Annotated in this window: 104 protein-coding genes, 3 pseudogenes and 1 riboswitch (1 of these 108 cut by a window edge); of the genes and pseudogenes, 79 read left to right on the forward strand and 28 right to left on the reverse strand. The window is 45.2% G+C overall.

The window, feature by feature from the left end; all coding sequences use genetic code 11:
• Positions 1-18: 18 nt before the first annotated feature.
• The 7 genes from NO352_RS08610 (at position 19) to NO352_RS08640 (ending at position 10,591) form a co-directional block, all read left to right on the forward strand.
• The gene (locus NO352_RS08610) at positions 19-939 is read left to right on the forward strand and encodes a VanW family protein (RefSeq protein WP_289355360.1); all 921 of its coding nucleotides are present in this window, start codon (positions 19-21) and stop codon (positions 937-939) included.
• Positions 940-1,656: 717 nt separating this feature from the next.
• On the forward strand, positions 1,657-2,484 hold the full coding sequence (locus tag NO352_RS08615; protein ID WP_289355361.1) for a hypothetical protein: 828 nt from the start codon (positions 1,657-1,659) through the stop codon (positions 2,482-2,484).
• 36 nt (positions 2,485-2,520) lie between these two features.
• Complete coding sequence (locus NO352_RS08620; protein ID WP_289355362.1) at positions 2,521-3,957, forward strand: SWIM zinc finger family protein; 1,437 nt, start codon at positions 2,521-2,523, stop codon at positions 3,955-3,957.
• 12 nt (positions 3,958-3,969) lie between these two features.
• Complete coding sequence (locus tag NO352_RS08625; RefSeq protein ID WP_289355363.1) at positions 3,970-5,829, forward strand: HEAT repeat domain-containing protein; 1,860 nt, start codon at positions 3,970-3,972, stop codon at positions 5,827-5,829.
• A 100-nt stretch (positions 5,830-5,929) separates the two neighbouring features.
• Positions 5,930-7,033: an AAA family ATPase gene (locus NO352_RS08630; protein WP_005549404.1), complete on the forward strand. Its 1,104-nt coding sequence runs from the start codon at positions 5,930-5,932 to the stop codon at positions 7,031-7,033.
• Positions 7,033-9,384, forward strand: coding sequence for a DUF5682 family protein (locus tag NO352_RS08635; protein ID WP_289355425.1), 2,352 nt, complete (start codon positions 7,033-7,035; stop codon positions 9,382-9,384). Before NO352_RS08630 ends, NO352_RS08635 begins: the two co-directional genes overlap by 1 nt.
• 1 nt (position 9,385) lies before the next feature.
• The gene (locus NO352_RS08640; RefSeq protein ID WP_289355364.1) at positions 9,386-10,591 is read left to right on the forward strand and encodes a VWA domain-containing protein; all 1,206 of its coding nucleotides are present in this window, start codon (positions 9,386-9,388) and stop codon (positions 10,589-10,591) included.
• Between the two features lie 752 nt (positions 10,592-11,343).
• Here the strand turns inward: NO352_RS08640 and NO352_RS08645 are convergent.
• A complete protein-coding gene (locus NO352_RS08645; RefSeq protein ID WP_005549398.1) occupies positions 11,344-11,850 on the reverse strand; it encodes a DoxX family membrane protein in 507 nt (168 codons plus the stop codon).
• 722 nt (positions 11,851-12,572) lie between these two features.
• Between NO352_RS08645 and NO352_RS08650 the strand changes: the two genes are divergently transcribed.
• On the forward strand, positions 12,573-12,839 hold the full coding sequence (locus NO352_RS08650) for a CD3324 family protein (RefSeq protein WP_163976323.1): 267 nt from the start codon (positions 12,573-12,575) through the stop codon (positions 12,837-12,839).
• Between the two features lie 116 nt (positions 12,840-12,955).
• On the opposite strand, the gene NO352_RS08655 is transcribed toward NO352_RS08650, so the two are convergent.
• A complete protein-coding gene (locus NO352_RS08655; RefSeq protein ID WP_289355365.1) occupies positions 12,956-13,870 on the reverse strand; it encodes a DNA-3-methyladenine glycosylase family protein in 915 nt (304 codons plus the stop codon).
• A 149-nt stretch (positions 13,871-14,019) separates the two neighbouring features.
• Between NO352_RS08655 and NO352_RS08660 the strand changes: the two genes are divergently transcribed.
• The 5 genes from NO352_RS08660 (at position 14,020) to NO352_RS08680 (ending at position 18,007) form a co-directional block, all read left to right on the forward strand.
• A complete protein-coding gene (locus tag NO352_RS08660) occupies positions 14,020-14,664 on the forward strand; it encodes a bifunctional transcriptional activator/DNA repair enzyme AdaA (protein ID WP_289355366.1) in 645 nt (214 codons plus the stop codon).
• A complete protein-coding gene (locus NO352_RS08665; RefSeq protein ID WP_005549390.1) occupies positions 14,661-15,200 on the forward strand; it encodes a methylated-DNA--[protein]-cysteine S-methyltransferase in 540 nt (179 codons plus the stop codon). Before NO352_RS08660 ends, NO352_RS08665 begins: the two co-directional genes overlap by 4 nt.
• 49 nt (positions 15,201-15,249) lie before the next feature.
• Entirely contained in the window at positions 15,250-16,065 is an 816-nt protein-coding gene (locus tag NO352_RS08670; protein ID WP_005549389.1) for an SPL family radical SAM protein, read from the forward strand.
• 134 nt (positions 16,066-16,199) lie between these two features.
• Positions 16,200-17,399, forward strand: a complete 1,200-nt coding sequence (locus NO352_RS08675) for a serine hydrolase domain-containing protein (RefSeq protein ID WP_289355367.1) — start codon at positions 16,200-16,202, stop codon at positions 17,397-17,399.
• A gap of 62 nt (positions 17,400-17,461) precedes the next feature.
• Positions 17,462-18,007, forward strand: a complete 546-nt coding sequence (locus tag NO352_RS08680; protein ID WP_262866779.1) for a TetR/AcrR family transcriptional regulator — start codon at positions 17,462-17,464, stop codon at positions 18,005-18,007.
• Positions 18,008-18,085: 78 nt separating this feature from the next.
• Here the strand turns inward: NO352_RS08680 and NO352_RS08685 are convergent, their stop codons facing one another.
• Genes NO352_RS08685 through NO352_RS08705 form a run of 5 tightly spaced genes read right to left on the reverse strand, consistent with a single transcriptional unit; the run spans position 18,086 to position 21,638 of the window.
• Positions 18,086-19,147, reverse strand: coding sequence for a polysaccharide pyruvyl transferase family protein (locus NO352_RS08685; RefSeq protein ID WP_289355368.1), 1,062 nt, complete (start codon positions 19,145-19,147; stop codon positions 18,086-18,088).
• Positions 19,147-20,304: a glycosyltransferase family 4 protein gene (locus NO352_RS08690; protein WP_262866778.1), complete on the reverse strand. Its 1,158-nt coding sequence runs from the start codon at positions 20,302-20,304 to the stop codon at positions 19,147-19,149. Before NO352_RS08690 ends, NO352_RS08685 begins: the two co-directional genes overlap by 1 nt.
• Positions 20,294-21,019 carry a glycosyltransferase family 2 protein gene (locus NO352_RS08695; RefSeq protein WP_005549376.1) on the reverse strand — a complete coding sequence of 242 codons (726 nt, stop codon included), beginning with the start codon at positions 21,017-21,019 and terminating at the stop codon, positions 20,294-20,296. The genes NO352_RS08690 and NO352_RS08695 overlap by 11 nt, the downstream gene beginning before the upstream one ends.
• A gap of 39 nt (positions 21,020-21,058) precedes the next feature.
• Positions 21,059-21,250 (reverse strand): hypothetical protein, encoded by a 192-nt coding sequence (locus NO352_RS08700; RefSeq protein ID WP_005549374.1) that lies wholly within the window; start codon positions 21,248-21,250, stop codon positions 21,059-21,061.
• A 22-nt stretch (positions 21,251-21,272) separates the two neighbouring features.
• Positions 21,273-21,638: a DUF2642 domain-containing protein gene (locus NO352_RS08705; RefSeq protein ID WP_262866777.1), complete on the reverse strand. Its 366-nt coding sequence runs from the start codon at positions 21,636-21,638 to the stop codon at positions 21,273-21,275.
• A gap of 311 nt (positions 21,639-21,949) precedes the next feature.
• Between NO352_RS08705 and NO352_RS08710 the strand changes: the two genes are divergently transcribed.
• From NO352_RS08710 to NO352_RS08720, 3 genes are read left to right on the forward strand one after another with little or no spacing between them, the layout of a single operon-like run.
• Positions 21,950-22,597, forward strand: a complete 648-nt coding sequence (locus tag NO352_RS08710; protein WP_040736425.1) for a DsbA family oxidoreductase — start codon at positions 21,950-21,952, stop codon at positions 22,595-22,597.
• 48 nt (positions 22,598-22,645) lie between these two features.
• Complete coding sequence (locus NO352_RS08715) at positions 22,646-23,239, forward strand: nitroreductase family protein (RefSeq protein WP_289355369.1); 594 nt, start codon at positions 22,646-22,648, stop codon at positions 23,237-23,239.
• A 37-nt stretch (positions 23,240-23,276) separates the two neighbouring features.
• Complete coding sequence (locus NO352_RS08720) at positions 23,277-23,666, forward strand: nuclear transport factor 2 family protein (protein WP_005549364.1); 390 nt, start codon at positions 23,277-23,279, stop codon at positions 23,664-23,666.
• A gap of 85 nt (positions 23,667-23,751) precedes the next feature.
• Here NO352_RS08720 and NO352_RS08725 read toward each other — a convergent pair whose 3' ends face one another.
• Positions 23,752-23,982: a hypothetical protein gene (locus NO352_RS08725; RefSeq protein WP_289355370.1), complete on the reverse strand. Its 231-nt coding sequence runs from the start codon at positions 23,980-23,982 to the stop codon at positions 23,752-23,754.
• 240 nt (positions 23,983-24,222) lie between these two features.
• Here NO352_RS08725 and NO352_RS08730 point away from each other — a divergent pair, with 240 nt between their 5' ends.
• From NO352_RS08730 to NO352_RS08790, 14 genes are all read left to right on the forward strand, one after another.
• Complete coding sequence (locus NO352_RS08730) at positions 24,223-24,813, forward strand: TetR/AcrR family transcriptional regulator (protein ID WP_268600303.1); 591 nt, start codon at positions 24,223-24,225, stop codon at positions 24,811-24,813.
• A gap of 65 nt (positions 24,814-24,878) precedes the next feature.
• The gene (locus NO352_RS08735; protein WP_289355371.1) at positions 24,879-25,367 is read left to right on the forward strand and encodes an HXXEE domain-containing protein; all 489 of its coding nucleotides are present in this window, start codon (positions 24,879-24,881) and stop codon (positions 25,365-25,367) included.
• Positions 25,368-25,542: 175 nt separating this feature from the next.
• Entirely contained in the window at positions 25,543-26,121 is a 579-nt protein-coding gene (locus NO352_RS08740; protein ID WP_005549357.1) for an RNA polymerase sigma factor, read from the forward strand.
• On the forward strand, positions 26,096-27,271 hold the full coding sequence (locus NO352_RS08745) for a DUF4179 domain-containing protein (RefSeq protein WP_289355372.1): 1,176 nt from the start codon (positions 26,096-26,098) through the stop codon (positions 27,269-27,271). The genes NO352_RS08740 and NO352_RS08745 overlap by 26 nt, the downstream gene beginning before the upstream one ends.
• Before the next feature lie 33 nt (positions 27,272-27,304).
• On the forward strand, positions 27,305-28,675 hold the full coding sequence (locus NO352_RS08750) for an ABC transporter substrate-binding protein (RefSeq protein WP_289355373.1): 1,371 nt from the start codon (positions 27,305-27,307) through the stop codon (positions 28,673-28,675).
• A gap of 72 nt (positions 28,676-28,747) precedes the next feature.
• Positions 28,748-30,055 carry an extracellular solute-binding protein gene (locus NO352_RS08755; protein WP_289355374.1) on the forward strand — a complete coding sequence of 436 codons (1,308 nt, stop codon included), beginning with the start codon at positions 28,748-28,750 and terminating at the stop codon, positions 30,053-30,055.
• A 166-nt stretch (positions 30,056-30,221) separates the two neighbouring features.
• Positions 30,222-31,493 carry an ABC transporter substrate-binding protein gene (locus NO352_RS08760; protein WP_289355375.1) on the forward strand — a complete coding sequence of 424 codons (1,272 nt, stop codon included), beginning with the start codon at positions 30,222-30,224 and terminating at the stop codon, positions 31,491-31,493.
• Positions 31,494-31,568: 75 nt separating this feature from the next.
• Positions 31,569-32,963 carry an ABC transporter substrate-binding protein gene (locus NO352_RS08765; RefSeq protein WP_289355376.1) on the forward strand — a complete coding sequence of 465 codons (1,395 nt, stop codon included), beginning with the start codon at positions 31,569-31,571 and terminating at the stop codon, positions 32,961-32,963.
• Positions 32,964-33,236: 273 nt separating this feature from the next.
• Positions 33,237-34,589, forward strand: coding sequence for an ABC transporter substrate-binding protein (locus NO352_RS08770; protein ID WP_289355377.1), 1,353 nt, complete (start codon positions 33,237-33,239; stop codon positions 34,587-34,589).
• A gap of 100 nt (positions 34,590-34,689) precedes the next feature.
• Complete coding sequence (locus NO352_RS08775) at positions 34,690-35,877, forward strand: ABC transporter substrate-binding protein (RefSeq protein WP_353961235.1); 1,188 nt, start codon at positions 34,690-34,692, stop codon at positions 35,875-35,877.
• A 238-nt stretch (positions 35,878-36,115) separates the two neighbouring features.
• Positions 36,116-37,459 carry an ABC transporter substrate-binding protein gene (locus NO352_RS08780; RefSeq protein WP_289355378.1) on the forward strand — a complete coding sequence of 448 codons (1,344 nt, stop codon included), beginning with the start codon at positions 36,116-36,118 and terminating at the stop codon, positions 37,457-37,459.
• Between the two features lie 169 nt (positions 37,460-37,628).
• Positions 37,629-39,053 carry an ABC transporter substrate-binding protein gene (locus tag NO352_RS08785; RefSeq protein WP_262866774.1) on the forward strand — a complete coding sequence of 475 codons (1,425 nt, stop codon included), beginning with the start codon at positions 37,629-37,631 and terminating at the stop codon, positions 39,051-39,053.
• 1,098 nt (positions 39,054-40,151) lie between these two features.
• Complete coding sequence (locus tag NO352_RS25090) at positions 40,152-40,331, forward strand: IS3 family transposase (protein WP_353961236.1); 180 nt, start codon at positions 40,152-40,154, stop codon at positions 40,329-40,331.
• A 111-nt stretch (positions 40,332-40,442) separates the two neighbouring features.
• Positions 40,443-41,624, forward strand: a complete 1,182-nt coding sequence (locus NO352_RS08790; RefSeq protein ID WP_289355379.1) for a beta propeller lectin — start codon at positions 40,443-40,445, stop codon at positions 41,622-41,624.
• Positions 41,625-41,769: 145 nt separating this feature from the next.
• On the opposite strand, the pseudogene NO352_RS25100 reads toward NO352_RS08790, so the two are convergent.
• Positions 41,770-42,459: pseudogene (locus NO352_RS25100) on the reverse strand (IS3 family transposase); the annotation flags it as partial.
• A gap of 568 nt (positions 42,460-43,027) precedes the next feature.
• Here NO352_RS25100 and NO352_RS08795 point away from each other — a divergent pair.
• Positions 43,028-44,206: an acyltransferase gene (locus NO352_RS08795; protein ID WP_289355380.1), complete on the forward strand. Its 1,179-nt coding sequence runs from the start codon at positions 43,028-43,030 to the stop codon at positions 44,204-44,206.
• Between the two features lie 56 nt (positions 44,207-44,262).
• Here NO352_RS08795 and NO352_RS08800 read toward each other — a convergent pair whose 3' ends face one another.
• A complete protein-coding gene (locus tag NO352_RS08800; RefSeq protein ID WP_268600310.1) occupies positions 44,263-45,420 on the reverse strand; it encodes an MFS transporter in 1,158 nt (385 codons plus the stop codon).
• 120 nt (positions 45,421-45,540) lie between these two features.
• Between NO352_RS08800 and NO352_RS08805 the strand changes: the two genes are divergently transcribed.
• Complete coding sequence (locus tag NO352_RS08805; RefSeq protein WP_289355381.1) at positions 45,541-46,398, forward strand: LysR family transcriptional regulator; 858 nt, start codon at positions 45,541-45,543, stop codon at positions 46,396-46,398.
• Between the two features lie 114 nt (positions 46,399-46,512).
• Here NO352_RS08805 and NO352_RS08810 read toward each other — a convergent pair whose 3' ends face one another.
• Positions 46,513-47,400 (reverse strand): fructose bisphosphate aldolase, encoded by an 888-nt coding sequence (locus tag NO352_RS08810; RefSeq protein WP_268600311.1) that lies wholly within the window; start codon positions 47,398-47,400, stop codon positions 46,513-46,515.
• A gap of 263 nt (positions 47,401-47,663) precedes the next feature.
• The gene (locus NO352_RS08815) at positions 47,664-48,173 is read right to left on the reverse strand and encodes a C40 family peptidase (RefSeq protein WP_197268325.1); all 510 of its coding nucleotides are present in this window, start codon (positions 48,171-48,173) and stop codon (positions 47,664-47,666) included.
• Between the two features lie 260 nt (positions 48,174-48,433).
• Between NO352_RS08815 and NO352_RS08820 the strand changes: the two genes are divergently transcribed.
• The 13 genes from NO352_RS08820 (at position 48,434) to NO352_RS08880 (ending at position 64,163) form a co-directional block, all read left to right on the forward strand.
• Complete coding sequence (locus NO352_RS08820; RefSeq protein ID WP_289355382.1) at positions 48,434-49,423, forward strand: helical backbone metal receptor; 990 nt, start codon at positions 48,434-48,436, stop codon at positions 49,421-49,423.
• Positions 49,424-49,437: 14 nt separating this feature from the next.
• On the forward strand, positions 49,438-50,433 hold the full coding sequence (locus tag NO352_RS08825) for a FecCD family ABC transporter permease (RefSeq protein ID WP_005549330.1): 996 nt from the start codon (positions 49,438-49,440) through the stop codon (positions 50,431-50,433).
• 3 nt (positions 50,434-50,436) lie between these two features.
• The gene (locus NO352_RS08830; RefSeq protein WP_289355383.1) at positions 50,437-51,249 is read left to right on the forward strand and encodes an ABC transporter ATP-binding protein; all 813 of its coding nucleotides are present in this window, start codon (positions 50,437-50,439) and stop codon (positions 51,247-51,249) included.
• On the forward strand, positions 51,227-51,751 hold the full coding sequence (locus tag NO352_RS08835) for a HugZ family pyridoxamine 5'-phosphate oxidase (RefSeq protein WP_313903339.1): 525 nt from the start codon (positions 51,227-51,229) through the stop codon (positions 51,749-51,751). The genes NO352_RS08830 and NO352_RS08835 overlap by 23 nt, the downstream gene beginning before the upstream one ends.
• Before the next feature lie 15 nt (positions 51,752-51,766).
• On the forward strand, positions 51,767-52,264 hold the full coding sequence (locus NO352_RS08840) for a DinB family protein (RefSeq protein ID WP_005549326.1): 498 nt from the start codon (positions 51,767-51,769) through the stop codon (positions 52,262-52,264).
• An 80-nt stretch (positions 52,265-52,344) separates the two neighbouring features.
• Complete coding sequence (locus NO352_RS08845) at positions 52,345-53,199, forward strand: GNAT family N-acetyltransferase (protein ID WP_005549323.1); 855 nt, start codon at positions 52,345-52,347, stop codon at positions 53,197-53,199.
• A 122-nt stretch (positions 53,200-53,321) separates the two neighbouring features.
• Positions 53,322-56,756 carry a BMQ_0737 family morphogenetic spore coat protein gene (locus tag NO352_RS08850; protein ID WP_289355384.1) on the forward strand — a complete coding sequence of 1,145 codons (3,435 nt, stop codon included), beginning with the start codon at positions 53,322-53,324 and terminating at the stop codon, positions 56,754-56,756.
• 188 nt (positions 56,757-56,944) lie between these two features.
• The gene (locus NO352_RS08855) at positions 56,945-57,922 is read left to right on the forward strand and encodes an aldo/keto reductase (RefSeq protein WP_289355385.1); all 978 of its coding nucleotides are present in this window, start codon (positions 56,945-56,947) and stop codon (positions 57,920-57,922) included.
• 395 nt (positions 57,923-58,317) lie between these two features.
• The gene (locus NO352_RS08860; RefSeq protein WP_289355386.1) at positions 58,318-59,574 is read left to right on the forward strand and encodes a pyridoxal phosphate-dependent decarboxylase family protein; all 1,257 of its coding nucleotides are present in this window, start codon (positions 58,318-58,320) and stop codon (positions 59,572-59,574) included.
• A 168-nt stretch (positions 59,575-59,742) separates the two neighbouring features.
• Positions 59,743-59,847: riboswitch (glycine riboswitch) on the forward strand.
• Between the two features lie 141 nt (positions 59,848-59,988).
• Positions 59,989-61,329: an alanine/glycine:cation symporter family protein gene (locus tag NO352_RS08865; protein WP_289355387.1), complete on the forward strand. Its 1,341-nt coding sequence runs from the start codon at positions 59,989-59,991 to the stop codon at positions 61,327-61,329.
• A 156-nt stretch (positions 61,330-61,485) separates the two neighbouring features.
• A complete protein-coding gene (locus NO352_RS08870; RefSeq protein ID WP_005549312.1) occupies positions 61,486-62,031 on the forward strand; it encodes a sigma-70 family RNA polymerase sigma factor in 546 nt (181 codons plus the stop codon).
• Complete coding sequence (locus tag NO352_RS08875) at positions 62,028-63,143, forward strand: DUF4179 domain-containing protein (protein WP_289355388.1); 1,116 nt, start codon at positions 62,028-62,030, stop codon at positions 63,141-63,143. Before NO352_RS08870 ends, NO352_RS08875 begins: the two co-directional genes overlap by 4 nt.
• A gap of 93 nt (positions 63,144-63,236) precedes the next feature.
• The gene (locus NO352_RS08880) at positions 63,237-64,163 is read left to right on the forward strand and encodes an alpha/beta hydrolase (RefSeq protein WP_262866771.1); all 927 of its coding nucleotides are present in this window, start codon (positions 63,237-63,239) and stop codon (positions 64,161-64,163) included.
• A gap of 150 nt (positions 64,164-64,313) precedes the next feature.
• Here the strand turns inward: NO352_RS08880 and NO352_RS08885 are convergent, their stop codons facing one another.
• A complete protein-coding gene (locus NO352_RS08885; RefSeq protein ID WP_289355389.1) occupies positions 64,314-64,844 on the reverse strand; it encodes a ClbS/DfsB family four-helix bundle protein in 531 nt (176 codons plus the stop codon).
• 282 nt (positions 64,845-65,126) lie between these two features.
• Between NO352_RS08885 and NO352_RS08890 the strand changes: the two genes are divergently transcribed.
• The 6 genes from NO352_RS08890 to NO352_RS08910 all read left to right on the forward strand — a co-directional run bounded on the left by NO352_RS08890 (position 65,127) and on the right by NO352_RS08910 (position 69,923).
• Positions 65,127-65,705, forward strand: a complete 579-nt coding sequence (locus NO352_RS08890) for a hypothetical protein (RefSeq protein WP_005549303.1) — start codon at positions 65,127-65,129, stop codon at positions 65,703-65,705.
• Positions 65,706-65,731: 26 nt separating this feature from the next.
• Positions 65,732-66,166: a hypothetical protein gene (locus NO352_RS08895; RefSeq protein WP_289355390.1), complete on the forward strand. Its 435-nt coding sequence runs from the start codon at positions 65,732-65,734 to the stop codon at positions 66,164-66,166.
• A gap of 151 nt (positions 66,167-66,317) precedes the next feature.
• The gene (locus NO352_RS25110) at positions 66,318-66,608 is read left to right on the forward strand and encodes a MerR family transcriptional regulator (RefSeq protein WP_353961243.1); all 291 of its coding nucleotides are present in this window, start codon (positions 66,318-66,320) and stop codon (positions 66,606-66,608) included.
• A complete protein-coding gene (locus tag NO352_RS08900; protein ID WP_289355391.1) occupies positions 66,572-67,081 on the forward strand; it encodes a hypothetical protein in 510 nt (169 codons plus the stop codon). The genes NO352_RS25110 and NO352_RS08900 overlap by 37 nt, the downstream gene beginning before the upstream one ends.
• A gap of 70 nt (positions 67,082-67,151) precedes the next feature.
• The gene (locus NO352_RS08905) at positions 67,152-67,754 is read left to right on the forward strand and encodes a hypothetical protein (RefSeq protein WP_289355392.1); all 603 of its coding nucleotides are present in this window, start codon (positions 67,152-67,154) and stop codon (positions 67,752-67,754) included.
• 90 nt (positions 67,755-67,844) lie between these two features.
• On the forward strand, positions 67,845-69,923 hold the full coding sequence (locus NO352_RS08910; RefSeq protein WP_289355393.1) for a serine hydrolase domain-containing protein: 2,079 nt from the start codon (positions 67,845-67,847) through the stop codon (positions 69,921-69,923).
• 92 nt (positions 69,924-70,015) lie between these two features.
• Here the strand turns inward: NO352_RS08910 and NO352_RS08915 are convergent, their stop codons facing one another.
• The 5 genes from NO352_RS08915 to NO352_RS08935 all read right to left on the reverse strand — a co-directional run bounded on the left by NO352_RS08915 (position 70,016) and on the right by NO352_RS08935 (position 74,079).
• The gene (locus tag NO352_RS08915) at positions 70,016-70,711 is read right to left on the reverse strand and encodes a hypothetical protein (protein ID WP_262866768.1); all 696 of its coding nucleotides are present in this window, start codon (positions 70,709-70,711) and stop codon (positions 70,016-70,018) included.
• A complete protein-coding gene (locus NO352_RS08920; protein ID WP_289355394.1) occupies positions 70,708-71,604 on the reverse strand; it encodes an ABC transporter ATP-binding protein in 897 nt (298 codons plus the stop codon). Before NO352_RS08920 ends, NO352_RS08915 begins: the two co-directional genes overlap by 4 nt.
• A complete protein-coding gene (locus NO352_RS08925) occupies positions 71,601-71,972 on the reverse strand; it encodes a GntR family transcriptional regulator (RefSeq protein ID WP_005549286.1) in 372 nt (123 codons plus the stop codon). Before NO352_RS08925 ends, NO352_RS08920 begins: the two co-directional genes overlap by 4 nt.
• A gap of 221 nt (positions 71,973-72,193) precedes the next feature.
• A complete protein-coding gene (locus NO352_RS08930) occupies positions 72,194-72,622 on the reverse strand; it encodes a DUF3995 domain-containing protein (protein WP_430108003.1) in 429 nt (142 codons plus the stop codon).
• A 200-nt stretch (positions 72,623-72,822) separates the two neighbouring features.
• Positions 72,823-74,079: an MFS transporter gene (locus NO352_RS08935; protein ID WP_289355395.1), complete on the reverse strand. Its 1,257-nt coding sequence runs from the start codon at positions 74,077-74,079 to the stop codon at positions 72,823-72,825.
• Positions 74,080-74,315: 236 nt separating this feature from the next.
• On the opposite strand from NO352_RS08935, the gene NO352_RS08940 reads away from it, so the two are divergent.
• Entirely contained in the window at positions 74,316-74,912 is a 597-nt protein-coding gene (locus NO352_RS08940; protein WP_171415680.1) for a TetR/AcrR family transcriptional regulator, read from the forward strand.
• Positions 74,913-75,054: 142 nt separating this feature from the next.
• Here NO352_RS08940 and NO352_RS08945 read toward each other — a convergent pair whose 3' ends face one another.
• Positions 75,055-75,339 (reverse strand): PDZ domain-containing protein, encoded by a 285-nt coding sequence (locus NO352_RS08945; protein WP_005549282.1) that lies wholly within the window; start codon positions 75,337-75,339, stop codon positions 75,055-75,057.
• Positions 75,340-75,510: 171 nt separating this feature from the next.
• A complete protein-coding gene (locus NO352_RS08950; RefSeq protein ID WP_289355396.1) occupies positions 75,511-75,831 on the reverse strand; it encodes an ArsR/SmtB family transcription factor in 321 nt (106 codons plus the stop codon).
• A gap of 227 nt (positions 75,832-76,058) precedes the next feature.
• Here NO352_RS08950 and NO352_RS08955 point away from each other — a divergent pair, with 227 nt between their 5' ends.
• On the forward strand, positions 76,059-77,108 hold the full coding sequence (locus tag NO352_RS08955; RefSeq protein ID WP_005549277.1) for a phosphotransferase enzyme family protein: 1,050 nt from the start codon (positions 76,059-76,061) through the stop codon (positions 77,106-77,108).
• Positions 77,109-77,139: 31 nt separating this feature from the next.
• On the opposite strand, the gene NO352_RS08960 is transcribed toward NO352_RS08955, so the two are convergent.
• Positions 77,140-78,096: a helix-turn-helix transcriptional regulator gene (locus NO352_RS08960; protein WP_005549275.1), complete on the reverse strand. Its 957-nt coding sequence runs from the start codon at positions 78,094-78,096 to the stop codon at positions 77,140-77,142.
• Between the two features lie 121 nt (positions 78,097-78,217).
• Between NO352_RS08960 and NO352_RS08965 the strand changes: the two genes are divergently transcribed.
• The 7 genes and pseudogenes from NO352_RS08965 to bshB2 all read left to right on the forward strand — a co-directional run bounded on the left by NO352_RS08965 (position 78,218) and on the right by bshB2 (position 84,002).
• On the forward strand, positions 78,218-79,087 hold the full coding sequence (locus NO352_RS08965; RefSeq protein ID WP_163976403.1) for an SDR family oxidoreductase: 870 nt from the start codon (positions 78,218-78,220) through the stop codon (positions 79,085-79,087).
• Positions 79,088-79,417: 330 nt separating this feature from the next.
• Entirely contained in the window at positions 79,418-80,077 is a 660-nt protein-coding gene (locus NO352_RS08970) for a DUF2625 family protein (protein WP_289355397.1), read from the forward strand.
• Entirely contained in the window at positions 80,074-81,078 is a 1,005-nt protein-coding gene (locus NO352_RS08975; protein ID WP_289355398.1) for a Gfo/Idh/MocA family protein, read from the forward strand. Before NO352_RS08970 ends, NO352_RS08975 begins: the two co-directional genes overlap by 4 nt.
• A gap of 5 nt (positions 81,079-81,083) precedes the next feature.
• Positions 81,084-81,191, forward strand: a pseudogene (locus NO352_RS08980) (O-methyltransferase); the annotation flags it as partial.
• 710 nt (positions 81,192-81,901) lie between these two features.
• The gene (locus tag NO352_RS08985) at positions 81,902-82,561 is read left to right on the forward strand and encodes a histidine phosphatase family protein (protein WP_289355399.1); all 660 of its coding nucleotides are present in this window, start codon (positions 81,902-81,904) and stop codon (positions 82,559-82,561) included.
• A gap of 368 nt (positions 82,562-82,929) precedes the next feature.
• Positions 82,930-83,274 carry a YojF family protein gene (locus tag NO352_RS08990; RefSeq protein WP_005549264.1) on the forward strand — a complete coding sequence of 115 codons (345 nt, stop codon included), beginning with the start codon at positions 82,930-82,932 and terminating at the stop codon, positions 83,272-83,274.
• 71 nt (positions 83,275-83,345) lie between these two features.
• Positions 83,346-84,002, forward strand: a complete 657-nt coding sequence (bshB2, locus tag NO352_RS08995) for a bacillithiol biosynthesis deacetylase BshB2 (RefSeq protein WP_005549263.1) — start codon at positions 83,346-83,348, stop codon at positions 84,000-84,002.
• A 447-nt stretch (positions 84,003-84,449) separates the two neighbouring features.
• Here bshB2 and NO352_RS09000 read toward each other — a convergent pair whose 3' ends face one another.
• Positions 84,450-89,099: a hypothetical protein gene (locus NO352_RS09000; protein WP_289355401.1), complete on the reverse strand. Its 4,650-nt coding sequence runs from the start codon at positions 89,097-89,099 to the stop codon at positions 84,450-84,452.
• Positions 89,100-89,281: 182 nt separating this feature from the next.
• Between NO352_RS09000 and NO352_RS09005 the strand changes: the two genes are divergently transcribed.
• The 10 genes from NO352_RS09005 (at position 89,282) to NO352_RS09045 (ending at position 99,145) form a co-directional block, all read left to right on the forward strand.
• Positions 89,282-90,535, forward strand: coding sequence for a hypothetical protein (locus tag NO352_RS09005; RefSeq protein ID WP_289355402.1), 1,254 nt, complete (start codon positions 89,282-89,284; stop codon positions 90,533-90,535).
• Between the two features lie 275 nt (positions 90,536-90,810).
• Positions 90,811-91,104 (forward strand): hypothetical protein, encoded by a 294-nt coding sequence (locus NO352_RS25115; protein WP_353961238.1) that lies wholly within the window; start codon positions 90,811-90,813, stop codon positions 91,102-91,104.
• A gap of 72 nt (positions 91,105-91,176) precedes the next feature.
• Positions 91,177-91,644 carry an ABC transporter substrate-binding protein gene (locus NO352_RS25120; RefSeq protein ID WP_353961239.1) on the forward strand — a complete coding sequence of 156 codons (468 nt, stop codon included), beginning with the start codon at positions 91,177-91,179 and terminating at the stop codon, positions 91,642-91,644.
• Between the two features lie 321 nt (positions 91,645-91,965).
• Complete coding sequence (locus tag NO352_RS09015) at positions 91,966-92,664, forward strand: response regulator transcription factor (protein ID WP_005549254.1); 699 nt, start codon at positions 91,966-91,968, stop codon at positions 92,662-92,664.
• On the forward strand, positions 92,657-93,790 hold the full coding sequence (locus NO352_RS09020) for a HAMP domain-containing sensor histidine kinase (protein WP_268619756.1): 1,134 nt from the start codon (positions 92,657-92,659) through the stop codon (positions 93,788-93,790). Before NO352_RS09015 ends, NO352_RS09020 begins: the two co-directional genes overlap by 8 nt.
• A 164-nt stretch (positions 93,791-93,954) precedes the next feature.
• On the forward strand, positions 93,955-94,821 hold the full coding sequence (locus NO352_RS09025) for a carbohydrate ABC transporter permease (protein ID WP_268593598.1): 867 nt from the start codon (positions 93,955-93,957) through the stop codon (positions 94,819-94,821).
• Between the two features lie 64 nt (positions 94,822-94,885).
• Positions 94,886-95,719 carry a carbohydrate ABC transporter permease gene (locus NO352_RS09030; protein ID WP_163976616.1) on the forward strand — a complete coding sequence of 278 codons (834 nt, stop codon included), beginning with the start codon at positions 94,886-94,888 and terminating at the stop codon, positions 95,717-95,719.
• Positions 95,720-95,743: 24 nt separating this feature from the next.
• Positions 95,744-96,931 carry an efflux RND transporter periplasmic adaptor subunit gene (locus NO352_RS09035; protein ID WP_289355403.1) on the forward strand — a complete coding sequence of 396 codons (1,188 nt, stop codon included), beginning with the start codon at positions 95,744-95,746 and terminating at the stop codon, positions 96,929-96,931.
• A gap of 46 nt (positions 96,932-96,977) precedes the next feature.
• Complete coding sequence (locus NO352_RS09040) at positions 96,978-98,309, forward strand: ABC transporter substrate-binding protein (RefSeq protein WP_289355404.1); 1,332 nt, start codon at positions 96,978-96,980, stop codon at positions 98,307-98,309.
• 305 nt (positions 98,310-98,614) lie between these two features.
• Positions 98,615-99,145 (forward strand): NAD(P)H-dependent oxidoreductase, encoded by a 531-nt coding sequence (locus NO352_RS09045; RefSeq protein ID WP_005549246.1) that lies wholly within the window; start codon positions 98,615-98,617, stop codon positions 99,143-99,145.
• Between the two features lie 166 nt (positions 99,146-99,311).
• Here NO352_RS09045 and NO352_RS09050 read toward each other — a convergent pair whose 3' ends face one another.
• Complete coding sequence (locus tag NO352_RS09050) at positions 99,312-99,791, reverse strand: hypothetical protein (RefSeq protein WP_289355405.1); 480 nt, start codon at positions 99,789-99,791, stop codon at positions 99,312-99,314.
• Positions 99,792-100,027: 236 nt separating this feature from the next.
• On the opposite strand from NO352_RS09050, the gene NO352_RS09055 reads away from it, so the two are divergent.
• Genes NO352_RS09055 through NO352_RS09065 form a run of 3 tightly spaced genes read left to right on the forward strand, consistent with a single transcriptional unit; the run spans position 100,028 to position 103,299 of the window.
• The gene (locus NO352_RS09055) at positions 100,028-100,993 is read left to right on the forward strand and encodes a sugar phosphate nucleotidyltransferase (RefSeq protein WP_289355406.1); all 966 of its coding nucleotides are present in this window, start codon (positions 100,028-100,030) and stop codon (positions 100,991-100,993) included.
• Entirely contained in the window at positions 100,990-102,294 is a 1,305-nt protein-coding gene (locus NO352_RS09060) for a UDP-glucose dehydrogenase family protein (RefSeq protein WP_353961240.1), read from the forward strand. The genes NO352_RS09055 and NO352_RS09060 overlap by 4 nt, the downstream gene beginning before the upstream one ends.
• A gap of 54 nt (positions 102,295-102,348) precedes the next feature.
• Positions 102,349-103,299: an NAD-dependent epimerase/dehydratase family protein gene (locus NO352_RS09065; RefSeq protein WP_289355407.1), complete on the forward strand. Its 951-nt coding sequence runs from the start codon at positions 102,349-102,351 to the stop codon at positions 103,297-103,299.
• 52 nt (positions 103,300-103,351) lie between these two features.
• Here NO352_RS09065 and NO352_RS09070 read toward each other — a convergent pair whose 3' ends face one another.
• From NO352_RS09070 to NO352_RS09085, 4 genes are all read right to left on the reverse strand, one after another.
• Positions 103,352-104,488 carry a glycosyltransferase family 4 protein gene (locus tag NO352_RS09070; protein ID WP_268600324.1) on the reverse strand — a complete coding sequence of 379 codons (1,137 nt, stop codon included), beginning with the start codon at positions 104,486-104,488 and terminating at the stop codon, positions 103,352-103,354.
• Positions 104,489-104,508: 20 nt separating this feature from the next.
• Positions 104,509-106,125: a CotS family spore coat protein gene (locus NO352_RS09075; protein ID WP_289355408.1), complete on the reverse strand. Its 1,617-nt coding sequence runs from the start codon at positions 106,123-106,125 to the stop codon at positions 104,509-104,511.
• 609 nt (positions 106,126-106,734) lie between these two features.
• Complete coding sequence (locus tag NO352_RS09080) at positions 106,735-107,094, reverse strand: winged helix-turn-helix transcriptional regulator (protein ID WP_005549235.1); 360 nt, start codon at positions 107,092-107,094, stop codon at positions 106,735-106,737.
• Between the two features lie 50 nt (positions 107,095-107,144).
• On the reverse strand, positions 107,145-107,783 hold the full coding sequence (locus NO352_RS09085) for a hypothetical protein (RefSeq protein WP_289355409.1): 639 nt from the start codon (positions 107,781-107,783) through the stop codon (positions 107,145-107,147).
• A gap of 214 nt (positions 107,784-107,997) precedes the next feature.
• Here NO352_RS09085 and NO352_RS09090 point away from each other — a divergent pair, with 214 nt between their 5' ends.
• The 3 genes from NO352_RS09090 to NO352_RS09100 all read left to right on the forward strand — a co-directional run bounded on the left by NO352_RS09090 (position 107,998) and on the right by NO352_RS09100 (position 110,794).
• Positions 107,998-108,948 carry an acetylxylan esterase gene (locus NO352_RS09090; RefSeq protein WP_289355410.1) on the forward strand — a complete coding sequence of 317 codons (951 nt, stop codon included), beginning with the start codon at positions 107,998-108,000 and terminating at the stop codon, positions 108,946-108,948.
• Positions 108,949-109,107: 159 nt separating this feature from the next.
• A complete protein-coding gene (locus NO352_RS09095) occupies positions 109,108-110,295 on the forward strand; it encodes an oxalate decarboxylase family bicupin (RefSeq protein ID WP_005549231.1) in 1,188 nt (395 codons plus the stop codon).
• A 334-nt stretch (positions 110,296-110,629) separates the two neighbouring features.
• On the forward strand, positions 110,630-110,794 hold the full coding sequence (locus tag NO352_RS09100; protein ID WP_289355411.1) for an Imm63 family immunity protein: 165 nt from the start codon (positions 110,630-110,632) through the stop codon (positions 110,792-110,794).
• Between the two features lie 142 nt (positions 110,795-110,936).
• On the opposite strand, the gene NO352_RS09105 is transcribed toward NO352_RS09100, so the two are convergent.
• Positions 110,937-112,544, reverse strand: a complete 1,608-nt coding sequence (locus NO352_RS09105; RefSeq protein ID WP_430109401.1) for a multicopper oxidase family protein — start codon at positions 112,542-112,544, stop codon at positions 110,937-110,939.
• Between the two features lie 503 nt (positions 112,545-113,047).
• Between NO352_RS09105 and NO352_RS09110 the strand changes: the two genes are divergently transcribed.
• The 3 genes and pseudogenes from NO352_RS09110 to fecE all read left to right on the forward strand — a co-directional run.
• The gene (locus NO352_RS09110) at positions 113,048-114,103 is read left to right on the forward strand and encodes a FecCD family ABC transporter permease (protein WP_005549228.1); all 1,056 of its coding nucleotides are present in this window, start codon (positions 113,048-113,050) and stop codon (positions 114,101-114,103) included.
• 24 nt (positions 114,104-114,127) lie between these two features.
• Positions 114,128-115,141, forward strand: a complete 1,014-nt coding sequence (locus NO352_RS09115; protein WP_289355429.1) for a FecCD family ABC transporter permease — start codon at positions 114,128-114,130, stop codon at positions 115,139-115,141.
• Positions 115,142-115,268: 127 nt separating this feature from the next.
• A pseudogene (gene fecE, locus NO352_RS09120) lies at positions 115,269-115,343 on the forward strand (Fe(3+) dicitrate ABC transporter ATP-binding protein FecE); its annotated part runs 108 nt beyond the window's last position; the annotation flags it as partial.

The following is a 115,343-nucleotide window of genomic DNA, read 5'->3' on the forward strand; positions in this document are numbered from 1 at the left end:
GATAAAAAGGAGAACTTCATGTACTTGCGTCATCTATGGCTTGCTCTATGGCTGCTGCATCCACCTGTCGCTGCAGATCAACTCCTTGTTGAACATCAGGGTCGGCAATTAGCAGCTGTACATCGTTCCGATTATTCACTGCCAGGCGTGACCGTCGTGGATAATCACAAATTGAATAAGCTCATGGATTCGCTGGATCACCAAGTGGCTGTTGCACCGCTCAATGCGTCATTGAATGAACATGGGGGCATTGTATCGGGACGAAACGGTGTAAAGCTGGACAGAAATATGTTCACAGAGCAGTTGTATCGTTACATGTACAGGAAAGGCACTGTGAAAATTGAGGTGCCTATGCAGCTAGCCTATCCGAAAGTGGACAGCGAACTTTTGTCTCATATCCGCGAGAAACAAATCGGTCAATATACGACCTATTACAATACGAATAACAAAAATCGATCCATTAACATAAAGCTTGCTGCAGAAGCGATCAACAATCACGTCATATTTCCAGGGGAGACCTTTTCCTTTAATGAGATCGTAGGTCAACGTACAGTAGAAAGAGGGTATGTAAACGCCCCTATCATCGTGAAGGGAGAAATGTCAGAAGGGGTCGGCGGGGGGATCTGCCAAATCTCATCCACCCTGTTCAATGCAGTTGATCGAGCAGGACTGCAAATCGTGAAGCGTTATTCCCACAGCAGAAATGTCACCTATGTACCGCCTGGTCGTGATGCGACGGTCAGTTGGAATGGGCCTGACTTCACCTTTCATAATCATTACAATCAGCCTATATTGATTCGAGCCTTTGCCTACGGGGGGACAGTTCACATTGGTGTATTTTCATCAGAAGAAATTCGCTACAAGCAGCGGGATATTCCAGGCGCCTCGAAGGAACTGCCTGAAGAAGTGACCGATATCAATGTAGACAAGGATGGGTAGGAGTAAAGTAGAAAAATAAGAGCATTACTATAGTTCATGTGTAGTAATGCTCTTTTCAAGTTGTTAACAAATTAGGGAGTACAATCTTGATTTTTCAAAAGCGGATTCATAATCATCTTCAATAGTTGCATGGACGAATACGGTATGATCCAAGATGAACAGCTTCATTCAAATCCTCTCCAAGATCGTTGGAGGGGTTTTTTATGTTTTACTTGATGAACGAATTCGCAGGGTAACACGTACTATAGCTGTTCAGATCCGATAGGGGAGGGGAACGAAATGGGGAGAGGTATAGCGGCTGTCCTTGCACTGTTTGCTAACATGTTGTTTTGATTTGAAATATTGATTTCCGCGAGAACAGCTAGAGAAGTTTACTCTGAATTATCCATACGGACTTGCGAAAGGCGAAATGGAAATCTTGGAGCTGAAAACGAGAGGGGGGAGTCTACTCAGGACTTTATGTTGTTGATATATGTATTCGATGTTAATATATGAGGGTATTTGGGTTTGTGGTACTATATTCCTATAAATATGAAGGCTGAGCACGATAGGAATGGGACCAAGTGACCTGTTTTATGTCTATGAACATTCGATATGATAATAGTAAGGATTCGTCGAAGCTTTGCTTTCGGCGTTTTTTTTCAGAGTGGAACGAAACATATGTTCGATAATTTGAGGCTTATTGATGCAGCAGCTTTGAACGGCAGGGAGGGTAAGATGGACAAGAAGGCAAAGCAAATCGTAATGAAAACATTCTGGAGCAGCGCGGGATGGAAGGACACTCGCAGCATTTCCTTTGCCGGTGATGAGTTTGAGTATGCAAAAAGCAAAGGGCTAATGTTCGATCCAGTGACGAAAAGTCATGACAAATGTGTGATGCGGTTAGTCGAGCTGCATCAAGTGGTTACCAAGGAGATGGCTGTTCGAGCTTTTCTGCACAGCTTGTCTACACGGAAAGTGTACATGCGAAGCGCGCTCTCCAGTTGGGCACTCACGCATGCTATGAGTGTCCATATGTTTACGAGCAATATCGGCAGGTGTACAAGCAGCACGTATGCCATGTATGGGGATTGCTATGAATGTGATAAGAATGGGGTTGCCACTCTTGAAGCCTATACGAATGAAGATATAAATGTGCTGAACTTCGAGCGGATAAAATGGGGAGGTGTTCGACTTAACCATATGCTTTATTGCATATTGGATATGGAGCAGCTCCTTGCCGAAGGGACAGTTGACGTTATGGAAGAGGATGTGTCCATTCTTGAACATATACTTACAGCGATAAGAAGCTGTCAGCCGAACGATGCCGCACGCCAGTTGGAAGCGAAGCTTAGCAGTGTACTGCCATCCAATAAGCAGGAACGCGATGTGTTAATGGAAATTTTGGCTTACGCCGGTGTGCTGCGAGCCGGTTCGGAGAACAGACCGGGCAGGGGCGGGAGAAACGACTTCTTCGCTGTCGTAAACTGGCGCGGCGAGGATGGATATTGCGAGCAAGCGGTTGAGGATTACTTTGGAAAGTGGTTACATGGATCGCATACATAAAGGATAGATGATATTGGACAGATAGGAGGAATCACCATGATCGAAATTACAGAGTCATATGTAGATTCGTTGGCTCCGAACGCCTCGGCTATCAAAAACGCGCAGGGGCTGGTCAAAAAACGTAGTTTCGTGCAGTTGAACAGTTCGGAAGATGGATCCCTTTTGTTCGGGGAATGTTCGGGCAGCGGGAAATCCAATTATCAATGCTCGGCAGACTTCATTCAGCCTGAAAAGCCGATACTTCGCTGCTCCTGCCCGAGCAGACAGCTTCCATGCAAGCATGCGCTGGGATTGCTGTATGCATATGTGGGGGGAGGAGCGTTCGCTGCTGCACCTGTGCCTGAGGATATCATCTCTAAAAGGGAAAAAGCGGAGAAACGGGAAGAGAAGAAGCAGCAGTCTGCGGAGGGCGCCGAATTGAAGCCGAAGAAGGTGAACAAGTCTGCATTGAAGAAGAAGCTTCAAGCGCAGCTTGATGGGCTTGAATCCCTGGAAAAGCTAGTGTTGTCAATTGTTCGAGGCGGAATAGGCACGGTAGATAAGAAAGCAATTAAGATGATTCAGGATCATGCCAAGCAACTGGGCAGTCAATATTTGCCCGGAGCGCAGCATGAATTGCGCAGATTAGCCTTATATTTATCCAATGATGGGGATATGGAAGATATTTATACTCATGCGATTGAGCAGTTAACCATCCTGCACGCCTTCATTAAAAAAGGTCGAAGTCATTTGACCGCCAGACTTGCCGATCCAGAACTAGCGCTGGATCATGAGTCGACTGTAGAAGAGTGGCTTGGCCATGCGTGGCAGCTTAGCGAATTGAAAGCATGCGGCATGATGAGCGAGGATGTGGAGCTCATTCAGCTCTCTTTCCTTAGCTATGATGACCCGGCCAGACAAGAATACGTTGATCAGGGCTATTGGATAGAAAAAGCGTCGGGAGAGATTCATCGTACGATTCAATACCGCCCCTATAAAGCAGCGAAGCAGATGAGGGCCGACGACAGCTTCTTCGATGTTGCGCAGGTGAAGTCGCTTTATCGCTATCCAGGGGACATGAATCGCAGAGTACGCTGGGATGAAATGATCACGAGAGCGGTTGAGCCTAAGGATGTGGATCTCATATCTGGTCATGCACATCGTGTTTATACAGACGTATTGAAGAGCGTGAAGAATCAATTGAAAAATCCGCTGGGAGAGAAAAATCCGGTTGTGCTTCTGCACGTATCAGATATGAAACAGACGGATCAGGATGAATTTGTATTACAGGATGAGCGTGGTCAGCAGATCGTGCTGAGGGATATATGTGGTTTCCATCATTCTACGGTGTCCTTGCTGCCGCTACTGCCAACTGGATGGACACAAGATGCAGCGATGTTGGTTATGTTCGAACATCGGCTGGAAAGCGGACGACTGATTGCACAGCCGTTAACGATAATGAAGGATGCGGAAATGATCCGTCTCTTGTATTAAGGAGGATGGTTGATGAGTACAGCATTGTTGCAAGAGCTTCATCAAGAAGTGAAACGCCTATACATAGCAGGCAGCGAGTTGGCAGTCGGTGACTTCCGCTTGAAGCGGCTTCTGCCGCAGTTCCAGCAGCTTGGGGATCGGGCGCCTGTATTCAAGCGGCTCGGTGAGGGGATTGCCGCATTAATCGAACCGCCTGCGGGGAAGGAACCATCCTCAGCCGAGATGCTGCAGGATATTGGCATGCTCCTTCATTCCGTCTTATACACACAGGGCAGCACAACTCCAACTGGTGAACTTACGGCCATAGATAGCCATCCGAGCAGTTTATCAACGAGATTGTCCTACCGCAAGTTGGCGGCAGTCCAAGAGGCGTTGACGACGACTGGTGGCGGACGCTTTGAAGTAATCGTTCAGGCCTTCGAAGATGGCATGTTTGCCGATATGCGCTTGCTGCACTACGCAATTGAGGCGCTTGGCGATCCATATACGGAAATTGCAGATATGGCCATGGAGAAAATTCTTCCATCCTATGGAGCGCAGATTGTTCCGCATCTGATGAAGACGTTCCGAGCTGATGGCGGCAAGCTGGAAGCAAGGAAGCTGCGCGTTATCGGCAAAGCCGGTGGAGACGAGGCTGCCGCATTCGTTTATCAAGCTGCACAAACTGGTTCGGATGAGGTTCGATCGACGGCAATTCGGCTTTTAGCGGGGTATGTTCAGTATGAAGAATCCGTACTTGAATGGACGAAGGAGAAGAAGAAGGCAATTCGGGAGGCGGCCTATCACGCACTGGCTGCAAATGGAACGGAACGAGCGGCGGAACGCTTGCATGAAGCTTTTTCAGGCAAAGATATCGAGATAGTTTCAGAAGCGGCGGCCGGATGTGATCATCCGCTGCTGAATGCCCGATTAGTACAGGATTTGGATCATAACCTGGATTTGGCGTTGGAGCAAGCGGACGATAAGAAAAAGCTAGAAAAGATTTGGGAGAGTATGAAGTTTGCAGTGCGATCATTGGAATTTAAGAAGTGCAATGAGCTTTTCGACGTATATGCCAAAGTCGTAAGCCGATTTCAAGATTTCGTGTCATTTCAATGGATGGAGCTGCTCCACGCAGCGGCTCGATATATGGAAGCACATCATTCGGCGGAAGCCCATGCTTACTTGAAGGAAATGGAGCAACATGATGTCCGATTCATGTCCTATACTGTCCGTTCCTCATTCAATCAGCTCACGAAAGAGGACATGTATGAGGACTACGTGGCATCGATGCGCAATAAGTGGAAGCTGCAGACGAACAGAGACGTGCAAAAAAGAAAGAAAGCACTGTTTAGTGCCATAGAAGAGATTGTGCTATCCAGAGAATATAAGGAATATCCATCATTGTGGAATCATTCAACGGAGCTTACCTCCATTTATATGACTGTTATGCAGCCGCTGCCAATCATTTGCGATACGTGGGATGAGCGTTGGCTGGATTGCTTCATTGAACAGAACGAACTTGCGCTCGTATGTGCTTTTGCACGACCGGGACATGAGGCATGCATCGAGTTTTTGCGAAGCAAGATGGAGAAAAACCCTGAATTCCGCAATCCGTTCGCAGGCTTGATATTATGTGGATTGAAACGAGCCGGCGTTGATCAAGAAGTTCTATGGGAGGCGCTTGTGGCCGCCATCGAAGATAAGCGCAATACGAGTTGCTATGTCTTTGATGGATATGTGCTTGAACAGCTCTATGAGCTGCCATCATCGTATCATGATCGTTTATCCGCTGTGCTGCCTAAGTTCAGGTATACGGCTGGCGAACAGCTTCGTTACATCGTCGAACAAATGGAAGCAAAACAAGCTGCGGTTGCGGCAGAATCGGTATAGTTATTCCTTACGAAACTGCAAGAAGCGCTGGAGCAGCCTTACGTCTCAAAACGATAGAATGTCAGGAACGAGCCTAGATTACGTCATGGGAGATGATGAAATGGCAGTGAGCCAACAACAAATGCAGGATATAATGCGATTGCCTGCAGAGCGCTTGTATGAAGAGGAAATTGCGGCACTGCGAAAGGCTGACAAAGGAAAGGTACCGACTGGATGGCAAATGTCGCCGCAAGCGGTACTCACGTTCATTACAGGGGGCAAGGCAGGCAAAACGTCGATTACACCTAAATACATCGGCAATAAACGTTTGGTGGAAATGGCGATTGCAACACTTGTGACCGACCGGGCGCTACTTCTGATCGGAGAGCCCGGCACGGCCAAATCATGGCTATCCGAGAATTTGACGGCAGCCATTTACGGTCATTCCGGACTTGTTGTACAGGGAACAGCGGGAACGAGCGAGGAGCATGTGCGCTACTCATGGAATTACGCCATGCTGCTTGCAAACGGTCCGACGCCGGAGGCTCTTGTGCAAAGCCCGATTATGCGGGCAATGGAAGCGGGCGGGATCGCTCGGTTCGAAGAAATCTCCCGCTGTGCTTCAGAAGTGCAGGATGCATTGATCTCGATCTTATCGGAAAAGACGATTTCTGTGCCTGAACTCGGCAAGGAAGTAAATGCGCGCAAGGGTTTTTCTATCATTGCGACGGCTAATACAAGAGATCGCGGGGTCAACGAGATGTCAGCGGCTTTGAAGCGCCGCTTCAATATTATCGTTCTGCCTACGCCATCGGATATGAACACCGAGGTAGAGATTGTGAAGAAGCGTGTTCAGGAAATCGCCTCGTCATACGATTTGCAGTCAGCTGCGCCTTCCGACGAAGCCTTGCATAAGGTCGTTACGATATTCCGTGAGCTGCGGAGCGGCATGACGATCGACAGGAAGGAGAAGGTAAAGTCTCCAGCGGGCGTTATTTCAACGGCGGAAGCGATCTCTCTGCTCACGAACAGTATGGCTCTAGCAGCCAGCTTCGGTAGCGGAGAACTAAGCGACGAAGACTTAGCGGCAGGGCTCCAAGGGGCCATTGTAAAGGATGATGTCAAAGACAAAATCGTCTGGAAGGAATACCTCGACAATGTTATGAAGAAGCGCGGGGCGGAATGGCGCGGACTGTACACGGCTTGCAAGGAGCTGAACGAGTGATGAGCCTGACAGCGGCTTCTGCCGTGAACATTTTCGGAGTACGGCATTTATCGCCGGGTGGCGCGAAACATATGCTGGATGAGCTTGACCGTATTCAGCCGACGGTGGTGCTTATCGAGGGACCCTCAGACGCGACAGCATCCATCTGTCATCTCACGAACGAGGTAACAAAACCGCCTATTGCCATACTTGCGTTTACCGATGATCTGCCTGTACGAACGGTCATGTGGCCGTTTGCTTCCTATTCGCCAGAGCTTCAGGCAATGAAATGGGCTGATCAACATGGCGCGGCTGCAGCATTTATAGACCTTCCATCCTCCGTCACGCTTGCCTTGCACGATAAGCCGCATCATACAGAATCGTGCTCTGAAGGAAGCGAAGTCAGCGAAGGCAGCGAGCCCGAGTCATTGGAACAAGAGATGGGAAAAGGCAGCGAGCGTTCCATTTACAATCGAATTGCTCAACTAGCAGGCGAGCCTGATTATGATACCTATTGGGAACGGAACTATGAGCACAACATGAATCCAGGTGCCTATCGCGAAGCCATACTGGCCTTTTCCGAACAGATGCGGCTGCTAACCGAGGAGACGGAGCGACTTCACGATCGTACTGAATACGCTTATAACGCAATCAGAGAAGCATATATGCGTCGAAAGATCGTTGAGGCGCTTAACGCCGGGCATGCGCCTGACAAAATTGTTGTCATATGCGGCGCGTATCATGCTTCCGCACTCGCTGATCTTACGGTGGCGATGACGGATGAAGAATTCGAGCTGCTGCCAAAGCGCAGCTCGAAGCTTACGCTGATGCCCTATTCCTATTTCCGCTTGTCCTCGCGTTCTGGCTACGGTGCGGGCAACAATGCGCCGGGTTACTATCAAATGATGTGGGAACACATGCTAGACGGCACATTGGATGATTTGAGCATGCATTACTTATCCGCTGTCGCCCGCTCACTTCGAGAGTCAGGGACTCACCGCTCTACGGCCGAGGTAATCGAGGCTGTACGAATGGCTGAATCGCTCGCGGCCCTCCATGGCGGAAGCGCGCCAACCTTGCTGGATTTGCGAGATGCGGCGCTTACGCTGCTTGGCCGCGGCGACCTGTCTGTTATCGCCGAAGCATTGGTCCGGATCGATGTCGGCACTGCGATCGGTATGCTTGCAGATGGGGTTAGTCAGACGCCGATTCAAGATGATCTGAATCGATGGATGCGGAAGCTGAGGCTGGAAAAGTACAAGACGACAGTGGCGACTGATTTGGCGCTAGATCTGCGGGAGAATCGCCGGGTTTCTTCTGAGGACGCAGCATTTCTCGATTTGAATCGCTCCTTCCTATTTCACCGTTTGACACTGCTGGGCATATCGCTGGCTAAGCAGAAGCCAAGCGGGCAGGAGCAAGCGGCGTGGGCGGAGCATTGGGTGCTGCAATGGACACCTGAGGTAGAGATTGAAGTGGTTGAATCGACACTTCTTGGCGAGACCGTTCAAGTAGCTGCCGCTTATGTCCTGCAACAAAGGCTAGATAGCTGCACAACGATAGACGAAGCATCTAAGTTGATACGCGTGGCTTGCGAATGCGGAATGCTGACGCAGATGGAAGCAGCGCGGCAAGCGCTTCAGCGGCTTGCGGTGGACAGCCGTGACGTCGTACAAATTGCAGCGGCAGCCAGAGATCTGTCTACGATTATTCGGTATGGGGACATTAGACGAATGGACATGACTCCGTTAATACCGCTCTTGGAGCAGTTGTTCGTCCGTGCTTGTCTTTTCTTGCTGGATGCGAGCGGCTGCAATGATGAGGCTGCAAATGCGATGATCTCGGCGATGAACGAGCTGAACCGTATTGCCATAGATCATAGCGAACAGGTAGATGAATCGTTATGGCTGCAAGAATTGCTTCGCTTGGCTGAGCGGGATGATCGGAATCCACGTTTGTCCGGCTTCGCATGCGCCATATTGATGGAGCGCAACGTGATATCTCCGCAGCAATGCGCGGAAGAGGTGTCTCGTCGTTTATCCCCGGGTATACCGGCCGATCTAGGCGCAGGATGGTTCGAAGGATTGTCCATGCGCAATCGATATGCGCTGCTGTCCCGTATGACACTATGGGAGCAGTTGAATGAATATATTCTATCTCTCGACGATAACGAATTCGTGAGAGCGCTTGTCTTCCTTCGACGGGCATTCAGCACATTCGCTCCGCGGGAGAAGACAATGATCGCCGAGCTGCTGGGTGAGCTGTGGGGCGTGCAAGCTGAGCAGGCGGAGGAATTGTTGATGGGTGAGCTGAAGGAGGAAGAAGCGAGCATGATTGACGAATTGAACGATTTTGATTTTGGGGACATTTGATATGAACAAATTCGCTGAATCACAAACACTGACGCGTTGGCGTCTTATACTTGGCCAGCCAGTCGAAGGGCAGCTTTCTAGCTATTCCATGAACGGCAGTACTCCCCTGACCGAAGAGGAGCTTATCATGGATCAAGCGTTGGCGGCTATTTATGATGAGACGAGTGATGCATCGGGCGGAAACGGATCAACAGCGGGGGGCAAGGGGGCTGGACTCGGGAAATCAGCACCGCGCTTATCGAAATGGCTTGGAGATGTTCGATCCTTTTTCCCTGATGATGTTGTGTCGATCATCCAGCATGATGCGATGGAGCGAAAAGGTTGGAAGCAGCTTCTGTTCGAGCCAGAGGTTTTGGCACAGGTGAAGCCCGACATACAGCTAGTAGGCACACTGCTGTCCTTGAAGGGGAAAATCCCAGAGAAGACGAAGGATACCGCAAGGATGCTTGTGCAGGCAGTTGTGGATGAACTCGTAAAGCTGCTTGAAAATGACTTGCGTCGAGCGGTTACCGGGGCGCTGAACCGTAGACAGCACACTCCGCTCCCATCCGTAAGCGGCATCGATTGGAAGAGAACGATTGCTCGCAATTTGAAGCACTATAACATCGAACGAAAGCAAATCATCCCGGAACGATTCTATTTCTTCGACCGCGCGCAGCGCAGCAAAGAATGGACGGTTATCGTTGATATTGATCAAAGCGGATCGATGGCGGATTCTGTAATATGGGCTTCCGTTATTGGTTCCATTTTCGCTTCCATTCCGGCGTTAGATACGCGGGTCGTCGTGTTCGATACAGAAGTTGTGGACCTGACAGAGCAATGCGCCAATGACCCGGTAGATATGCTGTTCGGGATTCAGTTGGGCGGAGGAACGGATATTAACAAATCAGTTGCGTATTGCGAACAATATATTACGGAACCAAAGAAGACATTGTTCATTATCGTCTCCGACCTGTATGAAGGCGGCAATCGGGGGGCTCTCATCCGCCGCATGCGAGAGCTTAGAGAGGCAGGGGTAAGGACGATGTGCCTGCTCGCGCTCTCCGACCAAGGTCAGCCCTTCTATGATGAGAATCTTGCGCGAGTGTTGGCGCGGGATGGCACCCCTTGCTTCGCCTGTACGCCAAGTCTGCTACCGGAGCTGGTGGAAGGTGCGTTGAAGGGGCATGACTTGGCTGAGCTGGCCAAGCGGGTGGGGACAAAGTGATACATCGCACATATATATTTGCTAAAAGTGAAAAGGACGGCATTTGCCGTCCTTTTTTGATGCCTATGGTGAAGGTGAAATGGTATTATCTTGACATCTAAAAATTTGACGAAAATGATGATCCATATGATCCATGTAGTCTTGAATTAGCTACTCGAGGGTATCAACCTATCGGCCAGGAAGCTTGCAGCGAGGGTTAAGATAGATTCATAAAGGTGCCACCACTTGCATTCCATACGGGGGAGTCGAATATTTCAAGAAGAGCTTGGATTTGATGGGGGAAATCATTAAAAACAGCTTTCAGTCTGAAAATTGAATTTATATTAAAATATACTCTTCCTTATGTAACCTAACAAACTGCCTGCTGCCCACTATCATCAGAAAAAGTCAACACCCCATATGAGCCGCAAGGATTCACTTCATTGCAGTGTCCTTACGGCTCAATGACATTGGTGAATGCATGGTAGTGCACGATGGGATAGGCAGCAACGACGAGAGTTGATATCAAGTAATTCCAACGGTTTACTTGGGTTAATCGTATGATGAATAATTGATCTAGCCACAGATAGATCAATTTATTAAGCGATTAAAATCATACATACTACATTCCGTGCGATTGTCAATGCACATATATGCTACCTGAAATAAATGCGCTATAAGTTTGCATTTGTAAAAAAGCACGAATTTGAGAAGTGTTATGCAGATCTCCGTTTGAGCAAAGCATGTTGATGAGCAGAGCGTAAATCACGAGGTTATACTGAGGGTGAAGTGGAGCTTTGAGGTGATTGGCGTCTAGACAGCTTTAATCTGTGGAGCAAGTAATAATCTACACCGAAGCGGCCTGCATTTGTATAAGCGACAAGTATGAACATCGTAAGAATAATCATGATAGGATTGCTGCTGATGGATCCGCTCAAAAGAAACGCTAAATTCATGACGATAGCGAAGAAAGCAGCGGTACGAGTAAGAGCGCCCAGAATGAGTCCGGTGCCGACGAGCAGTTCACCCCATTGAACCATAAAGCTGAACACTTGCGAATGCGGGATGGCGACATGTTGGAGGAAGGAAGCCCACCAATCTTGTACGATCGGCCGATCGCCGCTTGCTTTTTCCACGGCACCCTTTAAAAATCCACTTGCGTCAAAGCCACCTCCAAACAGCTTTTTCAGGCCTGCGGATACCCATACATAGCCTACATAGAGCCGTACAGCAAGGAGCAATGCAGCTGCCCACACGTTTTTCCTTAAAAAATCAATCATTAATCAATCCTCCTTTGGTTTTAGAGCATTCCCATATATAGGATGCATAAACACTTTATAGTGATCGGATCTATTTTGCAAGACCCTTTCGAGCTATTTATTGCATAAAAGATTGGATTTTTTGCATGATTATAACGAATATCATATCTTTATGAACAAATAAAAGAGCTCATGCCGAAAAAATGACATGCCGATGATCCGAAGGCGAGTGCGATTGATGTGTTCACATCTGTGCCCTTATATTTTCCAACACAGACTCGGGCATCATCTTCGAATCCTAAAATTTTAATCTGATAGGATTAGTATGAATAATAGAGCAGAAGAGGAGAAATGTCAATATATTACTATGTAAACTTCAGAATGTAAGAATCTATTTCATTTGGACCCTCCTAGTTTAGGGACATTGCATTAAAAACGGCAGAACAGTATGCCATTTAGGCTCAAATCATTGATTGATCAGGTATATACTGGTACAATTGGTTAATGTACAATTTAATCCAATTCTAATTACATACTGAAATGAGGGATTTTTTTGTTATACATGAGAATCGACTTAGATCAACTCCATGCAAAGTCTATATTATGGACATGAACGGTTGCTAGCCTGGAGTGTAATACCCGAACCGTTCACTTTCATTTTGACTTTCATGGTGAAAATACGTTTATAATGTAGGCTTTGCTTCCTTAGAAAAGTTCAAGATTTTTTAAGGAGCGGAGTAATCATGAAATATGTGAAGGCGAATGAATGTTTACCCGAGCATTTATTGCAGGAAATTCAGAAATATGTATGCGGAGAGTTTATATACATTCCTGCACCAGTGGGTTCTCGTAAAAGATGGGGCGAAAACTCTGGAATTCGAAGAGAGCTTCAACTGAGGAATGAGAAGATTCGGAAATGTTTCCGTGAAGGTGCATCGATTGATCAGCTATCGGAACTATATTGCTTATCCATAGATAGCATCAAGAAAATCGTATACAAAAAAGAATGATACTAGACCCGAGACCCGCTTTGCTTCATATGCAAAGCGGGTCTTTTTGCGCAAAATAGGTGCGGATACTGTAAGTGGTTCCGTTCCAGTCATTGCAGGTTACTGTAGCTGCTGAGTCAATAGAGGTATCTCCAGAGATAAAAAGTTGCGTAAGCCTCCCAGCCGCTCCAATTGACAGACATTGCTCGCAGTTCACTCTTAGTTGGCTTTCTGTCTGATGCGAGAACATGGCGAACGGCATTATGAAGCCCGACATCATCAATTGGGAATGCTGATGGCATTCGCAAACAGCGCATTAAGACATAATTGGCCGTCCATGGCCCGATTCCCCTGATTTGGGTTAACATCTCCTCTGCCTGCTTACAGCCGCCAGCACCAAGCAGCATTTCCTTAGTCAACTGCTTATTCGCAATTAATTGTGCAGTTTGGATAAGATACTCGCATTTCCGTTCTGTCATGCGCAATTGCTGCAAATCTTGAATCGACAAGGCTGCAATATCTTCCGCGGTTGGATAGATCCAGTAGGAACGGTCTTCACAAATAAGTTGCTTTCCAAATTGTTCTACAAGCCTTCTCTTTAACGTATACGCGTAAGTAAGATTAATTTGCTGTCCTATAATTCCCCAACTGAGAGCTTCAAAAAGATCGGGAATACCCATTATCCGCAAGCCGGAGAATGCATGAACGGCATCATGCAGCAGTGGATCTCGATGCGCAAGCTCATAAAATGGCGACAGATCAGTATCTAAGTCGAACCAATCACGGATGTAATGTTGAACAGCTTTATGCTCAGATGAATCAAGAGGAACCTCATTTCCGATATAGGCCATACGCAATGACTGATCCTGATTGGCGCTGATTTCGATTATGGGAGTTCGATTTCCGAGTGGGATGGCTTTGTATACCTTCTGATTGTGAATCTCATATAAGCATTCATTGGATGCACGAGATAGATAATTCAAGTTCTCGGTGAAGCTGAACTCGCGGGGCACATCTAGCTTGATTAGGTCGTAGGCATACTCATTCGTCATTCTTTTCCTCCCAACTCAATTGAAAATATCTTCTAATCTAGTTGTATCATAACTGGTTCGCTCTATGATTTCGATATGTTGCGTTTCTATTCCTGTTCACGTACATGGAGAGCTCTTACCGGTTATACTGGAAGTGGAGGTGAGTATTAGTGGGCAAAGTAGGAGATCAACAAGATATACGCACGGACTTGTCAGGTGATGAGAAAAAGCGGGATTCTGCTGATGGAATCATGTCAGAGGAACAATGGAATGCCATCCTTTATAATGATCCCACCTATGATCATCGATTTATTTATGCAGTGAAAACAACAGGAATCTTCTGCAGGCCTTCATGCAAGTCCAGGCCTCCGATTAGGGAAAATGTATGCACATTTTCAAATGCCGCACAAGCGCTCCTGGCCGGATTCCGTCCCTGTAAGCGATGTAAGCCAACGGGAGATCGAATGCCCGATCAGGAATGGGTTGCGCAAATCATACAATGTATCCAAAACCATTATGCAGATACGTTGACGCTTCACTCGCTAGCAGAATTATGTCATGGAAGCCCGTATCATTTGCAGCGCACATTTAAGCGAATTATGGGGGTTTCTCCAATGGAATATATCCAGCATGAACGTATAAATCGTGCTTCGGAGCTGCTGAGAAATTCGACGTTCACGATTAACGACATCGCACATACCGTCGGATTTCCAAGTACGCCCTACTTTATTACCTTGTTCAAAAAGATAACTGGCCATACGCCGGCAGTCTTCCGCAAAAGACATCAAATGCTTGATGCAGGAGCGGGAAAATGAAGGAGAGAACTAAAATGGTAAAGAAGCAGCAATATATATATTGGTCCATGTTGAATCGAGGGAATTGGCAGCTATACGTGGCAGCATCGAAACAGGGAGTGTGTTATATTGGAGGACAACACGAATCCTTTGACCATTTGAGCGAGTGGGTGGCTATTCGATACCCACAAGCAATGCTCGTACGGTCTGACGAACGCTTGCACCCGCATATTGAAGAATTGGCGGAATATTTGCAAGGAGATCGCAAGGGATTCACGATGCCGTTGGATATTCAAGGGACGCCATTTCAACGTGCAGTATGGAGAATCTTATGCGAGATTCCGTATGGGGAGACGAGAACCTATTCCGAGATCGCTGCTTATTTGCAGAAGCCTATGGCAGCTCGTGCGGTAGGTACTGCGATTGGCGCAAATCCCATTCTAATTACGGTACCCTGCCATCGTGTCATCGGCAAGAATGGGCACATGACTGGATACAGAGGCGGGCTTGATATGAAAAAACGATTGCTGAAGGTAGAGCACTTATCTTCTGATTAAACATATAGAATTGCAGATGAATTTCTTTACTCAGGAAGGAGTGAAGCGAATGGAATTTCAGTACACATCTCCAAAGTCCATGCTTAATAAGGGCACTGGTTTTTTGGCTGATTACACCCATACCTTGAATCCATATACAGGCTGCTCCTTCGCTTGTTCCTATTGTTATGTACGGCAGATGCCCGTAGCTAAGTTCCGCAAGACGGAATGGGGCAGCTGGGTTGATATTAAGCAGCAAGCAGCAGAGGTGCTGCGCAAGGAGCTGCGGCGAGCGAAAGCAAAAGGAAGGGTCACGATATTTATGTCATCCAGCACAGACCCGTATCAGCCAGTGGAATACAAGGAACGGGTGACACGCTCGCTGCTAGAGGCCATAGTAGAGGAACAGCCTGATTTTTTGCTTGTGCAAACACGCAGCCCTCTCGTTCAGCGAGATATAGATTTGCTGCAGCAAATGCAAAATTCCGTACGAGTCAGTATGACGATTGAGACGGACAGGGAAGACATACGAAAGTACTTTACACCCGGCGCACCTCCAATAGCTGCAAGGTTGAAAGCGCTGGAGCGATTGCAAACAGCCGGAATACCAACACAGGCGACAATTGCGCCAGTTTTGCCGAGCAGTACTGCTTTTCCGCAGAAGTTGATCAATATAACAGAGCGAATCTGTATTGACGATTACTTCATGGGGGATGGAAGCGGAGGAGCAAGAACTCGACAGTTAGGTATAAGCAAGCTGTATGGGGAGCTTGGTTTGCAGGAGTGGTATCAGCCCGATGCATTCCGAATTGTGCTAGAGCGATTTCGCAGCGTATTTCCGTCGAATTGCATTTATGTGAGTCAGAAGGGGTTTGCGCCATTCTAGAAAGGCATCGTAGAGACAGTTATCGTCATCGATAGCTGTCTATTTTTTGCCTCTATACAAATGGATGGAAATACGGTAATGTCTATATGACTAATAATGTTTATTTAGTCATATAGACAAGGGAGTGGATGACGATGCAAAATGTTCATGTTCAGGGCTGGGTGGCAGCAGGGTTCGAAGAAGTGGAGAAGGAGTTTGTGCGGAACTTTACGACGCGTAACGAAACTGGAGCGGCATGCGCCGTCTATGTTCGAGGAATGAAGGTTGTAGATTTATGGGGAGGAGTAGCCGACCCTTACCGCAGGACACCATGGGAAGAGCATACGATGGTTCCGGTATTTTCAAGTACAAAAGGCTTTGCTGCGCTGGCTGGGGCACTGGCTGTATCGCGTGGGCTGCTGGATTATGATGAGAAGGTTTGCACTTATTGGCCTGAATTTGCAGTTCATGGAAAGGAGGATATTTCGGTTCGGCAGCTGTTGTCCCACCAAGCTGGACTGTGCACGTTGGATACATTACAATTGGAGAAGTTTGATGATTTAGACACTGCTCAGGTTGCTCCTAAGCTTGCCCAATTGAAACCTGAGTGGACACCAGGTACGATGCACGGTTATCACGCTTGGACGTTAGGCTGGTATATTGGAGAGCTTATTCGGAGAGTAGATTCAAGAGGAAGAAGCTTGGGCCGATTTTTTCAAGAGGAAATTGCGAACCCGCTTGGAGCGGAATTCTTTATCGGGCTGCCAAAGGATGTGCCGGATACAAGGCTGGCTCAAGTAAGAGGCATTAACAGCCCTGTTCAACTATTGAAGCATTTACGTGGGATTCCATTCTCAATGCTGCTGGCTTTCATGAATCCACGCTCGTTGACAGCGCGCAGTATGGTAGATCCGAAGCGCTTAGTTGCGAATGATCATTTCAATCGCCGCGAAATGCTGGCCATTGAGTTCCCATCCGGCAACGGAATCGGAGAAGTGCGGGCAATGGCCTGTATATATGGGGAATTTGCTGCTGGGGGCAAGCAATTGAAGCTGTCCGAAGCAGCAAAACAAGCGTTAGAGGCACCGCCGAAGCTGCCGTCAACTGGCGCATACGACCATGTCAATCGGACGAAGCTGGCGTATTCTGTCGGCTTATGGAAACCGATTGAAGGGCATAAGTTCGGCAGCAGCCATCGAGCTTATGGACACCCAGGCGCTGGCGGATCATTCTGTTATGCAGATCCGGATTATGAGCTGGGCTATGCTTATGGATTAAATGTAATTGGTGGATATATGGATAATAATCCGCGTGAAAATGCGGTGCGCCAAGCGGTATATCGCTGTTTGAAGTAAAGGAGAGATTAATTATTCCAAAGTTCAGTGAAACCGAGAAAGAAGCCGTTCGTGCTTGTCTGATGACTACGGGCAAGAATCTGTTCATTCAATATGGATTGAAAAAAACGAGCGTAGATGAAATTGTAAAAGCATGCGGCATTGCAAAGGGATCTTTTTATGCTTTTTTCCAATCGAAGGAAGAACTATATTATGCCATTATGCAGGAGGAAGAGGCTTTCAAGGAGCAAAAGATTCAAGAAATGCTGGCCAGTGATCAATCTCCTAAGGAATTGCTAAAGGGTTTATTCGAGTTGTCCTTTGAGCTGCTGGAGACGAATCCTTTCCTGAAGCGGATTCAGCAACGAGAAGAATATGAACTGTTAATCCGCAAACTGCCGAAGGAAACGCTCGAATCCCATATTCAAGCTGATAATGATGCCGGCGCTGCCCTAATTAAGCAATGGCAACAGAAGCATGTAATCATAGATGAAGATCCAGAGGTGATTATCGGGTTGCTTCGGTCAGTCATGATGCTCTCGATGCACAGAGATGAAATTGGCTCTAAGTTCGTGCAGGTGAAGGATTTACTTTTGGAATGCGTTACAGAAGGACTGCTTCGTAAATAACGGCATAAGGTAAATCAGAGTGCAAGAAGGCCCCAAGATGATATCTCAGGGCTATCTTGCAAGTGCTGCGTCCAACTTTTATAGCAATTTATCTCTGAAAGGCGTTACCAGTTGTAATTCTGCGCGTTCTCGGAGATCCTGCATATTTCTTATAAGGTCCGTGCGATTGTTCTGAATGTAGCTTGCTGTTTCTAGCAATGCTGTCTCCATGTGAGCGGCATGGGTTGGGATGATGATCGTTGGTAGATTCATAGAGTGTACGAAGTCGTATGACTTGAATCGATAGCCTAAGCAGATGAATGGAATGCCAGCCGCTGCTGACAATACGTTGGCGTGCAGTTTGAAGTTTACCGTAAAGTCGAATTTTTGTGCTAATTTTAAATAGGCATCAAGCGAATGGAGCTCAGGATCGAATACAACATGTTCCGGAAATCCGATCTTTTGCTGCAATCGTTTTGTGGCTTCGCGATCTGGGCCCCATACAACATAAATATAGATTTTGTACCCCTCTCGAATCCAGCGCTGCGCTGCATGGGCAAGCTCATCTTCTAATGCTGCCTCATTCCGGCCATAAATGCGGTTGTAAGACGTTCCCCAATTGAGTCCGATCCAGCGTTCATCTGTTCGTTCTGCTTGATGGACGGAAGACGGGAGTGGAGCCAACATAGCAGGATCTCCGCTTATGGAGACCCGATCCATTGGTGCGCCGCTGTGTGACAAATATTCATGCGTCCATGGACCTCGTATGCCGCAATATGCCGCACTTCGGATAACTTCCTGCAGCATTGCACGATATACGGCACTATCAGCTGCAGGCTCAGGGCTGAAGGATCGGTCGTCATTGATCATTAATCGACTGAGGCGATCATGCCCGCTGCCCCAGATGATTGTCGTCTTGTTCTTCTTGGCCGCATTGTACATGATATCAACATATCCCGGAATAAGGAGAGATCCTCCCCCGAGCACAACGGTGTCATACGGGTCAATATCGTTCAAATCAACCCCAGGCAATGAAGGAATGATTTCATACTTATCCTGTTCGAGATAACGGCTGGACATATGCCGGAACATGTCCCACATCCACTCATCCCCAAAATTATTGTAACCAATCCATCCAAGATATAATATTTTTCTTTTCATTAACGACTAGCCTCCTGTCGGCAAGCTTGCAGGATGACTTTCTGATAAAGCTCTGCCAGCTGAATCACGATTTTGTGAATATCGAAATGTTCTAATGTCCATTGACGACCCTGAAAACCGATTTTGCGCAAAGTCGCTTTATGAGTAAAAGCCTGGCGCAGTGCATTGGCGATCACTTCCTCGGAAGGCTTGCACTTAGACGCATGGTCTCCGAAATACTGATCCCACGCTTGTGCATACGCTGCTGGAGTAACAAGACCGAAATATCCGTGGTTGCCGACAGCAAGCACCGGCTTACCGCAAGCCATCGCTTCCAAGGCTACTCTTCCTGTACCAACGACAATATCAGCCAGACTTAAATAATCGCGTACGTTTTTTTTGCTTCCTACCATATGAATGAACCTCTTGCCAATTTCATGTTCGATGCTGTTGGCCAACTCGTAAATTTCCTGATATTGATGTCCATCTCCGACGATGACAACATGCAGCTGTGAGCTGCCTTCCAAGTGCAGTCTTCTAGCAGCCCAAATAAGCATTGTACACACATAGGCCTTATCCCATGACAATCTGCTTGTGTATACGATGGTATCCGCACTGTCTGGTAAGCCGAGCTGGCTCCGAAGAGAGGAGGAGTCTACTTCAAAGAAGTCGTCTGGATTTACTCCGTTTGGAATGAGCTCGGATCGTATATTCATGCGCTCTAAAAATTGCTGCACAGGCTTGCTTACACTAATAATGGCGTCGCTATATTGATTCATACGCAATAATTGTTCTTCGGGATAATACATGCCATGAGCGGTGAATACAACGGGAATTCCCAGTTCCTTCGCAGCCATTGCAGCATATAGACCAGATGGTGTCTGATGGACGTGAACGACGCTAATTTTCCGCGATTTCATTACTTGTTGTAAAGTGGAGATGATTTTCTGGAGCCTGTAATCCTGCAAATGAAGAAGGACTCCTGGAGATACATCCACTGCATGAATTGGACAGCCTGCTCGGGCAAAAGCTCCATACATACTACCGCTTGCTCCCGCGTATATGGAATGTATTCCGAGTTTCCTCAGCGCTTTGACAATGCTCAGCACATGCGTTTCCGTACCGCCAACTGCTAAGCTGTCCATCACCATCAGCACGCGGATATGATTAGATTTCATTCTTAGGATCCTGCTTTTTTGAAAAATATTTTCGGGAACGTTGGTTTGGATGACTGCGGTAGTAATAGAGAACGTCGGGGAGATTTTCAATATTTAAATGGTTCGGATCCAGACAACGCGCAATAAATTCATAATCTTCTGCACCTTTTATACGTCTTGAATGCCCGCCCTTACGATCAAATAGAGCGCCACGCATCATGACCGTACCATGGCACACACAGTGTCCGCCGTTATTATAGGTTGTGCGGATATGCTGTCCATAGCGAAGCCATTTGGGCTTGGTCTCTATCTTATTCGGATCGTTTTCGAATACGTAATAGTTTGTTCCAAGCATTTCAATATTTTGATGTTCTTCAAGATAATTAATCTGCTTCTCCAGCCGTTCTGCATGGGAAATGTCGTCAGAGTCTTGGATTGCAATATATTCGCCTTTTGCCATAAATAAGCCTACCGTCATTGCTCCAGCATATCCAATATTTCGCGGCAGCGTCATTGTAAGAAAGGAATTATGATTGGGCAAATATGCGCGGTTGTTGAGAAGCCAGTCATGAATCTGTTGAATGGAATCATCAGTGGATCCATCATCAACCAGGATGATTTCCCAATTCGTATACGTCTGCTGAAGAATGCCGTTCAGACAATCCTGCAGGTAATTTGCACGGTTGTAATTCGGGATTACCACACTGACGAGCCCTTTTATTCGAGAATATGTCATGTTTATACCACTCCACCTTCATAATGTAGCCAAATAAAATTATATAATGCGAATATAAGATATGGATTTCAATTGAAATATGGCGTACTGGCCATTCTCATAGCCAGACACGCTTGACGTGCGCAATGTTAATTTGTTTTCATCCACCGATACAAGCGTACCGGTTGTTGTTTCCAACGCAGTCGCAACTTGCAGGTTAGAACCGATTAAAGGTCTAAGCTTGTCCATCATATTCATCACCTCCTTGCTCAGATTAACCGGCTTGCAGAGAAATCGCATTGGCCAATTGCACGATAACGACCATGTCATCCGTCTCCAAGATTTCTACATAATCGCTTCCAACTTCTGTGATTGTGCCTTCTACGATACCAGCCGGCGTATTAATAGATACGGATCGATTCACATATCTTTCAACCATTTCATGCAGGGCAGAGGCGGGTGTGGGCAATGGCATATTCAGCTTCTCTATTTCTTTTTTTACTTCTGCTTTGAGTCTTGTAATGATAGGATTATCCTCATTTGCATTGCTAAGCAGGGAATCGTGCAATGCTTGCTTGACGATGTTGCTTATTCCTCCTAGCAAAGCCTGCAGCTCTTTTTCATTTGCTCTAAACCACATAAGGTCTCACCTAATTTCTATTTAATCGATATCTTTTGATCATAGTTTATACGCGTTGCAGAGCATTTGATTGAGCTAAGTTGCATCCTTTGTGAAAATGGTTTGTTTTTATGACAGTAAATGTCATTTATTTTCAAAAACTTTACGTTTCTTTCAAAGTAATATTGGCTTACATTTAGATATTTCCTAGAAAGAGTTGACTTTCCTCTTAGTTGTAACTATAATGGTTACATCAAGTGGGATATTTTTTTGTGCTAGATGTAACGGTTTATGTTACAGCGAGTTTATATACAGAAGGCGAGGAAACGATAATGACAGTAAAGATTAAAGCCTATTCTGATTTTATATGTCCATTTTGTTTTCTGGGCAAAGGACCATTGGATGAGATTGTAAAGGAAAAAGATGTTGAAGTAGAATGGATGCCGTTCGAATTGCGTCCGGAGCCATATCCGAAGATCGATCCATGGAACGAACCGGATAAGTTGGGATCATGGGATGCATTCATTAAGCCAACAGCGGAGAAATTGGGAATAGATATGCGTTTGCCGCATGTATCTCCACATCCGTATACGAATTTGGCTTTTGAAGGATATCAATTTGCGAAAGAGCAGGAGCTCGGCAATGAATATATTCATCGCGTGTTCACAGCCTTTTTCCAAGAAGAGCAAAATATTGGGGAAATCGATGTGTTGACGAAGCTAGCTGAAGAGCTTGGCTTGGATGCAGAAGCATTTCGCACGGCGCTCGTTTCTCGAAAATATCGTGAAGTGCATCAAGAGGCGATCAAGCATGCCTATGAAGCTCGCATTTCGGCAGTGCCAACATTCATCATCGGTGATCAGGTCATTCAAGGGCTGGCCAGCAAAGAACGGTTGGCTCATGCAATTGATCAGGCAGCAGCCAAGGAGCCTTTTGACTCTGTTGAAGGTATGCAGTGCGACCTCAATGGAAACTGCTAAGTTTATCTAGTATACAAATCAAATCATTCCTAAATGGAGGAAATTCCAATGACAACATTAAAAGAGGCAATCATCAACCGCCGTTCCATTCGCAAAGTAACTAAAAATCCAGCTATTACAGAAGAACGAATCCGCGAAATTTTGAAAACATCCTTGCATGCCCCAACGTCATTTAATATGCAAAGCGGCCGTGTGGTCGTATTGTTGGACGGTGAGCATGAGAAGTTCTGGGACATCGTGAAAGAAACGCTGCGTGCTCGCGTTCCGGCAGAGAACTTTGATGCGACTGTACAAAGACTGGCAGGCTTCCGCGATGGCGTGGGAACAATCTTGTTCTTCGAGAACCACGCAACGATTCAAAGCATGCAAGAAAATGCTCCTAGCTATAAAGAGCAATTCCCGTTCTGGTCTCATCAAGGCAGTGCGATGCTGCAATATGCAGTATGGACTTCGTTGGAAGCGGAGGGCATCGGAGCTTCCCTTCAGCACTACAACCCTATTGTAGATGAAGAAGTGAAGCGTACATGGAATATTCCACAAGAGTGGACGTTGATCGCGCAAATGCCGTTCGGTGAGCCGAATGAACAACCAGGCGAACGCAGCTTCCTGCCGTTTGAAGAAGTTGTAAGTTTCCATAAATAAGATTATGCATCCTATTGTTACAGTGGGAGGGCTGGATATGGAAAGTCAGCAAGCGAATGTAGACATTATCCGCCGCACCTATGAGGGACCTGAATTTCTGCTTGAAGCATTAACTGATAGCACAGTATGGACGGAAGCAGAAGGGTATCCGTACGGTGGCACGTTCCATGGAGCAGCCAGCATCAAGAGCAACGTATTTGATCGCTTAGGAACAGAATGGGACAACTTTGTTGCCACTGTACACACCTACCATGAGGTTTCAAGTCAAAAGATTGTAATTACAGAGGGCGTTTATACCGGAACATACAAGGCTACAGGGAAATCCATTCGTGCAGACTTCGCACATGTATGGAGGCTTGCTGATGGGAAGATAGCAGCATTCAAGCAATACGTTGATAGTCATATTGTTGTTCAGGCTATGTCTTAGCATGATTAATAGAAGAAGCATGTCTCTCCTCGCGAGGGCATGCTTCTTTGTGTGTGGAGCGCCGTCTCCTATTCATTATCCCATATCACTCATCAATTAACTCCAATAAATAATCCGTGTAATGCTCCTCATTCATTGTCGATATTGCGGTACGAAGTTCATCCTGAGCTTGATCAGGAGATAGAGCTTCATAGTCAGATACCTGCATATTTGTCATTCGTGCCTGAAAATCAGTTGAACTATGTTGTTCGATATATTGAATCACTTGCTGCATGGGCATTTTTTTGAGTGCCCATATACTGATGCTGCCACTCATTGAAGAAGCCTCCCTTGATTGATTGTATTCGTAAGATCGTTAATGTTATCGTGTCCGATTTCCTATGCTTAGATTCTCAATCTTGTTCGATGAAGTTGACAGTGCAGCAGCGGAGGAGTAGGATGGGTATATCAAGAATTGAACAACTGTTCAAAACGTTTGTTCAAAACAGTGATTCAATGAATGTGGCAAGTCAACTTAGCACTTATACATCAATAACATCATGAGAGGAGAACAGGTATGGTACAAAATACAAATGACGTGAAGGTGAAAATTCTCGATGCAGCGAAGAAGCTGTTTGCACGCAATGGATTCGAAGGCACTTCAGTGCGTCAAATTTGCGAGGAAGCAGGAGTGGCGATTGCGCTAGTTTCCTATCATTTTGGCGGCAAGGAGAAGGTGTTCTATGCACTTTTTGAATCGTTGATTCCCCACTATGTTACGACAACCTATACGTTGAAAGACCCAGTTTCGGATTTTACGCATTTCATCCATCAATTTGTCGTGCTGCGCCAGTCCGAGCCTGAACTTATCAATTTACTGCAGCAGGAGATCATTATGCAGAGTCCGCGCATGGAGAAATTGCAGGCTTATGTGTACACGTTATGGAAGCAGCTTCGCGACATAATAGAAGCAGGAAGAGAGCAGGGATGCTTCCACTTCACATCCTTGAAGCAGACACTGCATTTCATTATAGGAGCGCTAATCTTCACGCGGAATGTACCTGCACTTGATGATTTGTTCGAGACAACGGGGAAGGAAGAACACACAGAGAGTATGGAAGAGATTTCGGCTAGCACCGTTCATTTTCTATTGAATGGATTACAGTAAATTCTTATCGTTACCATCACGAATACTTGCAATTGCTTGAATGTTCCAATAGGGAGGACTACAATATGAATACATCCATTATTCTATTATTTTTATTTGCCTTTACGATTCACAATTTAGAAGAGGCAGTGTGGCTGACCAGACAATCTTCCGCAGCAGGGAAGGTTAAGCTGCATAAAGCAGTTTCTCAGGATCAGTTTTTGTTCGGTTTATTTTGGGTTACCGGATTAGCCTATTTGATTACGGCTCTCTATATCATCTATCCAGACATTTCGTTGTTCAAATACGCGTATTTTGGCTATGTGGGCGGAATGATCTTCAACATCATCTTCCCGCATTTGATCTCAACGATTATCGAACGCTGCTACTCGCCAGGTTTAGTTACTGGTCTATTGGTCATCATTCCGATTGATAGCCTCATTATGAAAGCGGGGCTTACTGCAAATGTAATTACAGCTAGTGAGCTTATTATCAGCACAATCATTGCCGGTGTTGTCATTATGACCAGTATTCCATTAAGCTTCAAGGCAGGCAAAAAGCTTATTACATACTAACCTTTTAAGCATATCAATACTTACGAAATTGAATACCGGATCGTATAAGCAGTATGCGCCAATCGGGTAGAAAAACTATTCGGTTGGCGCTATCTGTTTTTTATTTTGGATAGGTGTCACAAATCGTAGATTATGGTTGTTATATAGCTTGGAAAGCATCAAGGGAGGTGAACCTGTGGAACTATCCAGCCCGGGGGAACGACAACAAAAGCAGCAATTTATCGAAGCCATTGTTGTTAAAGTGCAAGAAGGAGATGCTGAGGCCTTTGCAATCCTCATTCATCATTTCGAAAAGCAGATATACAGCTATTGCTACTATCTATTAGGGAGTCGAGAAGAAGCAGAAGATGCTTTGCAGGAAATTTTCATACAGGCTTACCGCAATATAAAGCAATACATACGGAACACAAACTTTGCAGCATGGTTGTATAAAATCACTTATAACCACAGCATGAACGTACTGAAGAAAAGGAATCGCTGGTATCGGCTGCTCTTGCGCTGCAGAGAACTTGAACCTAGTTCTTCTCCAGCACATCAAGAAGCAATTGTTGAGAATCTGCTCGAACTGTTGACCGTGGAGGAGAGGCATATTTTGCTGCTCCGAGCGGTTGAGCAATACAGCTTTAATGAAATAGCGGATATTATGGACACCAACCCGGCCACGATTCGAAAGAAATATGAGCGGCTGCGCACGAAGCTTCGGAATAACGATAAGGAGGTCTTTGCGAATGGCGAAATGGTCCAATCGAACTAAGCTGACCGATCAAGAAATCAATCAGCTTGAACAAATCATTCACGATACCGAAATGCCGGTCTATACATACAGTCATCGGATCATGAATCGGATTCGGGAAGAGAAGGCAGCGAAGAAGAAATCGATCTGGAAGCCAGCATTGATCGCTACCTCCTTAGCAGCCGTTATTAGCGGCGGTTTAGTTGGAAGCGGGTTCGTCTCATCAACGATGGCGCATGCATTAAGCAAGCTGCCCTTCATCGGCGTCGTGTTCCAGCAAACCGGCGATTTTGGCCTTTCTTACGCGGTTGATAACAATTTGGTTACGAAAATCAATCAATCCATCACTCATGACGGGGTTACGCTTCGAATTAAAAACATAGTTTATGATGGCATCCGCTTGGCTTTTACGTGGGAGCGTGAAGGCGAAAATCTGTCTTCCTATCTGTTCAGTCCCTCTTTAACAGACGATAGGGGAGTAATTCGTCGAATTCGTTTCTTAGACTCTTCACTTGAGGAGATAACATACGACTTAAGTTTAAGTATGTACCAAATTCCTGGAGACCCAGATTCGGGTATTTCAGTTAGTTGGAGTGAACCCTCAGTAACGAGAAACGGAAATCTCAGCAGCGAGCCGAAACCGCTACCCGATGAGTTCAATATCCGCATGAATGTATCATTATCGGGAGTTCGGGAGGTGTTCATGTTCAATATTCCGGTGAAGAAAAATACGAAAAATATTAAATTTACAGAGAATATGACGAAATCTTATGACGGTCTTAGCCTGTCGCTTGAGAAATTGGAGTTAACCCCAATCACGACGCGAGTGATGCTGAGAGGAATAGGAGAAATGCAGCATGTACCCGATAAATTTATAGGTCCGAAAAAAGACTTTGGACTGCGCGATAACCTGCTGTTCAGTGCAGACGTGTTCGATGATCAGGGGAACAAGGCAAAAGGACTGGTAGATGCGGGCCTTGGAGGATTAGCTAATAAGTACGAAGAGTCGAATGATTATGGATTGGATTTGCTGTTCGAGCCGTTCCCGCAAAGGCCGAAGTCGATTACGATCAAGCCTTTTTTGTATGATTATGAATCGTTAGAAGCCAGAAAGGTAGAAAAGCATTATATGAAAGAGCTAGAGTTCACCATAGAGCTGGAGAAGGAATAACGTCGTAGGATCGAGGAAGGAGAGGCAGCAAGTATGGGGAAATGGAGAGTCGCGATTATGCTGCTTATGATCATCGCATTGATAAGCGGATGTGCCGGGAAGATGCAAGAGCAGGATAAGCCCATTCAGGAAAGTAAAATCAAGGTGCTGTATCAGGATGAATACGCGTACTACGTCGATATCGATAAAATAAAAATGATGAACTATCCACTGGATCAAATCGAATTTATTGTCCAGACGAATGAGTTTGCCAAGTTCAAGGATGGAAAATCACTCGATGAGTTTTACGAGGGGCAGAAAAAGTTTCTAGACAGGCACAAGCCGGATGTCATTGTTGTTGATGAGAACCTGTTCTCGGATACCGCGCGCGAAGGGAAGCTCTATGACATGGAGGCTGATCTGCAAGATGAAAGCTTTCATCTAAACGAGTTTATGCCCGGACTGATCGAGCGATTAAAAAGCAGAGGGGACGGGGAGCTGTATGGAATAGCCCCCTATTTCTACAGACAAGTCTTATTTTACAATAAGGACTTGTTCGAGAAGCATCACGTTGCGCCTCCGCGAAGCAATATGACATGGGATGAGGTGCTGGAGCTGGCTGGACAAATCTCCGATCCCGGTTCGGGAAAGCGGGATTTTCACGGCATTTATCATACATATTCCGCCGCCCCGGCGATGATGTACCAGATCGGTTCTTCTTCCGGACTGAGCTTGTTCGACGAGAAGGGGGAGAAGCTGCTGATCGATACAGACGGATGGAAGCATGTCATAAAGAAAATGACAGAAGCAGTGAGAAGCCGTGCGCTGCTCGTTCATCCGAAAGAGCGCAACATGACCCATGATGGGATTTTTTTAGATGGGGATTCTGCCATGTTGATCGGTGATCCATCCTTTATTCATAAAGATGTGATGCAGCCGGACGATAAGAGAAAATTACACAAAAAATGGGGCGCCCTGTCGCCGCCTGGCAATCCGAAGTTGGCAGAGGCGAATATGAAGCTGCCCTATGTGTATGCAGTAGCAGCAGATTCCGATAACAAGCAGGCCGCGATGGAATTCGTGAAATTCATCAATGGCAAGAAAACAATGGCGACACATTCCCAACGCTTTATGTATGACTATGCGCCGACGCGCATGGGCAATCTGAATGATTTTGATTCAACAGTAACAGAGCCGTTCTATCAATTGAAGCCGCAGAGGAAAGACGGCATATGGGACAACCGGAATGTACCTCGTGATTTCTTTCTCGTTTTCGAACCAATCTTGTCGGAAGAACTGCAAGCGGTCATTGACGGGAAGAAAACAGTAGACCAAGCCGCTGCCGAATTAAAGGAGAAGGGGCAAGCTGTATTACGCCGATTACGGGAGGACAAAGCGCGTTCGAGTGATCCAACTGCTAAGTAAACACATGTGCACCCATCTCGGTAAGTAGGCCTGTTGCGATAAATAGGTGAGAAGGAGAGTAGGAGGATATCTATGAAAAGGGTATGGAGAACGGGAATTTTCATGCTGACGATCTTATCCTTGCTGAGTAGTTGCGGCGAACAAAAAGAAGAACTCGAGCCACTTCAAGCAGGAACAATCAAGGTCGTCTATCTCGATGAGGAATCATTCTTTGAGGATTACGGGAAATACTTCAAATTACAATTTCCGCAAATTGACGTGGAAGTGATTAGCAAGTCGAAGCTCATTACCGAATTCAATCATGTCAATGATTATGAGGAAGCGACTAGGAAGTTCCTGAATACATACAATCCTGATGTATTGCTGTTAGATGAGGAGATGTTCAAAGCCTTCGTTGAGGAGGGCAAGCTGTATAACTTGGAGACAGCCATTCATCAAGATAACTTTGATGTGGATGGGTTCATGCCTGGACTTATCGACAAGCTCAAGGCATTAGGCAAAGGGGATCTGTACGGCCTTGTGCCGCGCGTCACCGTACATGCCCTGTACTACAATGAGGATCTGTTCAAGGAATATCAGGTTGAACCGCCGAAAAATAAAATGTCTTGGCAGGAGCTAATGGATTTGGCAGGCAGATTTACGGGTCAAGGCAGTGGCGGGCACGTGTACGGCTTGGAGGAAACCTATTCCGATCCCGGACGCGAGGTACTGAATATCGGCTTCGACTCTGGCTTACAGCTATTCGACGAGAAGGCAGAACAAGTGCTTATCAATACGGACGGCTGGAAAAGTGTTATGAAGCTCGTCACGGATGGAGTCCGCAGCGGGTCGATTATTTTACATTCTAATGGCAGCAAAAAACATTTTATGAACAAAGAAGCGGCAATGACGTTCGATTCGCCAGGTCTCATGCTGTCGCTCAAGCATACCGGAATCCATATGAATTGGGGCATCGTAACCATGCCCGTGCTTCGCAATGATGAGTCCGTGAATATAAATTCGCGTGAAATCTTCGCCATATCAGCCAATTCTCCCAATAAGCGGGCGGCTTGGGAGTTGGTCAAGCTCGTGAACGGAGCTGAAATGGCAAAAGCCCTTTCCAAAACATACAACGGGACATTGCCATCGCGGACAGGATATTTGAAAGAATATGACGGCAAAAGTCTTGAGGCCTTCTATATGCTAAAAGTGAGGGAAACAGCGAAAAAATGGGGGAACGCTCATGTTCCGGAGCCCTTTTTCCGCATGTACGTAGAGCCGCTGCGAGCAGAAATGCAGGCCGTGATAGAGAATCAAAAAACGATTGATGAAGCAGCCGCCGTGTTGGAGAAAGTTGGACAAAAGGTGCTGATGCAAGCACGCAACGAAACCAGAAAATAAGTAATCATTGATAGGAAGCTATAAGGCAGCATACAACATATGTGTCGTCCCAAAAAAGACAATAAAAGGTGAAAGTGAGAGAAATATGTATAAAAAATGGAAATTTGGACTCCTATTGCTGACAATCACGTCACTATTGGGCGGTTGCTTTGGTGGAAATTCAGAGATGGCGCCGTTAAAAGATGGGAAAGGGAAGCTCAGAATCGTTTATAAGGATGAGGAATCATTCAATCGGGATTACGGGAACTTATTTCTGATGAAATATCCGGATATTGAAGTTGAAGTCATCGCCCAGGATGAATTGTTTGAACAAGCTAAGAATTCCCCCTTTGACTTGAACGAGGAAAAGAAGAGAGTAATAGAAAAGTATAAGCCCGATGTATTGCTGCTGAACGAGAGCATGTTCGAAGCCTTTGCCCAAGACGGGAGACTATATGATCTCGATATGGCCATTAACCAGGATAAATATGATATTGCCGGCTTCATGCCTGGGCTTATCGATCGGCTGAAAGAGAAGGGGAACGGGAAGCTGTACGGACTGGCCCCTTATTTCGAAACTTCTGTGCTGTACTATAATCGGGGGTTGTTCAAAGAATATAATATCGAACCGCCGAGAGATAAAATGAGCTGGAAAGAATTGTTGGACTTAGCGGGCAGATTCGCGAACGCAGGGGCATATGGACTGTATCAGACGGAGAAACCCGAAAAGCTGTTGTATGATATTGCGGCTGCCTCTGGGCTCCGTCTGGTTGACAATAAAGGACAGAAACTGCTGATTCAATCCGAGGGCTGGAAGGAAGCTGTAACGATGACTGCGGATGCAATCCGCAATAAGTCCGTGTACATACCAGAGCAAGACGCAAACAATGAGCGCATGGATCGTTTTTACGAGCCTTTTCACCAAGAAAAAGCCGCGATGACATTTCAAGAGTCCTGGTTCACTGTTCGTTTGAAAGAAGTTCCGATGTATGAAAAAACGCCGAAGATTGATTGGGGCATCGTCACAACTCCGGTCGATCCGGCCAGCCCGAATGAATCAGCCTATGTACACTTATCGGAAATTTATGCGATATCCGCAGATTCAGAAAATAAGCGAGCGGCATGGGAATTTATTCAATTCGTAAATGGAACGGACATGGCTCAGATTGCCGCACTGGGGAATAACGGGAAGATGCCGACGCGTACGGGCTATTTTAAGGAGCTGGATGGCAGAAGCACGGAACCGTTCTATCTCCTAAAGCCGAAAGAAGGCAGAGGGCTGCTGGAAGACAAGAACATTCCTCACGGATTTTACGACTTATTTGACCCGCTGTTGTCAGAGGCATTGCAAGCGATCATAGATAAACAGAAGACGATAGAAGAAGCGCTCATGGAGCTGGATATGAAGGGGCAGCAAGCATTAATAAAAGCGCGTGAAGCGGCAGCGAAGAAATCGTAAGGTAATCTTATAATCTGGTTCTGTGCATGCGGAGCCAAATGCATAAATTTCACAGGGGAGAGAAGAGAATTGCGAGTGCAAAAAATCTGGAAAATGGGGATAATGCTCCTTCTCATCATGTCCTTGGTAAGCGGCTGTTTCGGGAACGACTCGGAATCGGAGTCCGTCAAGAAGGTTAAAGGGACAATTAAAGTCGTCTACCAGGATGAAGAGGCATTTTATCGAGATTATGGGCAATTGTTCAAATTGAAGCACCCCGAAATTGACGTCGAAGTTGTCAGTAAATCGGAGCTGTATTCCAAGTTCAACCAGCCCGATTTCGATTTTGGGAAGGAGTCGCAAAAACTGCTGGATAAGTATCAGCCGGACGTATTGCTGCTGGATGAGGAAAAGTATAAAGAATTTGCCCAAGGCGGGAAGCTGTATGCGATCGACGGGGTCATTAAGCAGGATCGCTATGATATGGAAGGTTTTATGCCAGGACTTATCGACAGGCTCAAAGTGTTGGGCAAGGGGACGCTGTACGGGCTGACGCCCAGCATTGATACCTCTGTATTATACTACAATCGAGATATATTCAAGGAGCATAATATCGAGCCTCCTCGAAATCAAATGAGCTGGAAGGAGTTTTTTGAACTGGCTGCAAGAGTAACAAATGCAGGCAGTAAAGATAAACATTTATATGCGATAGACCAGGATATTGGCGGAGCAGACAGCCTGATGTATAGAATTGCTACTTCAACCGCCTTAAGGCTGTTCGATGCTAAGGGAGAGAAGCTGTTAATCGACTCGGATGACTGGAAAGAGGCCATTCGGCAGGCGACGGATGCGGCGCGGAGTAAGGCGCTGTATACTCCGACCCAAAAAGGCCCTCAACCTATTGAACCGGAAAAAGGGCTTTTCTTCACAGGACAGGCTGCGATGAAGCTTGGCAATCCATGGGATTTGAGGGTTCTAAGAGACAAGAAAGGTGTGAAAATCAATTGGGATGTCGTGACAACTCCGGTCGATCCTTTAACGCCCAACGAAACGGGAGATGTGTACTTTCGCGACATTTATGCGATCGCTGCAAATTCCCAGAATAAAGATGCCGCATGGGAATTCATTAAATTTGTAAACGGTGAGGATATGGCGAAGGTGACATCTCGGACGAATGTCGGCATGATTCCTTCTATTCCTTCCCGGCCGGAATATTTCAAAGAGCTGGACGGCAGAAGCACAGAAGCTTTTTATGCGTTGAAGCTGAAAGAGTTTTCTTCGATGGATGTACTGTGGGGCAACAAGAACGTCCCTGAAGAATATATCAGTTCTTTCCAGGCATTGCTGAATGAAGCGCTGCAAGCCATTTTGGACAATGAAAAGTCTGTAGATGAGGCGGTAAATGAGCTGCAAATGAAGGGGCAAGAAGCGCTTCGGGTTGCGCATGAACTGCAACAGAAGACGCGATTGAACGGAAAAAATAACAAATAAAATAGTCCGACATAGGTGGAAAAATCCGTTGAAGCCCAAACTTTAACGGATTTTTTTATTGCTCACCTCTTACGATTGATACCCGAATGACTTGCAACTGACTTACGTCAAGTATATGGTTCGTCGATCAGTTGACGGTCTCTGTTTCATTTAATTTTACAATGTGTCACATTTCACATCGCGAGGATTGTTATATATTAGGAGAGCTTCTAAGAGAGTAAATGTGAGAAGTGTTTCAACCCCGGGGAAAAAGAACAGAGATGGAGAAGAAGCATGCGCAAAAATTGGAGAATAGCAGTTCTACTTTTATTGGTCATGTCTCTCATCGGCGGCTGTATTGGGAAGAAGGAAGTGCTGGAACCGATTAAGCCAAGCAAGATCAAGCTGGTCTATCAAGATGAGGACGCATTTTACCGCGATTACGGAAAGTACTTCCATATGAAATATCCGCAGATTGAGGTTGAAGTCATTCCGCAGGTTCAGGTGCTCAAAAATCTCGGAAAGATGATTCGCGCGGATGAATACGAGGCGGAAGTAAAGAAGCTGCTCGAAGAAGCGGACGCAGATGTATATATGCTGGACAGCAGGATGTTCAAGGAATTCGCCGCCGACGGCAAACTCTATGACATTGAAGAAGCTATCCGGCAGGACGGCTATAATATCGAGGAGTTCATGCCGGGGCTTATCGATTCGATAAAGAACCTGGGCAACGGCAAGCTGTATGGGCTGGCTCCCCAAGTAAGCGTTGGAGCCCTGTACTATAACACTAAATTGTTCAAGGAAAATCAAATCGAACCGCCGACGAACAAGATGACCTGGGAAGAAGTGCTGCAACTAGCAGCGAGATTTTCTAATGTGAAAAATGGAAGCCGTCCTGTGCATGGCTTGTACTTTTCGTATGGCCATGCAGGCATGTTGATGATGGATATCGCTGATACTTCCGGCTTAAAGCTGTTCGATCCGAAGGGGGAGAAGGTGCTCATCAATTCGGATGGCTGGAAAAAAGCAATGAAAATGGCTGTGGATGCTGTACGCAACAATGCGGTTCATTTCCGTCCAGAAGATCAGATGTATTCGTCAAAAAACGACTTCTTTGATGATGGTGTGGCTGCGATGACCGTTTCCGGCCCTCCCGCCACATTTGTTGTTAGATTTAACGAGGGAGAGCCGGTAGATTGGGAGGTCGTCACTGTCCCAATTGAGCCGGGGGTGGAATCGACGAACGTTTCCTTTAATTCCCTTTTTGCGGTTTCTGCGAATTCTGTCAACAAGCGCGCCGCCTGGGAATTCGTCAAGTTTACGAGCGGATCGGAAATGGCTCATGCCCGTTCACGCACGATGACCGGAAGTTTACCTTCACGTACCGGTTATTTGAAGGAATTCAAGGGCAAGAGCATGGAACCGTTCTATATGCTGAAGGCCCAGCACAATAGCGTTTGGATGAATGAGTATGTCCCATTTCCCTTCTTCGGGATGTTCAATAAGACGCTGGAGGGAGAGCTTCAGGCCGTTATCGATAATAAGAAGTCAGTAGATGAAGCGGCTGCCGCCTTGGAGATAAAGGGGCAGGAGCTATTGCTCAAATTGCAAGAAGAATCAAAACAGAAGACAAAAGGAAACTCTTAAGTAAGGAAAAGGGTGAGGAAATATACATCACAAATGGAAAATAGCGATTCTGCTGCTAACGATCGTCTCCTTAATGAGTGGATGCTTCGGGAAGAAGGAAGTGCTGGAACCGCTGCAGCCAAGCAAACTCAAGGTAGTCTATCAGGATGAGGATGCATTTTACCGCGATTACGGAAAGTATTTTCATATGAAATATCCGCAAATTGAGGTCGAGGTCATTCCCGAGATGCAGCTGCTTAAAAAGCTTGGGAAAATCATTAATGCGGATGACTATTTTGTAGAAAAAAAGAAGCTGCTGGAGAGCTCTGGCGCAGATGTATTTCTACTGGACGATTATGTATTTAAGATCTTTGCCCAGGATGGAAAGCTGTACGATTTGGAGGACGCGATTCGCCAGGATGAGTATGATGTCGATGGCTTTATGCCAGGATTGCTGGACAAGATCAAAAGTTTGGGCAACGGGAAGCTGTACGGACTGGCTCCATCCTTCAACAGGCAGGTTCTATATTATAACAAGGCCTTATTTAAGGAGCATCAAATCGAACCACCGAGGAACAACATGACCTGGCAGGAACTATTTGATTTGGCCGCGAGATTTTCTAATGTCGGTGCGGGCGACAATAAAGTGCACGGCTTGTATGAAATTGTGGGAGACCCGGGCAGGCTGATGTATCAAATCGCTGATACTTCCGGCTTGAGGCTGTTTAATCCGAAGGGAGAGAAGGTACTTCTGAATTCGGATGGCTGGAAAGATGCAATGAAGCTGGCAGTGGGTGCGGTACGCAATAAATCGGTCTATTTCCATCCTGAGAGCCAAATGTATACACAAAAAAGCTACTTTTTCAAAGGGAAAGCCGCAATGATGGTTGCGGATGCTTTCGTAATGATGGAATTGAAGCAGCGACCTACTTATGTGGAGGGAGAAAAGCCGATAGATTGGGGCGCGGTCACGGTGCCGATTGATCCTGCGGAGCCATCGCAATCCATTTCTCTTTTCGAAATCGCTGCAATTGCAGCCGACTCGCCGAATAAACGTGTAGCCTGGGAATTCGTCAAGTTCGTGAATGGAGAGGAAATGGCCCTATCTCGTTCAAGAACAATAAACGGCTCACTCCTTTCGCGTACCGGCTATGCAAAGGAGATCGACGGCAAGAGCACGGAAGCCTTCTATCTGCTGAAGGTCAAGCAGGGGAACACGGTATGGATGAATGAGCATGTTCCAGATGTCTTCTTCCGATTGTTCGATAAGCCGTTATTGATAATAAGAAGTCAGTGGACGAGGCGTTAGCCGAGCTGGAGATCAAGGGGCAAGAGGTACTCCTAAAAGCGCGTAAAGCAGAGGAGAAGAAGCCTTGAAGAAGAAATAAAGAAGCTTCGTAAGGCGGAAGTAAAGAAGCTGCTCGAAGAAGCGAACGCAGATGTATATATGCTGGACAGCCGGATGTTAAAGGATTTGAATTTTACAATAGAAAAAATCAGGGTTCATTGTGAACTGCGCTTAAACAAAGAAGGAGAGCTAGAAAGATATGCATAATAGATGGAAAATAGCAATACTGATGCTGACGGTCATTTCTCTGATAAGCGGCTGCTTCGGCAAGAAGGAAGTGCTGGAGCCTTTGCAGCCAAGTAAAATCAAAGTGCTCTACCAGGATGAGGATGCATTCTACCGCGATTACGGAAAGTACTTTAATATGAAGTACCCGCAGATTGAAGTCGAAGTCATCCCACAGGTTCAAGTGCTCAAAAATCTCGGGAAGATGATTAGCGCGGAAGCTTGGGAAGCGGAAGTTAAGAAACTGCTCGAGAATTCGGAGGCGGATGTATACATGCTGAACGACACTACGTTCAAGCAATTCGCAACTGACGGCAGGCTCTATGGTCTAGATGAAGTGATAAGCCAGGACGGTTATGATATCGAGGGCTACATGCCGGGGCTCATCGATACGATCAAAAGTTTAGGTGACGGCAAGCTATATGGGCTGGCTCCATATGTGAGAATGAAGGCACTGTATTATAACACGAAATTGTTCGCGGAGAATCAGATCGATCCGCCTACGAACAAGATGACTTGGCAAGAGGTATTCAATTTGGCTGCCAGATTCTCTACCGTCAAGAATGGAGGCCGTCCGGTGCATGGCTTTTACCATACCTATGGCAATATTGGTGAACTGATGTATGACATCGCCGATACCGCCGGCTTAAAGCTGATCGATCCGACAGGAGAGAAGGTATTCTTCAATTCGGATGGCTGGAAACAAGCAATGAGGTTGGCGACGGATGCCGTACGCAACAATGCGGTTTATTTCCGTCCTGAGAGTCAACTGTACTCCTCACAAAATGACTTTTACGATGGCGTGGCTGCAATGACAATATCTGGGCCTCCGACTTCATGGGGCTATAAATATCAGGAGCCTGTTGATTGGGAGATTGTCACTGTCCCAATTGAACCTGGGGAGGAATCAACAGGCGTGTATTTTGACGAGCTCTTCGCGGTTTCAGCCAACTCACAGAATAAGCGGGCGGCCTGGGAATTCGTCAAGTTTGCGAGCGGACCGGAGATGGCGCATGCCCGTTCGCGTACAATGGATGGCAAATTGCCAACACGAACTGGTTACTTGAAGGAATTTAAGGGGAAGAGCATGGAAGCGTTCTATATGCTGAAGGCCAAGGAAGGCAATAACATGTGGGGGAATGTTTCCAGATTTGAATTCTATCGAGTGTTTAATAAAACGCTGATGGAAGAACTTCAGGCCGTCATTGATAATAAGAAATCTGTGGACGAAGCGGCTGCCGCATTGGAAATTAAAGCGCAGGACGCACTGGTGCAGCTGCGTGAAAAGTCGAAAAAGAAGCCAACAGGCAGTTCATAACTCAAGATGGTTAAGGGGCACGTCATGCATGACGCTCGTAAATGTAAAGCCCGGTGAGCCGTTCGATCTCTCAAATCCTGAGGGAAGCGAGAGCACTATGGGGCAATAAGAACATCTAATAGATTGAGTGATATTGTTTATAACATAGACTAGGGAGAGTGTGAAATACGTGCTAAAAAAGTGGAAGATTTGTATAGTACTGCTGACAATGATATCACTTATAAGCGGCTGTTTCGGAGAGCGGTCAGAACTAGCGCCACTTAAAGATGGCAAGGGGAAGATCAGGGTCGTCTATAAAAGTGAAGATGCATTCTATCAGGATTATGGGAACTTCTTCAAAATGATGAGCCCTGATATTGACGTCGAGGTTATTAGTCAGGAGGAGATGTTCGGCGGTGCCGACAAAGAGGAATCATTCGATTGGAATGAAGAAAAAAAGAAGCTCCTTGATAAGTATAAGCCGGACGTGCTGTTTTTGAATGAAAGTATGTTTGAGACCTTCGCTCAAGAAGGGAGGTTGTATGACATAGAGCCGGCCATTAGCCAGGATCAATACAAGCTGGACGGATTCATGCCTGGACTTATCGATAGGCTGCGGGCAAAAGGGAACGGAAAGTTGTACGGGCTTACTCCATCCTTTGAGACAAATGTCATCTATTATAATCGCAATTTGTTCAAGAAGTATCAAATCGAGCCGCCTAACGGGAAAATGACGTGGAAGGAGCTTCTTGATCTGGCAGAGAGATTTGCGAGCGTCGAATCAGGAAAGAAGCAAGTGTTTGGCTTGTATCAAACGAAAGGGCCAGCAAGTTTGATGTATGATATCGCCGCTGCATCGGGACTAAAGCTTGTTGACGAGAAATCAAGCAAGCTGTTGATCGATTCGGATGGTTGGAAGGAAGCGATGAAGATGACGGCAGATGCCGTCCGCAATCATGCAGCCTATGCGCCTCCCCCGATGAAGGAGGGCGAACAGCTTGATGGATACGACGATAGCGACTTTGAGAAACATAGAGACTACTTGAAACAATACAGCCGATCGAACGAGTTGTTCTACATAGGTCAAGCTGCAATGACGATTCAAGCACCGTGGTTTGCTTCCTTTTTGCGGGATATTCCCTACTATTCGAAGACACCGGAGATCGACTGGGGCATCGCGGCCGCGCCTGTTAATCCTGCTAAGCCCGATGAATCAGCTTACGTGAAATTATCAGAGATCTATGCCATATCTGCGGATTCTCCGAACAAGCGGGCGGCTTGGGAATTCGTCAAGTTCGTGAACGGGCCGGAAATGGCGCAGGTTGCTGGGAAGGCAATGAACGATACGCTCCCCACGCGGTCAGACTATTTCAAGGATTTTAGAGGGCGGGAAACGGATGCGTTCTATCTGTTAAAGCCAATGCAGGCCAGTGGAGTGTCTGATAAAAAGAGTATTCCGGCGGGTTTTCATTCTGAGTTTGATGTTTTACTGTCGGATGTGCTGAAATCCTTGATTGACCAAGAGAAAACGCTGGATGAGGCAGTTGCTGAGCTTCAACTCAAGGGGCAAGAAATGTTGGATCGGTCACGGGAAAAAGCCAAGCAAGATCAATAAATGAATGAAAAAGAGATCAAGCTGAAAGATCGAGTGAAGGAAAAATAATTTATCAAGACCATCAAGACCTAATTTAATGGTATTAAAACACTGTCCCTAACATTTTAGACATATATAATATGTTAGGGGCTGTAGCTTTGAAATAAAGTCGTACCGTTTTATCCCTTTGGATTTTTACTTATCTAGGGAGATATTTTTATTAATAAAAGAAGATATATAAACTGAATATAAAAATGTTTTGATTTCCTGGAAAAATTCTATAATTTAATATTGCTTATGTATGGAATATTTTGTTTGTACGAAAGGGGGAATGGCATGGTTCTTACTATGAATCGCAAAGTAAATTCTTTAAATCATATAAAATAAGTAAATTAGTTACCAAAAACCATAATTTTTGCAACTTATTTAATCTGAATTAAGGTGCTCAGTATCAATGGCATACAATCTTACCAAAAATAATTGCCAAAATGACTACCATAAACATTATAAAAAGTCTACGGTATACTTTTTATAATTTTATTTGTTCATACTTTGCGGTCTATAACAGCAACCCTGCCACTCCTCCTACAAGACGTGTCTTAAGTAACATTATTAATTATAGGATGGGTTATTTTGCCTGTGATTCGATCCATTTCTCTAAAAAAAGGAGAATAATAAGGATAGGACATTTTTATAAAAACCAATCTTAAATCTAATGGAAAAGAATCTATTTTGATTAATCTTTTTTCAAAATAGATTCTTTTTGTATTCCGTAAAGTAAGGGTGATGAGTCCCAGCAAGCAAGTAAATTGAATCGTCAATTCCAGCAATATGAAGCTAAACGCGTTGTAGTCAGCGACCTAACCTATGTCAAAGTCAAAAACAGAGTGCACTACATCTGTATGTTTGTCGATCTCTTTAATCGAAATTATTCCAGTGTGGGATCTAACCAAGATGCTGCACTAGTAGAGTAGCACGGACATTTGCTTCGAACAAGGTGATCTACGTCTGATTCAATTATTCCATACCGATCGAGGCAGTGAATTTAAGAACAAGCTGATCGATGAAACGTTGACTGAGTTCCTAATCGGTCAAGCATGAAAGGTTGTCCTTACGACAATGCCGTTGCTACAAGCCACATTTAAAATCATGAAAACGGAGTTCATTAACCAAATGAATTTTCATAGCCTTCAGCATCTGAAATTGGAGTTAAATGATTATGTGAACTGGTACAATAAACACCGATTTCACGGAACACTAGGCTATATGAGCCCAGTTGATTACAGAAAATTGGTCTAGTTTTGTGTGACAGTCCACGATCCTGACTGGAAATATAATTTAAATACGGGACAACTAACCATAACATGGAACCAGGAATAATATATTTTAGAAAAAAAGGAGGGGGAAACTTTGAGAAGACCATTATACAGCCAGCTACCTTTTTATCCATATCCAACTTGGTACCCATCATCGCCATATTCTGTTCCATCTCTATTTGGATATGACGGTTCTTCAAGATATCAGGTAAACGGTAGTGTCAGGAATCGTCCAGTTACGACTGCCTATCCTGGGTCATCTTTAGCAACAGAACGACAGACTGAAGACCAGATTGATATTTTCTACGTAGACGATCAAGGCCGCGTAAATGTCATGTGGGTAGTCGGAACTGGGGCTTGGCAAGGGCCGGTTACTTTGACCGGTCCGAACTTCGCTCCACCTGGCGCAGCTTTAGCAACCGAACGACAGACGGCCGATCAGATCGACCTGTTCGTCGTAGATAATCAGGGTCGCGTAAACGTTATGTGGGTGGTCGGAACCGGGCCTTGGCATCCACCAGTCGCCCTGACTGGTCCGAACTTCGCCCCACCTGGCGCAGCTTTAGCAACAGAACGACAGACAATGAACCAGATTGACCTGTTCGTCGTAGATAATCAGGGTCGCGTAAATGTTATGTGGGTGGTCGGAACCGAGCCTTGGCATGCACCGGTCGCCTTGACTGGTCCGAACTTCACTAAACCTGGTGCACATTTAGCAACAGAACGACAGACGGCCGATCAGATCGACCTGTTCGTCGTGGATAATCAGGGTCGCGTAAATGTTATGTGGGTGGTTGGAACTGAGCCTTGGCATCCGCCGATCGCCTTGACCGGTCCGAACTTCACTAAACCTGGTGCACATTTAGCAACTGAACGACAAACGCCCCACCAGATTGACCTGTTTGTCGCGGATAATTTTGGTCGCGTAAATGTCATGTGGGTGGTCGGAACCGGAGCTTGGCAAGGGCCGGTCGCTCTGACTGGTTCAGTCGCCTTTGATGGAGTTTTTGCAACAGAACGACAGACAATGAACCAGATTGATTTGTTCTTCGTGGATAGTCAGGGGCGTATAAATGTCATGTGGGTGGTCGGAACCGGGGCTTGGCAAGGACCGGTCGCCCTGACCGGTCAGGACTTCGCCCTCCCAGGTGCATCTTTAGCAACTGAACGACAGGCAGGAAACCAGATCGACTTGTTCGTCGTAGATAATCAGGGTCGTGTAAATGTTATGTGGGTGGTCGGAACCGAGGCTTGGCAAGGGCCGGTTGCTTTATAGTCTGTATTATCGGTGTTTTACTGTTGACTACAACGAATGCGAGAAAGTAGACCTCTTACTAGCTTTCTAAGTTATGTTAACAAAATAAGGGGTAAACAAAGGGTGGTCATAACTCTGTCAAATAAACACAAAAAAAGAGACGCCTTTATGCTGCGACCGTTTCCCGATATTCTACCGGGGAGCGGTCGTTTAATTTCTTTTGGAAGCGTTCATGGTTGTAGAAGGAAACATGTTCTTAAATAGCTTGCTCTAAGTCAGACATCGTTTGCAAATGAGTTAGATAAATCTTTTCTGTTTTAAGATGTGAAAAGAACGATTCAATGCATGCATTGTCAAAGCAGTTTCCACGTCTAGAATGACTGCCTAGTATTCCAAGCTTCGTGAGCTTGTTGTTAAAAGGCTTTGATGTATATTGAAATCCTTGGTCAGAATGCAGGAGAACACCATTGAGATCCGTCTTCTCGCTAAGGATGTCCAAAGTCTTCGTAACGAGTGCGAGATCACGATCAGATAATTGCTTAGCCATAATCTCGTTATTGAAGAGATCCTGTATCGCGGATTGATATACAAAGCGATCTCCTACCCGAATATAGGTAATGTCGGTTACTAATTTACGCAGAGAGGCTTCTACATAAAACTTTCGTTCAAGTCGATTCGGATGAACAACAGATACCTGCTTGCCAGAATAACGACGTTTCTTTCGAATGACAGAGCGAATACCAAGTTACTTAATAATCCGATAAACACGCTTATGGTTAACATGAATCCCTTCGCGTTTCAAAGCAACGGTCATACACGGATAGCCAAAGTACAGATGTAGTCGGTATATGACCATTTCTAGTAACTGCGCTCGGTTAAAGACCTCACTACGTCTCCCGCTATGGGATACGTCCTCCGCCTAAGTATGCTCTATTTTCTGGATATTTTCTGAATATTATATACATATTGAACTGTATTTTCAGTATCTGTATAACTAATCTAATATGTATAAGAAAAGAGGATACATGCTCATATATTGAACATAATATCCTCTTCTTAGTTTAGTCTATTTAACGAAAGTTCTCGCACTCGATCTTTTTTACGTCTAGTATTGTACTTTTTTGCTGATTCCATATTGCTGACGACTCAAATGAAGTACAGCCAGAAAAGTTGTTGTTGCAAGGAAGAAAAAGGTTATGTATTATATTTATGGAAATCGTGGTTAATAAAGTATCCCCGTCGTTGCTTCAAATGCTCCTATGTTTGCAATATACCATTCTATTGTTTGCTAATTATATCACTTACCAACCAATAATATTCACAATTTTTTTGATTTTAATGTCACATTTTCGGAATTCGCATCGTCATATACGGTGAAATGCACTTTTCGCATTGTAATCATACTCATTGAGGAGTTGAAATGCGTGACATTGAAGGAAAGAATACAAGAGCTCGATGCTTATCGGGCACTTGCAATCATGGCGGTTCTGGCGATACATGCGACATCGGAAGCGGTAGCATTAACGATAGGCACTCGTTCATATCCACTTTATTTAGTAGTGAATATCATTAGTAAGTTTGCAGTACCCGTATTTATTTTCTTAAGTGGTTTCGTATTGTTTTATAATTATATGGACAAAACGTTAAGCGGCGGTGTCATCCGCCAATTTTACCGGAAACGATTACTTTACATTTTAGTGCCATACCTTGTTTTTTCTGTATTATACTTTGTCTTGCAGCTTTATCGTAATGGTGTGCTATTCCATTTATCGTGGTCGGTTGCTTATGATTTTGTGAGAGATCTACTGAGTGGAAGGGCATATACGCATCTGTATTATATTATTATTATCGTGCAGTTCTATGTACTGTTTCCACTTTTGTTAGCCATAATCCAAAAGATGCGCCAGGCCGTCCCAATTCTGTTCTTGGCCGCAGCATTGCTGCAATGGGGATTTATTATCGGCAATAAATACGGTTGGCAAATTCCAAGAGGAAATCTGGCAATCTCATATTTGTCTTACTTCATATTGGGGGCATGGATTGCCTTGCAATACGAATCGCTCCGTAATTGGCTCGTTCGCTTCACTAATGGATATAAGCAATTGTTGGGCTGGATTGTTTTATGGGGTGCGTGGATCATGCTCGGAATTTATCATGCATACATCTTTTACCGCGCGAATGTGAGCAAGATATTCGTCAACACGTTGTGGTATGAGCTCGTCTGGTATGTACATTCGATACTGTCGTGCATTATTCTTATTCAAATCTCATATGTACTATATTACTGCTGTGGGAGAAAAATATCTTCCTGGGCGACCTCGTTGGGAGTTTGTTCTTTCGGTATCTATTTGCTGCATCCTTTGCTGCTCGCTATTTATCGAAAGATAGGTGTAAAAGGAAATACAATCGAGTATGCACTGTATATTGCAGGTGGCTGGATATTCGCGTTATTCGGCACTTGGTTCATCGTATATATCATATCGCGTGCAACTCCGTGGTCGTGGGTGGCATTTGGCGCTGTACCGGTTCATGGCAAGGAAAGCGGAAGTCGTATTGCAGGCAAGCCGCACCAAGAGGCGAATGCACCAAGCATATCGGAATAAATGAAAAGAGGAAGGCCTTCATCGCGAAGGTCTTCCTTCTTAATTTTAATGGTGGATTATGATTGAACGCTAGCTTCACGGGCGCCTGTTTTGTACATGAAAAAGCATTGAAGGAATAAACCTCCAACAAGAACCGCACCTGTAAAATAGGGGAGATTGGCAGGATTTTCATTCCGCTCAAGCAAGGCACCGAAGGACATTGTACCGATAGATCCTGCTAAATAGTTAATCGAACTAAGCAAGGCGATAGAAATTGTCGCGTGTCGAGGGCTGATTTCAACCAGTGTTTTTTGCTGGGTTGCAATGGAGGCCCACCCCGAAGCTCCCCACAGCATGAGCAAGAAACCGAGACCAGCCGCATATGGATGAACCATATCCATGAACATCATCGACAGCATTAACAGCATGATAAGAACAAGCATAATTGTTCTCGGACGCTTATATCGATCCATGATCGACCCGATGAAGAAGCTGCCGGCGATCCCGCCAAGCCCCCACAACCAAATGAACCAAATCGAATGCTCATATTCGAATGCAGAGATGATCTGATCCAAATACGTATACAGCCCTAGACTGCAAAAACTTAAAATTGCCGTAACGAGCATTACAAGCGTAATCTGTTTATTTTTGAACATCGACAATCTATCGCTCAATGTCGGCAAGCTGTTGCTCCGTATTTCTGGAAACCGGCTTGCGATTGCAATGATGCCAATAAGACCAACACATACAATTGACCACATTGTCAATCTCCAGTTATGCAGGGAAGAAATATAAATCCCAAGCGGCACACCGATTACCGTACCGGCACTCATGCCAAATAAGATCAAACTTAGAGCTCTGCCGCGATGCTGCTCGGAAGCGAGGTGAACTGCCGCAGAGGATGCTAATGGCGAATAGAGCCCGGCTCCGATTCCTGCAATTCCTCTAGATAGGAGGAAAATGGCGAAATTCTGCGTAACTGCAGTCATCATATTAGCAAGGGTGAACATCGATAGTGCAGCGATTAGAATATGCTTTGTGTTCGTTCGGCTCATCATGGCGGCGAATAGGGGAGCCGCGATTGCATAACACAACGTAAACGCGCTTACCGATTGCCCTGCTGTTCCAATCGATACGCCGAAATCTGCCGCAATAAGCGGCAATATTCCAGCCATGACATAGGCATCGACGCCTAAGGCAAACATGCCGAATAATAGTAATGTTATTTTTTTCATTTCAGCACCAACCTTTATATGATCTACATTTTTGCGCAATGAGCTGTTCAATGCCTATTGTAACGAGTATACTTATATTAGTGAAATTAATGTTTTGCATGGAAGGTATGAGGACATTTCATGACGATAGCACGCTATGAAGTATTCATGAAGGTAGTAGAGCAGGGGAATTTTACGAAGGCTGCTGAACAGCTCAATATGACACAATCTGCTGTCAGCCATGCAATTGCAAGTTTGGAGAAGGAGATCGGTTATGCGCTTCTGAATCGAAGCAAGCAAGCGAAGATAAGCACGACTGTACTGGCAGATCGTCTCATTCCGCACATGATGCAGATCCTGCGCAGCGAAGCAATTATCCGTGAGGAAATATCAGTGGAGAATCATCAACTAGAGGGGACATTAAAGATTGGCGCCTTTACAAGTGCTGCATCTCAATTACTTCCGCCTATGATCGCACAACTTAAAACAAATCATCCCCGTGTCAAGGTCGTTCTTTTTGAAGGTACCTATGATGAAATTCTTACTTGGCTTACAAATGGAACGGTGGATATCGGGTTTGTAATGAATACGGAAGAGAAAGGTCACCTGCACAAAATTCTCATTCATGAGGATGAACTGGTAGTTGGTATGCCTCACAATCATCCATTCGCACAGTTGGAAGTGCTCGATATAAAGCAATTAGAGGGTATCGATTTCATCATGCCAAGGGCTTCCTATCAACGGCAAGTGCTTGCGTGCTTGACCGATCATAATGTGACGCCTAATGTGCTAATGGAAGTATTGCATTGTGACACGATTATCAATATGGCATCGCAAGGAATAGGAGTTACGATCGGGCCGAAGCTGCTGTTCCAGTCTTACGAGCAAATGCTCCATAAACCGCTCTTACAGGATACCAGTCGACCTATTTGTCTTGCCTATCGTATAGGCAGCCCCACGATAGAAGCTTTCCTTGTCAGTAATCAACTAGAATGCTAATCAAAGAACATATATACAGGCATGCAAAAACTCCCGCGAATTCCAGAATCCGCGGGAGTTCTGATTCATTTTTGTAAAGGCTGGCCATTACTAAATCGCTGCCGTGCATATCGATTAACTGATGGAAGCTTCGTAAATCGATTGGATGGAGCGGGACAATGTCTCATCGAATTGCTCCGATGTCTGCTGCGCAGTCAATCCAACGGACAAGGCGCGTGAGAAACTGGCAATTAAACCATGGTTGCGAGCCAATCTCTCATTTGCTTCTCCTTGATCGTAACCGCCTGACAATGCCACAACGCGGAGAACATGCGGATCTTCAATCAATTCACGATAGAAATCATCTGCTGTAGGGATGGACAGCTTGAGCATTACTTTTACATCTTGATCAAGCGCCGCCAATTGCTTAAGAAGCTCATTCTTCAAGATTTGCTCGGATTGCTGTTTATCAGGGCTATAGATATCGACTTCTGGTTCAATTATAGGTACAAGACCCATCGACCAGATTTGTTTGCCGACTTCGAACTGCTGCTCGACGACTTTACGTATTCCTACTTCGTTCGCTTCTTTAATGACCGAGCGCATCTTTGTCCCGAAAATATGTTTGTCAACTGCTCGCTTTAATAGGTCGTCAAGCTCAGGCATAGGCTTCATTAATTGAACGCCCTGTTCAAGATCAGCCAAACCTTTATCGACCTTCAAGAAAGGAACGATGCCTTTCTTTTCCCACAAGTAGTCTGCGGTAAATTGACCTTCGATCGTCCGATCCATCGTATTCTCGAATAAGATGGCCCCCAAAATATACTTCGAATCAAATGCCGAGCTCGTAATGATCCGTGTTCTCATCTCGTGAACGAGCTCGAACATTTCTTCGTCATTGGAGTAACGATCCTCTGTAATGCCATACTGCAGTAATGCCTTTGGCGTGCTTCCGCCGCTCTGATCTAATGCTGCAATAAAACCCTTTCCCGTATGAATTCGTTCCAGTTGTTCTTTGTTCATTGAAGATTCTCCTTCCTGTAAGTGGGATGGAGCTCTCAACGGAGTAGATGTTTCCATCCATCTGTTGAGGCTACAATAGAAACAGAACTTGACGCGTTCACATTAGCCTAGGACGGTCACACATATGCAGCCAAGCTGAATATAGGCTGTTGGGTTAGGCTTGTCCCGTACGTCAGGTAGAGTTTCCTTTATTGTACAACAAATTGTTGTATGACGCACGGTGTCAGATCAGAGCTGGCGGCATATTGCTTTAAAGAATGTTCTTATCGAATAACACGTCTAGCCGTAACAAAAGTTTTGTCCCAAGCGCTGCCTTTGAAGTTCGAGATCGTTACACCTACACCCTTTTTATAGGTGTGGATGACTTTGTTGTTGCCCATATATACAGATACGTGATTTATGACACCGTCACGATTTGTATCCGAGAAAATAAGGTCGCCAGGAAGCAATTTAGTTTTAGAAACCTTTGTGCCAACCTTGGATTGTTGTCTTGAAGAACGAGGCAGTTTTATACCGTTTTTCTTGAAAATATATTGGGTAAAGGAAGAGCAATCAAACGCAGTTGTTCTTCCAGTCTTTGCACCAAATACATAAGGAGTGCCTATATATTTTTTCCCTGTTTGGATTACTTTATTCGCTACTGAAGTAGAGTATGCGGCTTCTGCCTTCATAACGGTAGCGTCGCTCAGAATGCTCCCCGATAAGGCGACCGTTGAGCAAATCCCGATACTCAGCAATGTTTTTCCAATTCTTGTTGTCATTAATTTGTTCATAGTATCCTCCTTATGGATGAGAAAATAGTATTAGCCGAATGACTGGGACTAGCATAGCACACCAAATTCCACCCATAATCTTCTGCGAAATCTGCAAACCAGCATTACAACAGGAAAAACAGAGCTTTATGATAAACAGATGAGAATAAGATTAAAAATGTAGTTGATAATGATAATCAATATCTTTATAATGAGAATCGTTATCATAAATGTGATAATCATTCTCATATATTGAGTTATCAAGGAGGTATACATAATCAATGAAAGCTATACAGTACGGGGTCATTGCCCTAATGGTCATTGTGCTTGCTGCTTGCGGCAACTCGAACGGGGCATCTCCCGCATCAAGTCCGAACCCAGCGGCCGAATCTCCCGCAAGTTCATCACAAGATACGAATAGCCTAGCTGAGGAAAAAGGGGATCATGGAGAAGTAGGGAAGCTAATGCAGCAATTCGGCACGAAGAAGCCAGAGAAGATTGTGACTTTATCCGTGTCTATTACCGAAATCTTGCATGAAATAGGTGTTGTTCCAGCAGGAGTCCCTAAATCTAGCAGCAAGCTCCCAGAAGCATTCGAACATGTTCCGCGCATCGGTTCCTCTCACCAGCCTGATTTGGAGCAAATCGCTAAACTGCAACCGGATATTATCGTAGGACCAATGTCGATTAAGGACAGCATAGAAAAAAAGTTGAAGCCAGCATCAATTCCAACTGCCTACTTGCCTGCGGATTCCTTAGAGCAATTGAAGCTAAGCACAACCGTACTTGGACGTGTGTTTGGACACGAGAATAAGGCAGAAGCCTATTTGGAGAAGATTCACCGTGAGGAACAAGCGATACTTGCTTCGGTGAAGGGCAAGCCTGCACCGAAAGTCATGATACTATTCGGTTCTGCTGAATCATTAATGCTCATGAATGACAATACATTTGCTGGAAGCATTGCTCGCAATTTGGGTGCGACGAATGTGCTGTCTGAATTCATGAAGAAAGCAGAAGACTATGTACCAATCAATATGGAAAGTGTAATTGCGGCCAATCCTGACGTTATTTTATTGGTTGCACACGGTGATCCGGATGCAATTGCCAAGAAGTTCGAGGATGATGTGAAGAAGAATGGAGCATGGGAGAAAATGAACGCCTTTAAAAACGGAAAAATGAAGGCTCTGGATCCTCAACTGTATGGTATTGCGTCTATTGTGAAGGCTCCAGCAGCATATAAAGATATGGCGCACATTCTATTTGATAAATAAGGGGTTTCAGCTGCGTGAAGAAGAAAACATCAAGTTATAAATCCATTCTTCTCCTCTTAGCTGTTATATTGCTTGCCATTCTGACATTACTGTCCATCGGAATTGGAAGCGTACAGTTCAGTCCTAAGGAGACAATAGATGCCGTATTTGGAGCCGGAAATGACGTTTCCAATACGATATTGTGGGACATTCGAATACCAAGAGTACTGATGGCTTTATTTATAGGGGCTAATTTGGCAGCTTCAGGTGCATTAATGCAGGCGGTAGTCCTCAATCCACTTGCGGATCCAGGGTTGACTGGAGTATCAAGCGGTGCGGCTGTTACAGTATTGTTCATCATGCTGGCGATGCCAGGCTATTATTCGATGGTTCCAGTTGCCGCTATCATTGGGGGCAGTATCGCGGCGTTAATGGTGTATGGGCTAGCTTGGAAAAAGCATTTTGGATTAACTCCGGTACGGATCATTTTGTCAGGGGTTGCTGTAAATGCTGTCTTCGGGGGAATGATTGGCCTGCTGTCTATGATGTACAGTGATCGTCTTCCATCTGCCTTGCAATGGCTGAACGGCAGCCTATCGAGCACCGGAATGGCGGATGTGCTCGTCATTTTGCCATACTCCATAGTCGGATGGGCAGCAGCACTGCTTTGCATACGACATGCGAACATCTTGCGATTGGGTGAACAGGTAGCGCATAATTTAGGACTGAATTTGACTCATATTCGGATCATCCTATCTTTTGTTGCCATATACTTGGCTGCGATATCAGTGTCCACGGTTGGGCTTGTCGGTTTCGTTGGGCTTCTCGTACCGCACATTGCTAGAATTCTTATCGGATCTGACTATCGCTATCGTCTTCCGCTTAGCCTGTTTCTCGGTTCGATGGTGCTGCTCGTGGCAGATACCATTGGACGGACAATCTTCAGCCCGATAGAGATTCCTGCGGGTATTGTTATGGCCATGGTTGGCGGTCCGTACTTCTTATATTTGATGCGGAAAGGGGATGCCTGACTGATGCTGCAAGTGTCGTCTTTAAACATTAGGTATGGGGAAAAGAAGATCATTCGTGATTTTACACTAGATGTAAACGAGGGGGAGGTTCTCACGATTATCGGCCCCAACGGTTCCGGCAAATCTACCGTACTGAAGGCCATAACGAGGCTTATTCCTTGTGAGAGCGGCCGAATTTGTATTGCAAATCAGGAATTACAGCAATTCAACTCAAAACAACTGTCGCGTATCATGTGCTTGCTGTGCCAATCGAATATGAGTCCGGCGGATATGACTGTAGAGGAATTGGTAGGGTATGGGCGAATGCCGCACAAGAAATGGTATGAACGAATCAATGTGGAGGATAAGGAGATTATTCATTGGGCTATGGAGCTCACAGGCATGACTCTATTTCGTGAACGAAGATTAGTGACATTGTCCGGTGGAGAGGCGCAGCGTGCCTGGTTGGCAATGGCCTTGGCCCAGCGTCCCAAGGTGCTTTTGCTCGATGAGCCTACAACCTATCTTGATATTGCTCACCAACTAGAGGTACTGGAATTGGTTCGCACGTTGAATCGTGAGCTGAAGCTTACGGTCATCATGGTGCTGCATGATTTGAACCATGCCAGTGCATATAGTGATCGGGTGTGTGTGATAAAAGAAGGCGGGATTCGTATGTGCGGGACACCACGAACCGTATTCACTTCCGAACTGATAAGAAGTGTATATGGAGTAGATACAGATATTCAGGATTCTCGAGATGGAGAACATCCTCGAATACATGTGTTGAATAAATGGAATAAGGAAGCGAGGAATGTCAATGAAGCAGCAGGATAATGAAAAGATGAAGCGTCGATATATGGAGTTCATTGATAGTGTGCAATCCGTAACGCTCAGTACGATTGCAGAAGATGGAAGTCCGTTTGTCTCATATGCTCCTTATGTGAGAATGAAAGGCAAGCTGTATATTTACATAAGCAAAATTGCTCAGCATTATCGTTATCTTGAGGCAAATCCTCGTGTCGATATTATGATGATTGAGGATGAATCTAAGACCAACAATATGTTTGCGAGACAGCGTGCCCGGTTTGCATGCTTGGCTTCGAAGTTGGAGAGTGTAGCAGAAGATGCGATTTTCACACAATTCGAAACATCATTTGGAGCAAGCATGATTCAAATGCTTAGGGGACTTGATTTTTCATTATTTGAGCTGATGCCTACAGAGGGACGATACGTTGCAGGCTTTGGTCAAGCCTATGATATTGATTTGGAAGCTTTGCGATTTGATCATGTTGCTAGAGACGGGCATCAACAGGCTGATCAGATCAGCCCAACATAAGAGGAGGCCAGGACGATGACTTATGATACTGTATCCGTCATATGGGAGACGATTCAGGAACGATTCTATCATATGGTGAAGGAATTAACGGATGATGAATTAAGCTACGGAGTGGGCAATGCTACGATTGGCTACATGATCAGACACAATGCAGAAGTGGAATATTTGTTTGCGGAATGGTACTTTGGTCAAGAATTGCCAATGAATATGGAAATTCGAACAAGTCGGGGCCCAGCGGGAGACCCGAACTCGTATACTAGCATTTTCGAAATGCTCCAGTTAATCCGCGAATCGCAAGAGCATATTGGCCATGCAATGCGTGCTCTGCCTGAACAATCGTGGCATGTTCCCGTGAAGTCTCCTATGGGTACGATCACACCGCTGCAAGCGGTTGGACGGCTGCTATATCATACGAGCCTGCATGCGGGACAAATTGCGCTGCTTCTCAAGCATACGAATCCGAACTCAGTTCCGGCAAGAAAGCCAAAAACCGTATCCACTACCTTACATTGAAATCAGCCTTACGGTTGATTTCTTTTCTTTGTGTGGAGTATGATAGCACCCGAGAGAATTGATCTGGAGGATGATGGTAAATGATAACGTACCACAATTGCTCAGAAGTCGATATTTCTCTGGCTTACAGAGCGTTTACAGTTGGTTTTTCTGACTACATCGTGAAAATGGATCATTCGCAAGATTTGTTCATATCACGCTTCTTTGGCGCTGAGGGGAACCAATTGGAATATTCCTATATTGCGATGGATGAGGACAAGCCAATAGGGTTAATTTTGGGCGGATTGAAACGGTATGAGGGTGTGCTGACGATGCGGTGCGGTACACTTGCAGTACATCCTGATTATCGCGGTACTGGGGTCAGCTCAAAATTGTTCGAGCTGCATAAAGCGAACGCGCTTGCATGCGAGTGTAAACAATTATTCCTTGAGGTTATTGTCGGAAACAACAGGGCAATTCAATTTTATAAGAAGCTTGGTTACCGCAAAGTATATGACCTTCGTTACTATACGCTGCACCAACCGTTGCGTTTGACAGAACGAAAGGTTGAGGGGCTTGTAATTAAACCAATTGCATTTGACAGCTTCGAACACTACGTACAAAACTTGCGCATCGAGCATATCAATTGGCAGAATGATTTGGACTATATGAAGCGGTCAGAAAATAATACCTATGCTGTCGCTTATCTGGACGATATGATCATTGGAACGGTATGTATGAGCGATTCTGGCAAGGTTAGTTTTCTATATGTAGATGCCGGTTATCGACACCAAGGAATTGCGACAAGCATGCTGGCAAAGCTTGTAGAGGAGAAACAGCCTGAACGATTATCGATATCATTCCCTAACAATCATCAGTTGGAAGGTTTTTTGCGAAGTCAGCGCTTCGAGAAAAATCAGCTTGAGCAATTTGAAATGTATTGCTTCTGTGAATGATAGGATAAATGACTTTCTCATAGAGCAGGAGTAGATAAGCCTAAATAAGGTCAATGAACTAAAGGCACCTGTACAGAATATGATGATCATACTATCACGTATGCTGTAAGGATGTGTAGATAATGTCATTCATATTGCGCTTCAGTACGATAACGAGAGGTGCGATTACGTTTACCGGGAACTCCCTCGGAATTAGCCGCGCCTCCAGATTTTCACCTGCTTGCACACCGGGTACGGCTGATGCGATCGGCTCCTTTATTATCAATAATCCGAACTCGGTGTGCGGCACAGTTCCGTCCAGTCCTGCGACTGGCGGGGGAACTACGAATATATATATGATGAATTTTTCAACAAACTCGCTTGTTCTCACTCCGGGAAGTACGGTTGTATACGCTGAATTAGTATGGGGTGGAACCTATTTAATCAATACGCCAGGCGGGGAAGACTTATCAGCCCGCTTGAATGACCCCGTCAGATTCAGCACACCAACAGGCACGTTCAATATCCAGCCAGAGACATTCTTCAATTATGCGGTTAATATTCAAGGCGATTTAGGCTATGTTCGCTCTGCGAACGTAACAGCGCTTGTTGCTGGAGGCGGTGCGGGCACTTACGGGGCTGGCAAAATCGTTGGAACACTGGTTCCGGATCCGAATACGACTAGCTTCGCCGGCTGGACACTCGGGGTCGTATACGTAAATCCTGCATTACCATTCCGCAGCATGAATTTATATGTCGGGAACGTGCCGATTCAATCGGTATCTCCGCCAGTTAACGAGATGATTGGGAACTTCCAAACCCCTTCATTCGGGCCTATTACCGGGCGACTGCTCGTTAGCGCACAAGAAGGAGATGCTGGGATTACGGGTGACTTCGTACGATTTGGACCCACTCTGGCCAACCTTACTACGATCCCGCAGCCGGCAGGGTTTACGAATAACTTTTTCCAGTCGTTAATCTATGATGATAACGGGAATATCAATCCAACTGCTACATTCGGCGATCGCAATCCGATACCTGGGCAGCCAGGGACGAATATCATTGAAGGTAATCGCCAAGGATGGGATATTGCCAACGTAGACATTTCTTCCAGCCTTGTGAATGGGCAAACTTCAGCAGCCCTTCAATTCGGAACGAATGGCGACGGATATACCGTCAATTTGCTGGCGATTCAAATTGACAACATCCCGCCAACCTTGCTGGTAGAGAAGAACTCCTTCCCGGATACAGTAACTGTTGGAGAAGAAATTGTATATACCATTGTCGTCAGCAACGATGGAGATTCCCCGCTTGTGAACACCGTACTTACTGACCCGCTCCCTGCTGGTGTAACGTTTCAATCCGTGCAAACCACACAAGGTACGGCATCGTTTGCTGCTGGCACGGTTACCGTAGATATTGGGACGATCCCTGTTGGTCAGAGTGTAACCGTCAATATTACCGTGCTGGCAACAGCGGCTGGTCTCATATCCAATACTGCTTCAGCTCAAGCAAATCAGACCGGCATCATTTCCTCAACCGCAGTCAATACCGTAATTCCACTGCCGCCTCCAATTCTAGAAATTGAGAAATTGGACTTTCCCCCCATCGTCGCCGTAAATTCGGAGCTCGTCTATATTATATTTGTCTCAAATATCGGGGGGAGCACAGCAACCAACGTCGTCATGAATGATCCGCTGCCAGCAGGAACCACCTTTGTATCTGCTGAATCGGATCAAGGTACGATTTCGTTCGACGGCACGACAATTACGAATGACATTGGTTCACTAGCCCCAGGAGAGACAGTGGTCATTTTTATCGTCGTAATCCCAACGGTTACAGGTACAGTCTTGAACACAGCAACGACTTTTTCAGATCAGACTGAACCCCAAATCTCGACAACAGAAACTCTAGTTATCGAACAACCGATACTTGAGTTATTGATATCGAAGTTCGCTGGACCGGATCCCGCAACTGTCGGTGAGGAGCTTGTATACACGATCGTAGTGTCTAATGAAACTACAGATTTATTAACCGGAGTAGAAGTGGTGGATGTACTACCACCTGGCCTCGTCTTCGTATCTGCTGAATCTACACAAGGAACCGTAACTGAAGTAGCTGGCACGGTAACTGCATTAATTGGCGCCCTTGCTCCAGGTCAGTCTGAAATCATCACGATTACGGTTATTCCTACAGCTCCGGGCATCGTAACGAACACCGCTACAGCGACATCTGATCAGACGCCTCCAGTATCATCCACAATTGAGACGACTGTCAATGCGCTTCCTCCTGCTTTTTTAACTATTGAGAAGCTTGCCGAACCGGATCTAGTAACGCTTGGCAATGAAGTCACATTTCAAGTGACGGTGTGCAACATGGGAGAGACAGTGGCAACAAATGTGGTTGCAGTGGATACATTGCCTGCAGGCGTTGATGTCACTGACATCCAAGTATCTGAAGGCACATTTGTGCAGGTAGGGCAAACGATAACAGCGTCGTTCGGCAACATTGCCCCTGGGTCATGTGCAAATCTTACGATCGAAGCAATTGTATCTATAGTAGGAACATTAACGAACACAGCAGTGGTGACCGCAGATAATGTCGAAGACTCTGAAACAGCAACTGCAGACGTTACGGTATTACAGCCGCTCGCAATTTCGAAGCAAGCTTCAAGCAACCCAGCACTTCTCGGCAGTCCGCTGCAATATACAATCAGTGTCGCGAATTTAGGGGAGCTTCCTCTAACGAATGTAATCGTAAATGATGTCATTCCCCCTACGGTCGAATTTGTCAGTGTTCAATCTGAAGGAGGTACCTGTTCTGTATCTGGGCAGACCGTCACTTGTTTCTTGGGTACATTAGAAGGGCAGCAAGAACAGACGATTGTCATTACGGTCATTCCTTTGTTAGAAGGGACGGTTACCAACAGCGCTACTGCACAGGCAGATAATACGCCTCCTGTTACAGCTACGGTTACGACGCTCGTTGTTCGTACTTTAGAGTGTATTTCTGTCAGCAAACTGTTCGATTGGGTGGTCAATCGGAGTGATTTTGTCATTGAAGAGTCTATTCCGGAAGACTGCAGAGCTTTCGTAGAACAAGCAATTGCTGGCGGTAGGCAAGTGCTTGTGAGCTGCAATGTAGTGCCAGTTTCGGGAGAATGCAGCGTCACGGTTGTAAAGCGGCTGCCGCTGCCCATTATCGGATCGCAAGCAGCTATTGTATTGACCACGTGCTCTGCAGAAGTAACTATTACATTAACGGATAGCGGAACAGGAGAAACATGTACGTTTACACTATTAGTCAAGAATAACGAGAAAGTATCACTCTGCTTACCACTCCCATTAGATGAATCCAACATTACTTCTCAAATATTCGATATCCATTGTGATGCTCGACTCACTGACAGCTTAACGATTGAGCTGCAATTGGATTGGTGTTTGGAACTTGTAGTGAAATTTATAATACCGATGATGGTTGAAGCTACATTTTGTCAACCTAGAGCATTAATACCGATACCAGAGGTATGCAGCATCAGCTTTCCAAAACAATGCCCAGAAATATTTCCGTTTGTGTAAAAGAATAATGGACTTACATTTTGCAGAAAACTCATGCTCGCATGAGTTTTTCTTTTGTTCAACAGGATTGAATCCGGAGCAGGGTTCTGATTTTGCTTCTCATCTAAGTTCATATGATAAGTTCAAATCATACGCAGCGCTTGTGATATAATTATTGCTGCAGATTATAAAATGAGGAGTTGATCGTCATGCAGTATCGTCGTCTCGGCAAGAGTGGATTGAAGGTATCTGTGCTTGGATTAGGAACTAATGCATTCGGCAAGCGTGCAGACAAGCAGGCTTCGACTCGCATCATTCATCAGGCATTAGATTATGGCATTAACTTTATTGATACAGCTAATATTTATGCGGGTACTGAATCTGAACGTATTATTGGAGAGGCGCTCTCAGGAGTCAGGCATAATATTGTGCTCACAACGAAGGCCGGGTTAATTCGGGGGGAGGGGCCAAATGAGAGGGGTTCATCGCGTTTTCACTTGCAGCAGGAATTAGACAGCAGCTTAAAGCGACTGAACACCGATTATATCGACTTGTATCAAATACATACTTTCGATCCGCATACTCCGCTGGAAGAAACGCTTAGAACGCTTGATGATATGGTTCGTTCCGGCAAGGTTCGATATATTGGAGCATCGAATTATTCGGCTTGGGAGCTTATGAAGGCAATAGGCATTAGTGAGCGGCTAGGCCTCAATCGTTATGTGTCCATGCAGACGTGCTATTCATTGGCCGATCGAACCCCAGAGCAGGAGATGGTTCCACTTTGCAAAGATCAAGGAATAGGGATTATTCCGTATTATCCGCTTGCAGGGGGAATTCTGACCGGGAAATATCGTATTGAAGAGCAAAGGCCGATAGGATCAAGAGCAGATACTGATCCAAACTTCCACCGATTTTTCAATAAAGAACGTTTCGCGTTAAGTGAGCAGGTGAATGAATTGGCAGCTGGTGCAGGATGTACCCCAAGTGCACTTTCACTAGCTTGGCTCATGCATCAGCCTTGCGTCTCGACCGTTATTGTAGGAGCGACGAAGGTGGAGCAGCTACATGACAACATAAACAGTGTTGATGTTGAATTGAAGATGGAGCAATTGGATCGGTTGGATCAGATAAGTCGTCCATTCCGATTCGGTGAACCGTTTGCGGCTTATCGATTGCCTGAATAATTCGGGCTCAGGAACTCGTCTCTATTTTCTAGAGACGAGTTTTTTATATCAATGGGACTGACCCCATCACAATATGGAAAACTGTACCTTTTCAATGAGGCGCATTATTTGTAATCTTGAACACGAAAGAAACGGCGCCGTCAAGGCGGTTCAGATATGAAGGGGGTTAGCTTTGATTTATGGTACATTTACATCCAACACTTGATCTGTCAACAGAAGAACAGATGGAGTAAGGGAAATATGCGATCGATCAAATCTGTCATTATCTTAAACATACGGATGAGGTAAACGTATCTCCCGAGTTAAACCCAACAGAAATTGTACAGTATGCGGAGCAAATCGATTTCCACAACCCAGTTACACCGAAGGAAGCTGTACATTACATTGTAGAAGGGTTGCGGAGATATCAGGTACATACGGCACACCCGGGATATTATGGCTTGTATAATCCGCGTCCGAACTTTATGGGAATCGTGGCAGATACGATAACGGCAGCCTTTAATCCGCAGCTGGCTGTTTGGAGTCATGCTCCTCTGGCAGTTGAAATTGAGAACTATGTATTGCGAGAGTTCGCTGTGCGATTCGGCTACCCGCGAGAAACGTCAAATGGAACATTTACGACGGGAGGAGCAGAAGCTAATTTGACAGCCGTACTTACAGCTCTCTGCGATCATTTCCCGGAATATACAACAAAAGGGCTTGCAAGCCTGGATAAGCCCCCTGTAATGTATGCTTCAAGTGAGAGCCATCATTCCTTAGTAAAAGCGGCTCGTGCCTGCGGATTGGGTACGGATTCTATCCGAAGTATACGATCGAATGCATCTTTGCAGATGGATGCGGAAGCGCTAGCCCTTCAAATACGGCAAGACCGCGAAGCTGGCTTTGCCCCTTTTTTGATTGTGGCTACGGCTGGAACGACAGGTGCAGGGGCCATTGACCCGATTGCGCATATTGCGGAGCTGGCTGAACAGGAAATGATATGGCTGCATGTTGATGCAGCGTATGGCGGTGCTATGATATTGGCGCCAGAATTGGCCAATTGGCTGCAAGGAATTAATAGGGCAGATTCCATTACATTCGATGCACATAAATGGCTGTCTGTACCAATGGGAGCAGGTATGTACTTCACCCGTCATCCCCATATATTGCAGCAGACCTTCCGAATGACAGCGGACTATATGCCCAAGGAAGGCACCGAATTGGAGACGTTTGATCCATACACCCATTCCATTCAGTGGTCACGCAGATTTATCGGGCTGAAGCTATATATGTCGCTTGCAACGGCGGGATGGGAAGGGTACCGGTTACTCGTACAACGACAGATTGAGAGCGGCAATTTTTTGCGGCAGGAGCTTGAACGATCGGGATGGTCGATTATGAATGATACGATAATGCCAGTTGTTTGTTTTAATGATCAGGCAGCATTAGCAAATCATGATATGGATTTCGTGCGATTCATACATGAGAAGGTACTTGCTACAGGCAAGGCATGGATCTCGATTTTCACCATACAGGATACCCCGGCGCTTCGTGCTTGTATTACCAATTTTGATACGACCGAACAGCATATGAAAGAATTGATTCACCTACTGAACGAGGCTCGGCAGGAGTATATGACGAAAATTCCATCCTATAATGGGATGATTTACTAAGCAGTTCATATTGCTTAATTCGATGAGGTCAACTATAATGTAACCTACAACTTTATAACTGGATGAAGTTTGCGGGAGATAGACAACACGTCTAGCCGAAGGGGTAAGCTCTCAGGCGCTTGGCATACCGAGCAGCAATTGCGAGTATGTATAAGCAGGACCGTAAATGGACAGGACTCTGGAGAGACTCCATCATTGGGGCACCGAAGGGGCAAGACGAATCGCATTGATCGAATCGTTAAAACTCTCAGGTAAAAGGACAGGGATGCAGATGCAGAGGAAACATAAGTTTTATTTGGGTTGTATTATCATGTTCCTGGCGAAAGCTTTTTTAATTCTGCACGCATGTCCCCAGAGTCAAATCATACGATTTGGCTCTTTTTATTATTCAAGACGAGGGGAAATGATTTTGCAATGATTGAACATTGGTTAGACAAATTGAACAGTTTCGTATGGGGGGCGCCGCTTCTTATTTTGTTGGTAGGGACGGGGATATTACTCACAATTCGTTTAGGTGTCCTTCAATTGTTTCGCTTGCCGCTTGCCTTGAAGCTCATATTTAAGTCAAAAAACGAGGGGGCTGGTGATGTATCCAGCTTCGGTGCGCTTGCGACTGCACTTGCCGCCACAATCGGAACGGGGAATATTGTTGGTGTTGCGACTGCAATCAAGGTAGGGGGACCAGGTGCGTTATTTTGGATGTGGATCGCTGCTTTCTTCGGAATGGCTACCAAATATGCGGAGGGGCTGCTAGCCGTTAAGTACCGCAATATTGATGATAATGGACAAATACTCGGTGGGCCAATGTACTATATTGAGAAGGGCTTAGGCATGAAATTCAAGCCTTTGGCTGTGTTCTTCGCCATTAGCGGCGTGCTGGTCGCACTTCTTGGAATCGGTACCTTCCCGCAAATTAATGCGATTGTTACCTCTACTGAGACGAGTCTTGGTGTGCCGGCAATTGTAACTGCGGTCATTGTTACAATTGTTACTGCCCTTGTTACAATCGGGGGGATTCAAAGTATTTCGCATGTGACGACTACGATTGTTCCTGTTATGGCTATCATTTACTTTATCGCTAGCTTCGTCGTGCTCATCACGTTTGCGGATCAGATTCCCCATGCAATGTCCTTAATATTCCATGGGGCATTCAATGCGACTGCAGCTGGAGGAGGTTTCCTCGGCGCCACGGTTATGATGGCGATACGCAACGGAATCGCGAGAGGGGTATTTTCGAATGAATCCGGTCTCGGAAGCGCACCGATTGCTGCAGCAGCTGCCAAGGTGAAATGGCCAGCCGAGCAAGGTCTTATTTCGATGACGGGGACATTCATTGATACGATTATCGTATGTTCGCTGACCGGCTTAACCTTGATCGTAACCGGAGTCTGGAATGGCCCTATGGAAGGTGCTGCTTTGACACAGGCTGCATTTGATGCAGCATTGCCATATGGTTCCTTTGTACTCACGCTATGCTTGATATTGTTTGCCTTTACGACAATATTAGGATGGAACTATTATGGCGAGCGCTGCATGGTTTACTTGTTCGGCGTGAAATCGATCCTGCCTTATCGGCTTGTCTTTATTGCAATCATTGGTTTTGGTGCATTTATAAAGCTCGATATGATATGGAAGCTTGCAGATATCGTAAACGGGTTGATGGCATTGCCGAACTTGATCGCACTGCTTGGGTTGTCTGGCGTAGTCGTTCATGAAACGCGTCTGTACTGGAAACATAAAGAGACGGAAAAATAAATGTTTACATGTAATACTGGTGAGAAAAAGCTGGCAAATGACACGAAAGTGAACATTTGCCAGCTTTTTTTTCGCGAAAGGAAACTTTTTGCCAATCTTATGCATCTAATTAACAGCTAGTCGCGTGTATGGGGTAAAGAAGGGAGAAGAAACGGCTTGTATACCGATATAGAAATCGATATAGAGACAGATGTGAGGTTGGCTAAGGAAGGAAATAAAGAGGCTTTCATTCGTCTCATCAAGAAGCATGAAGTCCAAATGTACAATATGGCCAGATCCATTGTCAGAAGGGATGAAGACTGTGCGGATGCAATGCAGGAAGCCGTGTACAAAGCTTACCGTGCGCTGCCAAGCTTAAATCATCATGCCTACTTTAAGACATGGCTTTTTCGTATATTGATCAATGAGTGCAATATGATCTTGCGGAAGCAGGCTCGTGTTATTATGTTAGCGGAGCTGCCGGAAATCGGAGAGGCTCCTCCGGAAATCAGTGATCGTCTTGATTTGCGTCAAGCGATTTACCGGCTTGAGGAAGTATCTCGAAATATTGTTATCTTGTTTTATTTTCAAGATTTGCCCATGCATCAGATTGCTGAAATGATGGACATGTCCGTCAGTGCGGTAAAGACCCGGCTGCACAGAGCCCGACATACTCTTGCAGATTGGCTGGATGACTCTGTAGAAAGGAAGATGAACGGATGAAACAGATACAACTGCCTATCGAGCAGCAGCTCGAACAACTTAGAGAACCATATAGGAATGAGCTGCCTGAATTCATTCGCAGCCGAATGGATCAGACGTATCATATCATTGAAGACATGCTTCCATTACGGAATCGGCGAAGACGGGCGAGCCGATGGCTGCGGCGAATGTTGATATCAACGGCAGGTGTCGCAGGACTCGGTGTTGTGTTGATTTTTTCAGGTCTTGCCTCTCCAGCGATTGCCCAGACATTGAAGCAGATTCCTCTGATGAACAGTGTGTTCAAGCTGGTTGGGGATCTTGGACTTCAATCTGCAGAGGACAAAGGGATGCTTACTTCCGTTAATCAACGCGTTACCCACAAGGATGTAACATTATCGATTTCGGAATTGATATATGACGGCAGCCGGCTCTCTATTGTACTAAGCAGAGAGGATAAGGAAGGAACTGCGGACTCTTTTTTTCAAAAATGGAACAAGCAGCGAATGCAGGGAACTCAGGGGAATAGTATCGATTTTTACATGCAAGACAAGCAGATAAATACATCAATGGGTCTGCAGCCAGGGGGAGAGCATGCTCCACATTCGATTATTGTTACGGCCTTGGATTCAGCCGATCTGGAGCTTCCTGATTCATTCGAGATGAAAATGGTTGTGTATTTAGCGGATGTTGATCAGAAATACGAGTTCCGCTTCCCGATTAAGAAAGATACTGCCCGCAACATCATTTTGAGAACAGCAGAGAAGAAATTGCATGATTCGATAAATATGAGTATAGATCGCGTTGAAATGACCCCCATCACAACCCGCTTGCTCGTCGGTGTCCACGGGGTAAGCGGAGACGAAGATTATCATAGCATGCTGGAAGCAATACCGGACAAATATAAGGTGGATGATTTCCTCAATCTCGAGTTCGAAATCGAGGATGAGCAAGGAAATCTACAAAATGCGATTGCAGGAAATGCTTCAGGGGAGGGTAAAGGCATGATCTTTTCTACGTCATATGAGCCCTTCAAGGCAAAGCCTAAGCTGATCGTTATTAAACCATTTATTAGAAAAGGCTCGGATAAGAACTATATCCCAGAGCTGGAGTTCAGAATACCGGTCAAATAAAAATTGCAATCTTCGACCTTTCCCGTGTAACATAAATACAGATGGATAAATACCACTGAAATCTTGCACTTCAGTCAGAGGAGAATCGGCATAATGGAGATCTTGAATCAATTGGAACCAGGAATTCGAGAAATAGTGAAGCAATTTATTGAAGCAGGACGTCCTTCTGCAAGACTGCAGAGCTTCAATGAACGACGTCAAGGCTATTTGGACTCAGTTGCGCTCGCTGGTGCAGCGGAACCCGTAAGTGAGATCACGGATTGCACGATCGATTCTATCCCTTTACGCATATATCGTCCTTCGCACGAGTCGGATCTTCCCGTCATGATTTACTATCATGGCGGATGTTTCGTTAGTGGTGATTTAGAGACGCATGATCGCCAGCTCAGAGCGCTGGCTAATCTAGCGAAGATACTGATAGTAGCTGTTGACTACCGCTTAGCGCCAGAGCATGTCTATCCTGCTGGACATGATGATGCTTATAAGGCTGCGCATATTGTACGAGAGCATGCCAAGTCGTGGGGAGGAGACCCGAACGAGATTACATTGGCTGGCGACAGCGCGGGCGGACATATAGCGTTAATTACGTCCTTGCGGCTTAAGGCTCAAAAGGAATGGATGCCCACCAGACAAGTCCTGATTTATCCAATGCTAGACGCAAGCGGTTCCAGCAATAGCTATCAACGATACGGAGATGATTTCGTTATTACTCGGGATACGCTGCTTAGCGGGTTTGAAGCTTATCTGCGAAATATTCCAGTTGATCATCCGGAGGCTAGCCCGCTTCTGCGTAACGACTTGGAGGGACTACCTTATACGCATATTCTGCTTGCCGAATTCGATCCATTAGCAGATGAGGGAGAAATGCTGTATCGGCGGCTGCTAGAAGCGGGTGTTGGTGCGGAATGCAGGAAGTACTACGGAGTCAATCATGGTTTTTTCCAGCTTGCCGGTATAAGCGGCGCTGCACGGACCGCAATCCATGACGTTGCCTCTCTTATAAAACATGCTCATCAATAGAATGATGGATCAATGAAAAATAAAACAGATAAATAAAACAGACATATAGAATATAAGATATAAAAAGGTGAAATGAGGCCTGGCTTCGTACAGCGGCAAGTAGAGAATAGAAGATAAAAAACAACAGATATATGCCGCTGTACAGCTGGGTTACGGAATGAGAGGATTGCGATAACTCTTTTTCCACTTCCGAATCTTCGTCCGAAATGATGTGAACGGTGCAACAGAATTAATATGAATCCAGCGAGCCATCGGCCAATTCGGCTTGTCTCCCGTCCATTTGCGCATTCCTTGCGTAAATAATTCCTCTTCACTGCAACCATCAATCCATTTTATCCATTGTTTCACCGTCTCCTTTAGTTGAAAGCGTAATTCTGTTAAAGAGTATGGTGAAGATGCATCATAGAAAGATTGATATAAAGCCCCCAGTTGATTCCACTTGTATTCAGGAGAAGGCATTTGAACGATTTCTCCACTCTGTTCCTGTTTGTCCCACTCCATCACCAGATTCAGCCAGCCCAATTGGTAGGCGATAATTTCAGCAGGAGTTCGATCAACCCCCGTTATTCGGATGTCCCTTACATGATCCTCAATGTCATGATACTCCTTGTCGAGAAGCCCGTATCTTTTGTGAATTTCATCGATTAACGCAGCCTTGCTTGTATAACGAATCGCGGTCATGAATTCAATTCCTCCTTCACTTTCCTATTATTCATAGTATGCCATAGAGAACATGACAACAGTATGTCAACGATTGCAAACCATGATGAGGCGCAGCTTGAAGCACTGCTATTCGGTTTATTTCAAGGATGAGTGGGGGGTCATGGAGTTTAGAAAAAATCCACAATCGTCTATGGAGTGAATCTCAACGGGCCTGATAGAGTAAAGACAGCAATATGAAAATATAAGGTGAAGATGCTGGTTCTATATCTTTAAAACAAGATAGAAAGGTGCCTGCATAAAATGAATAAATGGTGTGCCACATTAAGCGCGGTCATCGTATTGGCGTGCTCATTATTGGTATACAGGTTTGTTGAGGATACATCGATAGAGAAGCAGATCGGCGCTCGCAGCCAATTGACGCTTCTCGATGCACTATATGTTGGCATGTTCGCGGCAAAGAAATGGAATCCCGAAGCCGTTCCCCTTTATTTGACAAGCGTGGATGACGATTTAGGAGAAGCAAGTGGACAAGAAGGAACGAGAGGCCGTTGGAACTTGCAGGTTGCTGCTCCAGGAGTCCAGCGCGCTGTTGTTGCTATTCGATATGGAAAGGTTGAGAGGATCATAACCGGAGTAGGGCCTTACAGACCTGAATATATTGTAGCGGCTGATCGGGTTAAAATCGACAGTACGACTGTGGCTGACCAAAGCAAGCGGGCAAGCAACCTGAAGCCTGGCAGAGGATGGGCAAATGGATATCACTTTATTCTTCAGGCCGTTGAGGGAGTTCCAATGATTACAATTGTTGGACGAGATGAACACAATCAGCTGAGGCAGATTGATTTTGATGCAGGGACAGGGAGGATATTGTCCGAATAAGGGGAGTGGTTCAGATGAAAAAATGAATGGCGACCATTATGATCTCAACTGCGCTACTTTCTACCGGTGTACCTTCAGTGAAGGCGGATGCGACATATGTAAATGAAGATTTTACCGCCTATACAGGGGCATCTGGGGATAACAAGCCTGTATTTGCAAGTGGCAAGGCTGCTTACATTGGTGGTGTTGCTGTACATCCGACTTCTTGGGGGACAGGGAACTGGAACAAGCCTGTTTATCCGTTCGGAACGATGATTGTACTCAATAATAACGAGCATATTACGATTCCTGGCGGAAATGTCCTGAATACATTTATTGTAGAAGACACAGGCGATCTGAAGAATACGGGCAAACTTTCCTATCGCTGGATTGATGTTTATTTCGGGAAGTACAGCGCGGCTAACCATCAGGCTGCAATTAACTTTGGTAAGAAGAAGTTTAGTTACACCGTTATTTCTTAATTCGTGGAATAGGATATTACCAAGCTTCAGCATTTCTCCGTATAAGGGTGAAATGCTTTTTTTCTATTTTCAAAAACAATCTTGCCTATGACGTAACGTCATGGTGTACATTGATGGTAATAGGGCGAGAGGAGATGTTCGAGTGAAACACATGTATACTGTTAAGGCTTTTGCAAAACTCACGGGTGTAACCGAACGGACGCTTCATTTTTATGATCGAAAAGGATTGCTTGCACCCTCCAGCTACAATGAACATGGGCATCGTCTCTATAGTAAGGATGACATTCCCACTATGCAGAAAATTATTACGTTAAAATATTTGGGTTCTCGTTGCAAGAAATCTTGGATTACCTTGCGAACCATGATTCACATCAGATACGCGATACATTGCAAAAGCAGAAGGTTATGCTGGAGAAGAAACGCGAAGAGCTGGATTATGTAATCAATACGATAACACGGGTTGAGCGGATCATGCAGGATGAGGAGCTGGACAGTGATCTGTTATTAGCGATTATTCACTCGATTCATCATGAAAAGAAGCAAGAGGAGTGGCTATCAGCGCGATTACCCAAATCAGTGATCGAGCATGTCCTTCTACAGCATCTTTCCCCTCAGGAACGGCTCGAATTTGAAAGGGAGATGCTTACGATTGTGAATCAATTGCAGTATTACTGCAAGCAAGGTATATCACCAGTTGAAGAAGAGGTTCAGCGTGTAATCGAGCACATGATTAGCAGTATGAATGAACGTATTGCACCACATTATCAGCAGAAAATCGCAGAAATCGATCTGAATGATCATCCCCAAATAAATGTGTCTATCTTCTCCAAGGAAGTAGAGGAATATATCAAAGAGGCCGTCAACCGATTTGAAGCAAATCAATTAAGCCTATCCCATGCAGAAAACAGGGTTTAGAGGAGGAGAGGCGTGTTAGAAGTGGGGGTATTGTTGTATTCACTATGTTTAATGGGAAAGGGGGTTGAAGATGTCTAGCATCGTGTCGGATGCACGCCGTATGTTCTATTTTTCAATTGTGATCTGGATGTTAAAGCCGTCTAAGGAGCGGGGAGAGCTGTTTCCGTATCATCAACACTCTCAGTTCAAAACAATGGCCATTTTTTTGTCTATTTTACTTGTAATTGAAGGTGTACTGTTTCATTTTCTCGTCTTAATGTGGAGTCAACTTGCAGCATGGCTCCTTTCAGCTATAAATATTTACGGACTGTTCTATATGATGGCATTGTATAATTCAGCGAAATACTTGCCTCACTTAATCAAAGGAAATCGGATCATTATACGCTGCGGCTATCTAAACAGTATTGAAGTGGGTTTGGACAATGTTGCCGAAATACAGAAAGCGAAAGAAATAAATATGGGTGAGAAAATCCCGAAAGATGTACACTATGCCGTCCTTATTTTTGATACTCCGCAATTTGAAATCGTACTCAAAGAACCTGTCGAGACAAAGAACTTGTTAGGGAAGACGATTTTAATCCGTTCTGTAGTGTTCAGATGTGACAATCCGGAAGCTATGCTGCTGAGGCTAAATCAAGGGATTCAACATACTGTTGAGGGGGGATGCATATAAGGTTAAATCATACATAAAGGGGAATAATTTGAACTTTTCTTATCGTTTATCCGTACTATATTTAAGTTTATAAATTGGGGAGGCGTCTAAGTGAAGAAAAGGTTATCCTGGTTGATGGCACTGTGTTTAATGGTAACCATGATTGTTCCGACAAGCGCGTTAGCTGCGAATGCAAAAGCGGACTTGAATTACGCGGCTACCAAAAAAGCAGCGGCCGAAAAGGCAAAGCTCCTGACGGAATCATTCGGCACAACAAGTGTACAGTATGCGCTCATTGATCATGGTAAGATCGTTGTATCCGGCCAAGTTGGAAAAAATGATGCATTGGGAAAAGTTCCTCTTACAAAAGACACCATATATGGAATTGGATCAACGAGTAAGGTGTTCACCGCTGCAGCCGTCATGAAGCTCGTTGATGATGGCAAGGTAAGCCTAGATTCGCCTGTTGTGCAGTACATTCCGGATTTCACGATGAAGGACGAACGCTATAAAAACATTACAATCCGGATGCTGCTTAATCACTCCTCTGGGTTGAGAGGCACTACGATGGGGAGTGCCTTCTTGCTTGGAGATAACGACTCGCAAGCTCATGATACGCTGTTGAATCAACTGCAAAAGCAAACGCTAAAGGCAGATCCTGGCGCCTATTCTGTATATTGCAATGATGGGTTTACGTTAGCTGAAATTGTCGTAGAGCGAGTCAGCGGCATGAGCTTCACCGAATTCCTTCATAAATATTTTACAGAACCGTTAGCAATGAACCATACGAAGACACCATTAGATCAGGTTGATTCCAAAAAATTCGCTGGAATATATCATCCGGCCTTTGAAGGACAACTCCCGACTGAAAATACGAACCTTATTGGTTCAGGCGGCATATATTCCACGGCTGAGGATCTTGTTCGCTTCTCGCAAATTTTTACGGGACAAAACGATAAAATCTTGTCTTCTGACTCTGTCAAGGCAATGCGTGCGGAAGAGTTCAAAAAAGGAATGTGGCCCGAAGGTGATGCTGACACAACACTCAACTATGGTCTTGGCTGGGACAGTGTGGAGCTGTATCCATTTAACAGCTACGGGATTCAAGCGGAAAACAAAGGCGGGGATACATTTATGTATCATGCATCACTTGTCGTGTTGCCAGAACAGAATATGGCAGCTGCGGTGCTGTCATCGAGTGGAAGCAGTATGACCAATACGATGCTGGCCAACGACATGATACTGCAAGCGCTGAAGGAGAAGGGAACGATCAAGGAGTTCAAGGCAGCAAAATCATTCGGCAAGCCTGTCAAGGCTTCAATGCCGGCTGATGTCGCAAAGCATTCAGGCTATTATGCAGCAAATGATCTTATTATGAAGGCAGCAATAACGAAGACAGGCGAGTTGTCTATTCGTTACAACCAAATGCCGGGTATGCCAGAAGAAAAGTATGTATATACCGCTGACGGATCGTTTGTAAACGCTGAAGGGACGGCAAAGGTTCGATTTGTTACGAGAGATAACGGACGCACTTATTTATGGGCAAGCTCGTACATGAATAGGCCAGGGTTCCCTCAAATGGCCGTGTCTCATTATTCAGGCGAGAAGATTACGGGAAATGAGATTTCCAAGGAAGTGGACGCCGCCTGGGCGAAGCGTACCGGGAAGAAGTATTTTCCGGTTACTGAAAAATATAATTCTGCTTTTTACTTGCTTGTGGATAGCATAAAAATGAAGAAGATTGACGGTTTGACTGGTTATGTTGACGGTAACGAAATTCTAGGGCCAGATTCAGCAAGCAATCCTGTACAAATCCCTGGAATGAACGGAAGAGACACGATGGAGTATAATTTCATTACGAATGATGGCATCGAATATTTAGACAGAGCTGGGACATTGTTCGTATCTGAAGATACGCTGAAGCCATTTTATCTAGGCTCGCAGTCTACGGTAACGATTCAAGAGAATGGATATGCAAGATGGTTCAAGCTGCCTGAAGCAGCTGCTGGCAAGAAGCTGACAGTTACATCAATGCCTAAGCATGCTTCATTTACGGTATACAATGAGTTGGGTCAGCCCGTACAATATATGATATCGTCGGCAGCTAAAAAAGGAATTGAGCTGCAAAGCAGCGGCACGATTGTATTCGCAGGCGAAGCGGGAGCAAAATTCGAAATCAAGATGAACTAGGGGACTTATAGCTTGGTAATCATTATACAAATATATAACTTAACCAATACAAAGCCGCTGGTGTGACTCCAGCGGCTTTGTTTGTTGTAAGACTAAGAAATTGTTGTTTTGCGGATCATGATGAAGGATAGTAAAGAGTAGAGAAGTGACAAGGCGAATAAGCAAGAAGCAAGTTGCGCAGCCGAATGGCTGCTGAACCACGTAAATATGCTGCCCCACCAGCCGAAAGATGTGCAGAGATAACTGAAGATGGAGAAAATGACAAGCATGACTGGGAACAAGATGAACATTCCCATACGGCCATAACGACGGAAAAATATAGCAGTGACAAACCCTAAGGAGCAAAGATGTATAGCTGTAGCGAAGTAAGTCCACCATTGTTCAAATAGACTGCCGTCTGTAAGATACGGCAGGCTAAAAAAATGGAAATTCGCGCTTAAGCTATGTGTAATGCTACTTTCACTAATGGACAAAAGCATTACAATCGTGGCAACTGTTACGCTGGATAGCAGGAGCATCAAATTGGTTCCAAAATAGTAGTCTGTTCTGCGGATGCTAATGCCAAATGCGAAGGGAAAAGTTTGAGTTACGGCTACGATGCCGAGGACTAGTAGATAGATAAAAATGGAGACCATCCCACCGCTGTAGTATCCTTGTTCCGGTTTCAGCAAATAGCCGACCAACACATTAATCAGAAAACTAGGTAGCAATACAAAACACCACGGGGCAAGAAACCATAGTATGTGATCCTTGCTGTACATTTTCATAACGGTTGTTACTCGATTCATCGCGACTCCACCGCCTTGCGATCAGATTTTCTTTTTGTGAGGTGAACAATAAGCTGCTGCAGGGATACTGTTGAGAGATCAAGGCCTAACGATGCGGCTTGTTCCTGGATATGAGGAGTTAGATTGTCAAGTACGGTTGCAGACAATAGTCCGCCTAACGGCTGGCGATTGATGATTGTATGGCCAGCGATGAATGACTCGACAAGTTCTCTCTGTCCAACGACGGAGTAGGCACGGCCTCGCAAAGCATCACTTTCCTCATTCAAAAGGATCTTGCCCCCATCAATAACAATCACATGCTCTAAAAGTTGACTGACTTCATCAATTAAATGTGTGGACAGCACGATCGTTCGGGGGTGCTCCGCATAATCCTCAATCAAACGGTCATAGAACAAATTACGCGCTGCTGCATCCAGTCCAAGGTATGGCTCATCGAAAATGGTCAGCGGTGCCCGACTTGCCAATCCAATAATAATGCCAACGGAAGACAGCATGCCGCGTGACAGCTTCTTGATACGCCTCCTTAAAGGAAGATTGAAATCATACAGCAGTTTGCTTGCCAATTCCTGATCCCAATTCGGGAAGATGGAAGGACAGAGACCAATGACATCAATGACTCGAAAGCTGTCTGGATACTTCTGGCTTTCTTTAATGAAGCAAATCTTGCTCAAAACTCGATTATTCTCATAAGGGGCTTCTCCGAACACAAGCAGTTCACCGCTTGTTGGAAATAACTGTGCCGTCATCATATGCATAATCGTTGTTTTTCCTGCGCCATTGCGCCCAAGCAGGCCATAAATTTTGTTAGCTTCGAGTGTAAAACTTACATCGTGTACGACAGTTACATCACCGAATGACTTGGTTAATCCCTTAACTTCAGCAATGGTTCTCAATTCGTCCGATCTCCTCTCTGAATCATGTCTGTTAATTGTTCCTTGGAAATGCCAAGCTTCTCTGCTTCGCGAATCATGGATACCACATACTGTTCGTAAAAAAGTTCTTTCCGCTTTTCCATGAGTTTTGCTCTCGCTCCTGTCGCTACGAACATGCCTATCCCACGCTTTTTGTACAAAATGTTCTCATCAACCAGCAAATTAACACCCTTGGCCGCAGTAGCTGGATTTATCTGGAAAAATGAAGCAAATTGATTCGTTGAAGGCACTTGCGATTCTTCAGGCAATCGACCTTCGATGATGTCGTCTTCAATGCGTTCGGCAATTTGCACAAAAATGGGGCGGCTGTCGTCCATCTTGATTGTCATATCTACACCACCAAACTGGTTAATTACTCATGTAACTAACTATATAACTGATGGATAATCATGTCAACATGCATTTGCCTATTTCGGAATTTTGAACGAGTGACTCGTGGTTATAGTGGGGTTTGGAATTACGCTAAGCGCAAAAAACTCGCAGCCAGTTGACTTGCGAGTCTATTGAAGGGGGACATGTGATTGGTTATTCATCGGCTAGATGGTGTTTCTTACGATATGCCATACAGAATCGAGAGAATGAAAGCAAATGATAAAAATGCGCATAGGGGTATATACAAGCAGGTGTCCATTTTCGAAAATGTTGTACTTCGATTTTTTTTAAACAAGCCTACATAGTTAAATTCACCGATGACTCGCAGTGCAAATATGCACGCACAAACCCATGCTCCCCATTGAATAATACTTGAGTCGATAAATGATGGAAGGAATGATGCACGCACGAGCAGAATGACGCCGGCAAAGGCAAGCAGTGCAGCGATGAGCAAGGTCATTCCGGAATGGGGTGAGAATACTTGCTTGCCATCTCGCTCTGGAATGACAGCACCCTTGCCCCATGTACCGTGGAATGCCCAGTACACATGCAGCAAACTGATGACGAATAGCATGCAGGCCGCAATAAAACTGATTGCTGACAACATTTTTACTTCCTCCTTTTATTGCTGAATAAACGAAGCGATTGTGATGAAGCAATGGTGTCTTTATTGCTGCTAATTGAATTAATGATAATAAAAGAGGTAGCATACGGTAATATAAGGTCAATAATTTCTGGAAATATGAGAAATGATTGCTAATTTGATTATAGATCCATTTGATAATTGGTCAATAAGGGAGAGGAACGTCAGCAATCAGTTGTTCTGTTGCTCTGCAAATCTATTGGATATCCTGAATCCCTGTCATATCTAACGGCTGCAAGGTTGTATGCTGAGCACAGGGCTTTATATCCACCTGCCATAATTCCAAGTGCAAGCACACCAGCTGCAATTGCCACCATGAAACCCATATGTACACCAAAATGATCCACCACCCAGCCAGCAATCGCAGAGCCAAGTGCAACCCCAATACCTAGTCCTGTAGTTGCCCATGTCATGCCTTCGGTCAACTGATGTCCAGGAACGATTTTTTCCACCAGTCCCATCGTAATAATCATCGTAGGTGCGACGGACATACCTGAGAAGAAGACGGTAATAGCCAGTGTAGTCAGATTGTTCACGATAAACAGAGGAAGCAAGGTTACCATCGAAAAACTAACTGCAATTGCAAACTGACGATTTAGCGGCATGCTGATTTTGAGTGTGCCGAAGATGAGACCTGCCAAGCATGATCCGATAGCGTAGACAGACAGAACGTAGCTGGCTGCAATTGTGTTCCCCTGCTGCTCGGCAAAGGCAACACTTACAACATCTACGGTTCCAAATATCGTGCCGATTGCAGCAAGCGTAAGAGCCAGCAAACGCAGTGCGCCGATTTGGAACACAGACCCCTGACTCGCGTTGTGCTGCGGCTGTACTGCCGGCTCGCTGCCCTTATGCAGCGTAAAAAGAACAATGCCAAATGCCATAAATAAGCAAGCAGCGAGAGGGCCGGCTTCCGGAAAAACGGACACGCATAATCCAACTGAAATGACAGGTCCGATAATAAAGCAAATTTCATCTACGACGGATTCAAAGGAATAAGCGGTGTGTAGTTTGGGCGATCCTCGATACAGTTCCGTCCAACGTGCACGCACCATTGCGGGCATGCTGGGTATGCAGCCAGCCATAACCGCAAACAGGAAGAGCGTCCAATCGGGCGCGTCCAATCGGGCACATAGCAGCAGAGCCAATATGGAGATTATGCTTAGCGCTGCTGCGGGGCGAAGAACTCGTGATTGTCCCATCCGGTCAACCAATCGGGATACTTGCGGGGCAAGCAGCGCCGAAGCCAAGGCAAAGGTGGCGGCGATGGCCCCAGCGAGGCCGTATTCCCCGCGCATCTGAGCAATCATGGTAACCAAGCCGATTCCAGTCATAGAGATCGGCATTCTGGCAATAAATCCAGCGGAAGAAAAAATAAACGAGCCAGGAGCGGTGAATAATTCTCGATAAGCACGTAACATATTACAATGATCCTCCTTGCTAAAAATAGAGTGATTCCCATTTACATACGAAGCGTATGCAAATATAATATTCACATACGTTGCGTATGTCAATAAAAAGATGAGGAAAAATACGGTATGAAATAACCCGGTTCTATAGTTTATCAATCTTGTTAATTTCAAATTTTGTTGTAGAATAGAACGAAATATAAAACTGAGCTAGCATCGTGCAAGCAGCAAACGGTGCAGGAGGGGACATGGTTCGAAAAGCAAGAAAAGAAATGATCGAAGAGACAAGGAGGAAACTGCTCGAAGCGGCAAGAGAAGCTTTCGGAACAATCGGATATGCAAATACGTCCATGGATGAGTTAACCGCTTCCGTAGGATTGACGCGAGGTGCGCTGTACCATCATTTTGGCGATAAAAAAGGCTTACTCGCGGCAGTTGTTGAAGAAATTGATCTAGAGATGGATAATCGTCTTCACGATATTTCGGAAGCGGCAGCAACGACATGGGAAGGCTTTGTAGGCCGATGCCGAGCGTATATCGAGATGGCAATTGAGCCTGAAATTCAGCGCATCGTCCTTAGAGATGCGCCTTCCGTCCTAGGCAATGGATTTACTCATCCATCTCATTCTCAATGCTTGACGACAATGGCATCTATGCTTCAGCAATTTATGGACGAAGGAATCATTGCGGTCACGGATAGTCATGCATTAGCACGGATGTTGAACGGCGGACTTGTGAACACAGCCTTTTGGTTAGCTAATACTCCGGATACAGAGAAGGAGCTGGCCGTTGCGTTGCATAGCTTGGAAGTCGTATTGGGAGGGTTACGAATGAAACCAAGTTAGTCGCAACGATCACGTAAATCGATAGAATCTATGAAAGCTAAGCTGATTAGTAAATATTCCATGCATCATTCAATAAGAAGGGAAGAGCAGATCGTTTGATAGATAAACGATCTGCTCTTTTTCAATTCGATCAGAATGATGCCTATGCGCAATATGGAACGGGATAGCTGCCAATGCTGCAAGTAATGCTGATGATATCTCCGTTACGCCATACGGTTAGGCTAAATTGCTCATCAATCGCCAGTTCACGGATGGCTGCTTCCAAGTCTGAGTAGCTGGAAATGGTCGTGTTGTTGATGTTCACTATGATGTCATCAGGTTGGAGTCCAGCAGCAGCGGCTGGGGAAGAGCCCTTAACCGTCAATACTTTGGAGCCAGCCGGCTGCCCGTCTTGCGGATGGACGTCATATGCTGAATGCCGATCCATGTTCTCCACATCTTTTCGCGTGTTCCTGACCAGTCTCATATACGCACTTCAAGTTTTGAAGGAAAAGTAGAGTTCCAGAGCGAGTTAATTGCCCTGCTTCTGTTAATGCGCTCCATACCTTATCAATGGGTGCTTCGATAAGCATATCTATCTTCACGGATTGTAAGCTGTTCATTGGTTATCCTCACCTTCCAAAAATGTTTTGAGTCGAGTTAAGCGATCTCCTAATATGTACCCCATATCTTGCAAGAGGGATTGATATGCAGATTGCAGCAAGGCATGCTCCAAACGGTAAATTCGGTATTTCCCTTGCTTCTGCTCGCTAATCACTCCTTCTTCTAATAAAATTTGCAAGTGCTTTTTAACGGCGGGTTGAGAGATGTGGAAAAACTGAACAAAATCCGACTGCGTTCGTTCACCTTGCGCAAGCATATGAAGAATCGTCCCCCATGTCGGTTCACTTAGAACACGATAAATATCCGTAATACTCACCTCACATATAACCGTATGGTTATATAAAATTAAACGAAAAAGTCCTTGTCAACAGAATTGTTAACAAAATTTGCATTTAATTTGGTAATATATCACTTATATGTGGCTGTACCTGTAAAAGGCTTGTTTAACAATTAGATATTTTCAAGATAGATAGGCAGATTAAGAGGATTCCGTGTCGTTTTAGAAAATGATTGAAAAATCTTGCTCACAAGGGTGACCAGACGATGATTACGAAAATGTATGTGGAGAACATGTTACAGATGTATATGGATGATACAGTTGATTCCTATCGCTTAATTGATAATAGTTGGGAGGATGAACACCGATATGTCGCGATCGTTAACACGACGAGTGGAGAAAACATCGTTTTAAAGTGCTACAACAATTCGTATACGGACAGCAGCAAGATCGCGGGATGGGCCCAGTTAGCTTCCGTGTACCGCCGAAATGGCATTGCTACGCCACAATTTTATTGTTCGAGGAATGGCGCTTACGGGTCTGTCATAACAATCGACAATAAACAGTTCCATTACTGGGCAGAAGAATTCATGCCTGCTAAGACATTAGATGATTTGGAGATCGACTTGGAGGATTTGAGCCCCGAATTTCTGTATCAAGTGGGAGCCTGCATAGGAAGTATGCATACTGCTGCGAAGCGTGAGGGGATCGAATATGCATGGGGCAGCCCGTATGTTCTGCTAGATCCAGATGAGGAAAATTATAGTGATGCGCTGTCATGGTACGAGCAGTTGAGGAATTCGCAAGCAAATGTTCGATTGGTAGAAGAAATATGGAAGATATACAATCACAAGCGCAAGCAATTAGAGGCTATATTTCCATCTTTGCCTGCAGGCGGTGTACAAGGAGATTTCTCGACAAATAATATTTTAGTGAATGAAGAGAAGAGATTTGCAGGAATTATTGATTATAATTTAGCTGGTAATGATAAATTCGTGACGTATATGATGCAGGAGGGTATTTTTCTTTGCTTTGAATGTTACCGGGAAGAATGGCTGGATCGGGAAAAATGCGCATATATGGAGCAGCGCTTTAAGCATTTTTATAACGGCTACACCCAGCAATACTCGTTAACAGATGTGGAACGGTCTGCTGTTAATATGCTGTATAACATCATTCGGCCATTCCGCATGGATAAAGTGGGCACAACGCTTCGCAAAGCAGAAGAGGGACTATGGCAAGAAGTCAACGAGCGGCTGCGCTGGATGCATTACGAGCTGACTCGTGACGATATATTGGCATGCTTAGAAAGCTAGCAGGAGGCGAGGGAGATCACAATGGATTACTCTATTGTTCTCCCTCGTATGTCGACAGCATATTTCGTATTTCGCTTATGACTTTGCCTCGCAGTTCTGCGGGTTCAAGAGCTACCATAGCAGCACCAAATCCAAGGATGATCTCGGCAGCTGAATCAAGCGTATGGAACTCCACATCAGCATAATGCCAGCCTTGATGAGCAGGCTCGATTTGCAGTAATTTCGCGTATCGTTCATGCTTGAGTCGCTGAAGTAAATCATCTCTTACACGAATTCGTACAGGATAGCGAGGCAGGGTAGATGTAAATTGCTTCGTGGATTCCTCCCAATAGAAAGCCAGGTCGAACCCGTCAGGACGAGTAAAAGCTTGATTCAACATTTCTGCATCGCGTATCCGTGAAATGCGATAGCTGCGGAATCCGTCTTCTACTTGAGCTGCGACATACCATACTCCTCGTTTGGCAACTAATCCGAGCGGCATGATGTCTCGAACCACAATACTGTCATGTCGTTCATAAGTGATGCGCAGCTTATGCTGTATCCACACGGCCTCCTGCACAATTGATAAGTATTGAGCAGTATCTTCCGTTTGGCGCCATCCCGCGCCGTCAATGTGTATGCGTTCTCTGGCGATGTCGGCGTCTCTCCTCATTCCAATCGGACTAGCGGCAAGCAATTTGTGATAAGCATTGTCGAGTTCTTGTCGAAGACCGAGATCGTCCACTAATGACGAGGACTTCATTAAGAGCAATGACATCAATTCTTGCGGCTTCATTCCCGTTAATTGCGTTCGATATCCTTCTGACAACGACCATCCTCCGTTGGAACCACGCTCCGCATAAACCGGGATACCGGCTATACTTAGGGACTCCATATCACGCATAATGGTTCTTTCAGATACCTCCAGTTGCTGGGCTAGGTCTCGTGTTGTCATTTTGCCATAGCTTTGCAGCATGAGCATAATAGACATTAATCGATCGGCTCGCATGTGACAGCTCCTTTCTCTTATATCAGGTAATGTTTATCTGATCTATTTTAATATGACAGTGGTTGTCATATATCTTCCTTTACACTAAAGAAAAAGTCAAATCTAATGAGGAGGTAACTGCATGAAACCATTGCAGAATCAAATTGCGGTTGTAGCGGGAGCTACGAGAGGGGCAGGGCGCGGGATCGCGGCAATGCTGGGGGAAGCGGGAGCGACTGTATACTGCACAGGGAGAAGCACACGAGCGGTGCAATCCGATATGCAGCGAACGGAAACGATCGAGGATACGGCAGAAATCGTAGCGGCATATGGAGGAATCGGGATACCGGTACAGGTGGATCATACGAAGGAAGATGAAGTGAAAGCCCTGTTCGAAAAAGTGCGGAACGAACAAAATGGTCGCCTTGATATTCTGGTGAATGATGTATGGGGCGGTGATCCATTGACGGATTGGGGCAAGTCATTCTGGGAGCATTCACTTGAAGATGGATTGCTCATGCAGGAACGGGCGGTTCATTCCCACATGATAACGAGCTATTATGGCGCACCGCTGATGGTAGAACGGAAGCAAGGGCTTATTATCGAGATTACGGATGGCGTTGACTATCGTTATCGTGGAAACTTGTATTATAGTTTAGCAAAAGTGTCGGCGATTCATTTGGCAGCAGCTATGGCGGAAGAATTGCGTCCGCATGGGGTTACTGCTGTTGCGGTTACTCCCGGATTTTTGCGTTCAGAGGCGATGCTCGACCTTTTCGGCGTTACAAAGGAGAATTGGAAGGATGCGGTGAAGCAGGATCCACATTTCATCATGTCGGAAACACCCATATATGTCGGAAGGGCGATTGCTGCGCTTGCGGCTGATCCGAAGAAAATGGAGAAAACGGGACAGACTCTCAGCTCCTGGGGACTTTCTGATTGGTATGACTTCGTTGACGAGGATGGGAATAGACCACACTGGGGCAACTATGCCACAAAACTTGGACTGTAAAGTGTTATGCAAATAAGGGATATCAAATAATACTTCCGTTATCCATGTATCTTAGCTAGGACAACCTGTAACTTTCTGCCAAGGCTGCAAATGAAGGGCATCCCGAACGAACTAGGATGTCCCTTGCAACCTAACCTTGTTTTTCAATGATAATGAGACAAGTCCTATCAGGGAATGGAACGGGTATCTTAATCTATCATATCGATTTCATTTGGATTGACGGTATTGGTACATATAGCGCATAGTAAGTCAGGTAGACATCGTGATGGAGAGAAGGTTATTCGCACATTCTATCAACAAGAATATCATGTCGCAGAAGGGAATGAGATCATGAGTAATGCCGTGAATGAGCAGACATGGAAGGAGATTCTCCAGTTATTTGAAAATGGAAACAATCGTATAAATGTTTTGTCAGCCGATCCTGTACGAGGAAAGAATACAGGAGCGATACTGCAAGTCAGCGAACGCAGTTACATAGGTGCGATTGCTCGTCGTTCGGGAGGCGTTCTGGTGGATGGCGGATGGATTAAGCTGCTCGGCTCTGGGAATGATGCTGTATTCGGCGATTTACTAAGTTGGAATGGCTTCGGTGATGATATTGGAATTATGCCGCTGCATGGCGCATGCATGATTGCATATGACTTGGCAGGTGGTTTTTTTGCCCTGAATGGAGGCTGCTTTGAGAGCGAAGGAAACCACGTCTACTATTTCGCCCCGGATACGCTAGAGTGGGAGGACACGGAATTGTTGTACTCCGATTTTTGTGAGTGGCTGGCGAATGGAGACTTGGCGCTTTTTTACCGTACATTCAGATGGAATGGCTGGGAGAACGATATTGCTGCGCTAAAAAGGAATGAAGCCATCAGTTATTTCCCGCCGTTGTGGGCGGAAGAAGGCTCAGCTGAGCACAGCAGCAGGAAAGCTGCTCCTGTTGCGGAATTGTGGAATTCTTACACACAATCTAGGAATGGAATGGAGAGCGAACAATGACGAAGGACAAAATCAAACTAGCGATTGTCGGCCTAGGAAATATGGGCAGGTACATGATTCGAACCATTTCCAGTCCAGCGTTGGCAGAACAGGTGGAATTGGTAGCGATATGCGAGGCGAATTCTGAATCGCGAGAGCAGTATCAGCAAGATTACCCGCATGTGAAGTACTATGCTGATTATAGCAAGATGCTAGAGGAAATGGACATCAATCTTCTATACGTATCTGTTCCTCCTGCCTATCATTATGATATCGTATGCGCGGCATTGCGCAAGAAAATCCATGTCTTCTGTGAGAAGCCGCTTGCTAACAATTTACAAGAAGCAGCTGAATTGCTCAAACTGGCAGAAGAAGCGAACGTTGTTCATGCTATTCATTTCTCGATGCCGCATGAGCCGTCTGTGAAACGAATGGAGCAGATGATCAAGGAACAGTCCATTGGAACGATCCGCAGCATGGAACTTATCCTTCATTTCCCAACATGGCCGCGCAGCTGGCAGCATAACAGTTGGATCTCGACCCGGGCGCAGGGGGGGTTCGTTCTAGAGGTAGGCGTTCACTGGATTCATGTTATTCAGAAGCTGTTTGGCACGATTACGCATGTTCAGAGCGAACTGGAGCTGCCAGCAGATGAAGAACGCTGCGAAACGGGGATACGAGCAAAAATGCTGCTGGACAGTGAAATTCCGATTTATGTGGATGGCTTATCGGGCATGGCAGGAGAGGAACGAGTTTCTCTCGTTATTTATGGCAGTGAAGGTACGATTTCTCTCGAAAATTGGAATCGGCTTCATGTTGGAGCAATTGGACAGCCACTGGCGAATGTCGCCGTAGAAGATATGGAGGAAGTTCCGATGGCGGTGCAGGTCATTCGTGCCATTCACGGAGAGCGGGCCGATTATTTCGATTTCCGAGATGGGTATGAAGCTCAGGCTGTTTTGGAGGCGTTACGACATCCTTCGTCAGCACAGCTTGCGGACATTCGGAAGGCAGCAGAATGAACAGCTTCTTTGAACTGATTGCTGCTGAGCCCCGCTTATGTGCGACAGCGATGCAAACCGTTGGAAGCAAAGGCTATGACGGTTTTGTTATGGCGTTAGTGGTCGAACCTTGAGTAAAAATGAAGAAAAGCCCTGCCCTCATGAACTGTGATCCATAAGAAGAACACTTAGAAAAAAAACGACCCTCTTGTGGGTCGTTTTGCATTATACACTCTAGAATGAGGCTGTCATAGCCAAGGCCGGCTCATGTCTCTTAGGGGGAATTGTTGGGACAATGCCTCAATGGAATGGCTCTTCGTCATATGAAAGACGAAGTTCATTTTATAGATTGTCAAACTATTAAAAGAATACATGTAAACAATGTATAGCCCCTTATATTGCATCAATCACATACATTTTATCATCCTCGGGACCAGCTTGGATAGAACTGGGCTGAGCATTTAAATAGACAACTTCCGGTGTGGAGAAACCCTCTAATGTTCGTTTTTGCGGAAATATAAGGAATCCTTTCCCTGTTTGCCGTAGTTCGCAATTTAGTTCTATAAATATAAATTCATTTTTAATGACTCTACCCCATAATCAGTGATTACAGTCCTATAACTTTATTTCTAGCTATTCTTCGATTCAATCCTTTTTAACCGTGATCATTTGGCCACATAATGCCATGAATTACACAAGTACTGATGTTCTGTTTTGAGCCTCATTTATTGCATTTATTTGGTGGGTTGATTCACAAGAAATTTCTTTCGGATTTTAAGAATAAAAGAAAGTTTTACTATAAATACTAAATACACAAGAAATAATAAGAAAGGATTAGCACAGCATGTTTAAAAAAATAACATTCTCCGTTTTACTCCAAATGCTCATCTTTTTCTTTCTGGTGTCCGTCAGTCATACTGGTGCACTTAGTCTGAATGAAGAACGAGTAGAAGATTCGTTGCTTCGAAAGCTTCAAGAAGGGGGCTACATTCTTTATATACGGCATGGCGAGACGACGGGACAAGATAAACCTAATCTGTCTTTCAATGACTGCTCAACCCAAAAAAACTTGAACGAAATTGGAAAAAAACATGCAAAAGCGTTGCGTACCGTTTTCGAGAAACTAAAGATTCCCGTTGACTACCCCGTTTTGACAAGTCCTTACTGTCGTACCAGAGAAACTGCCGAAATTGCTTTCGAAAAACAGAATATGGTGGTCAATGAGAATTTAGCTTACATTTATTATTTAGAAGATGGCCAATTAGATGATGAGCAGAAGAAAATAAAAGCAAACATCATTCAAATGCTTGAAACCCAACCTCGGCATGGTACAAATAAGGTAATTGTCGGTCACAGTTATCCATTCCATGAATCGATCAAGGGTGAAATTCCGAACGTAGGTACGGTTGTGTTAAAACCGAAAGGCCAGGGGAATGGGTTCGAGTTTGTTGCTCTGATCAAATTGGAAGATTGGATCAGATGGTCTGTCGAGAATCGTTCCTGATCCGGAATGAAAGAGATCAAAAAAATCGGTAGTCCCCAAGGTGGGGGCTTCCGATTTTTTTTCTTGTACGCTCAACTGAGCAAATTCATCTTTAGGGTGCAAGTCCCACACGGGGGGAGGAGGCGAACGCCGACGCGTTCGTGCTAAGAGCAACGACAGCCGTTTCCCGCAAGGGAGCTGCCAACAATCAGGGTATGTTGGCGCGCCGAGTTCTTCGTAGGCACAACTCTCCCCTTCCTCTCGCAAAGTCCATAACGACCTGCTGGAACGAATGCTCGGTACGTAATGCTAGAACTTTATATGATATAATGAGAAATGAAATTCATATCATAAAGTCAGTGGTTATTTGATCCATGGAGGAACGAATCATGCAACTTATACAACCAGATCGCGTTCAACATCAGCTGCAAAGCTTACAGGATAAGTTCTTATATGCGCATCTTGAGATGACAACGGGTGCTTATGCTGCACATCGGGATAAATCAAAAATGACGGCATCCGTATTTTTTAAAAACGCCCCCGTCCGCTATTCACATGGCACGTTAGCAGGAACAGGCCCCTATCGAATCGGTCTAAAAACAGAGCATGGGTGGATTTATGCGGAAGGTCTAACACATTGGGAAGAAAGCGATGAGCGCCGACTGATTATGGCGGGCCATGATTCGGAGGGACGATTGCTTGTCAGCTTCATGCTTAGTGAGCAGCCATTCTAAGTAAAGCGAGCCTTCTCACTGCTGATTGCGAATGATTCAATTAATAGAGACAACTGAAGAGGGGACATCAAATGGAATCACAACATCGTATTGTCGTCGTGCTGCCTCATCCCGATGATGAAGGGATTATGGCAGGTACATTGGCGAGACATATTCATCAAGGCAAGATCGTTACTTATGCATGCTTGACATTGGGAGAGATGGGACGGAACATGGGCAACCCTCTCTTTGCCAATCGGGTGACATTGCCGCTCATCCGTAAACAGGAATTGCTGGAGGCGTGCAAGCGGATCGGAATCGAAGATGTCCGCATGTGGGGGTATCATGATAAAACGATTGAGTTCGAGGAGCAGGATAAGCTGTCGCAGAGAATTGCTGAATTACTGCTAGAGCTGCAGCCGGAAATCGTATATACGTTCTACCCGGGGCATAGTGTTCACCCGGATCATGATGCGACCGGCGCTGCTGTTGTGCAGGCCGTGAAGAAGCTTCCTGTAAGCGGTCGGCCGGTCGTTCGGTGCGTCGCGTTCTCATCCAATCGCAAGGATGCTCTAGGTCAGCCGGATGTAGTGAATGACGTCAGTAACTATGTCGAGCAAAAGATTCATGCGATTCATGCCCATCAATCTCAGGTACGGTTTTTATTGAACAATGGAACATTGGATGACCCGGCTTTTCGGGCGAAATACAGCAAGGAAGTATTTTGGCAGTATCGATTCGATGATTAGAGAGCTCCAAAGATCCATTAGAAAGTAAAGTTACTGATATCGGAAAAATACAATGTGCAGACACTCGATTCATCAAGTGATTATCGCTTGTGAATCGAGTGTTTTTTGCATACGAATGATTCAGATGTGAATTCCTGCGAAAATGATTATTTTTGACTCTAACTCAATTACAAAGTAAAGAAGAGTGATTCCTTAAGAATCGCTCTCTTTCTGCTTAGCTGAATTCGAACCTGTGACTTGTTCACAATCTGTAGATTGGCAGTCAATTAATATTAGCGCTGAATACGACGGCAACTACGTGATTTGCTATCAAGCTTCCCAGCGTAAATCCGACATCTGGATTTAATGTTGGCTGTACAACTCCGTTGATTTAGGTATCGCCTACATTGGCATAACTTTTGTCAACACTCTTCACATTGCTCAGTCTGACAACATTCACCTTTGTCATCATTGTATTCGTTGTGGCGGATACTTGAATATCTCGTGCAATGCTTGGATAGTTAGGCGAACCTCACTTTGTTCAGGTTGGGGCATAATCTTCGTCTGCTCCCAATAGCCCATCTGGTTTATGTCATACTGATAATGATAGGATACAGCAAGATGCTTCAAGATATCGTGATGTAGCGTCAATGAAGTGAGATGCTCAGGAACGTGAATGGATAGCTCGACCGAAGCAGTTTGACCCATATGAAGGACGGGAAGCAAGAGCTGATTGGAAAGTGAACGAACAGTCCCCGAAGCTGCAAACATCGTGCTACAGGATGACATATTATACAGCTTTGCTTGGGCAGGCAGATTCAGTGCAAGATTATAAGCTGTACCTCCGCCCACATTCATAATTGTTAAGGTCAGGAGAGCATTTCTCTTATTCTGATGAGAAGACGCTGCAAACTGCGATGAGATTTGCAAAGCATGGTTGTGGGGATGAACATACACTACATTGCCGTAAGCCTTATGCAGCGAATTCACTTCATGAAGCTTTGTGTGACAGAAATACAGCACCTTAATTTGATTCCTTAACAGTGCTGAGAGAGGCGGGTCTACCATTTTTGCTTCGTGATATAAAATAACTGCTTCTCCAGGCTTCAAGCATTCCAAGCATAATTCGCTGAGATGCGAAGGAACACATTCATCATTGACGGAGGTTGGGATAGGCATGGATTCGGACAAGAACCGCTTCTGAGAGGCCATAAGATCCTGCACACAAAGGGACAACGCGTCCATCGTGCCGCAATTGTGAATGAGCGTTCGGAAACGCAGGACATCGCCAATTGCTGCTACTGTCTTATCAACCGTCGTATGCACCTCAAGTTTACTATAATGGATCAATGTCATTACGCTGTTGCTGAATGCTTTATGGATTTTAGCTCGGACTGCTTGCGAATAGCTGTCGATCCGATAGAGTGCCGTCGCTGTATAGATGAAGCAATTCGACACTGGTGGCGTGTACACTTCAATCTCAAACCGTACAGTTACACTTTCGCCAGAATGGATACGTCCAATTTTGATCTGATGTGCAGATGTTGGAGCAAGATGGCGCATGTCATTTTGTTCGAATCGACATGCACGGATAAGTCTGGCTTCGGCAGGAAGCGGGAGCATGAGACTGACCTGTTCGGCTGAAGAATGTCCGATATTGCAGATTATGAGCGTGTATTGGTTAGGCTCGCCACATTTGACATCTTTATGTTTACCACTCAGTCGCATGATTAACTTAGCTGGTTGAATTCCGTTCTTGGAAAGCGGAATACAAGAATTGGACAGGAAAGGAAAGGCTTGAATGAGGACAGGATTAGCCTTTGAAATCCCTTGCTTGCATCCGCAAAATTTGGGAAGCCGATACTGATAGTCTACTTCTGATTGAATGATGAAGCTTTTCGTTCTCGGGATACCATCCACATGTATCCGGAAAGATATCAATACCGTTGTTCGAGGAAAAATAGAACCGATATAAAATCCCCGTATGGGACATACTTCAGGCCAATGCTCTCCATTTACATGTACAGATCCGCTAACGATTCGAAGTTCCTCGGGTATTGCGGTCGAGAACCACACCTCATCAGCAGTTGCCGTACCTGCATTCGACACGGCCGCCTCAATGACGTGCTCTTTACCGAGCGTAATGTATCGGTGTGACGAGGCTGCATGGACGATTATGCGTCCATGGTAGATATAAGTATGAACGGTATTGCTGCAGGTTCGACGTTTCATTAGAGAAGGCTGATCATGCGAAGGATAGCAATATTCAGCATCTGCCACGTTCGCTAACCATCCTGTTACAGGAGCTTCTCTGACTAGGCAGCGATATGAAATGACACGGCTGCAGCCAGGGTGAAGCGTGCCGAGATGGAGTTCGAGTGCATTTCTGCATACATATGCCTTTCCGTCAATGCGAAGACTGCCTGATAAGAAGGTAAGGACATCTGGTAGCAAGTGGATAAAGTGAATATCCCTTAATGGAACAAGCGCCGTATTTCGCAAAATAAATGTAAATGACTGTTGTTCTCCCAGTTGTACGCATTCTCGATCCACACTCATGTACATGTCTAAAAGCGTGGCTTGTACCATAATGCATGCCGTATTCGATAGCTTCGTATCATATTTGATATGACCCCCGTTATGGAACATAGTGGAGTAGCTTACCCAGGAGGTATGGCAGATAAGCTGGTTTACAGCAATATCCATCACTTCGGCCAACAGGCTTACATATGTCTTGCCGCCGGGCATGATCCGATGCAGACGAAATCCGCAGATCGGATCAGCATACGGCGCAGGAGCGCCGTCAATACGGACACTTGATGGTATCCAACGCAGCTGAGAAGGCAGCGGATCAGCAAACCATGTATGTTCTAGTGTCACATTCCCTTGATTGTCAAGGCGATGATACAAACGAATGATCTCTCCTGGCATGGCAAGGCGGGTATTCGCATATTTGTACAAACTGACGCGATGATAGCGAACATACGTCTTGGTTTTGTTGCTGTAAGTGGTTCCCGTATGTATCCGGCAAGAATCGTGCTGCGTATAGTTGTAGGTAATCTTAGCTTGATTGCTGATATATCCGGAGATCGGCCTTGTGGTAATCAATGCGGTGAAGGTAACCATAATCACCGTGCCTATCAATAATCGGCCTAATGGATAGCCGCGCGCAAGGTTGCAATATTTACAAGTGATACCATTCACCTTAACTGAGCCTGGTAAAATGCTAATTCCGTTATCAACCCTATCGCGCAGCTCCGTATTCGTTACGGTCACATGGCCTTCATTCGCAATACGAATCGTATATATCAGATGATCGCCTACATCAGCATATCTGTGATCTACCATTTTCGTTATGTAAATGTTGAGATCATCATGATTGTGGGCCAGGATCATATTGCTTGGTTGTGATGTCGTGATAGATGGTTGATTTGGAGCAATTTGATATCTGTACGGAATGATCGCCTGATTGCGTACGATCTGTGTGCCATGTATTTCAACGATCACAGGATTACTATCAATGGTAATTTGGGGCCCTCTATATTTGCTCGAACGATAGACACTATAGGTCAAATCAGCTTTTGTTTCAAGGCGGCCAGAAGGCGGAACATGATGCAAGTTCAATTCATATTGGATGACCCGGGGAGTAAGATCATGGATATCTTCTATGCAAAAGCCAACTAAGGGATCCTCTGGTGAGATCGGCATCCCGTTGACTGTTAATGTGCCGGGAACATAGCAGCATTCATTGTCTGCGATAACTCGAAAGGATAAGTTAGCAAGTCTTCTGTTGCTGTTCGGCGTAATCGTTGTTGTAAATGAAATTCGATCCTGCCAATATGCTCTCGACATCGAACATTGCTGCGTTACGATCACATCGCATTCAGTCGAGGGAAAAGTGACCTCTACTTGATTGGACTGTACGCGAGTGCGATACATATTAGATGGAGATGCAGGATCATATGTGACGGAAGCAATGCATACCACCTGATCTTGTGAAAGCTTACTTTTTTGAACAGCAGCGGCAAAAGTAATCGTGACCGTTGCATCCTGCGCCAAAGAAGGTATGATGAGCATTCCGCTCTTGCAGTTAACCGACATGGAATTGTGACAACTGTCTTGGACACAAATATATGGCTCAAGCAGCGTTGCCCCTTCCGACAAATAGAGCGTCACATATATCCGTTCAGCTGCCCTGTCTCCAATATTGCACAGTTGGAGGGAATAGAACACGGTATCGCTAGGTTGAAGCTCCTCACTGCCCTTGTATCCCTCTATGTCCTTCAAGCTTGCCTGTATTATCGCTCCTGAGCAATCGAGCTGTACAGCTATCGTATAAAGTTCTGAAAGAGCTGAATCATCTCGGGCAGATAACGCACATATCAGTTGATCTTGAATGTAAGTAGAGTCAGTACGATCGAGGGATAATTCATATTGCCGCAACCCAGCAGATCCCGGAAAAGGATCTGCCTCGCACATCTGTGAACATGCAGAGTAATAAGACCCTGCCTTTCCGACTAGGGACTGTACATTGCTCGCGCAAAACCACAGCTTTATATGGACATCACTGTATGGAAGATTGAACCCCCAAAAAATATGGGGATAAGATTTCTGTTGATGAATATGTTCGTGACCAGCGGCCAATTGAATGTATTGCAAGGGCAGGGAGAAATGTTTCATGATGACGTGTAATACCCATCCGCATTGAATCATTTCTTTGCAGTGAACCCATGAAGGAATATGTAAGGAATAAGCACCAGCTGTCCATTCTTTTATTCGAATTGTAACGTCTGCGGTACATATCAATTGAGTTGCTTGTCCTTTCGCAACGCAAGTCGAGCAGTCTTGCGCTGACAATTCATACTCACCCGAAGGAGCATGCAAAATGACTTTTGCTTCTTGCGCCCAATACACATGCTCTTTTTCCAATTGCTGTTCAAATGTCCCGTACCATGTGAGCTCTGCATGCAAGATGTCACATGCTGTGATCAGATCCAGTAATCCAACACGATCGGTCAAGCACTCCGAGGAGCCATTCACAAATTGACCTGCAATTGATATAGCCGCTGTATCTATCGTGGAAAATCGGGGGATAAGCGGCATTGTTCTGCCCTCCATTTTCATGGTATCTCTTATAGAGTGTATGAAAGGATTTGCAAGTTATAACCTTTCGCGCATACACTTCGGCATAAGAAATGGCATGCAATAGCAATAGACATGAGGCCTTAGGAAAATTGATTTTTTCGTGATGAAGAATGGTTTCAGTGGCACACTAAGGGAAATGAGGAAGGAAGTGAGTCATGAAATCGTATATACATGCTTTATTTGTATTGTTGATGCTGTTCGTATGGGCTGCACCCTCAAGCGGATGGACAAAAATACAGCCTTATACAGCTGCATTTATTCGTGACAATGACCTGTGGATTACGAGCGGAACACAAGAGAAGCGGATTACAACCGGGGAGTATATACGGAATCCGAAATGGTCCTTTGACGGGAAATGGGTCGCTTTCACGAAGGGGAAGGAACAACAGGAGGTGTGGGCATATCACACCGTTACAAAATCTCTTAGACGGATAGGAGAAGGAGAAAATGTGCAGTGGTCGCCCAAGTACAGCATCCTTGCCTTTCAGACAAATAATACGCTTCGGATAGCTAATGTGGATACACCCGCTACCCCAATTATTACAACGATTGCAGATCAAATCGGCAACTATGCATGGAATCCAAGCGGAAACGGATTGTTAGTATCTACACTCTCCAAGCTGCTGCCTAATGGGAAGTGGGAGGATATCTATTTATACAACATAAGGCTTGAAGCGGGATCAAGTGCGCCCAATAAAGAACTGCTGTACCGGATTTCAAATCAAACCGATGATTTCTTCGCCGTATTAACCAGTACATTCAAATGGTCGCCCGATGGGAAATGGATCGCTTTCATCGCGATACCGACTGCGTCGCTATCCGCTGACGACAATACACTGTGCTTGCTGTCTGCAGATGGGAAAACCTTCATTAAAATCGGTAATATGCTTCACAATACCAATTGGTTCAATTGGGCTCCGAAAAGCGATAAGCTGGCTTACATAGCTGGAGTGGGAAGAGAAGCGACAAGCAACAAGAAGCTTACCGTAGTCAAGGAGCCATTCCCTCTTAATCAGCGTTCTTATACACCTGATGGGAGGGTAGATACTGATTTCACATGGCGGGATAGTCATACGATAATTGCCTCAAGAGCAACCGAAGCTCAATGGACGAGCAATCCCGATAAGAGGCCGCTGCCAGAACTCGTGTTCATCGATCTCGATACCGGAGTGCAAGCGAAGCTCACTGCTCCTCCCACTGGGTTTGGGGACTATTATCCGTTATTCGTGGAAGATGGCCGCAAGCTTTCATGGATCCGAACGGACCGATCTACAGCAGAAGTCCTGCTGTCTTCACCCGATGGCAAGCACATGCATGTATGGATTCCGGATTTAACGCTCGGTACCAATTATTATGAACGTTGGAACTGGAGTGAAGTGTTTCAACCTTACAACACCAGTACAAATTGATAAGATTGGAAAAGTGCTGCGCAGCATTATACATGCAACATTTTGGATCTAAGAATAGATTGTTTTGTTTCAATAAGCCGACATTCAAGAAGAATGAAGGCTTTTTTATATCGATTGAATGGTACATGAATGTCTAAAAAAGAGATAGGGAATGTGCATTGCCAGAAGAAAAGTTGAATCGTAGAATGATAACGTATAAGTGATAATGAGAATCGTTATTATAAGCGGACTCGATTCACAATACTTACTATTTATTTCATAGAGGTGAAGGATTCATGATCGGGGGAACATGGAAGAAATCAGCTTGGCTGATTGTATTAGTAGCGGCAGTATTGGGCTTATCCGCTTGCGGCTCAACAGGGGCTCCACAGACGAAAAAGGAGTCTTCCACAGCGGCTGAGGCAACGGATCATTCCACTGCCAAGAGCGAAGCGGAAACGAAGGACACAGATACCCGTGTAGTGAAGGACGAGTTCGGGAAAGTATCGATTCCTGAAAATCCGAAGCGTGTGATGGGAGTGTATTTGCAAGATTATATGACTGCCTTAGGCGTGAGACCAGTCATGTAATGGTACCATCCTAGCTGGGGGAAGCAGGATTATCTAGGACTGGATGTACCGGCATTTGATATTACCGGCAGCATGGAGGCATTGCTGGCAGCCAGCCCCGATCTCATCATCGTTGATGGTGGTGTGGATGCTGCGAAATACGCGCAATACTCCAAGATCGCTCCTACTTATCGGCTCCAGGAAGGGATATTGCAAAATCCCCTAGAAATCTTAAAAAAAGTTGCTGATTTGCTTAATATGAAGGAAAAAGGGGACAGTGTGCTTGCACAGTACAACCAAAAGATAACAGAGACGAAGGACAAGCTACAAAAAGCGGTTGGAAACGAGACAGTTGCCGTAATTCGTTTGAATGTAGGCGATAAAACGCTGGCTCTATTTGGGATCGAAAACCGCTATATCGGCAGCATATATAAGGAAATGGGGCTGACTCCACATCCACTGGCGAGGGATATGAAGGAATTCCACGCGATCTTGTTGGAAGAGAAGCTTCCGGATTTGAATGCAGATCATATCATTGTGTTCCCGTCTAACGGTACATGATCCTCGGAAGAGAATAAAGAAGCAGAAAAGCTGCTTGACAGTACACTGTGGAAAGGGCTGCCTGCCGTGCAAAATCATTGTGTGCATGAAGTGGATTTTTTGACATGGATGAATTATGGGGTCATTTCCAACAAGAAAAAAATTGATGATGTACTTACGCTGCTCACATAGACATCAGTATCATCAGATGAATAAGTAGTAGCTTTGAGTTCATGAAAATGCCCTACGATTCCTTGCTGCATTATTCAATTTAGATAACGGACATGGGACTGATGCTCTGGTACAATATATAAAAGCAAGATAGAACTAGGAGTTGAAGCAATGAAGCCAATTACGATCTTAATCGCAGAGGATGAACCGGAAATTGCCGATCTCATTGCCCTGCACATTCAGAAGGAAGGATATAACTATATACAAGTATTAGATGGTCAAGCAGCCGTTCAAGCCGTTCGCAAGCATCCAATTGATTTGGCGATCTTGGACATTATGATGCCAAAGCTCGATGGATATGAAGTAACTCGTCAAATTCGAGAGCAGCATACCATTCCGATTATTTTCCTTAGCGCAAAAGATTCAGACCTCGATAAAATTACCGGCTTGGTAAGAGGAGCTGATGATTATATGACAAAGCCGTTCAATCCAATGGAATTGGTAGCGCGCGTCAATGCACAGCTGCGCCGTTCCATCCAGCTAAATCAGCCGACGACAGGAACAGGCAAAAACGTGCTGCAGGCAGGTGGTCTTGTTATACATGCTGAACAGCGTACCGTCAGTCTGTATGGGGAAGAAATCGAGCTGACGCCAAAAGAGTTTGATATTTTATACTTGTTAGCGAGTTCTCCCAAAAAGGTATACAGCTCAGAGCTTATTTTTCAACAGGTATGGGGAGAAGCCTACTATGAAGGCAGCAATACCGTTATGGTTCATATTCGTACCTTGCGCAAGAAGCTAAAGGAAGACAAGGCCAACAACAAGCTGATCAAAACGGTATGGGGGGTAGGCTATTCGTTCAATGGGTAAGCTGCTGAGAAGCTTTCGCTTCAAAATGATCTTGCTGCTGGCATGCAGCATGCTGTTATCCGGAATCATTACATATTCGCTTTTTAAAGCAATGCAGCTCTATTATCATACTACGAGATTGGAAGATCCGTTCACAGCCGTCCGATATTTTATGCGCGATGTGGGGGACATCTATTTTTTCTTAATTATTTACATCCCCCTTACCATAACGCTATTCTTTTTGTTCACGAGACGATATAGTGCTTACTTTCGAGAAATTTCAACAGGCATTCGCTATTTGGCTGACGGGGATTTTACGAGAGAAGTCCAAATAACTTCCAACGATGAATTTGAAGAAATCGCCCGCGATTTGAATCAAGCCAGCTTAAAGCTGCGAGGGGCTTTAGAAAGAGGAGACTTTGCCGAAAGAAGCAAGGATCAATTGATATTGAATTTGGCGCATGATCTGCGCACCCCGCTTACGTCTGTGATTGGATATTTGGACTTCATTCTTCGTGAAGAGGCACTGTCAGATGAACAGCGCAGGCACTTCACTGAAATTGCATTTGCCAAGTCGAAGAAGCTGGAGAAGCTGCTTGAGGAGCTGTTCGAATTGACCCGAACGAATTACGGGAAGCAGTCGATAAGCAAAAATCAAATTGACGTTGGCGAGCTCCTGATGCAATTGAATGAGGAGATGTACCCGGTCTATGAAAATCAGCAGCTTATTTCCAGAATGAGTATAGATCCTCACTTGACTGTGCTTGGTGATGGAGATATGCTGGCCCGCGTATTTGAAAATTTGCTGATGAACGCAACTCGCTATGGCAGTGACGGCAAGTATATCGATATCCATGCACGCTCAGAAGCAGGTGCGGTAGTCATTCAAGTTGTGAACTACGGCGCATATATCCCGCCTGAGAAGCTTCCTCACATTTTCGACATGTTTTATATCGGCGACGAATCCCGAACGCAGCGTGAAGGGAGCACGGGACTGGGCTTATTTATTGCAAAGAACATTGTTGAGCAGCATCATGGATCCATATCAGCGCAAAGTGACGTGATTTGTACAAAGTTCAAGGTGTGCCTGCCCATGTATATAGCTCCCTCTCATGAAGCAGGCTCCAATGAAGTTGCTTCTAAATAATCCAATTTAAGAAAAACTTTATTTTTACCACCACTTCTTTTTTATTCGTGTTCCTTATCCTGATTACAGGACAAGAGAAGACCTTAGAAATGAAGTGGTTTTTTTATGTCGAATGATGAAGAGTGCAGCTATGAAATAGGATGGGAATGATGATGAATCGGAAGATGAAAAAATGGTTTCGCAAAGATGCCGCTGCAGCCCTGTTATTTCTTTTGCCTAGTGGAATCGGATTCGCCATGTTCTACCTGATTCCATTCGGAATGGGAGTCATGTATTCGTTTCAGGACAATGCGGTCAATGGTCAATTTGTCGGTCTTACAAATTATCGTGATCTGATGGCGAGCGATTCCTTTCGCAAGGCTGCCATACATACTTTTTATTTTACTGCGCTAAGTGTTCCGCTAATGATTGCACTTTCATTAGGCCTGGCTCTATTGCTGAACAAAAATGTATATCTGAGAAAAGGACTGCGGACAGCTTATGTATTGCCGCTTGTCGTACCAACGGTATCCATTATCTTAATTTGGCAGGTGCTTCTAGACTGGAATGGGTCGCTGAACGCCTGGCTTAGTGCCTTTTCCTTCGAGCGCGTGGATTGGATGAAGTCTGATGCCGCCCGAATAGCCGTCATTGTTGTCTTTATGTGGAAAAATATAGGGTATAACATGATTTTATTTCTGGCAGGTTTGCAGCAGATTCCGAATGATTATTATGAGACGGCGGCAATCGAGGGGGCGGGTCGCATGCGTATGTTTAGCAGTATAACGCTGGTTTATTTGACTCCGACGATGTTTTTCGTTGTACTGATGTCCATCATTAACTCATTTAAAGTATTTCGCGAAACGTATCTTGTCGCGGGCGATTATCCGCATGACAGCATCTACATGCTGCAGCATTACATGAATAATATGTTCATGTCTCTTGACATTCAGAAGCTGACAGCGGCGGCAACCATAATGGCGGTCTGCATACTTTTCATTGTCCTGGCACTGTATGCGATCGAGCGTCGGTTCCGACAGTCAATGGAATAAGAATGGAGGGGGTGAGTTGCACACAACGCAAAATAAGTTTCGCGCATGTCTGTTAACGATCGTCATGGCATGCATCGCAGTCATCATGCTAGCACCAATAGTGATAACATTCACAAACTCAATAATGACAGAGCAGGAAATTGAGCGGAACTACGTTTTAATCGGCAAGATGAATGATGCTGCCGTTCCACATTCGCATCAGTTTGCCAATTTGAAGCTATTACCGGATCAAGTGTCAGCAGAACAGTATCTCAACATTTTGATAAAAAGTCCGAAATACCTGTCCATGTTTTGGAATTCCGTATTTCTGGTTGTGCCGATCATTGCTGGACAAACAGCAATAGCAGCACTGGCAGCTTATGCCTTCTCCAAGCTGCGATTTCGCGGTCGGGAAGCGATATTTTTAATATACCTGTTGACTATGCTTATGCCGTTCCAAGTAACGCTTGTACCAAATTATATTATGGCGGATCGGCTAGGCTTGCTCAATCATTCAAGCTCCATTATTTTACCGGGAATCTTCGCTGCATTTGGTGTGTTCATGCTCAGGCAGTTCATGCTTCATATTCCGTATGCCTACATTGAAGCTGCGAAAATAGACGGGGCCAGTCATATGCGGATATTTTTCACCATTATTTCGCCGCTGGTCAAGCCGGGAATCGCGGGACTTGTCATTCTGCTGTTCGTCGATTATTGGAACATGGTAGAGCAGCCGCTCATTTTTTTCAATGATCCATTGAAGCAGCCGTTGTCGGTCTATTTGTCCAAAATCAACGAAGGGGCAAAGGGCGTTGCATTTGCCGCCTCCATGCTTTACATGGCTCCTATGGTGCTGCTGTTTTTATATGCGGAATCATACTTCATCGAGGGCATTCAATTGTCCGGCATTAAAGGGTAGCTTTCAGAGTAGGAGGAATAGCGAGTGTCAGTTGCTGGGCTGCAAGAAGATAACCATGATCGCAAACGCAAGCAGGTTGTAAAGAGGATATCCATATTATTAATAGTCGTGTTGGCTGTACTCACCTTGTTCAGCAACACATTTGAATCACTGATGCTGCCCAAAGTGATAACCGAAAAGGCAGTAAGCGGCAGTCTTGACCATAAGCTGGTTGGGGGCGGCATACTGCGTCCTATTTTAGAAGTCAAGTTGATGAATCCTGCTGGCTGGAAAGTAAGTAAGGTATTGGTGAAGGAAGGTGCACAAGTCAGAAAAGGGCAGACTTTAGTAACTTACGACAGCATCACTGCAGAGCGTGAATTGCTGGACGAAAAGGCGAATTTAGAGAAGCAGCACATTGAGCTGCAAACCATTCAAGATCAGTTTATTACTTCTTCTACTGTAGATAGGGATGAGATGAAGCTCCGAAGCGCATCCCGAGATATACATACACGCAAGCTGGATATCGAGATTCAAACACGTAAAGTGAATGAACGAAGCAGACAATTGGCGAAGCAGAATCGTATTGCTGCCCCATTCGATGGGATCGTCACCAAAATTCATGCTGTTGAAGGATTGGCATCTGCAGGTGAGCCTGATGTTCTGGTTTCTAACAGCAGCGGCGGTTACTTTTTCGAACTTACAATGGATGCAGCGCGCTTGACAAACCTTGCTTTAACAATTGGCGACATCGTGCAAACTGAAGTACAGGTCACCCAACAGACTAAGAAACAGTCACGTCAGCTTGATGCTACGATAACGGAAATAAAGGATACGGCGGTAAGCTCTAACGATCCAGTCGCAGCGGGGAGCAGCGCGGGGGAGATATCTGTCCCACAGGTATATAAGATTGTTCGTCTCAAAATTACAGACAAGAGCTTGAGAGGCGGTGAAGTAGCACGAATTACGTTGATGAAGCGATCTCACCAAGAAGGAATGATCATATCCAATCAAGCGATTCATCGCGATCGGGAAGGAACGTATGTGTACGTCGTGGATGAACAGATGGGCCTGCTTGGCAATGCATTCACTGTACGCAAGGCCCTCGTTACGATTTTGGAAAGCAACGACAAGGTCACATTGGTTCAGCCTGACGGCATTTACGAGCAGGAACTGATTATTATGAATAGCAGTGAGCCTATACAAAATGGCAACCGAGTTCGATTGCAATAATCTGCAATATGTCTGATGTCGAAAAAAGAAAGAGGAGGAGATAGCGGTGAAAAAACGACTACTGATAGTGTTGGCTTGTATGGCGCTATTGACAATGACAATGGCTTGCGGCTCTAGGGAGCAAGGGGAAAAGCCGAAAAAAACAAAGGATGGAAAGACGATCGTTACGATGTCAATGATGGGCACGGATTCGTTCTATAAGGCCGCTGTCAAAAAATTCGAACAAAAAAATCCGGACATTGAAGTGCAGCTACACATATATAAACAACCGAATGAAAAATGGGAGGAGAATGATCACGACAAATATGTGCAGAAGATAAACACAGAGCTGTTGGCTGGAAGCGGAGCAGATATTTTAGAGGTAGCGAGTCTGCCTGTCGGGAAATATGTAAATAAAAAGTTGTTCGTCAATTTGAACGAGTTCATAGACAAAGAGGAACTCCTGCAAAAAGGGGATTTATATCCCAATATTATAAATTCGATGAAAATCAACGATGGACTATACTCAATGCCGCTTACCTTTTACATGTTATGTTTTATTAGCGATGGAAATGTACTGAAGAAGGCTAATGTTCAGGTCGATGACAAGAATTGGACATGGCAGCAATTCGAACAAGTGGCTCAGCAATTGAAACAACATTCAAGTGATGATGGGGGGATCCGTTATGCATTGGCCAACTACCCGCCAGAGGATCTGCTGCTAGAGATCGTTAGCAGTCGATATGCGGAGTTTGTTGATAGTCGCATTCAAAAAGCAAGCTTCGATGCACCGCGCTTTATCGAACTGATGGAGCAAATCAAGAGCATGTATGATCATCAAGTTGTTACATCGAAGGAGGCGGAAATCGGCAAGCAGCTATTCTATTCCACTATGCTGATGTCTTCAGCTGACTTTGTCGAATGGCCGCATACTTTATATTCCAATCCAGTACTGATGCATCGGCCGCATACAGCAGAGCAGGACAGCGGCGTTAATTTTTATGCCCCCTATCAGCTTGCTATTTCAGCCAAGTCGCAAGTTCAGGAGGAGGCATGGAGATTCCTATCCTTTTTAGCATCCGAAGAAGCGCAATCGATGCAGGAGAGACGCGGGTTCTCCGTACTTGCCTCGGTGAATGAGAAGAAGTTCAGCGATGTACAAAGTAAAGTGAACAGTGGGGCATTCAAGCTAGAATCGGGAAAAACCGTTAAGGTGGCTGATGGGTATTTTGCCAAGGCCAAGCACCTTCTGGCAGCAGCAAATGGCTACTCATCTGGCGATGACAAGTTGTTCTCAATTGTTAAGGAAGAATCGAAGTCGTATTTCAGCGGTCGAAAGTCAGCACAGGAAGCAGCAAAATTAATTCAGAACCGTGTGACCACCTATTTGAATGAATAATGAAGCGGAGAGAGGGGCAGCTATACGCTCCTCTCTTTTGATTGTGATTCATCGCAGTGACATCCATTCATGAGAAGGTGAACTACATGCTCGTCGTATTTTTAGCCTCCGAACAAGCTTCCTTCATGAATGGCAGTAATCTTCGGGTTGACGGTGGATCGGTTGCGAGCATGTAACCAGTGAAAGGGAATCACGGTTTTTGACACTAACCTTGATGTAAGTACCTGAACTAAAAGTGCGTACTTACAATTTGATAGTGATCATCTTATACTCAAGAGGCACACCTATCTAAGGAGGTCAAATCGTTGAAAACTCTTGTAATCGTAACACACCCAAACCTTGAAACTTCCGTTGTCAACAAGCGCTTGGCAGAGGAACTTAAAAAGCATCCAGACAAATATACAGTTCACGAATTGTATAAGGCATATCCTGATGGCAACATCGATGTGCAGCAAGAACAACAATTGATAGAGTCGCACGGGAATCTTGTATTGCAGTTTCCGATTTATTGGTTTAACTGTCCGCCGCTGCTTAAAAAATGGCTGGATGAGGTTTTTACGTATGGATGGGCTTATGGTTCAAACGGTGGAGACAAATTAAAAAATCGAAAAGCTGCATTGGCTGTGTCTGCTGGCATTAAAAAAGAGGATATTGAGGATGAGGGGAAATATCGTTATTCACTTGCACAAATTTTATCCCCATTTGAAATGAGCTTTCAATACTGTAAAGCAGATTATCGCTCATTCTATGCGTTTTACGGGGCAGAAAATGACCCTTCCGAAAGCAAGTTGGAACAAAGTGCTCTTGAATATGTGAATTTCATTGACAACCTGTAAGCAGTAATTTCTTTAAGCAAAATATATAGTTTTCGTTGTGGTCGGCTAGGGATAGGATTAAAGTGGAAATGCGAATGTAAAGAAGACGAGGTGCTTGCTCCTCGTCTTTTGTGATTTTCCCTATTGTAATGCCTTTTATAAATCGTCATCACTAACAAGCATTTCGCTATTCTTCATCTTCATCGTCTTCATCTTCATCATCGTCGATATCGAGCTCCTCGCTGACATCATCTTCATCATCGTCGATATCGAGCTCCTCGCTGACACCTTCATCATTAACGTCGATATCGGGCTCTTCACTGACATCTTCATCATCAACGTCAATATCGAGCTCTTCACTGACATCTTCATCATCGTCTTCATCTTCATCGTCGTCTTCATCTTCATCGTCGTCGTCATCGTAATCATCTTCATCATCTTCATCGTCGTCATCGTCATTGTCCAAATCTATGCTAGTCTTATCTCCATTCTCAAACTCGACCTCGATATCATCAACTTGTTCCCAGTCGATGTTTTCTAGAAAAGAATTAAGGTCGTTGCCTTCATCAGTATTGTACTCGACTTTCTCTCCGTCAACATATTCGATTTCGATGCTATCAATATCCGCTAACTCTTTGATCTTGTTCACATATTCATTCTTACTCACTCGGATCCATCCTCTCTAGATTGGATTAGTAACATTATGAACGTTCCTTCTATTTTATGTTTATATTTTAGGAAGGTATGGACAAATGAAACCGCTGTTGCGTGGAATTTTGACTATTTCTCTGTAGTTCAGATGGCAACCGTATATTTTCTCTATGAAGCTCCAGATGCCCTTACTAGGAAGAGTAGTCAGTCATATAGTGGTATATGGTTTTAACTAATAAAGGAGCGAGCATAATGAAGGGGTTAATCCTCAGTGCTGGCAAGGGTTCTCGGGTACAACCATTTTCCTTTACGACCCCCAAACCTTTGCTTCCCGTTGCAAATATTCCGCTTCTCTATTACTGCATCGGTAACCTTGTAGAAGTTGGGATTCAAGAAATAGGAATTGTGATCCAACCTGGACACCATACGTTATTTGCGGAACAGTTAGGACGAGGGGAACGTTGGGGAGTGGAAATAACGTATATATACCAACATATACCGCTAGGAATTGCCGATGCAGTTAGGCAGGCAGAAAGCTATATTGGCTTGAACAATTTTGTACTTATGCTTGGAGATAATCTAATTACCGAATCATTGGCAGGTCTCTGTGAAAGCGTTCTGCGAAAAAGGCACGACGCATGTATGCTGTTAGGAGAGGTAGCTCAACCGCAGGATTATGGAATTGTAGAAATATGCGATGATCAAGTAATAGGGCTGGAAGAGAAGCCCGAGAATCCAAAATCGAATTTAGCGTCGCTTGGGGCATATGTGTTTACTTCTAACATATTCGAGGCAGTTCGTTCTATATCTCCGTCAGCGCGGGGAGAGTATGAGATTACACATGCTATTCAGTGGTTGATAGACCAAGGATATTCGATTGGTTATACGATTACGGATAAAAACCATACAGACATCGGAACGATAGGACGATGGTTAGAGGCGAACCATTGGGTACTGGATGATATCGGGGATGATAATCTTCGTGAATTGCACTTCCAGTATCCGGGATGTCGACTGATCCCGCCGGTTGTAATCGATCCAACCAGTGAATTGAAGGATTGCATCATTGGTCCCTATGTAACTGTCGGACCTAGAGCCAAGATCAGTCACTGCAGCATCAAGAACAGCATTGTGCTGCAGGATGTCAGCATTACAAATGCACAACTCAACAATGTGATCGCGAATCAACATGATATCGCTTCACCGTCGAGGGGGTGAATAGCATCGATATTTTGGTCATAGGTCTTGGATATGTCGGGACAACTACTGCTCTTGCTTTTGCTGAAAGTGGATGGAAAATCACTGGATTCGACACGGATCATCTCAAGCTCTGCTCCTTGGAGAAGGGAGAACTCCCCTTCTATGAGCCAGGCCTAGAAGAGCTGCTGCAAAATCATGCACAGCAGGGGAACATCAGGTTTGTTAGGGATGTAAAGCAAGCTATTGAAAATCATCAAATCTTTTTTATTTGTGTGGGCACACCGTCTCGAGAAGATGGAAGTGCTGATTTATCATATATACAACGGGCAGCAGAATGGATTGGCGAATATATGCAAGAACACAAAGTCATTGTTGTGAAAAGCACGGTGCCAGTAGGAACTCAGAAAAAAGTCGCAGCATGGATTGGCAGCAAACAAAGGAAACCAATATCATTTGATGTCGTATCTAACCCCGAATTCCTCCGGGAAGGCAGTGCACTTCATGACGCGCTTCATCCGGATCGAATTATTCTTGGTACCGATTCGCAAGTTGCAGCTGATGTTGTAAGCAGCCTTTATCGGACTTACACGGGGCCTATAATCCGGACACAACCCTCTACAGCAGAGCTTATCAAATATGCCTCCAATGCTTTTCTAGCGACTAAGATTTCTTATATGAATGAACTAGCCAGATTGTGTGATCAATGTGGTGTATCGATTTCTGATGTTGCACAAGGTATGGGGCTAGATCCCCGAATCGGTTCTTCTTTCTTGCGAGCAGGCATCGGATACGGAGGCTCGTGCTTCCCCAAAGACGTTAACGCATTAATAAGCACAGCGGAGCAGTATGGCATTCATCTTAGCTTGCTAGAGAAAGTAGTACAAATTAATCAGAGCCAAGTTTCATATTTTCTAACGAAGCTGACAGCCAAGCTCGGTACACTTGAAGGAAAAAGGATAGCGATCCTCGGACTAGCTTTCAAGCCGGGAACGGATGACATAAGAGAGGCGCCTTCACTTGCTATCATTACTCAATTATTGAACAGTGGTGCCATCGTTAGCGTTCACGATCCCGTTGCTAAACTTCCTTTCAACGATCCAGCAGCTCGGTTGACTCAATATTCCCATATTTCAGATGCGCTGCAGAATACGGAAGCAGTCATCATTTGCACAGAATGGCCGATATATGAAGCGATGAATTGGAAAGAGGCCATTGATGTCATGCAAACTCCTATTCTGCTGGATGGCAGGAATATGCTGAAGGCAGCCGAGATGATAGAGTTCGGATACGATTATCTAGGAGTGGGTGGGCACAAATAGAGAGAAAAATAGAAGATTATTTTAAGCAATAGATAGGGAGGTGAGCACACAAATATGTATGTCTTGGTGACGGGAGCTGCTGGATTCATCGGCTCCCATCTGTGTGAACGACTGCTCCAGGACGAAAATGTACACGTAATTGGCGTTGATGGCTATATTGATTCATCAACACCGCGGCATCATAGAGAATGCAATCTCGACTCGCTGCGGAATCATTCAAGATTTACCTTTCACGAAGCAAATCTTTTAGAATCCAACAACGAATTACTGCTGAAGGATGTTGATGTAGTGTGCCACTTAGCAGGCATGCCAGGAGTGAGATCAAGCTGGGGATCAGATTTTTATCATTATGCCTCTCATAATATCGTGGTAACACAGCGATTATTGGAAGCTTGCAAGTCGAACCCCGTTCGCAAATTTATTTATGCCTCGACATCATCTGTGTATGGAGAAAAAAACGGGAGAGTCGATGAAAGTGCAGTCACTGAGCCTTTGTCGCCTTACGGCGTCAGCAAATTGACCGGGGAGAACCTCTGTCGGGTATATTTGCACAATGACGGCATTCCGGTCACGGTGCTTCGCTTTTTCACTGTATATGGACCCAGACAACGTCCAGATATGGCCTTTCACCGCTTTATTCGTCAACTGATTCACGGTGAACCGATAAGCTTATATGGAGATGGCAGCCAAACTCGCGACTTTACCTATGTGTCTGATTGTGTAGAGGGGGTTGCAGCCGCCGTTCATGCGAACGGGATTCTAGGGGAAACCTTGAACATCGGTGGCAAGCAGCGCGCCTCCATATTGGAATGTATTGATTTTCTACAGAAGCTGATTCCACATAAGGTTCAGATTCAGTATATGGGCAATACCTATGGGGAGCCAAGTCATACATGGGCTGATATAAGCAAGGCGCAGAAGCTGCTTGGTTACAATCCGCAGGTAGATTTGCTTGCAGGGCTTGAGCAGGAAGTTGCATCGCTTCGACAAGTATATGGTTTATAGGTAAGAAGTGGCGTCGAAGTTATCGACGCCACTCTTGATCAAAAGCAGTGACTCAGCTCCATACCTCCAATATTTCTTGGGCGACACGCTGCCATATGAACTGTTTCTCTGCAATTCGTCTTCCTCTTAACCCCATCTGTTTGCATTCTTCCATATTCGAAAGAAGATGGTTCAGCTTATCCGCATATTCGATCGGATTCTCGGGATCTTCAATCAGAAGCCCATTATTATGAAGAACTACTTCTGGATTACCACCGCGTGAAGTTGTGAGAAATGGAAGGCCTGCTGCCATCGCTTCATAATGTACTCTCGCCAACGGCTCATTCCATATTGAGGTACAAACGAATATATCCGCTGCACAAAACCATCGATGTACTTCGTTCGCCTGCACATATCCGGTCGTAATAACTGGAATAGGGGAGCGGGCCGCAATTGCTCTTACATATCCAATATAATCACTGACTTTATTATCGCTGTACCATGCACCGCCAACAATAACTAGCACGGCATCCGAATGTTTCAGATGCGACATCGCACGTACAAGCACGTGGGGCCCTTTTTTTCGAGATAGTCTTCCGACAAATAAAATGACTTTTTTTGAAGAAAGCTGATGCTCTGCGCGAAGGCTGTTGCGAGTATTGCGAGCATAATCGGACTCGACCCATGGTGCGAACAGAGAGGTGTCTGCTGCCGAATATATGGTTCGTATTTTTGTTGCGGCGTGAGGATGATATCTGCATATTTCCTGTCCAATATATTTGCTGATTGTAATAATGGTTTCCGTCTGTTCTACAACGGCTTTTCCTTCTTCCGGATGAATTTTGCCGGGGTGGAACATGTCATTGTGCATACTTAAGATGATTCGTGAATGAGGTGCTACACTCCGCACGGGGAGGACCAAGCGTGGGCGATTAAAGATATGAATTAGATCGTACTTCTCTCCATGCTGAGTGAGAAATCGAATAACTCCTTCGGCATAAAGCTCGAACAATCCCTCTGAAGGAAGACGTACATAACGAATTCCTTCAGCGACCTCAACATCAGGAAGCTCCGGATCTGATCGACCGAGTATCGTAAGGTGGTGCTTCCGGCTCAACAAAGAAGCTACTCCTCCGATATAAGTTTGAATGGCGCCGCCCCTTATATTCGGGACAGGAAGCTTCTCCGTACAGATCATTAATATGTTCATGCCGTATGTGTCCTCCTGTCTTATCCAGTTTTACGGAAGCGTAATTTTTTCCTGTTTTTGCGCAGCTTTGCTGAACGGAGCGATCTCTTCTTTCGACTGACCAATGAACGGAGCGCCCTCTTCTTTCGACTGACCAATGAACGGAACAATCTCTTTTTTCGGCCGACTATGGATATTGTTCGTTGGCCTAAAGATTTTCTTTTACGCTTGCGGCGAAGCGCAAGCTTTTTTTGTGACAACGCTCTATTTGTGCTGTGTCGGCGTGTTCTTCTACGCTTTCGACGAATAGTTTTGCTGCTGCGTTTTCTATCAAAGATCGCTTCAGGTGCGGAATCGGCTGCAGCTGCTGTTGGATTAGATGCTGTAGCATCGGTTCGATCAACGATATCAGAATCCGATATGATGTTTGATATCGTATCAGTTGCAGGTTTACCGTCTGGATGGAGTGCAGGGGCAGATACTGGTTGTATGGAGATAGAAGGAATTGCATTATATACGAATTCACCGCTAGCATAATCACCGGGAGCATAATTTTCAATATCGCTGGCCAGCTCTTTCAAAGCCTGCCATTTGGTGCTTTCCGTAGCAAGTACGCGTTGCAGCACGCCTTCCAATTCCGTACTCATGAAGGTGGTTGGGTCAAACACGATTTCTTTGACATGCTTATAGAATTCGTTCGGAAATGCCATATCCAAGCAAAGCAGTTCGAACATTTCCCGATCCATTGGGTTGGCTTCATGGTAAGCACTTATCATTCCGCGTATCCAAGTTGTATCCCAGTATCCTATATCATCCATTGTACTCGTAATCAATTTTCGCAAATCGCGAAAAGGAAGATCGTACGCTACCCCATCTAGGTCAATAACCCATATTCCACCGGGTCCCATCTGGCCATTAGACCATCCGTAGTCTTGATGAACCAACCCCCAATATGGCTCTCCCATAGCCACCATGTTGGTGTATTTCGAAACGTTCAGTAATCGATCTAATGTCTCCTTCGCTTGATTCTGGAATTCATCAACAACATCGAGCAGTTGCTGACTGACAGGGAACTCGCGATAGGCTGAGGCAATGTCCCGGAACCATCCGATTTTTGCAATGATTTTCTCGTAATAATCGGGCCATGTGTATAATCTTGAAGACTTGCCCGCACCTGCAGGAGGAACGTATCCCTTCGAGAATCGATGGAATTCGCCGAGACCGTAACATAGTGCAGCTGCTCCCTCTAAGTCAATCTTAGAAACAGGCTGCATTTGCTCTATCCAGTCCGTTACAATCCATAGCTTTCCTCCTGCTTCAACATATACCTTGTTTTCAACCGTGGAGATAAGTGCTGGTACGCGAGCTCCTTGATCAACCAGATACTGCTGTGCCCCGATACTGAACAAACTGCGAGCAGGGGTACGATGAAGAACCTTAAGGCTTCGTGAACCATGATTCGTTTCAATTCGCCAAATCGCGCCGCCCTTGTCAGGTTTAGAGGTTATCAGCACCATGCTGGATACTTGCATGTCATATTTTGTCATCACATGGCGCGCGGTCTCTTCCACCTCTGGAGGCACATACTGCTCAAGAATGGTTCCTGGCGGTACGGCATCAATTAGATGTTCCCACGGCTGTATTTGAAATGGATCCAACGGCATTCCCTCCACATTGATATTCGTTACTCATAGGAAAAAGGAATTGAATATACATTCAGCTTTTTGTGATTTGTACGGTATGAATCTGTGAATCATAGATGTTCGTCCGGACTGCCATTGCTTCTAATGTGATGCGCCCCGTATCTATCAAATAATTACTTATGCCATGCCCTCATTATTCAGTATTTCTCGATAGATGATGAAGGAATCGCTGGCTTGATGGGACTCTTGTTAGGCGGCTTTGTTCTAGGATTATCACGTTTTCCCTGATTCTTTTTAAGGCCGGTGTCTGTTTGCTTCTCTGTATTGGTGCTCGCCCTTAATAAGGGGATTAGCGCATAGTATATTGATATGTCATAGGAACAAAAGTGAAAGGTACAATCGTATATTTATGAAATCTGCTTGCTGATTGTTAAGCAAATAGAAGGAAACGGCTTCAATGAAGTTTTCACTTATGGATGAGTTTATAGTTCAAAGGGTGGGGACGAATTAAAAAATCGAAAAGCTGCATTGGCTGAATGTGAATATCATTGACAACCGGTAAGCAATTAATCCTTATAGCAAAAGAAGTATTGCCCTTATAGGGAAATACTTCTTTTCGTCATTTTAGCGCTCCACGGTATCTAAGGAAGGCAATCTGTTCTTTTCTCCCCAGTCGCACATCATATCTAATAGAGGAATGAGCGAAAGACCACGCTCTGATAAGCAATATTCTACTTTGGGAGGTACTTGCGGATATTCCTTGCGAATAACTAGGCCGTCCGCCTCCATTTCTTTTAACATGACACTTAGCGATTTAAATGATATTGTACCAATACTGCGCTTCAGTTCATTGTGCCGCATCACCTTTTGTTGAGCCAGCCAGTACATAATGATCATTTTATATTTGCCGCCGATTAAGGATAATGTATAGCCGAAGGCGGTATCTTTGAGGTTCACGCCAGTCGGAACACAGGATTTTTGCAAAGGTCACACGCTCCTTCGTTATTCCGTTCTAATTGAGCCCTATAAGAAGATTAGTCCTCAAACCGCAGCGTAAATAGAATGGCCTCTTCGATATTGCTCAACGATTCTGGTGACAAAACGGAAGTTATTATTTTGTGAGAACTTGTCATTTGCATACCCCATACCGGAATTGAATCCTTTGCAAGGAAGGATTTAGGGTTGCTGTATGACATAAGCGTACTTCCAACCTCCTTTTTCTTCGATGGATTTGTGAAAACGGTGTACAAGTTTGTACCGGATTCATGGGCTATCCCAACTTTAATCTGTTTCATATTACCTTGCTCGTTAATAGAACCTGACGTATCTATGGATATTATAAGCTCAATTTCTTTGTGTTCCTCTTGATTTGGGGTGAGGAATAAATCGCCAACGCCACCGACAGTTTCAACTTTCTTTCCATGCTTCCATATCTCAATGTCCAGACTTGCATGCGGTTTTTTTCCTTCATAGCGTAACGTAAATGCTCCTGTCATATTACCGAGAAAAGGCTTTAGTTTGGCTGCTTCTCCCTCAAATGGGTCTGCGGGAGTCAATGTTATTTTTGCAGGTGCAGATTTGCCATCTGGTAAGGTCTGCGTTGATTCTGCAGTACATCCTGAAAGCAGCAATACGATCAGGAGAACATATGTTAATCCTCGCTGTCTGTTCATCTTGTTCCTCCTTATGCGGTGCATACCATACCTGTTATTCGAAATGGAAAAGCTAGAGTAGGCATGTGATTATATTGTACTATGAACATGTACTTACATTGTACTTTGAGTTTGATTTGATCTTTGGCTCATGTGAGAAATGAAAAATAACAAATGACAAATAACAAATAACAAAGACAGAGAACATGCGATCGTATGCAGGAAGGAGTCATACATGAACATTTTAGAGAAAAGAAAAGCAGAGCTATATGCTTATTCGGCCGAGCGAACAGCGGCAGATGATTTTGAGCTTTTTTGGGAACGGACACTAGGGGCATCGCGGAATAAGCCGCTGAACGGGAAGCGTGAGGAAGCAGACACTTTGTCCCCGTACATGACAGCATACCAGATTACGTATGAAGGATATGATCATACCCCGATACATGGATGGTATGTACTTCCAAAATTCATGGATGCGGCGAAACTGCCCTGTGTGGTTATCTACCATGGCTACCATGGCAGCAAACGATATCCGGAGAGCTATGCCGATTGGCTTCTGATGGGTTATGCGGTATTTGCAGTTGATGTTCGGGGCCAGGGAGGCGACACCGGAAATGAGCTGTCTCATTCATTCGGCATGACAAAGGGCTGGATAACACAAGGCATACTTCATCCGGAAAAAAGCTATTATCAGGCCATCACCGTCGATGCGATTAAAGCCGTGGAGTGGGTGTTCCAGCAGCCAGAAATTGATAAGGGGCGTATCTATGTTGCTGGTGCCAGCCAAGGGGGAGGGCTGTCCTTGCTCGTATCTGCGCTAAGCGACATTCCTGCCAAGACAATTGCGGATATTCCGAACATGTGCCATATGGATTTCGGCATATTGCACTCCACAGGATCTCTGACTGAGGCAGCAGCTTTTATTTCCGCTTACCCAGAATATGAATCACAAGTGATGTGGACATTAAGTTACTTTGATGTTCTGAATCTAACGGATCGTCTCCGCAAGCCTGTCTTGATGTCTGTAGGGCTGAAGGATCCGATATGCATGCCGGAGGCGGTATTTGCGGTGTACAATCAAATCTTGGTGCCTAAGGAAATGCATGTGTACCCGTTCAACGGTCATTATACGACAGGCGATCATTTCAGAAAGCAAATCGAATTCTTGAGAAAAAGCATCAATTAACGATGTAAATCGATTACTGCATATTCAACATGTCCCTTTCATATTGATCAATGGAATAGTTGCGTATTCAGGGATGTTGATCTAGCGTGCATGTAGAATGCAGGGGGCTTAGAGACGCATCTGTTCCATTAATTTCAAGAAGGGAGCGGTAAAATCATCATGGTATGGAATGATTCGAAGCAAATGCAAATTCCGCAGCCCATCCGCGAAAGTGACGGCGCAGGCGCTACCGATCTTGGCCCACGCGATGTCATGCGAGATATGGAAAATCCAGATATGTTCGTTCCTCCGATAACGGATGCGGGTTTGATTCCCAATTTGAAGTTTTCATTTTCCGACGCTCATATGCAGCTTAATAGAGGCGGCTGGTCACGAGAAATAACGATAAGAGAGCTGCCAATTGCTAAAACGCTAGCAGGTGTGAATATGCGGCTTACCCCCGGCGGAGTGCGAGAGCTGCATTGGCATCAGCAGGCAGAATGGTCGTTCATGATATTGGGGCGGGCACGAATTACCGCCGTCGATCAGAATGGCCGTAATTTCATCGCCGATGTAGGCCCAGGTGATTTGTGGTATTTTCCGCCGGGTATTCCTCATTCGATTCAGGGACTTGAAGAAGGTTGCGAGTTCCTGCTTGTATTCGACGATGGCAGTTTTTCGGACTTAAATACGCTGTCGATCTCTGACTGGTTTGCCCATACACCGAAAGAGGTGTTATCCGCTAATTTTGGAGTGCCGATGTCCGCTTTTGACCAAATCCCTCAGGGGCAGGTTTATATTTATCAGGATCAGGTGCCCGGGACGATTGAGAGTCAGCAGGTGCCCGATCCGTTCGGCACAGTGGAGCCAACCTTCGTCTATCGGTTAATGGCACAGCCCCCACTTACCACGCCGGGCGGCTCAGTGCGCATCGTCGATTCCTCCAATTTCCCAGCATCGCGCACGGTTGCTGCTGCGCTGGTCGAGATTAAGCCAGGAGCCATGCGCGAAATGCATTGGCACCCTAACAATGACGAGTGGCAATACTACTTGAGCGGACAGGGGAGAATGACTGTTTTTGCGGGTAACGGCGCTGCACGCACATTTAACTATAGAGCAGGAGATGTAGGATATGTACCATTTGCATTCGGACACTACATTCAGAACACGGGAACAGATAGCCTGTGGTTTCTTGAAATGTTCAAAAGTGACCGTTTTGCAGACGTTTCCCTAAATCAATGGATGGCCCTTACGCCGAAGCTTCTTGTTCAATCCAACCTAAATGCATCGCCTGAATTAATGAGCGCCCTGCGGGCAACGAAATGGCCGGTTGTAAAATATCCCGGCATTCCTCCGGTTATAGAGTAAGAAGACCAATTGCGTGTGGTTCCACTTTCTTATATATTTCTACTTGGCGTCATGATAGACTTTCATTTTAAATTCAATCTGCAGGTGGACTTCAAATTGCAGTACTCAAAGCTCAATAACAGGTGTGATCGTGTTTCTAGCCGCCCGTTCTCCTTCGATTGGCAGTTGGATATTGGGGCAGAGAGCATGCCTCTGGTATCAGTAAGTAATGCACTGGTCATGATTCCGCTCGGCAGTGTATGTGCTAGACGCTATTTTCGGTACTTGCGTAATCAGAATATGCAGGGCCAAAGGAGATTTTGATACGCGAAAATCTGATTCAGAAGGTAAGGCAATGAGCAGAGAACAAGAAACCATTCATACGATCGCACATGTAAAGCTGCTGCACAAATATAAGGCAGACAATGTGAATACTCATTTATCTTATAGCAAAGAGATCATGAATGAACTGAGAACCATGGTCGATCATGCGTTTCAAGAAATGGGAGGCATCTACTAGGAGTGGCATAAGGCTGGCAGACGAGAGCAATTGGAATTATAAGCGAATCAGGTGACAGGTATCATGAAAAATGATACATACGAATGTGCAGCCAAGCCAGTTGTGATAGATTCAATGGCTTGGCTGTATTCATTTTTTTCCACTATTCAGGTTTATTGCCTACATTCGGATTGGGGACATACGAACTCTTATAGTCTTTGTACGTAACATCGGTCACCATCCCTGCAGAAGCATGATGCAAGTCATGGCAATGGAACATCCAGTCTCCAGGATTATCGGCTTCAAATGCGATGACATATTGCTCCCCGGGTTTTACATTCAATGTATCCTTTATGATAGGTGAGCCCTGTAGTGGCTGGCCGTTTTTGCTCAATATCTGAAAGAAATGTCCATGCAAATGCATCGGATGATCATCAGTTGGCGATCGATTGATGAAAGTAACCATTACTTTGTCGCCCTTCGCGACTTTAATCTTGTCCGTATCCGGAAACACCTTGCCGTTGATGGTGTACACCATTTCCCCATTTTTCATTGCCGTATTCAAATTCATCGTTACCCTTTGATCATACGTCTGTTCAAGTGTAAATAATGATTTCGCTATTTCTCCATAAGCAGCTAGATTGAATTGTGGGAGGGTTTCGGCCGTGTCGGATTGGACAACCGATTTTGTGATGTCCTCATACTGAATGACGGCCCTCATATTGCGGACTCGCTCTTCTTTGCTATGCTCGTCCAACAGCCATGTACCAGGATTGTCTGCTATAAACTCAATATCGTAACGTTCGCCGGGCGCAATCGATAATACTTGATCTTGAATGACAGCTGGGTTGTTTATAGGCTGCCCATCCGTGGCAATTACCTTGAATTCATGTCCTTGCAGGTGCATGCGATGCGAGAGATATCCAGCGTTGATCAAGCGAAGCCGAACCTTATCACCTTGTTTGACCTTAAGCGGTTCTATCGCATCGCCTGATTTTCCGTTGATTGTATACAAATCATACATGCTCATATCGTGGCCGCCCATCTGCATGGTGTTGTGATCCATGCCGTTATTGCTGCTATTCGACATATTCATCTTTGAGTGATCCATTCCAGACATGTCTGAATAATCTTTGGGCTCGTTCTCATTCGTATGTTCTGTATTCATCGCTTCTGCACTCATCCATTCGTCGAGGACGAGCGTATAGTCACGATTATATTGTTCCTTTGGATCCTCGACAATGAGAGATCCGTATAGACCTTTATCCACTTGGTTGACACTGTCTTGATGGGAATGGTACCAATACGTTCCTGGAATTGTTGCTTTGAACTCATAGGTGAATGACTTCCCTGGAGCGACAGCATCTTGGGTGACGCCAGGAATGCCATCCATGCTATTCGGTACGGGATAGCCGTGCCAATGGATCGACACCGGCTCTGGCAATTCATTTTCAAGCGCAATCTTGACGGTATCTCCAACCTTCACTCGAATTTGCGGCCCAGGAACAGAATTATTAAATGTCCATACTGGGAGTACAACCCCATTGGAAACTTCCAAATTACTTTGTTGGGCAGTAATCGTTAACGATGTGCCGTCGACAGATGCAGCATGCGTTGTGCGTTTAACCGGTGAGGCATTTGACTCCAACTTCGATTTTTGGCTGTTCTCCATAGATGAATGATCCATATTTGTCTGATCCTTGTCGTTCCCTCCATTCCAGCATCCGCTTGTTACAAATGCGATTACTGTTGTGATGACCATGGTTTGCATGACTCGATAGCGAGTTGTGAATAAGCTTTTCAATGCATTGCCTCCTCAATTATCATTTTTGTAGATTACATTCTCAGCATAAGCAACAATTATGGAGAAATGATGGAGATCCATAGAAAATACAAATTTATGCAGTACTTTTTATACTCAAAGGATTTAAGTAGGGAGGAGATTATGCAGAAAGGCAAAATACTGGTAATGAGGGACAATTCGAGCGCGACGGAGCATTTTGGAATTCGATACCGGCAGTAAAAAATCACCGAGTTTATGATGTGGATGGAAAGTACTTTTGGACGTATGATCCGATTGCAGTTCAAGCACAGGTACAAAAAGTGACCGAGATGCTTGTAGAAGGCAGCAAAGCAAAGAGTGAGAAATAATATTTGTACAATAAATCAATTTATTTTGTCCATTGCCACATGAGGAATAATGTCCTAAAATGAATATTGATGCAAATGATAATCAATATCAATTAAATTCAAGAATCAGCAAGGGTGGCATGTATGAGTCAAGTGGCTAAATCTTTACCTAAGGAAGCTGCATCGCGAGCAGTTGAATTTCGCTCACGTCCACTGGCAGCAACACTTATTCTTTTTGGCGGTTTCTTCGCATTAATGTTAGGGATCGCTATATCTGTATCGTTCGGTGCGGCAGATATTCAAGTGACTACGGTATGGGAGTCAATTTTTCGCTTCAATCCGGAAGTAACACAGCATCAAATTATTCAAGAAATTAGACTGCCGCGCGTATTGGGCGGGGCAATGGTAGGAGCCTGCTTCGCTGTTGCCGGAGCCATTATGCAAGGTATGACTCGCAATCCGCTGGCGGATTCAGGATTGCTTGGCTTGAATGCAGGTTCAGGATTCATGCTGGCTATCTGCTTCGCATTTTTTCCAGGTCTGCCTTACATGTATTTAATTTTGTATTCTTTTCTTGGTGCAGGCTTGGGCGCAGGGCTAGTGTATGGAATTGGATCATTAGCTAGGGGAGGATTAACCCCTGTTCGAATGGTATTGGCCGGGGCGGCACTCAGTGCTCTCTTATCCGCACTGAGCGAAGGGATCGCATTATATTATCGAATTGGTCAGGACTTGGCATTCTGGTACGCTGGTGGAGTAGCGGGCACGAAGTGGCCGCAGCTAGAAGTGATGTTCCCGTGGATTTCAGTTGCTCTTGTAGGGGCGATTGTATTATCACGTTCGATTACAATGCTCAGTCTTGGAGAGGAGATCGCTAAGGGGCTCGGTCAGCGTACACGTCTTGTAAAACTGGCAGGCACAGTCATTGTGCTTATTTTGGCTGGTGCGGCCGTATCTGTTGTTGGAGCTGTTGGTTTTGTAGGCTTGATTATTCCACATGTTACCCGTTATTTAGTCGGTGTGGATTATCGCTGGATTATCCCTTGCTCTGCCTTGCTTGGCAGCTTGCTTGTTGTATTCGCTGATCTTGCTGCTCGCATGGTGAATCCGCCATATGAAACACCTGTTGGGGCATTAATCGCTTTAATTGGTGTCCCCTTTTTCCTCTTCTTAGCACGTAAGGAAAGGAGGGGGCTGTAAGCGGTGACAAATCTATCTATCACGATGATTCAAAAACGAAAAAAGCAGCGAAGTATCGCGATTATGATCACGATAGCCGTGCTGATTGTCATTATGTTCATCATCAGCATGAATACAGGATTTATTCGCTTATCTCCCATGGATTTGCTGCGAACATTGTTCGGTTCAGGAACGAAGAAAGAAGAGCTAATATTATTCGACTTCCGGTTGCCACGCATCGTTATTTCTTTGCTTATCGGTGCGGGTCTGGCGGTATCCGGATGTGTTATGCAGGCCATATCGCGCAATCCATTAGCTGATCCGGGGATTTTAGGCATTAATGCAGGTGCTGGACTTGCCGTGATGCTGTTCATCTCATTCTATCCGTCAACTGCACAGGCTCCAATCTATTTATTGCCTGTGTTCGCATGGCTCGGCGCTGGACTAGCAGCGGCGCTCATATGTTTGCTATCCTATAAGCGGCATGAGAATATATCTCCTACGCGATTACTGTTAACCGGTGTTGCTGTTGCTGCAGGTATCAGTGCTGCTATGATCGTATTGACATTAAAGCTTAGTCCAGAAAAATATCAAACGATGGCGACGTGGCTTGCCGGAAGCATCTGGGGTACGAATTGGAAGTATGTGCTTGCACTTCTTCCGTTCATCATTGTGTTATTACCCTACATATTCTACAAGGCTCGAATCATGAACGTTCTTAACTTGGGAGAACAGACGGCAACAGGGTTGGGAGCATTTGTATCAAGAGAACAAATTTTGCTGCTGGCAGCGGCGGTAGGCTTGGCAGGCTCATGTGTCGCAGTAAGCGGAGGCATCGGCTTCGTTGGGCTTATTGGCCCGCATTTAGCTAGACGGCTTGTGGGTTCCAAACACCAACTCCTGCTGCCAACTTCGGCTTTAGCCGGGGCCTTGCTTGTGATTACGGCAGATACGATTGGACGATGGATATTACAGCCATCAGAAGTGCCTACGGGAATTGTCGTCGCTGTAATCGGCGCTCCTTACTTCCTATATTTATTAACGCGCTCGAAAGCATGATAAATAAAACTTCGGATTTTAAAAAGGAGGAAGGGAGGTTTCCCATTGCTGCGCAGATTTTTTGCATACTATAAGCCGTATAAATGGCTGTTTGTCATTGATTTTTCCTCTGCTCATCATTCATGTGTATTTGAATCATGCTTCGAGGTATGCGCAGCACATGGTTGCGATCAAGGCGGGAACAGTTGTACGGGAAGGTTCG

Source organism: Paenibacillus sp. S-12 (assembly GCF_030363895.1).
GTDB classification, from domain to species: Bacteria; Bacillota; Bacilli; order Paenibacillales; family Paenibacillaceae; genus Paenibacillus_B; species Paenibacillus_B alvei.

Excerpts from the sequence above, each read along its gene's own strand:
- NO352_RS08815 (WP_197268325.1), bottom strand. The coding sequence starts at position 48,173 with ATGAACAAATTAATGACAACAAGAATTGGAAAAACATTGCTGAGTATC.
- NO352_RS09015 (WP_005549254.1), top strand. The coding sequence starts at position 91,966 with ATGAAGCCAATTACGATCTTAATCGCAGAGGATGAACCGGAAATTGCC.
- NO352_RS08695 (WP_005549376.1), bottom strand. The coding sequence starts at position 21,019 with ATGACATATTCTCGAATAAAAGGGCTCGTCAGTGTGGTAATCCCGAAT.
- NO352_RS08940 (WP_171415680.1), top strand. The coding sequence starts at position 74,316 with ATGGTTCGAAAAGCAAGAAAAGAAATGATCGAAGAGACAAGGAGGAAA.
- NO352_RS08930 (WP_430108003.1), bottom strand. The coding sequence starts at position 72,622 with ATGTTGTCAGCAATCAGTTTTATTGCGGCCTGCATGCTATTCGTCATC.
- NO352_RS08635 (WP_289355425.1), top strand. The coding sequence starts at position 7,033 with ATGAGCCTGACAGCGGCTTCTGCCGTGAACATTTTCGGAGTACGGCAT.
- NO352_RS09055 (WP_289355406.1), top strand. The coding sequence starts at position 100,028 with ATGAAGGGGTTAATCCTCAGTGCTGGCAAGGGTTCTCGGGTACAACCA.
- NO352_RS08810 (WP_268600311.1), bottom strand. The coding sequence starts at position 47,400 with ATGAACAAAGAACAACTGGAACGAATTCATACGGGAAAGGGTTTTATT.
- NO352_RS25090 (WP_353961236.1), top strand. The coding sequence starts at position 40,152 with ATGCCGTTGCTACAAGCCACATTTAAAATCATGAAAACGGAGTTCATT.
- NO352_RS08945 (WP_005549282.1), bottom strand. The coding sequence starts at position 75,339 with ATGGATCGGCATTCAGCATATGACGTCCATCCGCAAGACGGGCAGCCG.
- NO352_RS08675 (WP_289355367.1), top strand. The coding sequence starts at position 16,200 with ATGCAAAATGTTCATGTTCAGGGCTGGGTGGCAGCAGGGTTCGAAGAA.
- NO352_RS08990 (WP_005549264.1), top strand. The coding sequence starts at position 82,930 with ATGCAACTTATACAACCAGATCGCGTTCAACATCAGCTGCAAAGCTTA.
- NO352_RS09105 (WP_430109401.1), bottom strand. The coding sequence starts at position 112,544 with ATGCAAACCATGGTCATCACAACAGTAATCGCATTTGTAACAAGCGGA.
- NO352_RS08850 (WP_289355384.1), top strand. The coding sequence starts at position 53,322 with ATGTCATTCATATTGCGCTTCAGTACGATAACGAGAGGTGCGATTACG.
- NO352_RS08895 (WP_289355390.1), top strand. The coding sequence starts at position 65,732 with ATGGCGACCATTATGATCTCAACTGCGCTACTTTCTACCGGTGTACCT.
- NO352_RS09000 (WP_289355401.1), bottom strand. The coding sequence starts at position 89,099 with ATGGAGGGCAGAACAATGCCGCTTATCCCCCGATTTTCCACGATAGAT.
- NO352_RS08900 (WP_289355391.1), top strand. The coding sequence starts at position 66,572 with ATGCTGGAGAAGAAACGCGAAGAGCTGGATTATGTAATCAATACGATA.
- NO352_RS09090 (WP_289355410.1), top strand. The coding sequence starts at position 107,998 with ATGAACATTTTAGAGAAAAGAAAAGCAGAGCTATATGCTTATTCGGCC.
- NO352_RS08770 (WP_289355377.1), top strand. The coding sequence starts at position 33,237 with ATGCGCAAAAATTGGAGAATAGCAGTTCTACTTTTATTGGTCATGTCT.
- NO352_RS08725 (WP_289355370.1), bottom strand. The coding sequence starts at position 23,982 with ATGAGTGGCAGCATCAGTATATGGGCACTCAAAAAAATGCCCATGCAG.
- NO352_RS08665 (WP_005549390.1), top strand. The coding sequence starts at position 14,661 with ATGAAGGAGAGAACTAAAATGGTAAAGAAGCAGCAATATATATATTGG.
- NO352_RS08855 (WP_289355385.1), top strand. The coding sequence starts at position 56,945 with ATGCAGTATCGTCGTCTCGGCAAGAGTGGATTGAAGGTATCTGTGCTT.
- bshB2 (WP_005549263.1), top strand. The coding sequence starts at position 83,346 with ATGGAATCACAACATCGTATTGTCGTCGTGCTGCCTCATCCCGATGAT.
- NO352_RS08720 (WP_005549364.1), top strand. The coding sequence starts at position 23,277 with ATGGAAAGTCAGCAAGCGAATGTAGACATTATCCGCCGCACCTATGAG.
- NO352_RS08970 (WP_289355397.1), top strand. The coding sequence starts at position 79,418 with ATGAGTAATGCCGTGAATGAGCAGACATGGAAGGAGATTCTCCAGTTA.
- NO352_RS08645 (WP_005549398.1), bottom strand. The coding sequence starts at position 11,850 with ATGATTGATTTTTTAAGGAAAAACGTGTGGGCAGCTGCATTGCTCCTT.
- NO352_RS09095 (WP_005549231.1), top strand. The coding sequence starts at position 109,108 with ATGGTATGGAATGATTCGAAGCAAATGCAAATTCCGCAGCCCATCCGC.
- NO352_RS08685 (WP_289355368.1), bottom strand. The coding sequence starts at position 19,147 with ATGAAAAGAAAAATATTATATCTTGGATGGATTGGTTACAATAATTTT.
- NO352_RS08610 (WP_289355360.1), top strand. The coding sequence starts at position 19 with ATGTACTTGCGTCATCTATGGCTTGCTCTATGGCTGCTGCATCCACCT.
- NO352_RS08650 (WP_163976323.1), top strand. The coding sequence starts at position 12,573 with ATGAAATATGTGAAGGCGAATGAATGTTTACCCGAGCATTTATTGCAG.
- NO352_RS08680 (WP_262866779.1), top strand. The coding sequence starts at position 17,462 with ATGACTACGGGCAAGAATCTGTTCATTCAATATGGATTGAAAAAAACG.
- NO352_RS08710 (WP_040736425.1), top strand. The coding sequence starts at position 21,950 with ATGACAGTAAAGATTAAAGCCTATTCTGATTTTATATGTCCATTTTGT.
- NO352_RS08925 (WP_005549286.1), bottom strand. The coding sequence starts at position 71,972 with ATGACAATCAAGATGGACGACAGCCGCCCCATTTTTGTGCAAATTGCC.
- NO352_RS08890 (WP_005549303.1), top strand. The coding sequence starts at position 65,127 with ATGAATAAATGGTGTGCCACATTAAGCGCGGTCATCGTATTGGCGTGC.
- NO352_RS25110 (WP_353961243.1), top strand. The coding sequence starts at position 66,318 with ATGTATACTGTTAAGGCTTTTGCAAAACTCACGGGTGTAACCGAACGG.
- NO352_RS08715 (WP_289355369.1), top strand. The coding sequence starts at position 22,646 with ATGACAACATTAAAAGAGGCAATCATCAACCGCCGTTCCATTCGCAAA.
- NO352_RS08805 (WP_289355381.1), top strand. The coding sequence starts at position 45,541 with ATGACGATAGCACGCTATGAAGTATTCATGAAGGTAGTAGAGCAGGGG.
- NO352_RS08975 (WP_289355398.1), top strand. The coding sequence starts at position 80,074 with ATGACGAAGGACAAAATCAAACTAGCGATTGTCGGCCTAGGAAATATG.
- NO352_RS08875 (WP_289355388.1), top strand. The coding sequence starts at position 62,028 with ATGAAACAGATACAACTGCCTATCGAGCAGCAGCTCGAACAACTTAGA.
- NO352_RS08700 (WP_005549374.1), bottom strand. The coding sequence starts at position 21,250 with ATGATGGACAAGCTTAGACCTTTAATCGGTTCTAACCTGCAAGTTGCG.
- NO352_RS08820 (WP_289355382.1), top strand. The coding sequence starts at position 48,434 with ATGAAAGCTATACAGTACGGGGTCATTGCCCTAATGGTCATTGTGCTT.
- NO352_RS08965 (WP_163976403.1), top strand. The coding sequence starts at position 78,218 with ATGAAACCATTGCAGAATCAAATTGCGGTTGTAGCGGGAGCTACGAGA.
- NO352_RS08705 (WP_262866777.1), bottom strand. The coding sequence starts at position 21,638 with ATGTGGTTTAGAGCAAATGAAAAAGAGCTGCAGGCTTTGCTAGGAGGA.
- NO352_RS08760 (WP_289355375.1), top strand. The coding sequence starts at position 30,222 with ATGGCGCCGTTAAAAGATGGGAAAGGGAAGCTCAGAATCGTTTATAAG.
- NO352_RS08960 (WP_005549275.1), bottom strand. The coding sequence starts at position 78,096 with ATGCGAGCCGATCGATTAATGTCTATTATGCTCATGCTGCAAAGCTAT.
- NO352_RS08885 (WP_289355389.1), bottom strand. The coding sequence starts at position 64,844 with ATGACCGCGATTCGTTATACAAGCAAGGCTGCGTTAATCGATGAAATT.
- NO352_RS08985 (WP_289355399.1), top strand. The coding sequence starts at position 81,902 with ATGTTTAAAAAAATAACATTCTCCGTTTTACTCCAAATGCTCATCTTT.
- NO352_RS08905 (WP_289355392.1), top strand. The coding sequence starts at position 67,152 with ATGTCTAGCATCGTGTCGGATGCACGCCGTATGTTCTATTTTTCAATT.
- NO352_RS08915 (WP_262866768.1), bottom strand. The coding sequence starts at position 70,711 with ATGAATCGAGTAACAACCGTTATGAAAATGTACAGCAAGGATCACATA.
- NO352_RS08800 (WP_268600310.1), bottom strand. The coding sequence starts at position 45,420 with ATGAAAAAAATAACATTACTATTATTCGGCATGTTTGCCTTAGGCGTC.
- NO352_RS08615 (WP_289355361.1), top strand. The coding sequence starts at position 1,657 with ATGGACAAGAAGGCAAAGCAAATCGTAATGAAAACATTCTGGAGCAGC.
- NO352_RS08955 (WP_005549277.1), top strand. The coding sequence starts at position 76,059 with ATGATTACGAAAATGTATGTGGAGAACATGTTACAGATGTATATGGAT.
- NO352_RS09085 (WP_289355409.1), bottom strand. The coding sequence starts at position 107,783 with ATGAACAGACAGCGAGGATTAACATATGTTCTCCTGATCGTATTGCTG.
- NO352_RS08830 (WP_289355383.1), top strand. The coding sequence starts at position 50,437 with ATGCTGCAAGTGTCGTCTTTAAACATTAGGTATGGGGAAAAGAAGATC.
- NO352_RS09025 (WP_268593598.1), top strand. The coding sequence starts at position 93,955 with ATGAAAAAATGGTTTCGCAAAGATGCCGCTGCAGCCCTGTTATTTCTT.
- NO352_RS08755 (WP_289355374.1), top strand. The coding sequence starts at position 28,748 with ATGAAAAGGGTATGGAGAACGGGAATTTTCATGCTGACGATCTTATCC.
- NO352_RS08630 (WP_005549404.1), top strand. The coding sequence starts at position 5,930 with ATGGCAGTGAGCCAACAACAAATGCAGGATATAATGCGATTGCCTGCA.
- NO352_RS08625 (WP_289355363.1), top strand. The coding sequence starts at position 3,970 with ATGAGTACAGCATTGTTGCAAGAGCTTCATCAAGAAGTGAAACGCCTA.
- NO352_RS08750 (WP_289355373.1), top strand. The coding sequence starts at position 27,305 with ATGGGGAAATGGAGAGTCGCGATTATGCTGCTTATGATCATCGCATTG.
- NO352_RS08880 (WP_262866771.1), top strand. The coding sequence starts at position 63,237 with ATGGAGATCTTGAATCAATTGGAACCAGGAATTCGAGAAATAGTGAAG.
- NO352_RS09110 (WP_005549228.1), top strand. The coding sequence starts at position 113,048 with ATGAGTCAAGTGGCTAAATCTTTACCTAAGGAAGCTGCATCGCGAGCA.
- NO352_RS08865 (WP_289355387.1), top strand. The coding sequence starts at position 59,989 with ATGATTGAACATTGGTTAGACAAATTGAACAGTTTCGTATGGGGGGCG.
- NO352_RS08640 (WP_289355364.1), top strand. The coding sequence starts at position 9,386 with ATGAACAAATTCGCTGAATCACAAACACTGACGCGTTGGCGTCTTATA.
- NO352_RS08845 (WP_005549323.1), top strand. The coding sequence starts at position 52,345 with ATGATAACGTACCACAATTGCTCAGAAGTCGATATTTCTCTGGCTTAC.
- NO352_RS25115 (WP_353961238.1), top strand. The coding sequence starts at position 90,811 with ATGATCGGGGGAACATGGAAGAAATCAGCTTGGCTGATTGTATTAGTA.
- NO352_RS08735 (WP_289355371.1), top strand. The coding sequence starts at position 24,879 with ATGAATACATCCATTATTCTATTATTTTTATTTGCCTTTACGATTCAC.
- NO352_RS08690 (WP_262866778.1), bottom strand. The coding sequence starts at position 20,304 with ATGAAATCTAATCATATCCGCGTGCTGATGGTGATGGACAGCTTAGCA.
- NO352_RS25120 (WP_353961239.1), top strand. The coding sequence starts at position 91,177 with ATGGAGGCATTGCTGGCAGCCAGCCCCGATCTCATCATCGTTGATGGT.
- NO352_RS08935 (WP_289355395.1), bottom strand. The coding sequence starts at position 74,079 with ATGTTACGTGCTTATCGAGAATTATTCACCGCTCCTGGCTCGTTTATT.
- NO352_RS08620 (WP_289355362.1), top strand. The coding sequence starts at position 2,521 with ATGATCGAAATTACAGAGTCATATGTAGATTCGTTGGCTCCGAACGCC.
- NO352_RS09070 (WP_268600324.1), bottom strand. The coding sequence starts at position 104,488 with ATGAACATATTAATGATCTGTACGGAGAAGCTTCCTGTCCCGAATATA.
- NO352_RS08670 (WP_005549389.1), top strand. The coding sequence starts at position 15,250 with ATGGAATTTCAGTACACATCTCCAAAGTCCATGCTTAATAAGGGCACT.
- NO352_RS09065 (WP_289355407.1), top strand. The coding sequence starts at position 102,349 with ATGTATGTCTTGGTGACGGGAGCTGCTGGATTCATCGGCTCCCATCTG.
- NO352_RS09115 (WP_289355429.1), top strand. The coding sequence starts at position 114,128 with ATGATTCAAAAACGAAAAAAGCAGCGAAGTATCGCGATTATGATCACG.
- NO352_RS09005 (WP_289355402.1), top strand. The coding sequence starts at position 89,282 with ATGAAATCGTATATACATGCTTTATTTGTATTGTTGATGCTGTTCGTA.
- NO352_RS08655 (WP_289355365.1), bottom strand. The coding sequence starts at position 13,870 with ATGACGAATGAGTATGCCTACGACCTAATCAAGCTAGATGTGCCCCGC.
- NO352_RS09100 (WP_289355411.1), top strand. The coding sequence starts at position 110,630 with ATGAGCAGAGAACAAGAAACCATTCATACGATCGCACATGTAAAGCTG.
- NO352_RS09030 (WP_163976616.1), top strand. The coding sequence starts at position 94,886 with ATGGCATGCATCGCAGTCATCATGCTAGCACCAATAGTGATAACATTC.
- NO352_RS08835 (WP_313903339.1), top strand. The coding sequence starts at position 51,227 with ATGTCAATGAAGCAGCAGGATAATGAAAAGATGAAGCGTCGATATATG.
- NO352_RS08745 (WP_289355372.1), top strand. The coding sequence starts at position 26,096 with ATGGCGAAATGGTCCAATCGAACTAAGCTGACCGATCAAGAAATCAAT.
- NO352_RS08780 (WP_289355378.1), top strand. The coding sequence starts at position 36,116 with ATGCATAATAGATGGAAAATAGCAATACTGATGCTGACGGTCATTTCT.
- NO352_RS08840 (WP_005549326.1), top strand. The coding sequence starts at position 51,767 with ATGACTTATGATACTGTATCCGTCATATGGGAGACGATTCAGGAACGA.
- NO352_RS08730 (WP_268600303.1), top strand. The coding sequence starts at position 24,223 with ATGGTACAAAATACAAATGACGTGAAGGTGAAAATTCTCGATGCAGCG.
- NO352_RS09020 (WP_268619756.1), top strand. The coding sequence starts at position 92,657 with ATGGGTAAGCTGCTGAGAAGCTTTCGCTTCAAAATGATCTTGCTGCTG.